105 protein-coding genes, 1 tRNA gene and 1 pseudogene (2 of these 107 only partly in view) are annotated in these 113,699 nt (G+C 64.4%); 53 read left to right on the top strand and 54 right to left on the bottom strand.

Annotated elements, in window-relative coordinates; all coding sequences use genetic code 11:
- Positions 1-1,431: the 3' portion of an ATP-dependent zinc metalloprotease FtsH gene (ftsH, locus tag NOF55_RS06570; protein WP_306410544.1), read on the top strand. 522 nt of this gene lie to the left of the window's left edge; the window shows 1,431 of its 1,953 coding nt (coding positions 523-1,953); its start codon lies off the left edge, out of view; its stop codon occupies positions 1,429-1,431.
- Positions 1,432-1,656: 225 nt separating this feature from the next.
- Here the strand turns inward: ftsH and NOF55_RS06565 are convergent, their stop codons facing one another.
- Positions 1,657-2,493: an undecaprenyl-diphosphate phosphatase gene (locus tag NOF55_RS06565; RefSeq protein WP_306410543.1), complete on the bottom strand. Its 837-nt coding sequence runs from the start codon at positions 2,491-2,493 to the stop codon at positions 1,657-1,659.
- A 353-nt stretch (positions 2,494-2,846) separates the two neighbouring features.
- Between NOF55_RS06565 and glmM the strand changes: the two genes are divergently transcribed.
- Both glmM and NOF55_RS06555 read left to right on the top strand, forming a co-directional pair.
- Positions 2,847-4,199 (top strand): phosphoglucosamine mutase, encoded by a 1,353-nt coding sequence (glmM, locus tag NOF55_RS06560; RefSeq protein WP_306410542.1) that lies wholly within the window; start codon positions 2,847-2,849, stop codon positions 4,197-4,199.
- A 213-nt stretch (positions 4,200-4,412) separates the two neighbouring features.
- On the top strand, positions 4,413-5,249 hold the full coding sequence (locus NOF55_RS06555) for an outer membrane protein (RefSeq protein ID WP_306410541.1): 837 nt from the start codon (positions 4,413-4,415) through the stop codon (positions 5,247-5,249).
- 79 nt (positions 5,250-5,328) lie between these two features.
- Here the strand turns inward: NOF55_RS06555 and NOF55_RS06550 are convergent, their stop codons facing one another.
- The gene (locus NOF55_RS06550) at positions 5,329-5,838 is read right to left on the bottom strand and encodes a DUF992 domain-containing protein (RefSeq protein ID WP_306410540.1); all 510 of its coding nucleotides are present in this window, start codon (positions 5,836-5,838) and stop codon (positions 5,329-5,331) included.
- A gap of 327 nt (positions 5,839-6,165) precedes the next feature.
- Between NOF55_RS06550 and NOF55_RS06545 the strand changes: the two genes are divergently transcribed.
- From NOF55_RS06545 to NOF55_RS06535, 3 genes are all read left to right on the top strand, one after another.
- Positions 6,166-7,344, top strand: coding sequence for a phosphoserine transaminase (locus NOF55_RS06545; protein ID WP_306410539.1), 1,179 nt, complete (start codon positions 6,166-6,168; stop codon positions 7,342-7,344).
- Between the two features lie 178 nt (positions 7,345-7,522).
- The gene (gene mnmA / locus NOF55_RS06540; protein ID WP_306410538.1) at positions 7,523-8,752 is read left to right on the top strand and encodes a tRNA 2-thiouridine(34) synthase MnmA; all 1,230 of its coding nucleotides are present in this window, start codon (positions 7,523-7,525) and stop codon (positions 8,750-8,752) included.
- A 124-nt stretch (positions 8,753-8,876) separates the two neighbouring features.
- Positions 8,877-8,953, top strand: a tRNA-Met gene (locus NOF55_RS06535).
- A 100-nt stretch (positions 8,954-9,053) separates the two neighbouring features.
- Here the strand turns inward: NOF55_RS06535 and NOF55_RS06530 are convergent.
- The 5 genes from NOF55_RS06530 to NOF55_RS06510 all read right to left on the bottom strand — a co-directional run bounded on the left by NOF55_RS06530 (position 9,054) and on the right by NOF55_RS06510 (position 16,661).
- On the bottom strand, positions 9,054-10,484 hold the full coding sequence (locus NOF55_RS06530; RefSeq protein ID WP_306410537.1) for an ATP-binding protein: 1,431 nt from the start codon (positions 10,482-10,484) through the stop codon (positions 9,054-9,056).
- The gene (locus tag NOF55_RS06525; RefSeq protein WP_306410536.1) at positions 10,481-11,203 is read right to left on the bottom strand and encodes a response regulator; all 723 of its coding nucleotides are present in this window, start codon (positions 11,201-11,203) and stop codon (positions 10,481-10,483) included. The genes NOF55_RS06530 and NOF55_RS06525 overlap by 4 nt, the downstream gene beginning before the upstream one ends.
- Before the next feature lie 123 nt (positions 11,204-11,326).
- A complete protein-coding gene (locus tag NOF55_RS06520) occupies positions 11,327-14,485 on the bottom strand; it encodes an efflux RND transporter permease subunit (RefSeq protein WP_306410535.1) in 3,159 nt (1,052 codons plus the stop codon).
- Positions 14,486-14,494: 9 nt separating this feature from the next.
- Entirely contained in the window at positions 14,495-15,766 is a 1,272-nt protein-coding gene (locus tag NOF55_RS06515; protein ID WP_306410534.1) for an efflux RND transporter periplasmic adaptor subunit, read from the bottom strand.
- 361 nt (positions 15,767-16,127) lie between these two features.
- Positions 16,128-16,661 (bottom strand): flavin reductase family protein, encoded by a 534-nt coding sequence (locus NOF55_RS06510; protein ID WP_306410533.1) that lies wholly within the window; start codon positions 16,659-16,661, stop codon positions 16,128-16,130.
- Between the two features lie 280 nt (positions 16,662-16,941).
- On the opposite strand from NOF55_RS06510, the gene NOF55_RS06505 reads away from it, so the two are divergent.
- Positions 16,942-17,574, top strand: coding sequence for a L,D-transpeptidase (locus NOF55_RS06505; RefSeq protein WP_306410532.1), 633 nt, complete (start codon positions 16,942-16,944; stop codon positions 17,572-17,574).
- Here the strand turns inward: NOF55_RS06505 and NOF55_RS06500 are convergent.
- The 3 genes from NOF55_RS06500 to NOF55_RS06490 all read right to left on the bottom strand — a co-directional run bounded on the left by NOF55_RS06500 (position 17,571) and on the right by NOF55_RS06490 (position 22,152).
- Positions 17,571-18,533 carry a DUF808 domain-containing protein gene (locus tag NOF55_RS06500; protein WP_306410531.1) on the bottom strand — a complete coding sequence of 321 codons (963 nt, stop codon included), beginning with the start codon at positions 18,531-18,533 and terminating at the stop codon, positions 17,571-17,573. The two genes, NOF55_RS06505 and NOF55_RS06500, sit on opposite strands and share 4 nt — an antisense overlap.
- 87 nt (positions 18,534-18,620) lie before the next feature.
- A complete protein-coding gene (gene pgi, locus NOF55_RS06495; RefSeq protein ID WP_306410530.1) occupies positions 18,621-20,234 on the bottom strand; it encodes a glucose-6-phosphate isomerase in 1,614 nt (537 codons plus the stop codon).
- A gap of 217 nt (positions 20,235-20,451) precedes the next feature.
- A complete protein-coding gene (locus NOF55_RS06490; protein WP_306410529.1) occupies positions 20,452-22,152 on the bottom strand; it encodes a long-chain-fatty-acid--CoA ligase in 1,701 nt (566 codons plus the stop codon).
- Between the two features lie 390 nt (positions 22,153-22,542).
- Here NOF55_RS06490 and NOF55_RS06485 point away from each other — a divergent pair, with 390 nt between their 5' ends.
- The 6 genes from NOF55_RS06485 (at position 22,543) to NOF55_RS06460 (ending at position 27,478) form a co-directional block, all read left to right on the top strand.
- A complete protein-coding gene (locus tag NOF55_RS06485; RefSeq protein ID WP_306410528.1) occupies positions 22,543-22,938 on the top strand; it encodes a VOC family protein in 396 nt (131 codons plus the stop codon).
- A 14-nt stretch (positions 22,939-22,952) separates the two neighbouring features.
- Entirely contained in the window at positions 22,953-23,654 is a 702-nt protein-coding gene (gene ung, locus NOF55_RS06480; RefSeq protein ID WP_306410527.1) for a uracil-DNA glycosylase, read from the top strand.
- A 140-nt stretch (positions 23,655-23,794) separates the two neighbouring features.
- On the top strand, positions 23,795-24,727 hold the full coding sequence (locus NOF55_RS06475) for a VOC family protein (RefSeq protein ID WP_306410526.1): 933 nt from the start codon (positions 23,795-23,797) through the stop codon (positions 24,725-24,727).
- 3 nt (positions 24,728-24,730) lie between these two features.
- A complete protein-coding gene (locus NOF55_RS06470) occupies positions 24,731-25,339 on the top strand; it encodes an alpha/beta hydrolase (protein ID WP_306410525.1) in 609 nt (202 codons plus the stop codon).
- A 316-nt stretch (positions 25,340-25,655) separates the two neighbouring features.
- Positions 25,656-27,083: an aldehyde dehydrogenase family protein gene (locus NOF55_RS06465; protein ID WP_306410524.1), complete on the top strand. Its 1,428-nt coding sequence runs from the start codon at positions 25,656-25,658 to the stop codon at positions 27,081-27,083.
- A 2-nt stretch (positions 27,084-27,085) separates the two neighbouring features.
- On the top strand, positions 27,086-27,478 hold the full coding sequence (locus NOF55_RS06460; RefSeq protein WP_370868933.1) for a RidA family protein: 393 nt from the start codon (positions 27,086-27,088) through the stop codon (positions 27,476-27,478).
- Between the two features lie 13 nt (positions 27,479-27,491).
- Here the strand turns inward: NOF55_RS06460 and NOF55_RS06455 are convergent, their stop codons facing one another.
- Positions 27,492-28,070, bottom strand: coding sequence for a transglycosylase SLT domain-containing protein (locus tag NOF55_RS06455; RefSeq protein ID WP_370868955.1), 579 nt, complete (start codon positions 28,068-28,070; stop codon positions 27,492-27,494).
- A gap of 272 nt (positions 28,071-28,342) precedes the next feature.
- On the opposite strand from NOF55_RS06455, the gene NOF55_RS06450 reads away from it, so the two are divergent.
- Entirely contained in the window at positions 28,343-28,741 is a 399-nt protein-coding gene (locus NOF55_RS06450; RefSeq protein ID WP_306410521.1) for a PRC-barrel domain-containing protein, read from the top strand.
- A 66-nt stretch (positions 28,742-28,807) separates the two neighbouring features.
- Here the strand turns inward: NOF55_RS06450 and NOF55_RS06445 are convergent, their stop codons facing one another.
- The 6 genes from NOF55_RS06445 to NOF55_RS06420 all read right to left on the bottom strand — a co-directional run bounded on the left by NOF55_RS06445 (position 28,808) and on the right by NOF55_RS06420 (position 35,028).
- Positions 28,808-29,389 carry an NAD(P)H-dependent oxidoreductase gene (locus NOF55_RS06445; RefSeq protein ID WP_306410520.1) on the bottom strand — a complete coding sequence of 194 codons (582 nt, stop codon included), beginning with the start codon at positions 29,387-29,389 and terminating at the stop codon, positions 28,808-28,810.
- A 3-nt stretch (positions 29,390-29,392) separates the two neighbouring features.
- Positions 29,393-30,796: an FAD-binding oxidoreductase gene (locus tag NOF55_RS06440; RefSeq protein ID WP_306410519.1), complete on the bottom strand. Its 1,404-nt coding sequence runs from the start codon at positions 30,794-30,796 to the stop codon at positions 29,393-29,395.
- Between the two features lie 49 nt (positions 30,797-30,845).
- Positions 30,846-32,159, bottom strand: a complete 1,314-nt coding sequence (locus tag NOF55_RS06435) for a cytosine deaminase (RefSeq protein WP_306410518.1) — start codon at positions 32,157-32,159, stop codon at positions 30,846-30,848.
- The gene (locus NOF55_RS06430; protein ID WP_306410517.1) at positions 32,159-32,992 is read right to left on the bottom strand and encodes an ABC transporter permease; all 834 of its coding nucleotides are present in this window, start codon (positions 32,990-32,992) and stop codon (positions 32,159-32,161) included. The genes NOF55_RS06435 and NOF55_RS06430 overlap by 1 nt, the downstream gene beginning before the upstream one ends.
- Entirely contained in the window at positions 32,989-33,810 is an 822-nt protein-coding gene (locus NOF55_RS06425; RefSeq protein ID WP_306410516.1) for an ABC transporter ATP-binding protein, read from the bottom strand. The genes NOF55_RS06430 and NOF55_RS06425 overlap by 4 nt, the downstream gene beginning before the upstream one ends.
- 201 nt (positions 33,811-34,011) lie before the next feature.
- Positions 34,012-35,028: an ABC transporter substrate-binding protein gene (locus tag NOF55_RS06420; protein WP_306410515.1), complete on the bottom strand. Its 1,017-nt coding sequence runs from the start codon at positions 35,026-35,028 to the stop codon at positions 34,012-34,014.
- 182 nt (positions 35,029-35,210) lie between these two features.
- Here NOF55_RS06420 and NOF55_RS06415 point away from each other — a divergent pair, with 182 nt between their 5' ends.
- On the top strand, positions 35,211-36,164 hold the full coding sequence (locus tag NOF55_RS06415; protein ID WP_306410514.1) for a LysR family transcriptional regulator: 954 nt from the start codon (positions 35,211-35,213) through the stop codon (positions 36,162-36,164).
- Between the two features lie 21 nt (positions 36,165-36,185).
- Here NOF55_RS06415 and NOF55_RS06410 read toward each other — a convergent pair whose 3' ends face one another.
- Entirely contained in the window at positions 36,186-36,983 is a 798-nt protein-coding gene (locus NOF55_RS06410) for a creatininase family protein (RefSeq protein WP_306410513.1), read from the bottom strand.
- A 302-nt stretch (positions 36,984-37,285) separates the two neighbouring features.
- Between NOF55_RS06410 and NOF55_RS06405 the strand changes: the two genes are divergently transcribed.
- On the top strand, positions 37,286-37,609 hold the full coding sequence (locus NOF55_RS06405; protein WP_306410512.1) for a hypothetical protein: 324 nt from the start codon (positions 37,286-37,288) through the stop codon (positions 37,607-37,609).
- 135 nt (positions 37,610-37,744) lie between these two features.
- On the opposite strand, the gene NOF55_RS06400 is transcribed toward NOF55_RS06405, so the two are convergent.
- Entirely contained in the window at positions 37,745-38,629 is an 885-nt protein-coding gene (locus tag NOF55_RS06400; RefSeq protein ID WP_306410511.1) for a DMT family transporter, read from the bottom strand.
- Positions 38,630-38,848: 219 nt separating this feature from the next.
- On the opposite strand from NOF55_RS06400, the gene NOF55_RS06395 reads away from it, so the two are divergent.
- Together NOF55_RS06395 and NOF55_RS06390 are read left to right on the top strand one after the other, a co-directional pair.
- Positions 38,849-40,147: an adenylosuccinate synthase gene (locus tag NOF55_RS06395; RefSeq protein ID WP_306410510.1), complete on the top strand. Its 1,299-nt coding sequence runs from the start codon at positions 38,849-38,851 to the stop codon at positions 40,145-40,147.
- A gap of 81 nt (positions 40,148-40,228) precedes the next feature.
- Entirely contained in the window at positions 40,229-42,544 is a 2,316-nt protein-coding gene (locus NOF55_RS06390) for a hypothetical protein (protein ID WP_306410509.1), read from the top strand.
- Between the two features lie 290 nt (positions 42,545-42,834).
- Here the strand turns inward: NOF55_RS06390 and NOF55_RS06385 are convergent, their stop codons facing one another.
- The 4 genes from NOF55_RS06385 to NOF55_RS06370 all read right to left on the bottom strand — a co-directional run bounded on the left by NOF55_RS06385 (position 42,835) and on the right by NOF55_RS06370 (position 46,820).
- On the bottom strand, positions 42,835-43,794 hold the full coding sequence (locus tag NOF55_RS06385; protein WP_306410508.1) for a DUF2332 domain-containing protein: 960 nt from the start codon (positions 43,792-43,794) through the stop codon (positions 42,835-42,837).
- 174 nt (positions 43,795-43,968) lie between these two features.
- Positions 43,969-44,436 carry a GNAT family N-acetyltransferase gene (locus tag NOF55_RS06380; protein WP_306410507.1) on the bottom strand — a complete coding sequence of 156 codons (468 nt, stop codon included), beginning with the start codon at positions 44,434-44,436 and terminating at the stop codon, positions 43,969-43,971.
- Positions 44,437-44,659: 223 nt separating this feature from the next.
- On the bottom strand, positions 44,660-45,562 hold the full coding sequence (rpoH, locus tag NOF55_RS06375; protein ID WP_306410506.1) for an RNA polymerase sigma factor RpoH: 903 nt from the start codon (positions 45,560-45,562) through the stop codon (positions 44,660-44,662).
- Positions 45,563-45,797: 235 nt separating this feature from the next.
- The gene (locus NOF55_RS06370) at positions 45,798-46,820 is read right to left on the bottom strand and encodes an RluA family pseudouridine synthase (protein ID WP_306410505.1); all 1,023 of its coding nucleotides are present in this window, start codon (positions 46,818-46,820) and stop codon (positions 45,798-45,800) included.
- Positions 46,821-46,868: 48 nt separating this feature from the next.
- Between NOF55_RS06370 and NOF55_RS06365 the strand changes: the two genes are divergently transcribed.
- Together NOF55_RS06365 and NOF55_RS06360 are read left to right on the top strand one after the other, a co-directional pair.
- Positions 46,869-47,252 (top strand): hypothetical protein, encoded by a 384-nt coding sequence (locus tag NOF55_RS06365; protein WP_306410504.1) that lies wholly within the window; start codon positions 46,869-46,871, stop codon positions 47,250-47,252.
- Positions 47,253-47,255: 3 nt separating this feature from the next.
- A complete protein-coding gene (locus NOF55_RS06360) occupies positions 47,256-48,080 on the top strand; it encodes a TrmH family RNA methyltransferase (RefSeq protein ID WP_306410503.1) in 825 nt (274 codons plus the stop codon).
- A 34-nt stretch (positions 48,081-48,114) separates the two neighbouring features.
- Here the strand turns inward: NOF55_RS06360 and NOF55_RS06355 are convergent, their stop codons facing one another.
- Both NOF55_RS06355 and NOF55_RS06350 read right to left on the bottom strand, forming a co-directional pair.
- Entirely contained in the window at positions 48,115-49,266 is a 1,152-nt protein-coding gene (locus tag NOF55_RS06355) for a coiled-coil domain-containing protein (RefSeq protein ID WP_306410502.1), read from the bottom strand.
- Between the two features lie 96 nt (positions 49,267-49,362).
- Positions 49,363-49,947 (bottom strand): DUF1134 domain-containing protein, encoded by a 585-nt coding sequence (locus NOF55_RS06350; protein WP_370868931.1) that lies wholly within the window; start codon positions 49,945-49,947, stop codon positions 49,363-49,365.
- Positions 49,948-50,203: 256 nt separating this feature from the next.
- Here NOF55_RS06350 and chpT point away from each other — a divergent pair, with 256 nt between their 5' ends.
- Together chpT and NOF55_RS06340 are read left to right on the top strand one after the other, a co-directional pair.
- Positions 50,204-50,854, top strand: coding sequence for a histidine phosphotransferase ChpT (gene chpT, locus NOF55_RS06345; protein ID WP_306410501.1), 651 nt, complete (start codon positions 50,204-50,206; stop codon positions 50,852-50,854).
- Between the two features lie 239 nt (positions 50,855-51,093).
- A complete protein-coding gene (locus tag NOF55_RS06340) occupies positions 51,094-51,456 on the top strand; it encodes a response regulator (RefSeq protein WP_306410500.1) in 363 nt (120 codons plus the stop codon).
- Positions 51,457-51,580: 124 nt separating this feature from the next.
- Here NOF55_RS06340 and ctrA read toward each other — a convergent pair whose 3' ends face one another.
- On the bottom strand, positions 51,581-52,285 hold the full coding sequence (gene ctrA / locus NOF55_RS06335; RefSeq protein ID WP_306410499.1) for a response regulator transcription factor CtrA: 705 nt from the start codon (positions 52,283-52,285) through the stop codon (positions 51,581-51,583).
- A 443-nt stretch (positions 52,286-52,728) separates the two neighbouring features.
- Here ctrA and NOF55_RS06330 point away from each other — a divergent pair, with 443 nt between their 5' ends.
- The gene (locus tag NOF55_RS06330) at positions 52,729-53,079 is read left to right on the top strand and encodes a flagellar export protein FliJ (RefSeq protein ID WP_306410498.1); all 351 of its coding nucleotides are present in this window, start codon (positions 52,729-52,731) and stop codon (positions 53,077-53,079) included.
- 190 nt (positions 53,080-53,269) lie between these two features.
- Here the strand turns inward: NOF55_RS06330 and NOF55_RS06325 are convergent, their stop codons facing one another.
- The 4 genes from NOF55_RS06325 to NOF55_RS06310 all read right to left on the bottom strand — a co-directional run bounded on the left by NOF55_RS06325 (position 53,270) and on the right by NOF55_RS06310 (position 56,162).
- Positions 53,270-53,551: a GNAT family N-acetyltransferase gene (locus NOF55_RS06325; protein WP_306410497.1), complete on the bottom strand. Its 282-nt coding sequence runs from the start codon at positions 53,549-53,551 to the stop codon at positions 53,270-53,272.
- A gap of 186 nt (positions 53,552-53,737) precedes the next feature.
- Positions 53,738-54,013, bottom strand: coding sequence for a CtrA inhibitor SciP (gene sciP, locus NOF55_RS06320; protein WP_183789045.1), 276 nt, complete (start codon positions 54,011-54,013; stop codon positions 53,738-53,740).
- Between the two features lie 211 nt (positions 54,014-54,224).
- Positions 54,225-54,944 (bottom strand): sugar transferase, encoded by a 720-nt coding sequence (locus tag NOF55_RS06315; RefSeq protein ID WP_306410496.1) that lies wholly within the window; start codon positions 54,942-54,944, stop codon positions 54,225-54,227.
- Between the two features lie 186 nt (positions 54,945-55,130).
- A complete protein-coding gene (locus NOF55_RS06310) occupies positions 55,131-56,162 on the bottom strand; it encodes a DUF2793 domain-containing protein (RefSeq protein ID WP_306410495.1) in 1,032 nt (343 codons plus the stop codon).
- Positions 56,163-56,436: 274 nt separating this feature from the next.
- On the opposite strand from NOF55_RS06310, the gene NOF55_RS06305 reads away from it, so the two are divergent.
- The 10 genes from NOF55_RS06305 to NOF55_RS06260 all read left to right on the top strand — a co-directional run bounded on the left by NOF55_RS06305 (position 56,437) and on the right by NOF55_RS06260 (position 67,458).
- Complete coding sequence (locus NOF55_RS06305) at positions 56,437-57,687, top strand: sarcosine oxidase subunit beta family protein (RefSeq protein ID WP_306410494.1); 1,251 nt, start codon at positions 56,437-56,439, stop codon at positions 57,685-57,687.
- 8 nt (positions 57,688-57,695) lie between these two features.
- Positions 57,696-57,971, top strand: coding sequence for a sarcosine oxidase subunit delta (locus tag NOF55_RS06300; RefSeq protein WP_306410493.1), 276 nt, complete (start codon positions 57,696-57,698; stop codon positions 57,969-57,971).
- Positions 57,968-60,925, top strand: coding sequence for a sarcosine oxidase subunit alpha family protein (locus NOF55_RS06295; protein WP_306410492.1), 2,958 nt, complete (start codon positions 57,968-57,970; stop codon positions 60,923-60,925). The genes NOF55_RS06300 and NOF55_RS06295 overlap by 4 nt, the downstream gene beginning before the upstream one ends.
- 15 nt (positions 60,926-60,940) lie before the next feature.
- Positions 60,941-61,483, top strand: coding sequence for a sarcosine oxidase subunit gamma (locus NOF55_RS06290; protein ID WP_306410491.1), 543 nt, complete (start codon positions 60,941-60,943; stop codon positions 61,481-61,483).
- 329 nt (positions 61,484-61,812) lie between these two features.
- A complete protein-coding gene (locus NOF55_RS06285; RefSeq protein ID WP_306410490.1) occupies positions 61,813-62,715 on the top strand; it encodes a branched-chain amino acid ABC transporter permease in 903 nt (300 codons plus the stop codon).
- Between the two features lie 4 nt (positions 62,716-62,719).
- On the top strand, positions 62,720-64,111 hold the full coding sequence (livM, locus tag NOF55_RS06280; RefSeq protein ID WP_306410489.1) for a high-affinity branched-chain amino acid ABC transporter permease LivM: 1,392 nt from the start codon (positions 62,720-62,722) through the stop codon (positions 64,109-64,111).
- A 23-nt stretch (positions 64,112-64,134) separates the two neighbouring features.
- Positions 64,135-64,992 carry an ABC transporter ATP-binding protein gene (locus tag NOF55_RS06275; protein WP_306410488.1) on the top strand — a complete coding sequence of 286 codons (858 nt, stop codon included), beginning with the start codon at positions 64,135-64,137 and terminating at the stop codon, positions 64,990-64,992.
- Complete coding sequence (locus NOF55_RS06270; protein ID WP_306410487.1) at positions 64,989-65,717, top strand: ABC transporter ATP-binding protein; 729 nt, start codon at positions 64,989-64,991, stop codon at positions 65,715-65,717. Before NOF55_RS06275 ends, NOF55_RS06270 begins: the two co-directional genes overlap by 4 nt.
- A gap of 125 nt (positions 65,718-65,842) precedes the next feature.
- Entirely contained in the window at positions 65,843-66,196 is a 354-nt protein-coding gene (locus tag NOF55_RS06265; RefSeq protein ID WP_306410486.1) for a DUF6867 family protein, read from the top strand.
- 143 nt (positions 66,197-66,339) lie between these two features.
- Positions 66,340-67,458 carry a branched-chain amino acid ABC transporter substrate-binding protein gene (locus NOF55_RS06260; RefSeq protein ID WP_306410485.1) on the top strand — a complete coding sequence of 373 codons (1,119 nt, stop codon included), beginning with the start codon at positions 66,340-66,342 and terminating at the stop codon, positions 67,456-67,458.
- A gap of 66 nt (positions 67,459-67,524) precedes the next feature.
- On the opposite strand, the gene NOF55_RS06255 is transcribed toward NOF55_RS06260, so the two are convergent.
- The 4 genes from NOF55_RS06255 to NOF55_RS06240 all read right to left on the bottom strand — a co-directional run bounded on the left by NOF55_RS06255 (position 67,525) and on the right by NOF55_RS06240 (position 73,516).
- Positions 67,525-68,070, bottom strand: a complete 546-nt coding sequence (locus tag NOF55_RS06255) for an AAA family ATPase (RefSeq protein WP_306410484.1) — start codon at positions 68,068-68,070, stop codon at positions 67,525-67,527.
- A gap of 147 nt (positions 68,071-68,217) precedes the next feature.
- On the bottom strand, positions 68,218-69,090 hold the full coding sequence (locus NOF55_RS06250; protein ID WP_306410483.1) for a glycosyltransferase family 17 protein: 873 nt from the start codon (positions 69,088-69,090) through the stop codon (positions 68,218-68,220).
- Positions 69,091-69,207: 117 nt separating this feature from the next.
- Positions 69,208-70,134, bottom strand: a complete 927-nt coding sequence (locus tag NOF55_RS06245; protein WP_306410482.1) for a response regulator transcription factor — start codon at positions 70,132-70,134, stop codon at positions 69,208-69,210.
- Complete coding sequence (locus tag NOF55_RS06240) at positions 70,127-73,516, bottom strand: hybrid sensor histidine kinase/response regulator (protein WP_306410481.1); 3,390 nt, start codon at positions 73,514-73,516, stop codon at positions 70,127-70,129. Before NOF55_RS06240 ends, NOF55_RS06245 begins: the two co-directional genes overlap by 8 nt.
- 227 nt (positions 73,517-73,743) lie before the next feature.
- On the opposite strand from NOF55_RS06240, the gene NOF55_RS06235 reads away from it, so the two are divergent.
- The 5 genes from NOF55_RS06235 to urtD all read left to right on the top strand — a co-directional run bounded on the left by NOF55_RS06235 (position 73,744) and on the right by urtD (position 79,619).
- Positions 73,744-74,373, top strand: a complete 630-nt coding sequence (locus NOF55_RS06235) for a TerC family protein (protein ID WP_306410945.1) — start codon at positions 73,744-73,746, stop codon at positions 74,371-74,373.
- A 162-nt stretch (positions 74,374-74,535) separates the two neighbouring features.
- Entirely contained in the window at positions 74,536-75,825 is a 1,290-nt protein-coding gene (urtA, locus tag NOF55_RS06230; RefSeq protein ID WP_306410480.1) for an urea ABC transporter substrate-binding protein, read from the top strand.
- A 265-nt stretch (positions 75,826-76,090) separates the two neighbouring features.
- Positions 76,091-77,707: an urea ABC transporter permease subunit UrtB gene (gene urtB / locus NOF55_RS06225; protein ID WP_306410479.1), complete on the top strand. Its 1,617-nt coding sequence runs from the start codon at positions 76,091-76,093 to the stop codon at positions 77,705-77,707.
- Positions 77,704-78,864, top strand: coding sequence for an urea ABC transporter permease subunit UrtC (gene urtC / locus NOF55_RS06220; protein WP_306410478.1), 1,161 nt, complete (start codon positions 77,704-77,706; stop codon positions 78,862-78,864). Before urtB ends, urtC begins: the two co-directional genes overlap by 4 nt.
- 5 nt (positions 78,865-78,869) lie before the next feature.
- On the top strand, positions 78,870-79,619 hold the full coding sequence (gene urtD, locus NOF55_RS06215; RefSeq protein ID WP_306410477.1) for an urea ABC transporter ATP-binding protein UrtD: 750 nt from the start codon (positions 78,870-78,872) through the stop codon (positions 79,617-79,619).
- Between the two features lie 90 nt (positions 79,620-79,709).
- Here urtD and NOF55_RS06210 read toward each other — a convergent pair whose 3' ends face one another.
- Complete coding sequence (locus NOF55_RS06210) at positions 79,710-79,994, bottom strand: GIY-YIG nuclease family protein (RefSeq protein ID WP_306410476.1); 285 nt, start codon at positions 79,992-79,994, stop codon at positions 79,710-79,712.
- 248 nt (positions 79,995-80,242) lie between these two features.
- Here NOF55_RS06210 and urtE point away from each other — a divergent pair, with 248 nt between their 5' ends.
- The 10 genes from urtE to aidB all read left to right on the top strand — a co-directional run bounded on the left by urtE (position 80,243) and on the right by aidB (position 88,004).
- Positions 80,243-80,938 carry an urea ABC transporter ATP-binding subunit UrtE gene (urtE, locus tag NOF55_RS06205; protein ID WP_306410475.1) on the top strand — a complete coding sequence of 232 codons (696 nt, stop codon included), beginning with the start codon at positions 80,243-80,245 and terminating at the stop codon, positions 80,936-80,938.
- Positions 80,939-81,159: 221 nt separating this feature from the next.
- Positions 81,160-81,981, top strand: coding sequence for an urease accessory protein UreD (locus NOF55_RS06200; RefSeq protein ID WP_306410474.1), 822 nt, complete (start codon positions 81,160-81,162; stop codon positions 81,979-81,981).
- A 122-nt stretch (positions 81,982-82,103) separates the two neighbouring features.
- A complete protein-coding gene (locus NOF55_RS06195; protein ID WP_306410473.1) occupies positions 82,104-82,406 on the top strand; it encodes an urease subunit gamma in 303 nt (100 codons plus the stop codon).
- 68 nt (positions 82,407-82,474) lie between these two features.
- Positions 82,475-82,780 (top strand): urease subunit beta, encoded by a 306-nt coding sequence (locus NOF55_RS06190; RefSeq protein ID WP_306410472.1) that lies wholly within the window; start codon positions 82,475-82,477, stop codon positions 82,778-82,780.
- A 46-nt stretch (positions 82,781-82,826) separates the two neighbouring features.
- A complete protein-coding gene (ureC, locus tag NOF55_RS06185) occupies positions 82,827-84,536 on the top strand; it encodes an urease subunit alpha (protein WP_306410471.1) in 1,710 nt (569 codons plus the stop codon).
- Positions 84,537-84,565: 29 nt separating this feature from the next.
- On the top strand, positions 84,566-85,237 hold the full coding sequence (locus NOF55_RS06180; RefSeq protein ID WP_306410470.1) for a TIGR02117 family protein: 672 nt from the start codon (positions 84,566-84,568) through the stop codon (positions 85,235-85,237).
- A 13-nt stretch (positions 85,238-85,250) separates the two neighbouring features.
- Positions 85,251-85,841 carry an urease accessory protein UreE gene (locus NOF55_RS06175; RefSeq protein WP_306410469.1) on the top strand — a complete coding sequence of 197 codons (591 nt, stop codon included), beginning with the start codon at positions 85,251-85,253 and terminating at the stop codon, positions 85,839-85,841.
- Positions 85,842-85,843: 2 nt separating this feature from the next.
- The gene (locus tag NOF55_RS06170) at positions 85,844-86,515 is read left to right on the top strand and encodes an urease accessory protein UreF (RefSeq protein WP_306410468.1); all 672 of its coding nucleotides are present in this window, start codon (positions 85,844-85,846) and stop codon (positions 86,513-86,515) included.
- A gap of 21 nt (positions 86,516-86,536) precedes the next feature.
- Positions 86,537-87,148, top strand: coding sequence for an urease accessory protein UreG (gene ureG / locus NOF55_RS06165; RefSeq protein ID WP_306410467.1), 612 nt, complete (start codon positions 86,537-86,539; stop codon positions 87,146-87,148).
- A gap of 37 nt (positions 87,149-87,185) precedes the next feature.
- Positions 87,186-88,004, top strand: coding sequence for an AidB family quorum-quenching N-acyl homoserine lactonase (aidB, locus tag NOF55_RS06160; protein ID WP_306410466.1), 819 nt, complete (start codon positions 87,186-87,188; stop codon positions 88,002-88,004).
- Between the two features lie 75 nt (positions 88,005-88,079).
- Here the strand turns inward: aidB and NOF55_RS06155 are convergent, their stop codons facing one another.
- The 12 genes and pseudogenes from NOF55_RS06155 to NOF55_RS06100 all read right to left on the bottom strand — a co-directional run bounded on the left by NOF55_RS06155 (position 88,080) and on the right by NOF55_RS06100 (position 102,015).
- Complete coding sequence (locus tag NOF55_RS06155) at positions 88,080-88,673, bottom strand: Crp/Fnr family transcriptional regulator (RefSeq protein ID WP_370868954.1); 594 nt, start codon at positions 88,671-88,673, stop codon at positions 88,080-88,082.
- 481 nt (positions 88,674-89,154) lie between these two features.
- Positions 89,155-92,454 carry an efflux RND transporter permease subunit gene (locus NOF55_RS06150; protein ID WP_306410464.1) on the bottom strand — a complete coding sequence of 1,100 codons (3,300 nt, stop codon included), beginning with the start codon at positions 92,452-92,454 and terminating at the stop codon, positions 89,155-89,157.
- Between the two features lie 14 nt (positions 92,455-92,468).
- On the bottom strand, positions 92,469-93,620 hold the full coding sequence (locus NOF55_RS06145) for an efflux RND transporter periplasmic adaptor subunit (protein WP_306410463.1): 1,152 nt from the start codon (positions 93,618-93,620) through the stop codon (positions 92,469-92,471).
- Between the two features lie 507 nt (positions 93,621-94,127).
- On the bottom strand, positions 94,128-95,120 hold the full coding sequence (locus NOF55_RS06140) for an ABC transporter substrate-binding protein (RefSeq protein WP_370868930.1): 993 nt from the start codon (positions 95,118-95,120) through the stop codon (positions 94,128-94,130).
- Positions 95,121-95,151: 31 nt separating this feature from the next.
- Positions 95,152-96,018, bottom strand: coding sequence for an ABC transporter permease (locus NOF55_RS06135; RefSeq protein ID WP_306410462.1), 867 nt, complete (start codon positions 96,016-96,018; stop codon positions 95,152-95,154).
- A complete protein-coding gene (locus NOF55_RS06130; protein WP_306410461.1) occupies positions 96,015-96,899 on the bottom strand; it encodes an ABC transporter permease in 885 nt (294 codons plus the stop codon). The genes NOF55_RS06135 and NOF55_RS06130 overlap by 4 nt, the downstream gene beginning before the upstream one ends.
- Positions 96,896-97,279 carry an endonuclease domain-containing protein gene (locus tag NOF55_RS06125; RefSeq protein ID WP_306410460.1) on the bottom strand — a complete coding sequence of 128 codons (384 nt, stop codon included), beginning with the start codon at positions 97,277-97,279 and terminating at the stop codon, positions 96,896-96,898. Before NOF55_RS06125 ends, NOF55_RS06130 begins: the two co-directional genes overlap by 4 nt.
- 190 nt (positions 97,280-97,469) lie before the next feature.
- Positions 97,470-98,258, bottom strand: a complete 789-nt coding sequence (locus NOF55_RS06120; RefSeq protein ID WP_306410459.1) for an ABC transporter ATP-binding protein — start codon at positions 98,256-98,258, stop codon at positions 97,470-97,472.
- A 10-nt stretch (positions 98,259-98,268) separates the two neighbouring features.
- Positions 98,269-98,694 (bottom strand): NUDIX hydrolase, encoded by a 426-nt coding sequence (locus NOF55_RS06115; RefSeq protein ID WP_306410458.1) that lies wholly within the window; start codon positions 98,692-98,694, stop codon positions 98,269-98,271.
- Positions 98,694-100,148 (bottom strand): dihydropyrimidinase, encoded by a 1,455-nt coding sequence (hydA, locus tag NOF55_RS06110; protein ID WP_306410457.1) that lies wholly within the window; start codon positions 100,146-100,148, stop codon positions 98,694-98,696. Before hydA ends, NOF55_RS06115 begins: the two co-directional genes overlap by 1 nt.
- Positions 100,145-100,731 (bottom strand): annotated as a pseudogene (locus NOF55_RS06105) (endonuclease domain-containing protein); the annotation flags it as partial. The gene hydA and the pseudogene NOF55_RS06105, both read right to left, overlap by 4 nt.
- A gap of 21 nt (positions 100,732-100,752) precedes the next feature.
- Positions 100,753-102,015 carry a Zn-dependent hydrolase gene (locus NOF55_RS06100; RefSeq protein WP_306410456.1) on the bottom strand — a complete coding sequence of 421 codons (1,263 nt, stop codon included), beginning with the start codon at positions 102,013-102,015 and terminating at the stop codon, positions 100,753-100,755.
- Positions 102,016-102,326: 311 nt separating this feature from the next.
- Here NOF55_RS06100 and NOF55_RS06095 point away from each other — a divergent pair, with 311 nt between their 5' ends.
- Positions 102,327-102,983 carry a TetR family transcriptional regulator C-terminal domain-containing protein gene (locus NOF55_RS06095; protein ID WP_306410455.1) on the top strand — a complete coding sequence of 219 codons (657 nt, stop codon included), beginning with the start codon at positions 102,327-102,329 and terminating at the stop codon, positions 102,981-102,983.
- Here the strand turns inward: NOF55_RS06095 and NOF55_RS06090 are convergent.
- Positions 102,980-103,915: a DMT family transporter gene (locus NOF55_RS06090; protein WP_306410454.1), complete on the bottom strand. Its 936-nt coding sequence runs from the start codon at positions 103,913-103,915 to the stop codon at positions 102,980-102,982. The two genes, NOF55_RS06095 and NOF55_RS06090, sit on opposite strands and share 4 nt — an antisense overlap.
- A gap of 196 nt (positions 103,916-104,111) precedes the next feature.
- On the opposite strand from NOF55_RS06090, the gene NOF55_RS06085 reads away from it, so the two are divergent.
- On the top strand, positions 104,112-105,590 hold the full coding sequence (locus NOF55_RS06085) for a pyruvate kinase (protein WP_306410453.1): 1,479 nt from the start codon (positions 104,112-104,114) through the stop codon (positions 105,588-105,590).
- 115 nt (positions 105,591-105,705) lie between these two features.
- On the opposite strand, the gene NOF55_RS06080 is transcribed toward NOF55_RS06085, so the two are convergent.
- The 4 genes from NOF55_RS06080 to NOF55_RS06065 form a co-directional block, all read right to left on the bottom strand.
- The gene (locus NOF55_RS06080) at positions 105,706-106,494 is read right to left on the bottom strand and encodes an HAD-IIB family hydrolase (RefSeq protein WP_306410452.1); all 789 of its coding nucleotides are present in this window, start codon (positions 106,492-106,494) and stop codon (positions 105,706-105,708) included.
- A 108-nt stretch (positions 106,495-106,602) separates the two neighbouring features.
- The gene (locus tag NOF55_RS06075; RefSeq protein WP_306410451.1) at positions 106,603-107,679 is read right to left on the bottom strand and encodes a D-alanine--D-alanine ligase family protein; all 1,077 of its coding nucleotides are present in this window, start codon (positions 107,677-107,679) and stop codon (positions 106,603-106,605) included.
- 191 nt (positions 107,680-107,870) lie between these two features.
- The gene (gene preA / locus NOF55_RS06070; protein WP_306410450.1) at positions 107,871-109,184 is read right to left on the bottom strand and encodes an NAD-dependent dihydropyrimidine dehydrogenase subunit PreA; all 1,314 of its coding nucleotides are present in this window, start codon (positions 109,182-109,184) and stop codon (positions 107,871-107,873) included.
- 14 nt (positions 109,185-109,198) lie between these two features.
- Positions 109,199-110,560, bottom strand: a complete 1,362-nt coding sequence (locus NOF55_RS06065) for an NAD(P)-dependent oxidoreductase (RefSeq protein ID WP_306410449.1) — start codon at positions 110,558-110,560, stop codon at positions 109,199-109,201.
- A 375-nt stretch (positions 110,561-110,935) separates the two neighbouring features.
- Here NOF55_RS06065 and NOF55_RS06060 point away from each other — a divergent pair, with 375 nt between their 5' ends.
- Together NOF55_RS06060 and NOF55_RS06055 are read left to right on the top strand one after the other, a co-directional pair.
- On the top strand, positions 110,936-111,340 hold the full coding sequence (locus NOF55_RS06060) for a DUF2325 domain-containing protein (RefSeq protein ID WP_306410448.1): 405 nt from the start codon (positions 110,936-110,938) through the stop codon (positions 111,338-111,340).
- On the top strand, positions 111,333-111,578 hold the full coding sequence (locus NOF55_RS06055; RefSeq protein WP_306410447.1) for a hypothetical protein: 246 nt from the start codon (positions 111,333-111,335) through the stop codon (positions 111,576-111,578). The genes NOF55_RS06060 and NOF55_RS06055 overlap by 8 nt, the downstream gene beginning before the upstream one ends.
- Here NOF55_RS06055 and NOF55_RS06050 read toward each other — a convergent pair.
- Both NOF55_RS06050 and NOF55_RS06045 read right to left on the bottom strand, forming a co-directional pair.
- Entirely contained in the window at positions 111,547-111,924 is a 378-nt protein-coding gene (locus tag NOF55_RS06050) for a DUF423 domain-containing protein (RefSeq protein WP_306410446.1), read from the bottom strand. The two genes, NOF55_RS06055 and NOF55_RS06050, sit on opposite strands and share 32 nt — an antisense overlap.
- On the bottom strand, positions 111,921-112,310 hold the full coding sequence (locus NOF55_RS06045; protein ID WP_306410445.1) for a group II truncated hemoglobin: 390 nt from the start codon (positions 112,308-112,310) through the stop codon (positions 111,921-111,923). Before NOF55_RS06045 ends, NOF55_RS06050 begins: the two co-directional genes overlap by 4 nt.
- Before the next feature lie 276 nt (positions 112,311-112,586).
- On the opposite strand from NOF55_RS06045, the gene NOF55_RS06040 reads away from it, so the two are divergent.
- Positions 112,587-113,699: the beginning of a PAS domain-containing hybrid sensor histidine kinase/response regulator gene (locus NOF55_RS06040; RefSeq protein WP_306410444.1), read on the top strand. 2,601 nt of this gene lie beyond the right edge of the window; 1,113 of the gene's 3,714 nt are visible here — the first part of the coding sequence; the start codon lies at positions 112,587-112,589; its stop codon lies beyond the right edge, outside the window.

Here is a 113,699-nt window from a genome sequence, read left to right as displayed (position 1 = left end):
GAGTTCCTGCGCGATCCGCAGAAGTTCCAGCGCCTCGGCGGCAAGATTCCGCGTGGCGTGCTGCTCGTCGGGCCGCCCGGCACCGGCAAGACGCTGCTGGCCCGCTCGGTGGCGGGCGAGGCCAATGTGCCGTTCTTCACCATTTCCGGTTCCGACTTCGTGGAAATGTTCGTCGGCGTCGGCGCGAGCCGTGTCCGCGACATGTTCGAACAGGCCAAGAAGAATGCGCCCTGCATCATCTTCATCGACGAAATCGATGCCGTCGGCCGCCATCGCGGCGCCGGTCTCGGCGGCGGCAACGACGAGCGCGAACAGACGCTGAACCAGCTTCTGGTCGAGATGGACGGTTTCGAGGCGAACGAGGGCATCATCCTCATCGCCGCCACCAACCGTCCGGACGTTCTCGACCCGGCGCTGCTGCGTCCCGGCCGCTTCGACCGCCAGGTGGTCGTTCCCAACCCGGATATCGTCGGCCGCGAGCGGATCCTCAAGGTCCATGTCCGCAACGTTCCGCTGGCGCCGAACGTCGATCTCAAGGTTCTCGCCCGCGGCACGCCCGGCTTTTCCGGCGCCGACCTGATGAACCTCGTCAACGAAGCCGCCCTGATGGCCGCCCGCCGCAACAAGCGCGTCGTCACCATGCAGGAGTTCGAGGACGCCAAGGACAAGATCATGATGGGGGCCGAGCGCCGCACCTCGGCCATGACCGAAGCGGAAAAGAAGCTCACGGCCTACCACGAGGCCGGCCACGCCATCACCGCGCTCAACGTGCCGGTCGCGGACCCGCTCCACAAGGCGACGATCATTCCGCGCGGCCGGGCGCTCGGCATGGTCATGCAGTTGCCGGAAGGCGACCGTTACTCGATGAGCTACAAGTGGATGGTCTCGCGGCTCGTGATCATGATGGGTGGCCGCGTTGCCGAGGAACTGACCTTCGGCAAGGAGAACATCACCTCCGGCGCGTCCTCCGATATCGAGCAGGCCACCAAGCTGGCGCGCGCGATGGTCACGCAGTGGGGCTTTTCCGATATTCTCGGCCAGGTCGCCTATGGCGAGAACCAGCAGGAGGTCTTCCTCGGCCATTCGGTTTCCCAGACCCGCAACGTTTCGGAATCCACCGCCCAGAAGATCGACAACGAGGTTCGCCGCCTGATCGAGGAGGCCTATACCGAGGCCCGCCGCATCCTCACCGAAAAGCACGACGAATTCGTCACGCTGGCCGAGGGGCTTCTGGAGTTCGAGACGCTGTCCGGTGACGAGATCAAGGCGTTGCTGCGCGGTGAGCGTCCGACCCGCGATTCGGGCGACGACACCCCGACCTCGCGCGGTTCCGCCGTGCCGAAGGCTGGCGCCCGCAAGGACGCCAACAGCGGCGAAACCAAGGATGGCGGCGGCGAGCCCGAAGGCGGTTTCGAGCCCCAGCCGCGCTGAGACACGGGACGTGGAGCGTTTCCCCGGAAATGCTCCCAACAATCCCGCGACATGCAAAAGCCCTCCCCCGCAGAATGGGGGAGGGCTTTTTCGTTGGAGAAACGGGTTTGCGGTCGTGCCGGATATTCGTCGGCGGGGAGGCCTCGGAATAGAAGCGTTTCCCCCTTGCCTGGCTTGTCGCCCGGTCCCGAATGGCGGGGCCGGGCGATCTTGCGGTAGCCGTTCTCAGAGGGCGGCGATCTGGCCGGTCTGGAGCAGGACGATGATGAGCAGTCCGAGCCCGATGCGATACCAGACGAAGGGGAAATAGTTCTTGGTGGAGACGAGCTTCAGGAAGAAGACGATCACCACATAGCCGACGACGAAGGCAATCACCGTCGCGAGGCCGGTTTCAAGCCAGCCGACCGGATTTTCGCGGCCAATGCTCTTGAACAGCTGGTAGAAGCCCGAGCCGAAAACGGCGGGAACCGCCAGCAGGAAGGAATAGCGCGCGGCGGCTTCGCGCGTGTAGCCCATCAGAAGGCCGGCGCTGATCGTGCCGCCGGAACGGGAGACGCCGGGAATCAGTGCCATAGCCTGGGCGAAACCGTAAAGGATGCCGTGTTTCCACGTCAGGCGGTCCAGCGTGCGATACTTGCTGCCGAAGTGGTCCGCGATGCCGAGGATGATGCCAAAGACGATCAGGGCCGTGGCGGTGATGTAGAGATTGCGCAGGCTGTATTCGATCTGGTCCTTGAACAGCAGTCCGAGCACGACGATCGGCACCGAGCCGAGGATGATCAGCCAGCCCATGCGCGCGTCGTCGCGGTTGTAATCGGTGGCGCGGGCCAGGTTCTGGCGCAGCCATGCCAGTGCGATGCGGCGGATATCCGACCAGAAATAAACGAGAACGGCTGCTTCAGTGCCGATCTGGGTGATGGCGGTGAAGGCGGCTCCGGGGTCGGCTCCGGAAGGGAGGAACTCGCCGGCGATGCGCAGATGCGCACTGGAGGAAATCGGAAGAAACTCAGTCAAACCCTGTAACAATCCGAGAATTGCGGCATCCAGCCAGCTTACTGACATAGGCTATCCCTTCGATGATCCTGTTAATCAAATGGCACCTAGACATATTCGCAGCCCAGGGCAAATAAAAATACGTCGGCGGCAACCGCTTCGCAGCCGGCGGTACGATACCTGAGGTTTTTCCTTTGACGAACGGTAAACCGGGGCGCGTTTCCGAATATCTCGCCGTTGGCGTCTTCGGCTGCAGGCGGCGCATCGGGGCGAAAGCGCGTGGGGCTGGGGTCTGTGGGCCGGTAACGACATATAATGTTTTTTGACGGTAATTTACGTGCCCAAAAGCGTGATTCGTGGCATTGGAACGCAAACGAACAGCGGGCCGCCCAGAACGGCCACGATACGAGACGGGAGTTGACATGACACGTCGCTATTTCGGCACGGACGGTATTCGCGGACAGTCCAACACGTTTCCGATGACGCCGGATCTGGCCATGCGGCTGGGTATCGCGGTCGGAACGATGTTCCGGCGCGGCAATCATCGCCACCGGGTGGTGATCGGCAAGGATACGCGCCTGTCCGGCTACATGCTGGAAAACGCGCTGGTCGCCGGGTTCACGGCGGCGGGGCTGGATGTCTTCCTGCTCGGCCCGATCCCGACGCCGGCGGTGGCCATGCTGACGCGCTCGCTGCGCGCGGATATCGGCGTGATGATCTCCGCCTCGCACAATCCCTTCGCCGACAACGGCATCAAGCTGTTCGGCCCGGACGGCTACAAGCTCTCCGACGAGTTGGAGCTGGAGATCGAGGCGCTGCTGGAAAGAGATATCTATTCGCAGCTCGCCCGGCCGGAGGATATCGGCCGTGCCAAGCGCGTCGACGGCGATATCTACCGCTATATCGAGTTCGTGAAGCGCACCCTGCCGCGCGACGTGACGCTTTCGGGGCTGCGGATTGCCATCGACTGTGCCAACGGCGCGGCCTACAAGGTGGCGCCGCTGGCGCTGTGGGAACTCGGAGCGGAAGTCATCACCATCGGCAACACCCCGAACGGCACGAACATCAATCTCGATTGTGGCTCCACCAGCCCGAAGGCGCTTCAGGACAAGGTGCATGAAGTGCGCGCCGATATCGGCATCGCTCTCGATGGCGATGCCGACCGGGTGATCATCGTCGACGAAAAGGGCGAGATCGTCGATGGCGACCAGCTCATGGCGGTGATTGCCGAGACCTGGGCCGACGACGGTATGCTGAAGGGTGGTGGGCTGGTCGCCACGGTCATGTCCAATCTCGGCCTGGAGCGCTTCCTGGCCGACAAGGGGCTGGGGCTTGCCCGCACCAAGGTGGGCGACCGCTACGTGGTGGAGCACATGCGCCAGCACGGCTACAATGTCGGCGGCGAACAGTCGGGCCATATCGTCCTGTCCGATTTCGGCACGACCGGCGACGGCCTGGTCGCTGCGTTGCAGATTCTGGCCGCCGTCAAGCGCCGCGAAAGGACGGTCAGCGACATCTGCCGCCGTTTCGAGCCGGTGCCGCAGCTTCTGCGCAATGTCCGCTTCAGCGGCGGCAAGCCGCTGGAGGACAATACGGTCAAGCAGGCGATTGCCGAGGCCGAAGCCGAACTTTCCCGGCACGGGCGTCTGGTCATCCGCCCCTCCGGCACGGAGCCGCTCATCCGCGTCATGGCCGAAGGCGACGACCGCGGCCAGATCGAGCGCATCGTCAGCGATCTTTGCGGGGTGATCTCCAATGTGCGCAACGCCGCCTGAGCGGCAGCTTGCAACGTCCGCGCTGTTTTCGGGGCCGGGCCGTCACGCGACGATCCGGCCTTTTGCTTTCAAGTATTCCCGGTATTACATGGCTGAAAATACGTAAACAGGCGTAGTTAAGCGGGTATTAACCTTTATCCTCCATTATCCAAACCCGACAAGAGCGTTCGCGATGATTTGCGGCGTTTCTCGAGGCATTTTGGAGACATTGCCATGAAATCGAGCGTGGTCGGCTTTGTTGCCGCTCTTACTGCATGTACTTCGGCCTTCGCTGCCGATCCCTACCAGCCCGAACCGCAGGTTCTGGAGGCTCCGGAAGTCGTCGTCAGCGATGCCGAAGGCTGGTACCTGCGCGGCGATGTCGGCTATTCCTTCAACCATCTTCGCGGTGCGAACTTTTTTCAGGGCTCCAATGCGCTGGTGAGCGATTTCACCACCGCCTCGCTGAAGGATTCCTTTCTGGTCGGCGCCGGCGTCGGCTATCAGGTCAACAGCTACCTGCGCACCGACCTGACCTTCGACTATCTCACCAAGTCGAAATTCCACGGCTCCACCCGCGGCGGCGGTGCGGGCTTCGGCGCCTGCGTCGGGCCGTGTACCTCTTCGGACACGACGTCGCTGCACGCCTATTCGCTGATGGCCAACGCCTATGTGGATCTCGGCACCTATGGCGGCTTCACGCCTTATGTCGGCGCGGGCATCGGCGGCACCTACGTGAAGTGGGACAAGCTGCGGAACAGGGCCTGCGCCGATGACGGCAGCGGCTGCGACGGCACGATCGAGCATGGCGGCAAGGGCGGCTGGCGCTTCACCTATGCGCTCATGGCCGGTGCCTCCTACGACATCACCTGCAACCTCAAGGCCGATGCGGGATATCGCTTCCGTCACATCGAGGGCGGCGACATGTTCGGCTACCGGGCCAATGGCGGCCCGGGCCGCGACAAGGGCATCCAGTCTCACGAACTGCGCGTCGGCGCCCGTTACGTCTTCAACGGCTGTTCGACCCAGGCCTACGAGCCGACGATCGTGCCGCCGCCGGTCTACAAGTAACCGGCCGACCCGGTTTGCCTCACGAAAAAGACCCGCGCGGCACGCCGTGCGGGTCTTTTTCGTTGAGGGGATGGGGCGATCAGCCTGCCGGCGTCAGCGTCACGCTGGTGGCGGCTGCCGCGACGTTCAGGCCGACCTGGCCGGTGACGGAAAGCGGCTGAAGCTGGATCGAGCCGTTGGTGCCGCCGACCAGAAGGTTGGCGCCGATGCCGATACCGGCGGTCGCTTCGGCGCTCAGGCCCTTGTAGAGGCCGCCCAGCGAACCGGAGTGATAGCCGGCGGTGGGTGCGAAGACGGCCCAGGCGATCTTGCCGCCGGCCGTGTAGCCCAGATCGACGCCGATCTTGCGCACGAAGCCGCTGTAATGGTCGAGTCGGCCGCGCGTCGACTTGAAGGTGCAGTCGAGCGTCTTGGCCGAGCCGAGCAGATAACCGCCGCCCGAGCCGATATCGCAGGTCAGCACGCCAAGGCGCACGCCACCCGAGGCGTCGTCCGGAGGCAGGTAGCCACCGGACAGATCGGCAGCGGAAAGGCTGGTTGCGAAACCGGTCGCAAGCGCGGCGGTGAGAAGGAATTTGGTCGAGTTCATTTTTTGTCTCCCTGTGTCCGTTTGCTGAAACGTTCGAAACGGCATTCCGTTCCATCGATCCGGCAGACAGGACAGTGTTTTACCACGCCGGGGCTCCGAATCCGATACCCGCGGCGCTTCGGCGTCTATCCGCCCGCTTTCCGGTATTTCTGCGGCGGGAAAGGGCGGGCGGGAGCGCGGGAGGAGTGCGCTTTCGCCCGTCGGCGAAACCGCGAAAGGATTGCGTCCGGCAGGGGCAGGTTGATCTTGCCGATCGCCCGGCGCGGGCCTATAAGCACGGCGACCGTCAACCCCTCAGGGCCGCTTCCAGAACACGAGGAACGCATCATGGCCGAAATCGCCAAGCCGGAACTCAAGACCGCCAATCCCAATTTCTCCTCCGGCCCCTGCGCCAAGCGTCCGGGCTGGACGCCTGCCGCGCTGTCCGGCGCGCCGCTCGGCCGCTCCCATCGCGCCCGCATCGGCAAGGACAGGCTCAGGCGCGCCATAGACCTGACGCGCGAGGTGCTGGAGGTTCCGGCCGGCTGGCGTATCGGCATCGTTCCCGCGTCCGATACGGGGGCCGTGGAAATGGCGCTGTGGTCGCTGCTCGGCGCGCGCGGCGTCGATATGGTCGCCTGGGAAAGCTTCGGGGCGACCTGGGTGTCGGACGTGGTCAAGGAACTGAAGCTTCCCGACGTGCGCAGGTTCGAGGCGCCCTATGGCGAACTGGTCGATTTCTCGCAGGTCGATTTCGACCGCGACGTGGTCTTTACCTGGAACGGCACGACCTCGGGCGTGCGCGTGCCGGATGCCGGTTTCATTCCCGCCGACCGCAAGGGCCTGACGATCTGCGACGCCACCTCGGCCGCCTTCGCGCAGAATCTCGACTTTTCCAAACTGGATGTCGTTACCTTCTCCTGGCAGAAGGTTCTGGGCGGCGAGGGCGGGCATGGCATGCTCATTCTCTCGCCGCGTGCCGTGGAGCGTCTGGAGAGCTACAAGCCGGCCTGGCCGCTGCCGAAGATCTTCCGTCTCACCAAGGGCGGCAAGCTGATCGAGGGCATTTTCGAGGGCGATACGATCAACACGCCCTCCCTGCTGTGCGTCGAGGATTACATCGACGCGCTGGAATGGGCGAAGTCGGCCGGCGGGCTCGCCGGCCTGCGGGCGCGTGCGGATGCGAATGCCCGGGTCATCGACGATTTTGTCGATGCGAACGACTGGATCGCCAATCTGGCCGTCGATCCGGAGACGCGCTCCAACACCTCGGTCTGCCTGCGCATTGTCGACCCGGCGGTGACGGCGCTGGATGGTGCCGGGCAGGCAGCCTTCGCCAAGGCAATCGTCTCGGCGCTGGAGAAGGAAGGCGTGGCCTATGACATCGGCTCCTATCGTGACGCGCCTGCGGGCCTGCGCATCTGGGCCGGCGCGACCGTGGAGACCGCCGATCTCGAGGCGCTGATGCTGTGGATCGGCTGGGCCTATGCCGTCCAGAAGGCCTCGCTGGAGAAGGTCGCGGCCTGATTCGGCAAAGGTTCGGGATGTGCGGCGATTCGTGGCGCTTGCAACGGCGCCGCTTCCTTTCTATATGCCTTGGACAAGCTGAGGCGGGTGCCGGATGAGTGCCCGCCGCATTCGTATTTGCAGGAACATTCCCCGGAACGTCTCTCGCGCCGTTTGGACGGGGGGAAGCGGAAAAGCCGTGAACACGCTCGATTTCGACAAGAAGCCTGAGGATACCCGCGTGGTGGTCGCCATGTCGGGCGGTGTGGATTCGTCCGTCGTCGCCGGTCTTCTGAAACGCGAGGGTTATGACGTGCTCGGCATCACGTTGCAGCTCTACGATCACGGCGCCGCGGTTCACCGCGCCGGTTCGTGCTGCGCGGGGCAGGATATCGACGATGCGCGCCGCGTGTGCGAAACGCTCGGCATTCCCCATTACGTTCTGGATTACGAAGCCCGGTTCCGCGAAACGGTGATCAATCCCTTTGCTGAATCCTACGTCGCCGGCGAAACGCCGATCCCCTGCGTTGCCTGCAACCAGACCGTCAAGTTCGCCGATCTTCTGGCGACGGCGAAGGAACTCGGCGCGGATGCGCTGGCGACCGGCCATTATATCCGTTCCCGCCCGAATCCGGCGCCGGGCAGGCCCGACCGCCGCGCGCTCTACCGGCCGGTCGATACCGAACGCGACCAGAGCTATTTCCTGTTCGCGACGACGCAGGAGCAGATCGACTACCTGCGCTTCCCCCTCGGCGGCATGTCGAAGGCGGAAACCCGCAGGCTGGCGGAGGACATGGGCCTCGTCGTGGCGCAGAAGGCCGACAGCCAGGACATCTGCTTCGTGCCGCAGGGCAAGTATTCCGACATCATCACCAGGCTGCGCCCCGACTCGGCGCTCGGCGGCGAGATCGTCCATCTCGACGGGCGCGTGCTCGGCCATCACGACGGCATCCTGCACTATACGATCGGCCAGCGCCGCGGCATCGGCGTCGCGACCGGTGAACCGCTCTACGTCGTCTATCTCGATGCCCGCAACCGCCGCGTCGTCGTCGGCCCGAAGGAAGCGCTGGAAACGCGCCGCGTCTATCTTCGCGACGTGAACTGGCTGGGCGACGATCCGCTCGACAATACGGCGGATGCCGGTTTTGCCTGCTTCGCCAAGGTGCGTTCCACCCGCCCGCCGGCGCCGGCGCGTCTGGCGCGGGACGAAGGCGGCATCTATGTCGAACTGGAAGTGGGCGAGGCGGGAATCGCTTCCGGCCAGGCTTGCGTGCTCTATTCGGCGCCGGGCGAGGATGCTCGCGTCTATGGCGGCGGCTTCATCGAACGCTCGCAGCGTTCGCCCGAATCGGAGGCCGCCCTTGCCGCGCTTCTGGCACGTCCGGCAGCCGTTTCCGGCGCAAACGACCCGCAGGCGGCCCGGGCGTAAACGGCATCCGGGAAAGCGCGCTTTCTTCTTTCATGACGCTTGACAGGAAACGGAAGAGCGCCTTATAAGCCCGACCAACGGAATGCGCCGGACCTTTGAAACGGAAACGTTTTCAGCGCATTGTGGCGGAGTAGCTCAGTTGGTTAGAGCAGAGGAATCATAATCCTTGTGTCGGGGGTTCAAATCCCTCCTCCGCTACCATACCTTTCCCGGCATTCACGTTGCGTTTGATCTTCCCTTTCGAGTGATTCCATCTCGCCCCGCTTTCTCGGTGCGGCGGCAGGCCGGTGCGGTTGCCGGATCAGCTTCCCGTTTTCGCGGGAAGGTAGATTTCGGCGCGCAAGCCGCCCGTTTCCGCGTTGGTGAGCCAGATGCTGCCTCCGTGAGCCTTGACGATGCTGCGGGCGATGGACAGGCCGAGGCCCATGCCGCCGGTCTCGCTGTTGCGGGACGCCTCCAGGCGGACGAAGGGGTTGAAGGCGCTTTCGACGAGATCGGCGGGAATGCCGGGCCCGTCGTCCTCGATCGCGATCACGATCTCGTCGCCCATGTCGCCCAGCGTCACCGTCGCGCGCTTGCCGTAGCGCACGGCATTGTCGAGCAGATTGCGAAGCGCGCGTTTGAAGGCGACCGGCCGGATCGGGTAGTCTATCGAGGGAAGCTCTGCCGCGACGGCATCGGCCTTCATGAGCCGGAATTGCTCGACGACCTCGCCGATCAGGGCCGCGAGATCGACGGAGACGGTTTCCTCCGTGGTCGCCTCGGCTCGGGAAAAGGCCAGCGTCGCCTCGCAGATCGAGGTCAGTTCGTCGATGGTCGCCACGAGATCGTCGCGCACGGCATCGTTGTCGACGAATTCGGCCTTCAGGCGAAGCGTCGTCAGCGGGGTGCGAAGGTCGTGGCTTATGCTGGCCAGAAGCCGAAGCCTGTCGCCGACATATTGCAGCAGCCTGTCCTGCATCGTGTTGAACGCGCCGATGGTCGCCTTCACCTCCGACGGCCCGACGACGGCCAGGGGCTCGGCCGTTTCGCCGCGTCCCAGCTTCTCGGAGGCGACGGCCAGCATCCGCAGCGAGCGGGTCTGCTCGCGCACGGTCATGACCACGGCCACGATCACCGCGAAGGACGAGATGGCGAAGGACATCAGCGCGATCGGGTTCCAGAACGCGGGAAGCTCGAAGGCGAACCGGACGGACAACCAGCGGCCATCGGGTAGCGGTGCCGCCATGTTCAGGGCGACGTTGCGCGAATAGTATTTCGCCTGTTCGTCGGCGGAGGCGGCGATGCCCTCGACATCGGGCGCATCGCGCGGATCGGCCACCGGGTAGGGGCATACCGGCTCGTTGCCGTCGACATAGTCGATCCCGACGACCGGCTTTCCGGAACGGACCGCTCCGAGCTGGATCGCCAGAAGGTCGGCGATGTGCCGTTCCGCCTCGGTCATCGGCCCGGCAAGGGGGGATTGCGCGTCGATCGCCAGACATAGCCGGGCGGAGCCGAACGCCGAAACGATGGCGTCTTCTGTGCTGCCGGGATTTTCGGCAACGAACCGCGCGATGGCGGCGGTCGTCGGAAGGGTCTGGCTGTGAACGACCCTTCCGACGATGTTGTCCTGCTGCCTGTTGAGGATGAGAACCAGCGTGATCTGGGCGAAGGCGAGGGCGGCGATCATGGAAACGATCAGGCGACCGACTAGCGTTCTGGGCCAGAGCGATAATGCTGCCTGTCTCACGCGATTTCCTCGACGGTTCCCGCAAAGGTGTATCCGTCGCCCCAGACCGTCTTGATGAATGTCGGCTGCTGGGGATCGGGCTCGATGCGCCGGCGCAGCCGGCTGACCAGATTGTCGATGCTGCGGTCGAAGACCTGCGCGGACCTGCCGGCGGTGATGTCCAGCAGCTGGTCTCGCGACAGGACGACGCCCGGTCTCGATACGAATGCGAGCAGCAGCCTGAATTCGGCGCTTCCGAGCGGCACCTCGACGCCATCCTTGCCGGTCAGCGTTCGCCGAAGCGCATCCAGCGACCACTCGCCGAAGCGGTATTGCCTGCTCTCGGCCGCCGGCCGGGCCGTCTCGGCCGAGCGGGCGCGGCGCAGCAAAGCCCTGATCCGGGCCAGAAGCTCGCGCGGGTTGAATGGTTTCGTCACGTAGTCGTCGGCGCCGATCTCCAGCCCGACCACCTTGTCCGTTTCCTCCGAGACCGCCGTCAGCAGCACGATGGGGACGTCCGAGGACTGTCGCAGGAATTTGCACAGTGTCAGCCCGTCCTCTCCCGGCATCATCACGTCGAGGATGACGAGGTCGATGGCGGCGGCGCGCATCTGCTGGCGCATCTCGTTGCCGCCGCTGGCCGTGCTCACCCGCAATCCGTTCTGCGTGAGATAACGGGCGAGGAGGTCTCGGATTTCCTTGTGGTCATCGACCACGAGTATATGGGGCGTTCGGTCCAATGCCGTATTCCTGAGTCGGTGCGATTGCGCGGCCGGTCCGGTGTCTGTCCGTTTTCCCGCAAGGGCGCGGGAGAAGTGTAGCCGGATGTCCGGGGCGAGGGGAAGGGGGCCGCCGGGCGATGCTCATGACGGCGATGAAGACGGTGCAGCGTTCTCCGTCAGGGGCGCCTCGCCGGCATTCCGGTTGCCCTTGCCCTTGAAGACCCGGCGGACGGCGACGAACAGCAGCGGAATGAAGAAGATCCCCAGCACTGTGGCCGAAATCATGCCGCCCATGACGCCGATGCCGATGGAGTTCTGGCTGCCGGAGCCGGCTCCGTTGGCGATGGCCAGCGGCATGACGCCGAGGATGAAGGCCAGCGACGTCATCAGGATCGGCCGCAGCCTCTGCCGGGCCGCCTCCAGCGTCGCCTCGACCAGGCTCTTGCCCGTCTTCTGCTGCTCGATGGCGAACTCGACGATCAGGATGGCGTTTTTCGAGGCCAGCCCGATGGTCGTCAGCAGGCCGACCTTGAAATAGACGTCGTTGGATTGGCCGAACAGCGTCGCGGCGAGCAGGGCGCCGAAGATGCCGATCGGCACGGACAGCATAACCGCGAGCGGAATGGACCAGCTTTCGTAAAGCGCGGCAAGCGCCAGGAAGACGACGAGGATGGAGATCGCGTAGAGCTGGGTCGCCTGGCTGCCGGACAGCCGCTCCTGGGCGGAAAGGCCGGTCCATTCGTGGCCGAAGCCGGCGGGCAACTGGCTCACGAGCTGGTCGATCTCGTTCATGGCATCGCCGGTGGAGACGCCGGCGGCGGCGGCTCCCTGGATTTCGACGGCTGCCGAACCGTTATAGCGTTCCAGGCGCGGCGAGCCGTAGGTCCAGTGTCCGGTCGCGAAGGCCGCGAACGGCACCATGTCGTCATCCGAATTGCGGACGTACCAGCGGTCGAAGTCCTGCGGCTGCATGCGGTATGGCGCGTCGGCCTGCACATACACCTTCTTCACGCGGCCGCGGTCGATGAAGTCGTTGACATAGCTGCCGCCCCAGGCGGTCGACAGCGTCGTGTCGATATCCGAGAAGGAGAGATTGAGGGCGCTGGCTTTTTCCTCATCGATTTCGACGGAATATTGCGGCGTGTCGTCCTGGCCGTTGGGGCGCGTGCCGGCGAGTTTCGTATTCGCGGAGGCGGCGGCGATCAGCTGGTTGCGCACGGCCATGAGCTTTTCGTGTCCGGCGCCGTTCATGTCCTTCAGGTAGAAATCGAAGCCGGCATTATTGCCGAAACCGGGGATCGCCGGCGGCGCCAGAACGTTGATGCGGGCGTCCCTGATGGCGGAAAACGCCTTGGTCGCCCGCGCGGCGATGGCCTGCGCCCTGGCTTCCGGCGTGTTGCGCAGGCCGAAATCCTTCAGCTTGATGAAGGCCATGCCGACATTCTGTCCCTGTCCGCCGAACCCGAAGCCGCGCACGGACATCACGCCGTCGACATAGGCGCTTTCCTCGTTGAGATAGTAATCCGTGACGGTCCGGAGCGCCTGCTGGGTGCGGTCGGCGGTGGCGCCGACGGGAAGGCTGACACTGGTGATCAGCGTGCCCTGATCCTCTTCCGGCAGGAACGAGCTGGGCAGGGTCGAGAAGAGATAGGCGACCGCCACCGATATCAGCACGAAAAGAACGAGGAAGATCGGGCTGCGCCGGATGATGGCGCCGACGCTCTGCCGGTAGCGTCCGGTTCCGCGCTCGAAGCCGCGGTTGAACCAGCCGAAGACGCCGCGCTCCTTCGCGCCATGCGCGGGCTTCTTGAGGATCGTCGCGCACAGCGCCGGCGTCAGGATCAGCGCCACGATCACCGACAGGATCATGGCCGACACGATGGTGACGGAGAATTGCCGGTAGATGACCCCGACCGACCCGGAAAAGAACGCCATCGGAACGAACACCGCCGACAGCACGGTGGCGATGCCGATCAGCGCGCCGGTGATTTCCGTCATCGACTTGATGGTCGCTTCGCGCGGTGACAGTCCCTCCTCCTCCATGACGCGCTCCACATTCTCCACCACCACGATCGCGTCGTCCACCAGCAGGCCGATGGCCAGCACCATGCCGAACATGGTGAGCGTGTTGATCGAGTATCCGAAGGCGGCCAGCACGCCGAACGTGCCGAGCAACACGATCGGAACCGCCAGCGTCGGAATGAGCGTCGCGCGGATATTCTGGAGGAAGACGAACATCACCAGAAAGACGAGCACGATGGCTTCCGCCAGCGTCTCGACCACATCCTCGATGGACAGCTTGACGAAGGGGGTCGTGTCGTAGGGATAGACGACCTCGACATTCGAGGGGAGCGTCTCCTTGAGGCTCTCGATGGTCGACTGGACGCGTTCGGCGGTGTCGATCGCATTCGCGCCGGAGGCGAGCATGATCGACAGGCCGGCCGAAGGCTTGCCGTTATACATGCTGGCGCTGGTATAGCTGTCGGCGCCCATTTCGACGCGCGCGACGTCGTTGAGCCGCACCAGGGAGCCGTTGCTGTTGCTTTTCAGGATGATGTTCTCGAATTGCTCCGCCGTTTGCAGGCGGCTCTTCGCCGTGACGGTGGCATTGAGCTGCTGGCCCTGGACCTGCGGAAGCGCGCCGAGCTGGCCGGCCGCGACCTGGGTGTTCTGTGCCTCGATAGCCGAGGTGACGTCGCTGACCATCAGCGAATATTTGGAGAGCTTGTCGGGGTCGAGCCAGATGCGCATCGCATAGCCGGCGCCGAAGAGCTGCGTGTCGCCGACGCCCTCGACGCGCTTCAGCGTGTCGTTCAGGCTGGCGTTGACGTAATCGGTCAGGTCGTTGGCGGTCAGCTTGCCGTCGGTCGAGACGAAGCCGATGACCATGAGGAAGTTCGAGGTGGATTTGGTGACGGTTATCCCGGCATTCTGCACCGCCTGCGGCAACTGGCTTTCGACGAGCTGCAACTTGTTCTGCACCTGCATCTGCGCGACGTCGGGATCGGCCGTGTTGGTGAAGGTCAGGGACACGGAGGACGCGCCGGTCGATTGCGACGTCGAGGTCATGTAGTCGAGATTGTCGATCCCGGTCATGCCCTGCTCGATGATCTTCGTCACGGAATTCTCGACGGTCTGGGCATCGGCGCCGGAATAGGTGGCCGAAATCCGCACCGTCGTCGGCGCGATCTGCGGGTATTGCGAGATGGACAGGGTGCTGACGGACAGGGCACCGGCCAGCATGATGACGATGGCGATCACCCAGGCGAAAATCGGCCTGTCGATAAAAAAGCGGGACATGGTGTACCTTCACTTCCGGTCGGGAGAGAGCGCGGCCTGATCCGCCGGGTTGGCCGTGCCGGCGTCCGACTGTTTGATCATGCCGGTCGCATCGTCGAGAATGACCTCGGTCGCGGTCACGCCCTGCCCGTCCTTGATCTGCTGGAGACCTTCGACGACGACGCGATCGCCGTCGGCGATATCGTCCGAGACCAGCCAGCTGTTGCCGACCGATTGCTGCACCGGCAGGATCCGCTGCGCGACCTTGCCGTCGGCATCGACGAACATCGCCGTCGCCTCGCCCTTGGCGTTGCGGGTGACGGCCCGTTGCGGAACGAGAAAGCTGTTCTGCGCCACGCCTTCCTCAATGATGGCGCGCACATACATTCCCGGCAGCAGGAGCCGGTCGGGATTGGGGAAGGTCGCCCGGACCGTGAAGGTGCCGACGGTCTTGTCGACCGATGCCGAGGTGAATTCGAGCGTGCCGTTCTGCGCGTAGGTCGAGCCATCCTCCAGAATGAGGCGAACCGCGACATTGTCGCCGCTCATCTTCAGCCGGTCTTCCTCGACGGCCCGGCGGAACTTGAGAAGATTGGTGCTCGACTGGGTGACGTCGACATTGATCGGGTCGAGGCTGTTGATCGTCGCCAGCGCCGTCGTCTGGGCGGCCTGGACCAGCGCCCCGACCGTCACCGAGGATTCGTCGATGCGCCCGTCGATCGGGGCGCGGATCTTGGTGTAATCCAGATTGATGCGCGCCGTCTCCAGCGCGGCCCTGGCGGAGGCGAGGTCGGCCTGCGCCTGCGCGAGCGTGGATGTGGCGTCGTCGTAATCCTGGGCGCTGACGGCGTTCTGCTGCGCCAGCGATTTGTAGCGGTCGACCTTGGACTGGGCGCTCGGAAGGGCGCCCTCGGCCTTCTGCACCGCCGCGACTTCGGTGTCGTAGGCCGCCTGATAGGTTGCCGGGTCGATCTCGTAGAGAACGTCGCCTTCCTTCACCTCGCTGCCTTCCCTGAAGTTGCGGGCGCGGATGATGCCCGTGACCTGCGGGCGTACCTCGGCGACCAGCGATGCCGCCGTGCGCCCGGGAAGTTCCGCGGTGACGGCGACGTTCTGCGGGTGCAGCACCGTCACGCTGACCTGCGGCCGGGCGGCGGCAGCGGCGGTTTTCGAGGCCTGCGGTTCCTCGCTACAGGAGACGGCGAGAAAGGGCAGGAGGGCGAAAAGGGCAAAGGCGCGGCGGTGGTTCCGTCCCGCCGCCGCCTTCGGACAAGAGCGTCTGTCGATGGTCGCGTTTTGCATGGTCGATCCGGGCAGGGTTTCGGTTGAACTGGACCGGACCGTACTCCCCTTTTGTCATCAAAACTTGCCGCGGGAAGGCGTTTGGGTAAGCGAACGTGTCAAACGGGGCGAATGATACATTTCGTTACAAATTTCCCTCCTGCCATCCGCCCGGCGGGTTTCGGAGCGGCAAGAAAACCGGCACCGCCAGCACGCTTGCGGCCGGCTTTAGCAAGCCGGGGGGGACCCCATGACGCTTTCATCGCCGGGGCAGGCAACGGAGCGCAGCGCCCGGCCATACGGACCGGCCGTGCCTTTCAGCGGCGGGCGCGTTCAGGTGTCCGGCGGCGGGCACCGTCGCCCGCCCATTGGAACGGCGGGCTCAGCGCCCGTCGAAACTGCCGTAGCTGCCGTCATGGTAGATCAGCGGTTCGCCGCCCGCGCCGGTGTCAATGGCCAGCACGCGGCCGATCACGATGGCGTGGGTGTGCCGCTCGATGACGTCCTCGACGGCGCAGTCGATGGCGGCGAGGGCGCCGTTCAGCGCGAGCGCGCCGCTTTCAAGCGCGTACCATTCGCCGTCCCGATAGCGCTCGCTTCCCTTCAGCCCGCCCTTGCCGGCGAAGTTGTCGGCGACGGGGCGCTGCCCGGCGGCGAGGACGTTCACGCAGAAATGGTTGTGGCGGCTGATCACGGGCCACAGTGAGGAGCTGCGGTTGATGTTGACGATCATCGTCGGCGGGTCCACCGAAAGGGCGGTGGCGGAGGTGACGGTCGCGCCGGTCCGGTCGTTGCCGCCGCCGGCGGTGATGACGCAGACGCCGCCGGCAAGATGGCGCATCGACAGGCGCAGATCTTCCGGTCTGGTGGTGGTGGCAATGGCAGGCTCGCGGAGATATGTCACCGTCGCGGTCATGGAATTCTCCCGGAAAAACGATTTCACCTGATGTTTCGTATCATCCGCTCCGGCGGTCATTGAGCCACCGGATTTCCTTTTTGAGTCGTTTTGTAAAAAATTCGTCGGCTACCGAATTGCTTTCGTCAAGTCCGGCACGCTGGTCACGCTTGCGTGAGCGCTGGCAAAATAAGGCGGTTTCGCCTCAATTCTTTCTCGCAAGGCGCCGCTCTTAAAGGTCCGTTAACCATACTCGTTAATTTTCCTCTCAACGAATGCGGTTGCGAGGACAAGAAACGACATGACGATGACGCGACGCGGCCTTCTGACGGGCCTTTCCCTGGTTTTCCTTGCCGGTTGCTCCACCACGGCATCGCAGCATCAGGCGCTTTACGGGCCGAAGCCCGACGAGAAGCATCCGATGAAGGCGGCCGACCTCACCAAGATCAAGCCCGAGCTTCGTCGCACCGAGGTCGCCTATCCGACCACGCATCCGGCCGGCACGATCGTCGTCGACACGCCGTCGCGCCGTCTCTACTACGTGCTGGGCGATGGCCGCGCGCTTCGCTACGGCGTCGGCGTCGGGCGCCAGGGACTGGCGTTGCAGGGCAATGCCTATGTCGGGCGCAAGGCCGAATGGCCGAGCTGGACGCCGACCGCCAACATGATCCGCCGCGATCCGGCCCGGAACCTGAAATATGCCGGCGGCATGCCCGGGGGGCCGAACAATCCGCTCGGCGCGCGCGCGATCTATCTTTATCGCAACGGCAACGACACGATGTTCCGCATCCACGGCACCAACCAGCCGTGGTCCATCGGCCAGGCGATGTCCAGCGGTTGCATCCGCATGATGAATCACGATGTGATCGACCTCTACGACCGCGTCAATTCGGGCACCCGCGTCGTGGTCGTGCAGGACAGCGCCAGAGTCTAGCGTCCGAACCGGGCGAGCAGGGGACCGACGACATACCCCGCAACGGGAATGAGCAGTGCGCCGACCAGAAGGCCGGCGATGCCCGATCCGAAGGCGAAGACGGCCCATTCCACGAAGGCCGAGGCGGAGGGCAGCGCGCTTGCCGCCACCTGCGCCCAGTGTTCCAGCGCGTGGGCAGCACCGCCGAGGCCGAAGCTTTCCAGCCCGTGCAGCAGGATGCCGCCGCCGACCCAGATCATCGCCGCCGTTCCGGCGATGCCGAGCAGCGTCATGAAGCGGGGCATGGCCTTGACCAGAAAACGGCCGAACCCGCGCGTGAGCGGGCCGACGCCGTTTCTCGCCAGATAGAGGCCGGCGTCGTCGGCCTTGACGATCAGCGCCACGCCGCCATAGACGGCGATGGTGATGCCGGTGCCGACCAGGGCGAGCACGGCGGCCTCCATCCAGAAACTGCCTTGCGGAATGGCGGAGAGTGCGATCGTCATGATCTCGGCGGAAAGGATGAAATCCGTCTTGATCGCGCCGGCGACCTTCGCCTCCTCGAGCGATGCGGCGGTCGGGTTCACCGATCCCGTCGCGTCCTCGTGCGCATGGGCCTCATGCGGAAACAGGGCGCCGTAGATCTTTTCCGCACCCTCGTAGCAGAGATAGGCGCCGCCGAGCATCAGAAGCGGCGTGATGAGGCCCGGCATGAAGGCGGAAAGCGCCAGCGCCACGGGCAGCAGGATGAGGAGCTTGTTGCGAAGCGAGCCGAGGGCGATCTTCCAGACGATCGGCAATTCGCGCTCGGCGGCGAAACCGTCGACATAGCGCGGCGTCACCGCCGCATCGTCGATCACCGCACCCGCCGCCTTCACGCCTGCCTTGGCGGCCTGTCCGGCCACGTCGTCCAGCGACGCCGCCGCCACCTTGGCTATCCCCGCAACATCGTCGAGCAGGGCCAGCAATCCGATACTCACAGCGTTGTTTCTCCGTCTTCAGACATATGCCGGAAAGCGTGTAGCGCTTTTCCGAGCGGATTGCACCGGAAGAAACGAGGGGCGGTGTCAGGCCTTCGCCGCGAGGAGGGCGGCGACGAGCCCGGCGGTGGAGGAATCCTGGCCGCCGGTGTCCTGCCTGCCTTCGACGACGGGCAGCAGGCCGGTCGCCAGTTCCTTGCCCAGTTCCACGCCCCACTGGTCGAAGGAGTTGATGTCGAACAGCACGCCCTCCACGAAGACGCGGTGCTCGTAGAGCGCGATCAGACGGCCGAGTGCTTCCGGGGTCAGCCTGTCGTAGACGAAGGTGATCGAGGGGCGGTTGCCCGCGAAGACGCGGTGCGGTGCGATCCTCGCCACCGTTTCGGCGTCCGCGCCCTTGGCCTGCAATTGCGCGGCGGCCTCTTCCAGCGTGCGGCCCTTCATCAGCGCGGCGGACTGGGCGAGGCAATTGGCGATCAGCAACTCGTGCTGGTGTCGCAAATCCGGCTCGAACCCGTTGGCGGCGACCATGAATTCGCACGGGATGACCGAGGTTCCCTGATGGATGAGCTGGTAGAAGGCGTGCTGGCCGTTGGTGCCCGGCTCGCCCCAGACGACCGGGCCGGTCTGGCCCTCGACCGGCTTCGAGCCGATGGTCACGGACTTGCCGTTCGATTCCATGTCGAGCTGCTGGAGATAGGCGGGGAAGCGGGAAAGCCTCTGGTCGTAGGGCAGGATGGCGCGCGAGGGATAGCCCAGCACGTTGCGATGATAATAGCCGATGAGGCCGAGCAGCACCGGCAGGTTCTCGCGGAAAGGGGCCTCGCGGAAATGCGTGTCGAGCGCATGGGCGCCGTCGAGGAAGCGGCCGAAATCCTCCGGGCCGATGGCGATCATCAGCGGCAGGCCGATGGCCGACCAGATCGAATAGCGTCCGCCGACCCAGTCCCAGAAGCCGAAGGTGCGTTCCGCGCCGATTCCGAAGGCGTCCACCTTGTCGAGCGCGGTGGAGACGGCGGCGAAATGCGCCGCCACCGCAGCCTCGCCCAGCGCCTCGACCACGAAGCGGCGCGCGGTGGCGGCATTGGTCATGGTTTCGATGGTGGTGAAGGTCTTGGAGGCGACGATGAACAGCGTGGTTTCGGGCACCAGCGTCTTCAGCGTGTCGGCGATATGGGCGCCGTCGACGTTGGAAACGAAATGCAGGCGGGGGCCGTCATGGAAGGGGGCGAGCGCCAGCGTCGCCATCGCCGGGCCGAGATCAGAGCCGCCGATGCCGATATTCACCACGTCGGTGAAGGGCTTGCCCGTCGCTCCCGTCAGCGCGCCGTCGCGGATCGCCGCGGCGAAGGCGCCCATCGCGGCAAGCACGCCGTTCACATCCGGCATCACGTCGCGGCCGTCGACGAGAACCGGCGTATTGGAGCGGTTTCGCAGCGCGGTATGGAGCACGGCGCGGCCTTCGGTAAAGTTGATGGGCTCGCCGGTGAACATGGCTTCCCGCTTTGCGGTGAGGCCGGCCCTGTCGGCCAGCTTTTCGAGCAGGGAGAGCACGGTCTCGTCGACGGCGCATTTGGAATAGTCCATCACCAGGTCGTCCAGCCGGGCGCTGAAGCGAGCGAAGCGATCCGGATCCGTGGCGAAGGCCGCGCGAATGTCCGTGAAGGCATTGTCCTTTAACTGCTTCAGAATATCCTGCATTTTCCACACCTTGGCGTTTCCGGCGCGGTCCAGCCGTTCGAATGGTCTCAGTTGTCCATGACCGCGCGTGCGAGCCTATTCTGCTTTGCGGCAGGAAACAAGCACGTCATTTCAATCGATTTAAATCGACGTCTCGGCATACGGTTCGCCAATGTCGAAAGGGCCGGAGACGTGAGGTCTTCCGGCCCTTTCGGCATGCATGCGGCCGGCGGCGGGATCAGCCGCGCAATTCGCGGCGCAGGATCTTGCCGACGTTGGACTTCGGCAGGTCCGCGCGGAATTCCACGAAGCGCGGCCTCTTGTAGTTGGTGAGGTTTGCGCTGCAATGCGCCTTGATCTCGGCTTCGGTCAGGGTCTCGTCCTTGCGCACGATGAACAGTTTCACCGCCTCGCCGGAATGCTCGTCGGGAACCCCGATGGCGGCGGCCTCGAGAACGCCCGGATGCGACATGGCCACTTCCTCGATCTCGTTGGGATAGACGTTGAAGCCGGAGACAAGGATCATGTCCTTCTTGCGGTCGACGATCTTCACGTAACCCTCCGGGTTCATGAATCCCATGTCGCCGGAGCGGAAGAAGCCGTCCTCGCTCATCACCCGCGCGGTTTCCTCGGGCCTCTGCCAGTAGCCGAGCATGACCTGCGGCCCGCGGATGCAGATTTCACCGACATCGCCGAGCGGCAGCGAGCGGCCGTCCTCGTCGCGGATGTCGATGTCGGTGGAGGGCAGGGGCAGGCCGATGGTGCCGGTGAAGTCGCGCGTGTCGAGCCGGTTGACGGTGGCCACGGGGGAGGTTTCGGACAGGCCGTAGCCTTCGGTTATCGGGCAGCCGGTCAGCGCCAGCCATCGTTCCGCCACCGGTTTCTGGATGGCCATGCCGCCGCCGAGCACGAGAACGAGCGAGGAAAAATCCAGGGCGCGGAAGTCCTTGTTGTTCATCAGCGCGTTGAACAGCGTGTTGAGGCCCGGGAAGATATGGACTTTATAGCGGGAGATTTCCTTGACGAAGGCGGGGATGTCGCGCGGGTTGGCGATCAGCACGTTGTTGGCTCCGAGCGCCACGCCCATCAGCGAATTCACCGTCAGCGCGAAGATATGATAGAGCGGCAGCGCGCACAGGAAGGTCAGGCGTTCCGGGCGCTCGCGGTTCCGGAAGGCGGCATTGAGCCACAGCGCGATCTGCTGCTTGTTGGCGAGAAGATTGGCATGCGAGAGGGCCGCGCCTTTGGAAACGCCCGTAGTGCCGCCGGTATATTGCAGGAAGGCGATGTCCTGCGGCCCGGCCTCGGCGGCCCCGAGCTTGAGATCCGCGCCTTGCGAAAGCACCGTCTTGAAAAGAATGGCCGAAGGGATCGACCAGGCCGGCACCAGCTTCTTCACCCGGCGGACGACGAGATTGACGATGTGGCCTTTCAGGCCGAGCATTTCGCCCATGCTGGTGACGACCACCTGCTCGATTCCCGTGCGGGGCAGAACCTGTTCCACGGTGCGGGCGAAGTTCTCCATCACGAAGATGATCTTCGCGCCGGAATCGGCAAGCTGGTGCTCCAGCTCGCGCGGCGTGTAGAGCGGGTTGACGTTGACGACGGTCATGCCGGCCCTGAGGATGCCATAGACGGCGACAGGGTTCTGGAGCACGTTGGGCATCATCACGGCAACGCGGTCGCCCTTCCTGAGGCCGCTGGCCTGAAGCCAGGCGCCGACGGCGCGCGTGGCCGCTTCCATCTCGCCATAGGTCAGGCTCCTGCCCATGCTGGTGAAGGCGGGCCGGTCGCGGTACTCTTGGCAGCTTCTTTCGAAGAGCACGCCGAGCGACGGCGCCATCGAGGCGCCGATTTCAGCCGGAATGCCGGCCGGATAGGATTTGAGCCATATCCGGTCGAACGCTGCGGTCGACGGATTCGCAGCCATTGTCGTCATGATGATCCTCCCAAACTGTCGTCAGGCGACCGTGCGGCGAAGGCAAACCGGAAGTTCCTCACAAGTCTCCCGGAACCGGCGCGAAGGCATCATCGATGCCGTCGCGCCATGCCGCCCCGCGGGCGCCCGACACCTGCGGCTCCTCTTCCGCATGTGTCTCCTTTCGTCATTCTTGCCTGAAGGACGGGGCTTCCGCAACAGCAAAATTACATTGACGTAAACGTAATAATTGGCGTGTCAGGTGAAGTTTCTGGAAGGGATGTTGGCGGCAGGCTGCCGGTTTTGCCCGGTTGAATTTGGAAAACCCTGTAATAGAGTTTGGCGTTGCCGGCGAAGTGGCGCTATGAAACTGGCCGAACCGTCACGTCCGAAACAGCCTGGAGCCGCACTATGGCGAAAATGATCCATTCGATGATCCGCGTGCTGGATGAGGCCCGGTCGCTTGATTTCTACAGTCGGGCCTTCGGCCTCGGCATCGTCCAGAAGCTGGAGTTCGACACCTTCACGCTGATCTATCTCGGTAATGGCGACACGCCGTTCGAACTGGAACTGACCGTCAACAAGGGGCGCACGGAGCCTTATGACCTGGGCGACGGTTACGGTCATCTGGCCGTTTCGGTGGAGGATATCGATGCCGAACACGCCCGTTTCGAGGCGGAGGGACTGGCGCCGGGCAAGATCGTCGAGTTCAACCGCGACGGCGCGTTGTTCGCCAAGTTCTTCTTCGTCACCGATCCGGACGGTTACAAGATCGAGGTGCTGCAACGCCGCGGGCGTTTCCTTTAAAGGGAGAAGGGCACATGACCGAGGCTACGGTGAAACTCGAAGAAGGCTGGAAGCGGTTTCTCGCACCGGAGTTCGAGAGCGACTACATGAAGGCGCTCAAGACTTTTCTGGTCTCCGAGAAGAATGCCGGAAAGCGCATCTTTCCCAGGGGGCCGGACTATTTCCGGGCGCTCGACCTGACGCCGCCCGAAAACGTCAAGGTGGTGATTCTCGGGCAGGACCCCTATCACGGCGCAGGCCAGGCGCACGGGCTTTGCTTTTCCGTGCAGCCCGGCGTGCGCATTCCGCCCTCGCTCGTCAATATCTACAAGGAGATGGAGAGCGATCTCGGCATTCCGCCGGCCCGCCACGGCTATCTGGAAAGTTGGGCGAAGCAGGGCGTGCTCCTGCTCAACAGCGTGCTGACCGTCGAGGAGGGGCGAGCCGCCTCGCATCAGGGACGCGGCTGGGAGCGCTTCACCGATTCTGTCATCCGCATCGTCAACGAACGATGTGAGCACGTCGTCTTCATGCTGTGGGGCTCCTATGCCCAGCGCAAGGCGGCGTTCGTGGACACGTCGCGGCATCTGGTGCTGAAGGCGCCGCATCCTTCGCCGCTGTCGGCCCATAACGGCTTCTTCGGCTGCCGGCATTTTTCCAAGGCCAACGAATGGCTCGAACAGCAGGGCCGGATGCCGGTGGACTGGCGCCTGCCCGATACCGTGGATCGTCGCTGATACGTTTACGATTTTCCGTCCCGTTCAATAATTATTGACAATCCGTTCCGGCCTCTCCGTCTAGGCATTTGCGGCCCGTGCACCGATTATAAGTCCATGCACAGGCCCACGAAACCAACGGGCCGGAAAGGGGCTTTCCCATGCTGACCGAAATCAAGGGGCTGCACCACGTCACATCGATGGCGGGCGACGCCCGCGCCAACAACCGGTTCTTCACGAAGACGCTCGGCCTGCGCCGCGTCAAGCAGACCGTGAATTTCGACGCGCCCGACGTCTATCATCTCTATTATGGCGACGAGACCGGCACGCCGGGCTCGGTCATGACCTATTTTCCCTTCCCGGACATCGCCCGCGGGCGTCCGGGGGCAGGCGAAGTCGGCACGACGCTGTTTTCCGTTCCCGAAGGCTCGCTCGGCTACTGGCGCGAGCGGCTGGAGACGGAGGGCGTTCCCGGGCTTTCCGAGGCGGACGCCTTCGGCGGGAGGCGGCTGTTCTTCACCGGGCCTGACGGCGACACTTTCGCGCTGGCGGAAGTGGCGGGCGACACACGTCTGGGCTGGACCGGAAACGGGGTCGACGGCGATCATGCCATTCGCGGTTTCCAGGGTGTCTCCCTGCGGCTGCGCGATGCCGGCGCCACGGCGGACCTGCTCGAATACATGGGTTATGAGCGGGTCGACAGCCGCGACGGCGTGGCGCGTTTCGTCCTGCCGGGCGGCAACGGCGCCGATCTGGTCGAGATCGAAACCCTGCCGGGCGCGGAGATGGCGCGGCTCGGCGGCGGCTCCGTCCACCACGTCGCCTTCGCCGTCGAGAACCGGCAGGCCCAGCTTGCCGTTCGCAAGGCGCTGACGGATACCGGCTATCAGGTGACGCCGGTGATCGACCGGGATTATTTCTGGGCGATCTATTTCCGCACGCCCGGCGGCGTCCTGTTCGAGGTTTCCACCAACGAGCCGGGCTTTGCCCGCGACGAGGACACGGCCCATCTCGGCGAGGCGCTGCAACTGCCGCGCCAGCACGCGCATCTGCGACCGCATCTGGAGAAGAATCTCCAGCCTCTGGAGGATTGAGCCATGTTGGGGCCAGACTACACCTTCCGGGAAAGGGCGGGCCTGCCGGCCCGTCCCATCCTGTTCACCTTCCACGGCACGGGCCGCGACGAGAACCAGTTCTTCGATTTCGCAACGCGGCTTCTGCCCGAGGCGACGGTGGTTTCGCCGCGCGGCGACGTTTCGGAAAACGGGGCGCTGCGCTTCTTCGTGCGGCTGGCGCAAGACCGCTACGACATGGCCGATCTGGCGCGGGCCACGGAGAAGATGGCGCGTTTCGTGACATCGCAGAAGACGCTGCACGATTCGGTCGGCGTCATCGGGATCGGCTATTCGAACGGCGCGAACATTCTCGCCAATGTGCTGATCGAGCATCCCGGCCTGTTCGACGCGGCGGTGCTGATGCACCCGCTGATCCCGTTCGCGCCGAAGCCGGCAGACCTTGCCGGCACGGATATCCTGATCACCGCCGGCCGGGGCGACCCGATCTGCCCCGAAGATAGCACCGAGGCGCTGGCGCGCTACTTTTCGCAGCAGAAGGCTATGGTGACGCTGGAATGGCACGATAGCGGCCACGATATCCGCCCGAGCGAGATCGAGCTGATCCGGCGGTTCCTCGCCCGCTTCGCATGAAGGCGGGGTGCGGTCGTGGGGGAGAGGCGGTCGGCACGCGGCCGTGCCGACCTTGAACGTCATGTTCAGCGGGATTGCAATGAAATCCCGGCCCCGCCGAAACTATGCCGCGTGGATGGTTGCAGGGGAAGTTCGAAAAGTGGGAGATCGCCGCGATCCGGACTGAACAATTTCGTGAACGGAAAGGCGGCTGCCCGGTCGTGGCCGCGGGCAGCGCCTTTACGAACCGTCAACCATTTTCCGCGGCCGTGCCGCCCTTGCGGACCCGATTGCCTTGGTGGATAGTGCAGGCCGACTGACCAGCGGAGCCTTTCTCATGAGCCATCACCTGAAATTCTTCATCGACGGCGCGTGGGTCGCGCCGGGCGGAACCGGCGTGATCGATGTCGTCGATCCGGCGACCGAGGAGGTCTATACGCAGATTGCCGCGGGACAAGCCGCCGATGTGGACAAGGCGGTTGCCGCGGCCAGGGCCGCATTTCCGGTCTTCTCTCAGTGGACGAAGGCGGACCGGCTGGCGCTGCTGACGCGGATACTGGCCGAGTACGAAGCGCGCATCGACGATCTGGGCGCTGCCGTCAGCCAGGAGATGGGCGCGCCGCTGGATTTCGCGAAAGCCAGCCAGGCCGGTTCGGGCGCCGCCCACATCGCCGCCACCATCGAGGCGCTGGAACGGTTCGAGTTTGTGGAGCAGCGCGGCAAGACCCGGGTGGTGCGCGAGCCCATCGGCGTCTGCGCGCTGATCACGCCGTGGAACTGGCCGCTCAACCAGATCACCTGCAAGGTGGCGCCGGCGATCGCCACGGGCTGCACGATGGTGCTCAAGCCCTCCGAGGTCGCACCGGTTTCCGGCATCATCTTCGCCGAGATCATGGAGGCGGCGGGCGTGCCGAAGGGCGTGTTCAACCTTGTCAACGGCACGGGGCCGGATGTCGGGCAGGTCATGGCCGGCCATCCGGACGTGGACATGGTGTCCTTCACCGGCTCGACACGGGCCGGCATCATCGTCGCCAAGACGGCGGCGGACACGGTGAAGCGCGTGGCCCAGGAACTCGGCGGCAAGTCGCCGAACATCATCCTGCCGGATGCGGATTTCGAATTCTCGGTGAAGAAGGGCGTGACGAACTGCTTCGGCAACAGCGGCCAGTCGTGCAACGCGCCGACCCGCATGCTGGTGCCCGCCGACCGTCACGAGGAGGCGCTGGTCCACGCGAAGGCAGCGGCGGAATCGCTCAAGGTCGGCAATCCGCTCGACGTGGAGACCAATCTCGGCCCGGTCGTCTCCGAAATCCAGTTCGACAAGATTCAGGCGTTGATCGAAAAGGGCATCGCGGAAGGGGCGACGCTGGTCGCGGGCGGTCCGGGCCGCCCCGAGGGCCTCAACCGCGGCTATTACATCCGCCCGACCGTTTTCGGCAACGTCAGCAACGACATGACCATCGCGCGCGAGGAAATCTTCGGGCCGGTCATCGCCATCATGCCCTACCGGGACGAGGAAGAGGCCGTCGCGATCGCCAACGATACGGTCTACGGGCTCGCCTCCTACGTCCAGTCGAAGGACCGCGACCACGCGCGGCGCGTCGCCGGGCGCCTTCGCACCGGCAATGTCTACATCAACTATCCCGAATGGGACACGGCGGCACCCTTCGGCGGCTACAAGCAGTCGGGCAACGGCCGCGAATATGCCGACTGGGGCATCCATGATTTCCTGGAGATCAAGGGCGTCTGCGGCTGGGACGAATGACGGTGGAGAAGACGGTTTTCAATCCGCCGTCGGTGCGCAAGCCGTTCGGCCAGTACAATCACGGGCTTTACGTGCCGCCGGGCGCGGCACTTCTGGTGACGTCCGGCCAGCTCGGCATCCGTCCCGACGATACGATCCCACCGGGCGTGACGGAGCAGGCGGAACTGTGCTTCGAGGCGTGCCGGGCCGTTCTGGACGAGGCGGGAATGTCGTTCGCCGACGTCATTCGCATCTCGGCCTATGTGACCCGTCGCGAGGATTTCGCGCCCTACATGGCGGTGCGCGACCGCTACACGCTCGATCCGAAGCCGGTCTCGACGCTGATCGTCGTTTCCGGCTTCACCCGGCCCGAATTTCTGGTCGAGGTGGAAGTGACCGCCGCCCGGGTGCCGTGATCGCGCGCCGCACTTAGCTGCAATTGCGCAACTGCGCGGCGTAGTTGTTCGCCATGTTGGCGGAGCGGCGGGCGGCCTGCTGGATGCCCGGATTGCTGCGCCACTTGCCGCTCGCATAGCCCCTGTGGCCGTAATAGTAGTTCAGGTAGAGGCTGTAGGTGTCGTTCAGGCGCACACCGTTCACCCGCGCGCTGGTGGCGTGATACCAGGCGACGAAGCGGACGGCGTCGCCGAAATTCGTGCGGCTTGCCGTCCAGCGTCCGGTCTGGCGCTTGTAGTCCGCCCAGGTTCCGTCGAGCGCCTGTGCATAGCCGTAGGCCGTCGAAGCGCGTCCCCACGGAATGATGCCGAGAACATATTTGCGCTGCGGGCGGGCACGGGCGCGGAAGCCGGATTCGGTGTAGATCGTCGCCATCAGCACCGGCACGGGCACGCCGTATTCGCGCGAGGCGGAATGGGCCTGCCGCCGCCAGTTGTCGAAAAGGCCGCCCTTTTCATCGAAGATCGCACAGGCATTGGTGATGCGCGTCGGTGCCGTGGCGCATCCTGCCAGAAGCAGGGCCAGCAGAAGAGTGGTGGCGAAACCTCGCATCATCGTCTCATTTCTCCCGTTCGCATTCCCGGAACGGCAGGGCCGGGCCGCGTCAGTGAAACCACCGCCGGAGGGGCTGATCCGGGCGGACACGAGAGAAATAAACTAATTCGTAACGATTAACGGCCCGTTTTGAAACAAGGTTAACGGCGCCGGCTAAAATGCGGGAAACATTAAGGGCGGTTGAAAAGACGCTTCGGTGGAACTTTTCGTTGTCCCAGCTGTTCTTCCTTCGCCTGGGCAAACAAAACATTCAAAAAAGGAAAACTACAATGCGCCGTATCGCTCTTGCTCTTGCCGCCACCGCCGCAATGGTTTCGTTCGCTCACGCCCAGACGCCGACCACCGCAACGACCTCCGAGGTCTTCGTCGTGGCCAAGCCGACGGACGTGCTCAGCTACAACCTCGTCGGCCTGAACATCACCAACCCCCAGGACGAGACGATCGGTGAGATCCGCGATCTCATCATCTCCGATGGCCTGCTCTCGGGCTACATCGTCTCCGTAGGCGGTTTCCTCGGGATCGGGGAAAAGTACGTGATCGTCAGCCCGGCTTCCGTCGATGTCGTCTATTCCGAACCCGACAACAAGTGGTCGGCTCGCATCGACACGACCAAGGAAGCGCTTCAGTCCGCACCGGAATTCAAATACGAAGGACGCTGGGCGAAGTAATCTCCCCAGCCGACTGGGAACGCGCCGCAGCCCCCGCCGGGCTGCGGCGTTTTTCTTTTGCCGGCATCAGAACGCCTCCATCCTCGCCTTGACCTTTTCCATGAAGCGGGCCCGCGTTTCCGGCGTGCAATTGTTCATGTCGTAATGGGCGAGGAAGGTCACGGGCGTCAGCAGGCCGAGTTGGGCGCGCAGCACGCGGGTCACGATCTTCTTCGGCGGATTGCCGGCGATGAAGGCGCGAAACGGCGTTGCGCCATAGGTCATCACGGCCGCGAGTTTCCTGATGTGCTTCAGCCGTGAGGTGAGCTTGCCGTCCTCGAGATCGAAGGTCACGCCCGGTAGCCACACCCGGTCGAAATAGCCCTTCAGCATGGCCGGAAAACCGAAATTCCAGACCGGGGTGACGATCACCAGCGCTTCCGCCCGGCGCAGCCGCTCCACGTAAGGCTGCACGCCTTTCGTATTGTCCGGATAGTCGTGATAGACCAGCCGGTCATGGCGCGACAGAACCGGGTCGAAGCCTTCCTCGTAGAGATTGCAGTCGTCCACCTCGTGGCCGGCTTTTTTCAGGCTTGCCAGCGTCAGGTCGTGCAGGGCGCGGCCGTAGCTGGATTCGACCGGATGGGCATGCAGGAGCAGGACGCGCACGGCTCATCCCTCCAGCGCGGCCAGACCGGGAAACAGGTAGTTCTTGCCGGCGGTGAAATCGAAATCCGGGTTTTCCCAGGCGATCATCTTGCCGGGATTGAGAAGGCCTTTCGGGTCCGTTTCCCGCTTGAAGGCAAGCTGCACGGCGTCGGTCTGCTTCATGCCGCCTTCCTCGAGCGTGTAGCGGTGCGGGTTGAAGATCGGGCAGCCGTTGTCCTCGTGGATGCGGATCAGTTCCTCCAGCCGCTCCTTCGTTGTGTAGCGCACCAGCGGCAGGCCGGAACATTGCACCGCGCCGTTGAAGCGGATGAATTCGAGATGGCCGATCGTGTCCGCGCCGGTCAGCCTCTGGAGCCGCTCGACCTTTTCGACGTGATCCGGCCCCGGATACTGCACTTGCAGATAGGTGATGTCGGTATCGAGCTTCAGCGCGCGCAGCGTGGTGTGGTTCCAGCCCAGTTCATAGGCGTGCGGAATGCCCTTCATGCTCTCGACCCTGTCGGAGCGGAAGCGCAGGTCTCCCTTGCGCTGCGCGACGAGGGCCTCGAACGGACCCATCGAGTGCGGCGCGACCATCACCACCACCACCGACTGACCTTCCTTCAGGAAGGGCTTGTGGCGGGTGAAGTAGCTGAACGGGGCAGGGGCGGCGACGACGGCCAGCTCCTTCAGCAAAATGCCGTCGCGCTGGGCGAGATTGTCGGCGAAGCGCACGGCGTCCATGTAGTCGTCGTAGCCGACGATCACGTCCACCCAGTCATAGGCCGGGGCGAGCGGCATCTCGACTTCGGTGATGATGCCGTTGGTGCCATAGGCGTGGCTCACCTTCTGGAGATCCCAGCCATCGAGATCGATGACGCGCGGCTCGGCCTCCATCGTCACGATGCGCAGCCTGAGAATGTTGCCGAGTTCGCGCAGGCCGCCCCAGTGGATGGAGCCGACGCCGCCCGAGCCGCCGGCCACGAAGCCGCCGAGCGAGGCGGTGCCTGCCGTGGAGGGGTGGAAGCGCAGTTCCTGCCCGGATTGCGCCCTGAGCTGCCGGTCGAGGTCGGCGATGATGATGCCGGCCTCGGCCACCACGCGGCCCGGCGCGATTTCCCTTATGGCGTTCATCGCCAGCATGTTGAGGACGATGCCGCCGGACAGCGGCATGCACTGGCCGTAATTGCCGGTACCGCCGCCGCGCGCCGTGACCGGAACGCCGTGGGCGTAGGCGGCCTTCAGGACGCGGATCAGGTCCGCCTCGTTCTTCGGGGTGACGACGAGATCGCCGACGACCTTGTCCAGCTCCTCCTTCAGAACGGGGGAGTACCAGTAGAAGTCGCGGCTCTTCTGGCGTACCAGCGCCGGATTGTCTTCGATCGCGATCCCTTCAAGGTCCCTTTTCAGGGCGTCGTAGTCGGGCATGTGTCAATCTCCAGATCTGACGCGCATGATGCGGCCTTTCGGGGCGGGCTCATGCGCCGGATAGCGGGTCAAGGTCGCGATAATCCGGCAGGCTGCGGTCGATGCCCATGCCATTCCGCATCACGATGCGGTCAGCCTGCGGACGGGAAAGAAATTCGCTCCAGCGCCGCGCGCTGAACAGAACGAGGTCGGCGGGCGCGCCCGTCCGGATGACGCCCTTTTCCGGCTGGTCGAGAATGGCCGCCGGGGTGGCGGTGACGACGCGCGCGGCATCGTCCAGCGGGTGGTCGAGATGCAGGATGCGCACCGCCTCGCGAAACACCTCGACCGGATCGAGGTCGCCATAGGCATAGAAGGGGTCGCGCGTATTGTCCGATGCGACGGCGGTGGCGACGCCGGCGGCGGCCAGTTCGTGGAACAGGGTGACGCCGCGCCAGCGGGGCGTGCGGCCTTCCTCGCGGTCCTGAAGATACATGTTGCACATCGGCAGCGAGACGACGTTGAGGCCCGCCTTCGCCACCTTCTCGATGACCCGCGCAGCCACGGCTTCGTCCTGACGGGCGAGCGAGCAGCAATGACCGACGGTGACGGTGCCCTCGAAGCCGTTGCGGAGCTTCGCCTCCGCCACCGCCTCCAGCGCCAGCACTTCCCTCTCCTTCGTCTCGTCGACGTGGAAGTCGATATCGAGGCCGTTGTCGGCGGCGGCGCGAAAAACGATGTCGAGCCGTTGGGCCAGATCGGGCCACATCTGCGGCACGCCGCCCATCAGCCCGCCGAAGCGCTTCACGGTGGCGACCAGCTCGGCGAAATAGGCTTCGTCGTAAACGTGGTCCATGTTGAACAGGGCGACGGCCTGAAGGTCGATACGGCCTTTCCAGGCGTCGCGCATCTCGCCGAACACCTCGAAGGAAATCAGGTGCTGCGGGACGATGGAATCGAGGTGGGTGCGCAACAGGCCGGTGCCGTGGGCGTAGGCCGAGCGCAGCGAGAAATCCATGCGGGCGCGCACGTCGTCGGCATTCCAGTGCCGCATGCGGTCCATGCCGACCGTTTCCAGCGCGCTCGTGAAGGTGCCGTCGGGATTGCGGCTGCGCTCCCAGATATGGCCCTTGTCGATATGGGTGTGCATGTCGGTGAAGGCGGGCCAGACCATGCCGTCGCGCAGGTCGGCCACCGGCAGGTCGCGGTGGGCTTCGCCGGGGGCGGCAATCGCTTCGATGCGTCCGCCGGAAATCACCAGATCCGCCCGGATCAGCCCTTCTTTGGCGGGGGCATGAAAGCCCTTCACGCAGACGGCCGGCAGGGTGGCGTTTGCCAGCACGTAGCGCGGCGCGGCGGGCAGGGTGAGGAAGGCGTGCGGCATCAGTTTTCCCGTTTGAGGCTGCTTTCGTGCCAGCGATGCAGGCTGAGCCAGGCGATGAACGAGGTCAGCATGAAGATCACCACGCCGAGCGCGGAGAGCATGAAGAGCGCGGCGAAGAGGCGCGGAATGTTCAGGCGGTACTGCGATTCCAGCAGGCGGAAGGCGAGCCCCGAACCGGCGCCGGCGGAGCCCGCGGCGAATTCCGCGACGACCGCGGCGATCAGGGCCAGCCCGCCGCCGATGCGCAGGCCGGTCATGAAATAGGGCAGGGAGGCGGGCAGCTTCAGATAGAGGAGCGTCTGCCAGCGCGACGCGCCATAGAGGTCGAACAGGTTCAGCAGGTTGTGGTCGACGCTCTTCAGGCCCTGCACCATGTTGGAAAGGATCGGGAAGAAGGCGACGAGGAAGGCGCAGATCAGCAGCGCCACCTGCGTCGACGGCGCGTAGATGAGGATCAGCGGCGCGACCGCCACGATGGGCGTCACCTGAAGGATGACGGCGATGGGATAGAAGGCCGTCTCGATCCAGCGCGACTGCACGAGGAAGACGGCGAAGCCGACGCCGCCGGCCAGCGCCAGCCCGAGCGAGAGGAAGGTGATCTGCGTCGTCACCAGCAGCGCCGGGAAGAGCGTGCCCCAGTCCTTCACCAGCGACTGGGCGACCAGCAACGGGCCGGGAAGGATATAGGGCGGGATCTCGTTGAGCGTGACGATCGCCTGCCAGAGCGCCAGAAGGCCGAGCACCATGAGGATGGGGATGACGACCCTCAGTGCCGTGTCGCGATATTTCCACGGGCGCGTCGGCGCGGAAACGGCGGGGGTGGCTTCGCTCATCCGTGTTCCTCCACGCCGCCCATCGCGTCCAGAAGCGTTTTCGACACCATCTCGCAGGCCTGCCGGTATTCCTCCGAGGAACGGTAGAGAGCGTCGCGTTCCAGGCTCGTGTGCAGAGGGAAATCGGCATGCACGCGGCCGGGCCGGGCCTTCATGACGACGATGCGGTTGGAAAGATAGGCCGATTCGAACACCGAATGGGTTACGAAAATCACGGTGATGCCGGTGTCCTTCCACAGCTTCAGCACGTCGTCGTTGAGCTTCTGCCGGGTGATTTCGTCGAGTGCGGCGAAGGGCTCGTCCATCAGCAGCAGCTTCGGCTTCGTCACCAGCGCGCGGGCAATGGAGACGCGCATTTTCATGCCGCCCGACAGTTCGCGCGGATAGGCATCGGCAAAGTCCCCGAGGCCGACCGTTTCCAGCGCCTTCGCGATGTCGGGCCGGGCGGCGGCTTTCGAAACGCCGCGCAGCTTTAGCGGCAGGTGGACATTGCCGAACACAGTCTGCCAGGGCATCAGCGTCGGTTCCTGGAAGACGAAGGAGATGTCGCCTTCCGGCAGGCCGCGCGCGTTGATGCGGGAACTCGGCCAGTCGATGGAGCCGGTGGAGGTGTCGCCCAGCCCGGCGATGATGCGCAGCGCCGTCGACTTGCCGCAGCCGGACGGGCCGAGAAGGCTGATGAACTCACCGCTTTCCACCGTCAGGGACATGCCGGACAAGGCGACCGTGCCGCTGGAAAACACCTTGGAGACCGACTTCATGACGACCAGCGGCCGTTTCGCGGAAGCGGTGGCAGTGGAGGCGGGGGATGCTGTCATCAGCGGCGATTTCCGGTCCGGTGGAATGCGAAATTGATCGTGGAAGCCCCCTCTGGCCTGCCGGCCATCTCCCCCACAAGGGGGGAGAAAATTCGTGGCACCCTCTCGCCCCATTGTGGCGTTTGTGATCGGGGAAGCCGGAACGTTTATCGTTCTCCCCCCGTGTGGGGGAGATGGCGGCAGCCAGAGGGGCTTCTTCCGTTACTTCTTCAGCGAAAGGCCGACGCCCTTGCAGACGAACTGCGTCGTATAGGCCTTGGTGTAGTCGAGGTCGGCCGGCTGGACGCCGATCTTCACCATGTCGTCGAAGAAGGCCTTGTAGCGTTCGTCGGTCATGCAGCCGATGCCCTTGTCTTCAGCCTCGCCCGAAACCACGATGCCGTATTCCTTCATCTTGCCGAGCGAATAGGCGAGCTGGGCATCCGTTATTTCCGGATTGTCCTTCTTGATCAGGTCGTTGGCGGCGGCGTTGTCGCCGTAGAGATAATTGTACCAGCCCTCGATGGAGGCATCGACGAAGCGCTGGACGAGATCGGGATTGCTTTCCACCAGGTCGGTCTTGGTCGTGATCATCGTCGAATACGGATTGTAGCCGTTGTCGGCGAGCAGGAAGACCTTCGGAGCCCAGCCGGTCTGGTTCTCGATTTCGAAGGGTTCGGAGGTCAGGTAGCCCTGCTGCGCGGATTTCGGGTCGGCGATGAAGGGGGCAGGGTTGAAGGTGTAGGGCTTGTACTGGGCGTCGTTGAAGCCCTCGAAATTCTTCTTCATCCACTCGAAGAAGGTGACATAGCCGTCCTTGCCCATGAAGATGGTTTCGAGCCTGGCGAGGTCGGCGAAGGTCTCGACGCCCTGATCCGGGTGGGCGAGCAGAACCTGCGGGTCCTTCTGGAAGATCGCGGCGACGTCGACGAGCGGGATGCCTTCCTTGACGGCGTCCATTTCGCCGAGCGGGCTGCCCATGTAGAAATCGACCCGGCCGGCGATCAGCAGCGCCCGGTTGGCGGCCTGCGGCCCGCCCTGGACGATCGTGACCTTGAGGCCGTATTTCTCGTAGGTGCCGTCGGCGACGGCCTGGTAGAAGCCGCCATGCTCGGCCTGTGCCAGCCAGTTGGTGCCATAGGTGACTTCATCGAGGGCGGCGGCCGGCTGGGCGGCAAGACCAGCGGCGGCGAGGCCGAATGCAGCGAAAAAAGTCTTCGGCGTCAACAAGTTGCTCATGATCGACTGTCCCCCTTCTGGAACTCTGGCGGTTCGGGATTTTATTCCGAACCCGCATTTGACCTGTTGCCTTGCTCTTTGAAAAGCACCAAAATTCGTGCGCAACGATGCCTTTTCGGCATCGGCTGGATCTTTGTCCGTAAATCATGCGGCCTGGCTAAAATTTAAGCAAGGATGTGCCCATGCTTCACTCGCGGAAGCTGCAATATATCGACGAAATTGCCCGCTGCGGCTCCATCCGCAAGGCCGCGGCCCGGCTCAACGTCGCCTCGTCGGCGGTCAACCGGCAGATCCTGGCGCTGGAGGAGGAATTTGGGGCGCCGATCTTCGAGCGCCTGCCGCGCGGGCTGCGCCTGACGGCGGCCGGCGAGCTTTGCATCGAGCATATCCGCGAGGTGCTGAAAAATTATGAGAAACTGGAATCGCGCATTCGCGGCCTGAAGATGCCGCAGGCCGGCAAGGTTTCCATCGTGACGACGGTAGGGCTTGCGGCCGGGCCGTTGCCCGAGGTGATCGGCCGCTTCATGGAAAGCCATCCGCGCGTCCGCATCCTGCTTCTCAACGATGCCGGATCGGCGACGCTGCCGCCGGTCCTGACCGGCGAGGCGGATATCGGCCTCGGCTTCAACATTCCTGCCACGCCCGGCATCCGCACGCTGGCCAATTTCGACGTGCCGGTCGGGGTGGTGATGCCGCAGGGGCATCGGCTGACGGCGTTCGAGGCCATCGATCCGCTGGAGGTGCTTCAGGAAAAGCTGGTGCTGTCCTGCCCCGGCAACAGCCTGCGCAACGCCATCAATCTGGTGCTCGCGCCGCTGGCGCTGCCGGTGGAGCCGGTGCTTGAAACGAACTCCGTCGAACTGATGAAGAAGATGGTCAAGCTGGGATCGGGGCTGTCGCTGCTCAATCCGCTGGATGTGGTTGCCGAATGCCGCCGCGGCGAACTGGCCTTCCGGCCCTTCACCGCACCCTATGTGCGCCATCAGGCGATGAAGCTCTTCGCCCGCGCCCGGGCGCCGCTCGATGCGGCGGCGAGCCTGTTCGCGGAGTATATCATGGCCGAAATGTCGACGATGGTGCATGAATTGCAGTCGGGCGGCGCGGTGCCGGCTCCCGCCGAGCGCCGCGAGGGCTGACGTGATTCGGGCCTTGCCGGCCTATTCGCTGTAGAGATTCGAAAGCGGCCACCCGGCGAGGTCGCCGAGCATCTCGACGAAGCCGGCGACCTGGTGGCGGGCGATGCGCTCGCCGCGTTCGGCTGTGGCGGCGGAAGCGTCGCCGACGACGCCGTTCGGATTCAGGTCGTGGGCGATCCAGGCCAGCGAATGCGGCGGCAGGGGTTGCAGGAAGCGCGAATGCGCCTTCATCTCCTCGGCCTTCGAGCGGAAGTTCTCGGCCTTCTCCATGCGCACCAGGTCGGGACGGAAGTGCAGCATCAGCGATGTCTCGACATCGCCGCCGTGGATGCCGAACTTCGCCTCGTGCTCGCTGACGAGACCGTCCGGATAGCCGAAGCGGGTCCACTGGGTGGAGACGACCTGCATGGAATGGCGCACCCGCAATTCGCGGGCGACGATGTGCATGATGTCGAGATTGCCGCCGTGCGAATTGACGATGACGAGCTTGCGGATGCCGGCCTCGGCCACCTTCCCGCCGATCGCCGTCCAGGCGGGAATGAGAATGTCCCAGCCGAAGGACAGGGTTCCGGGGCCGTAGATATGTTCGTTGGCCTTGCCGATTTCCTGCATGGGAAGAACGAGGGTCGCCAGATCGTCCGGTTTCTGGCGGCGGTATTCGGCCAGCATGCCGGTGGCGATGGCGACGTCCGTGGCAACGGGCAGGTGCGGCCCGTGCTGCTCGGTGGAGGCGATCGGCAGGATGGCGATGGTCCTGTCCGGGTCCAGCCCGGCGAAATCGTAGGTGTTGAGTTCGTTCCAGTAGAAGGGCAGGCCCATCCGGAAATCTCCTGTCGCTCATGGGGTCCCTCCGGCTTAGGCAATTCCCCGTGTTCGGAAAAGCATCAATTTGCGTCCGCACCGATGCCGAATTGAGCGCAATGCGCGCAACCTCCCGAAAAACGGCAATTCGCTAAAATTGAATCTTCCGGTTTAAGCGGGCGGGAAAATCTCGGCGCTATCGTGGTCTTCACGGCGGACGAGGGCCTTGCGCCCTTGCATGAAGCGGTCCGGCCTACAGGGGATGATCCCGATCAAGGACAAGGAGCGGAGAAACCGCTCCAGAGACAGGGACAAGGGTCATGCGCAACACAGCAGCCATCGCACTGGGTCTTCTTCTGGCCGCGGCTCCGGCCCATGCCTTCGGGCCGGGCGGTCTGGCCCGCCAGTTTTCCTCGGCGGTTCCGTCGTCCGAGGTGGTCGGCGCGATTTCATACGCCTCTGCGCGGCATTCCTGCGGCGAATGCGCCGTGATGCCTTTCGCCCGCCTGACGCCGACGGCGAGCGATGCCGGCCGGTTTCTGGCGGCTCTGGGGATGGGAATCGCACCTTTCGCCGTTCCGGCGGCGGAGAGCGCCGACGCTGGCGTGCTGACCGGTTCCGTTCCTTCCGGCGAGCCTCTCTGAGGCTTTCCAGGGGTTCAGGCGCGTCGCCGCCCGCGGACGTTGCGTGACCGTTCCCGGACGGACGCCCTGAACCCGTCCTTCCCGCTTCCACCCTATTGCCGGACGTGCTCCGGGGAGAGACAGCTGCGAAAGGCGTCAGGCCTTCGGCTTGCCCTTTTCGGCGATCGCGATGCCCGCCGTCACGAGGACGAGCGCGACGATGTGGAAGCCGCTCAGGGTCTCGCCGAGGAAGACCACCGAGAGAATCGTGCCGAAAACCGGAATGAGGTTGATGAAGAGGCCCGCCCGGTTGGCGCCGATGACCTCGACGCCCTTGACCCAGAAGATTTGCGACACCAGCGAGGGCAGCAGGCCGGTATACAGAACGAGGAGCCAGCCGCGCGCATCCGGGAAGACGGCGGCTCCGCGCGACATTTCCCAGGCCAGCATGGGCACGGCGCCAACGATGGCGCCGAGCGCGGAAGCCGCCATGAGGCTCTGCCAGCCGATGGCCGGCTTCCAGCGCAGCGCGATCGTATAGACCGCATAGATGGCGGCGGCGGCGAGGACCATCAGGTCGCCGCCGTTCACTTCCAGTTCCAGAAGAGCGGCCGGATTGCCGTGGGAGGCGGTGATGGCGATGCCGGCGATGGTCAGCACGAAGCCGGCCAGTTGCGCCGCCGTGGCGCGGATGCGGAACAGGATGTAGTTGATGATGAAGATCAGCATCGGGATGATTGCCTGCTCGATGGCGCCGTTGACGCCGCTCGTCATCGTCATGGCCGTGTAGAGCAGGGCATTGAACAGCGTATAGCCGAACATGCCGTAGCCGAGCAGCAGCGCCCAGTTCCGCCGCATCAGCGGCCAGTCGCGCCGAAGCTGGGGCAGGGAAACGGCGACGATCAGGACGAAGGCGAGAACCCAGCGCAGGAGATTGAGCATCATCGGGCTGATGTGTCCGATTGCCAGCTTGCCGGAAATCATGTTGCCCGCCCACAGCAGCGTGGCGACGACGAGGAGGAGATAGGCGGTGCGGGACAAGACTCGGGGACCGTTCGCGTTCTGGATTTTCGGGTTCCGGCGACGGTGAAATGCCGGAAACGGAGGCAGATAGCGCGCCGTGCCGCGATTTGTCACGCAAAAAAGGCCATGTTTGCCCTGTAAACGGAGTCGCTTTCCGCAAAACAAACCATTATAGATGCGCGGGTTTGGAATGGCCCGGGAACGAGTTTCACCCGGGCGTACTACAGGAATTTATCGATGACGAATGTCGTGGTTGTTGGTTCGCAGTGGGGCGACGAAGGCAAGGGCAAGATCGTTGACTGGCTGTCCGAGCGCGCGGATGTCGTGGTCAGGTTTCAGGGCGGACACAATGCGGGCCACACGCTGGTGATCGACGGCGTCAGCTACAAGCTCTCCCTTCTGCCCTCGGGCGTGGTGCGTCCGGGCAAGCTGGCCGTGATCGGCAACGGCGTGGTCGTCGATCCGCATGCACTGATCGCCGAAATCGGCCGTATCGAGGCGCAGGGCGTCAAGATCACCCCCGACAATCTGCGCATCGCCGACAACGCCACGCTGATCCTGTCGCTGCACCGCGAACTCGACGGCATGCGCGAGGACGCCGCCTCGAACAGCGGCACGAAGATTGGCACCACCCGGCGCGGCATCGGCCCGGCCTATGAGGATAAGGTCGGGCGTCGCGCCATCCGCTTCATGGATCTTGCCGATCTCGACACGCTGCCGGGCAAGGTCGATCGTCTTCTGACCCACCACAACGCGCTGCGCCGCGGCCTCGGCGCGCCGGAGGTGGAGCACAAGGCGATCATGGAGGAACTGACGTCCATCGCCGACAAGGTGCTGCCGTTCCGCGAAACCGTCTGGAGACTGCTCGACCGCGAGCGCCGCAAGGGCGCGCGCATCCTGTTCGAGGGGGCCCAGGGGTCGCTGCTCGACATTGACCACGGCACCTATCCGTTCGTGACGTCCTCGAACACCGTCGCCGGCCAGGCCGCCGCCGGTTCGGGCATGGGGCCGGGCGCGCTCGGCTATATTCTCGGCATCACCAAGGCCTATACGACCCGCGTCGGCGAAGGTCCGTTCCCGACCGAACTGACCGACGAGATCGGCCAGTTCCTCGGCGAGCGTGGCCGCGAATTCGGCACGGTGACGGGCCGCAAGCGCCGTTGCGGCTGGTTCGACGCGGCGCTGGTGCGCCAGGCGGTGGCCACCAACGGCATCACCGGCATCGCATTGACCAAGCTCGACGTGCTGGACGGTCTCGACGAGATCAAGATCTGCGTCGGCTACAGGCTGGACGGGGAGGAAATCGACCATCTTCCGGCCAGCCAGGGCGCGCAGGCGCGCATCGAGCCGATCTACATCACGCTGGAAGGGTGGAAGGAATCCACCGTCGGCGCGCGCAAGTGGGCCGACCTGCCCGCCCAGGCCATCAAGTACGTCCGCCAGGTCGAGGAACTGATCGGCGCGCCGGTGGCTCTGCTTTCGACCAGTCCCGAGCGTGACGATACCATACTTGTGACCGATCCCTTTGAGGATTAATGTCGCGGCGTGTTCGGGGCGACTTCCGGTCCCTGACTTTATCCATCCGGCGCTGGCGCCGGAGAGCATGAGAAGGAACTGATGGCGGATTTTGTCGCTGTTATTCGCCGTGCCGTGGACGGCCTGGCGAACAATACGCCCGAAATGCGGGTGAAGGTTTACGACAAGGCTCGTAGCGCCGTTACCCGGCAGTTGGAGAGCATGAAGCCGCGCCCGCCCGAGGCGTTGTTCCAGCGTCAGCTCGAAAAGCTGGAAGAGGCGATCCGGGAGGTCGAGGCCGAGCATGCCGAGGCGCTGCCGGAAGAGGACACCGCTGCGCCCCTTGCAGTTCCTGTGCCCGAGCCGGAACCCGAACCGGAGCCTGTCGAACCGGAGCCTGCCGCGACCGTAGCGGAAGAAGCGCCCGCCGAGGAGGAGCCGGACGCGCAGAACGAGCCCGTTGCCGATGCCTCTGCCCCCTGGAGCGAGGAGCCGGCGCCCGAGCCCGTGTCCGAACCGGAACCCTTGGCGGAATACGCGCCTGCACCGCGGGAGCCGTCTGGCGAGGAGACGACGGAAAACGGCGATATCCACGAGACCGCGGCCATCGAGGAAGCGGCCTACGAGCAGGAAGCGATTTACGAGGAAGAACCGGCGCCCGCGGCGGCAGAGCCGGAACCGGCTGCCGACGAGCCTGAAATCGCCCCGATCCCGCATGAGGAGGAGCCCGAACCGGCTGTTCCGGTCGAGCCGGCGGAGACTTTCGAACAGGTCGAAACCGGCTATGCCGACGATCTGCCGGAATATGCGGCCGTCGAGCATGAGCCCGAGGAATATGCCGAACAGGCGCCGGCCGTCGAGCCGGAGCCGGTTTTCGAAGCTCCCGAAACGATCGAGCCGCTGGCTCCGGTCGTTGAACCCGAGCCGACGGCCGAGGCCGAGCCGGCCTATGAGCCGGAATCCGTTTCCGACGTGCCGGTCGAGCCGCCGGTGGACAGCGACGAGCCGTCGGTGGACAAGGATGGCCCGGAAGCGTGGCCCGCCGAAGAGGCGCCCGTTGCCGGTGCCTCGCAGCAGGAGCCGGCATGGGATTGGCCCTCGCACGGTGAACTTGAGATACCTGCGACGCCAGCCCCATCCGACGGGCAGGACAAGCCGCGCTCTCCGGCCTCGATCATCGACGATTTCGATGCCTATCTCGAAGGGCGGGAGACCGCTGCCGAGCCCGCGCCCTCTGCCGAGCCTGCCGATGCCGGCAAGGGCCAGAGGGACCCGAACGATGCGTGGAGCGATTTCGAGGCCCTGATCGGTTATGACGGCAACGCCGCTTCGGCGCCCGCTGCCGCCGCCGAGGACAGGTCTTCCGCCGGCAAGGCGGCGTCGGTTGCCGACGACGAAGAGCATATTCCCGGCGAGACGGCCTATCCCTATCGCGCCGTGCCGAAGCCGCGTCCGAATTTCGCGAAGATCGGCCTTGCCGGTCTCGCCGTCCTGCTGCTGGCGGGCGGCGGTTATGCGCTCTGGCTCAACCGCGATGCGATGACGGAGCTTTTCAACGGCCCGGCCACGCCCTCGGGCACACCGGTCGTTTCCACCGGTAACGGCGGCGCGGCTGCGCCGGAAGGCAGTCCGGCTGCGGCGGATCCCCAGTCGGATCCGGCCGAGGAAGCGGTGCCGAGCACCAAGTTCACGCAGCGCCTGACGCCGGAAGGCACCGAAGTCGACGAAGGCCCGGCAGCGGGCACGGGCGGCGCCCCGACGACCGAAGGCCAGTCGGTCGCCCAGCAGAACGTCGCTCCGCCGCCTGCGGCCGGCCCACAGGAGGGCGGCCAGAACGGTGCGGCGACGGCAGCTCCGGCCGTGCCCGGAGAGAAAATGCTTCTCTATGAGGAAATGCTTGGCCAGACCACGCCGACCGCGATCGAGGGCGGCGTCGTGTGGGAAGAGCGCGAAGAGGCCGACGATGCTGGCCGGCCCCAGGCCGTCGTGCAGGCGACGCTGACCGTTCCGGGCCGCAACCTGACGGCGCTCGTGACCTTCAAGCGCAATGCCGACCCCTCTCTTCCGGCAAGCCATCTGGTCGAGATCGTCTTTTCCGTTCCGGCCGATTTCGCCGGCGGCGCCATCGAAAGCGTCCAGCGCATTTCGATGAAGCGCACGGAGCAGGACCGGGGCAATCCGCTGATTGCCGTTCCCGCCCGCATCACCGACGATTTCCACATGATCGCGCTCAACGATTTCCCCGATGCGCGCGCCACCAATCTGGAACTGCTGCGGACCCGCGACTGGATCGATATCCCCGTCACCTATCGCAACGGCCGCCGCGCGCTCCTGACGCTGGAAAAGGGCACGACCGGCACGGAAGCCTTCAACAAGGCGATGACCCAGTGGGAACAGGCCGGCGCGGCGCAGCAATAAGGCGAAGGCGGCGGGAGGGCGCATCCCTCCCGCAGGGTCGTCTGCCGCACATGTCGGGTTTTTTGAGCCGCTGATCGTCCGTCCATCGAGGCGGGAACGGTGCGTCCTTTCTGGCCGGCACGGGACGGCATTCGTGCTTCGGGCATGCCGTTGTCTGCTGGAGGCGCAAAGCCCTGTGGCAACGGGGCGTCGCGCCCATTCGGCCGGCACTTGTCTGCCGCCGCTGAGAATCCGATTTGAAGGCTTGCTTGCGTTGAAAGCTGCGGGACGACCGTTGCCGACTTCCCGGCTCAGAGCCACTGAAGTTCCTGGCCATGTGGACCCGTCCACGCCACGGGTTGTCCGTTAATGTTCAAAAGGAACATGTTTTCGCGAATTGGTCCGGCTTTTTCGGCAAACTCGGGAAAAACACCTGGGCTTTCGTTGCTAAGCCAGACAACTCCTGTGTCGATCATGCTGCGGGCAAAAGCATCGCGATCATTCTGATCCGCAATGTAGCTTAAAACTGCCGTATGAAATACCACAACGGTCGCATCGCTCGGCGCTTCTGCAATCAACCCGGACAGATCCTGCCTGAGGTCTCCGGCCACAACGCGGGGGCGGTTTTTTCGGGCCACCTGAACAGCAGCGCGCAGACGCGCAAAGCGCTCATGATGTTCAGGCCAGATGAGATTCTCAAGCCACGCAACATCTTCATGGTTCGATAGGTCCAGCGGATTGAGGTCCAGTCCAGCCCTCCACACGATCTCAGGATGTTGAAGCGGAAGAGGAGCGTTTTCCGAAGCATGGCAATGGAATACGGGCGCTATCGCGCCAAATTGAGAGGGGGGCGCCAACTGCTGACGTTCCCAGTCGTACCCGTAAGCATCCGGCAGAAGACATAGACCGGCGGAAGCGCCGACCTCTATCAGCGCCAGAGGGCCTTGCATCTGGCACAGTGACGGCAGGAATGCTGCACAACGTCCGGGTTCATTCGTCTGGGTCGTACGCGTCACCATGACTTCGGCAATTGCCTGCGCGTGTTCGCCAAGCGCCTCATCGAACTCGGTGATTGACATCGGTGTCCCGCAAACATGGCGCAGTGCGGCGAAAAGCAGATTCGGCTGTTGTCTGTCCCGAGGAAGACGACTGAGAAAGGTCAGGGCGTGCTGTGTTCCCGCCACATGCTTCGCCAGTGTTTCGTAGAGAGGAGATCGTCCCGCGGCCTCCACGCGTGCAAAGCGTCGATAGCGTTCGGCTATGGAATTCATACCAAATTCCCAAGATGTGAGACCCGCTCCAGTTTGACGGAGTGGCCTGGTCCGGGCAAGGTTTGCTTCGGATTGAAAGTTTGCCGTCGCAAATCCGGGTATTCTGCAACGGTATTTCTATGGGGGACCGGGAAGAGCCGGCCGGTTTTCGTCCGGCGGGCGCCCTTGCGTGCCTTACCCTTCCACCGGTTTGGCCATGTAGACCGTCGTGCCGCCCATGAAGGGCTCGGTCAGGGTGATGGCGTAGCCCGTTCGCCGGTAGAGCGCGACATTGGTCTCGAAAGCGGCGTTGGTCAGGAGCTGGACCTCGCTCCGGCCGGCCACTCTGGCCAGATGCTCGGCGCGGGCGAGGAGCATCCTGCCGTAGCCCTTGCCCTGCTCGACGGGGGAAACGGCGATATTCTCGATCCAGAGATGATCGTCCTTCAGCATGGTTTCGATTACCCCGACGACGAGGCCGTCGACGGTCAGGAGCTCGATATGGTGTTCCATGACCGCCTTGTCGTAATCGGCCTTCATCGGCAGCGGCTCGCGGCCGACGACCGGAACCCATCGCTTGTAGGCCGCCCGGACGATGTCGCGGACCAGCGCAACGTCGGCGGCTGTGGCGGTGACGAATTCCGGTGCTGGGGTTGAAGCCATGTCATGTTCCTTGTTCGACGGTTGAAGGCAAAGAAAAACCCTGCCGGCGGGGTTCGCGGGCAGGGTCGGGTTCCGGTTTCGGAAGGGGTATGCGGCTTTATGCCGTGCCCCGTCTCCCGCCAAACGCCGACGCGCCCCGCTTTGCAGCGTGGCGACGGCGTCGGTTCGCGGAGATCAAGACGAATGCGTTCATGGCCTCAGTCTAGCAATCCGGGGAGCGGCGTCAAGCGTCCACCACCCTGAGGGCGTTTGCGGCTTCCACGGCCTGCTTCTGTACGGCCTCCTGCACCTTTTCGAAGGCACGCACCTCGATCTGGCGCACGCGCTCGCGGCTGATGTCGAATTCGGTGGAGAGTTCCTCCAGCGTCACCGGGTCCTCGGACAGGCGCCGCGCCTCGAAGATGCGGCGTTCGCGGTCGTTGAGAACGCTCATGGCCTTGGCCAGCATGCGGCGGCGGGTTTCCAGCTCGTCCTGCTCGATCAGCGTCGCTTCCTGGCTTTCGCTCTCGTCCACCAGCCAGTCCTGCCACTGGCCGCCTTCGCCTTCGGAGGCGCGCAGCGGCGCGTTCAGCGAGGCGTCGCCGGACAGGCGGCGGTTCATCGACACCACCTCCTCTTCGGAGACGTTGAGCTTGGTGGCGATCTCCTTCACCTGGTCGGGCCTCAGGTCGCCGTCGTCGATGGCCTGGATGCGGCCCTTGAGGCGGCGCAGGTTGAAGAACAGGCGCTTCTGGTTGGCGGTGGTGCCCATCTTCACCAGAGACCACGAGCGCAGGATATATTCCTGGATGGACGCCTTGATCCACCACATGGCGTAGGTCGCCAGACGGAAGCCGCGTTCGGGGTCGAATTTCTTCACGGCCTGCATCAGGCCGACATTGCCTTCGGAAACGACCTCGCCGATCGGCAGGCCATAGCCGCGATAGCCCATCGCGATCTTCGCCACGAGGCGCAGGTGGCTGGTGACGAGCTGGTGGGCGGCATCGCGGTCGCCATGTTCCTGATAACGCTTGGCCAGCATGTATTCCTGCTGCGGCTCAAGCATGGGAAACTTGCGGATCTCGTCCAGATAGCGGTTCAGACCGGCTTCCCCGGCCGTGATCGTCGGCATCGAATTGCGGGCCATAAAGCACCCTCCTTGTAAAACGGCCCCCCTTGTCATCTCCCCGAGGCGGACCCATATCAGGTTCAACGCTAGAGCGAGGAAATGGCTCCCATGCGGGCGAGCCTTTTGCCACGGTTTCATGGAAACCCGTGTCTACGATTTACCAGTTAAGTGCGGCCGAACCGTGTTTCAATAGCGGCGGAGGGTCACACCCGTGTGATGAACCGAAAAAATCGTCACTTTGTTGCAGGCGGCCCTATTCCCTCAGCGCACCAGCCAGTTTTTCCATGTCGTCGGGCAGCGGAGCCTCGAAGCGCATCACCTCGCCGGTGCGCGGATGTTCGAAGGCCAGCATATAGGCGTGAAGCGCCTGACGGGGAAAGGCGTTGACGGTTGCCTTGGCCTCGTCCGGCAGGAGATTGGCCTTGGTGCGGAAGGCGGCGCCGTAATCCGCATCGCCGATCAGCGGATGGCCGATATGGGCCATGTGAACGCGGATCTGGTGGGTGCGGCCGGTTTCCAGGCGGCACTCGACCAGAGAGGCGAGGCAGGTCGCGTCCGGCTTCTCGCGGAACCGCTCGATCACCTCGTAATGGGTGATGGCCTCGCGGGCGTCGTCGCTTTCCTCGCGCTTGACGGCGCGCTTGGTGCGGTCGCCGGCGCGTCCGAGCGGCGCGTCGATCGTCCCGGCCAGCCGGTTCGGGCGGCCCCAGACGATGGCCATGTAGGCGCGTTCCAGTGGCCCGGTGCGGCCGTGGTCGGCAAATTGCGCGGCCAGATGCCGGTGGGCCGTGTCGTTCTTGGCGACCACCATGACGCCGGTCGTATCCTTGTCCAGACGATGGACGATGCCGGGGCGGCGCACGCCGCCGATGCCCGAAAGGCTCATCCCGCAATGGTGGATCAGCGCGTTGACCAGCGTGCCCGTCCAGTTGCCGGCGCCGGGATGGACGACGAGGCCGGCGGGTTTCACCAGCACGATCAGGTCGTCATCCTCGTAAAGCACGTCGAGCGGAATATCCTCGCCCTGCGGCTCGGGGTCTTCCGGCTGGGGCATGCCGATCTCTACCGTCTCGCCCGGATGCACCTTGCGCTTCGGCTCGGCGACGGGCTTGCCGTCGACGAAAACCGAGCCGCCCTCGATCAGCGCCTTGACGCGGCTGCGGGAGATTTCGCCTTCCAGAGCGCCCGCCAGCCAGGCGTCGAGACGGCCGCTCGCGCCTTCAGGCACGATCAGGACTTTCTTCTCGCCTTCGGCTTGTTTAAAGGGATCGCTCATCGATAGTTTTCTTCCAAATGCCGGAAACGGACCAGAAACGGGGTTGTCATGTCGCAGATCGAACCAGAAGTCGAGGAGGAAAAGCCGCTCGACCCGGTGATGGAGAACGTTCGCCGCAAGATGATCCGTCTCCAGATCGTTTCGGGCCTCGTCATGTTCGTCAGCCTTATGGCGGTGTTCGGCGCCGTTGTCTACAAGGTGACGACCGGCGGCAGGTCCGAACCGGCTCCCGCTGCGACCCCGACTCCGGTGCCGGCTGATGCGCCGCTCAACCTTCTGGCCGCGCTGCCGGCGGGGTTCACCGTCACGCATGTCTCGCTCTCCGGCCCGCAGGTGCTGTTCTACGGCACGGCGGCGGACGGAGGCGCGCGCGCCTATGTCTTCGACATCACCACCGGCCGCATCGCCGCGACGATCGCTGTCGGCGAGTAGGCCGTGGCCGCGCCCGTCGCCATAGACGATCCGGACGACCCGCGCGTCGCCGCGTTCCGCGACATCAGCGAGCGCGATCTGGTCGGGCGGCAGGGCCGCTTCATCGCCGAAGGCACCGTCGTCCTGCGCATGCTGGCGGCGGCCCATGCGGCGGGGCGGTTCCGGGCGGAGCAGGTCCTCATCCTCGAAAATCGCCTGCCGGGCGTCGAAGCGATTCTCGATGCCTTTCCGGCCGATGTTCCCGTCTATGTGGCGCCGGCGCGGGTCATCGACGCCGTCGCCGGCTTTCACCTGCATCGCGGTGTGCTGGCCATCGGCCGCCGTCCCGACGCGGCGCCCGATCTCGATTCGCTGATCGCAACGCTTCCGGACCGCGCCTTGGTGCTGGCGGGCTGCGGCATCTCCAACCACGACAATGCCGGCAGCCTGTTTCGCAACGCCGCGGCGTTCGGCGCGGATGCGCTGTTTCTCGATGAAACGAGCTGCGACCCGCTTTACCGCAAGGCGCTCCGGGTTTCGGTCGGTTCGGTGCTGGCCGTGCCGTTCGTCAGGCAGGGCAGCATTCTCGATCTACTGGAAAAGCTCGATGCCGCCGGTTTCGCCGTCTGGGGGCTTTCGCCGCGCGGCGAGGCGGAGGTCGGCGACATTCCCGTCGGCCCGCGCATGGCGCTGGTGATGGGCACGGAAGGCGAGGGGCTGCCGCAGGCGGTCATGTCCCGGTTCAGGACGGCACGGATCGCCCAGCGCCCGCATCTCGACAGTCTCAACGTCGCGATGGCGGCGGGGATCGGTCTCTACCGGATCGCGCAGCTCCAGGGCCGGATCTGAGGCCCCCGGGCGGGGCACGGCGGGTGTTCTGCCGTTACTCCTTGCCGATCTCGCGCTCGGCCATCGCCGTCTTGATCCGGGCCGCGAGGCTGATGCGGCCGCCGTCCCGGACGGGCGGGCTGGCTATCAGGATCTCGCGGATCCGTTCGGCATTCTGGCCCCGTCCGCCGGCATAGGCGGTCATCGCGGCTGCCAGATCGGCCAGTTCCTCGCGCAGCGCGTCGTCGTCGCGGTCGGTTTCGGCGGCGCGGATGCGTTCCATCAGCGCCTTGCTGCGCTTTTCCAGCCGCTCGACTTCGCGGTTTTCTCTCGGCATCTCGTCATCGACCTCGTCAACGGGCGGGCCGGCCTGATCCGGCACCTGTTCGTCGGCCCCCGCCAGCGACAGGGACAGTTTCAGGCTTTCGTTCTGGCGCAGCAGATCGCGCAGGCGCTCCCTGAGCTGCTCGACCTCGCGCTGGCGCCGTTCCAGCCGGGTTTCCATATCGGCCAGATCGGCGGCCTGTTGCAAGGTTTTCTGTTCCAGCCGCGCGAGACGGTCCTCGGACTGGCCGGAGCGGCGCTCGAGGTCGGAAAGGCTGCTGGTGGACTGGAGATAGTCGTTGCGCAGCAGGTCCCGCTCGTTGCGAAGGGCCTGCACGCGGGCGGCGAGGTTCTCGTTTTCCGCCTGACGGGCCGCAACGTCCAGGCGAAGGCCGGAAATGTCGGTCTCGAGGCGGCGGGCGCGCTCCTCGTGCAGGCCGATCTCCTTGCGCAGCGTGTCGATGGTGGTCTGGGAGAGATCGAGTGCCGCCTTCAGGTCGGCATTGTGCATGCCCAGGCGGCGGTTTTCCGTCCGCATGTCGGCGGCGGCGGTGTTCATCTCCTCGATATGCAGTTTCAGGTCGTCGGTTTCCGCCTTCAGGCGGGCGGCTTCGGCGGCCATGTCCTCGGCCTGTCTTGCCGCCGCCAGCCGGGCGTCCCGCTCCTGGCGCAGATCGTGGCCGATCCTGGCGGCTTCGGCGGCGTAGACCGCGCGCTCCATGTCCTTCTGCGCCCGCACTTCCTCGGGGCTGATGGGCATCGTCGCGTAGATGCGCCGCTCCGTATAGGCGACGATCCGCCGGTGGATGGCGGGCGCAATCGCCACGGCCAGCAGCGCCGCCGTCAGAAATCCCAGTGCGAACAGAAGCGCATATTCGATCACGGCTGGCCGTTTCCTTCGCCCGCTTTCCTGATTGCCGACCGGTGATGTCTAGACCATGTCGCCGCCGGCAAGCGATTATCCTTTAATGCCCGCGGCTCAGAACGGGTTCCAGGTTGGCGAGCGCGTCACCTTCAGATAGCCGAGATTGACGCCGAGTCGCGCGCCGATGCCGGTGCGGATCGGAACGAGCAGGACGTTGTTGTTCGACAGGACCGTCATGCCGAATCCGGCGACGATGAAGGCGGAACCGCTGACGCCGCCGTAACGCCTGTAGAGCGCGTCGACGGAGGGCAGGTTGTAGACGAGCATCATGGTGCGCGCGCCCTGGCCGCCGTAGTCGAGGCCGAGGGAGGGGCCCTGCCAGAAGGTGGGATGCTGGCCGGCATTCTTGGTGTAAAGGTCGCCCTCGCCATAGGTGAGGCCGGCGATGAAGGCGCCCGAGCCTTCCTGGCCGAGAATATAGCCGTTGGGCAGGCCGTAGCGTTCGAAGGCCTTTTCCACGACCTTGGCGAGGCCGCCGCTGGTCGAGCCGAAGAAACCGTGTCCGGCATCCACGATTTCCTGAATGCTGTACTGGCTGTTGCCGCTTTGGGCCAGCGCCGGAACGGCCGCACCGGATGTCGCGGCGAGCGTGGCGATCAGGCCGAGCATCTGCCGGCGGGTGAAGTTGTCGAAACGCATGTTGTTCGGTCCTTCCGGTTGGGCGCGACCCGGCCCCTCCTCGCGCCAAATACGGTTTTGCGGGTGATTTCCATCCGATTCCGCAGCTATTTCGCCGTCGGGCGACGGGAATGATATTTGCTCCGATGGTGTTAACATTCGGTTTACCAAAACTGGTGTCATTATGACCCATATCCGCGACCGCTTCGCGTGCCGGGCCTTTTCGCTTTTGCGGCGTGCGGGCAGGCGGGCGGGCTCGACTCTTCAGGAGACATGCATGCCGAAGAATCCCAATCTCACCCTGTCCGGGTCGGACCTCGCAGCGTTGCTGTGCAGCCGGGTCTGTCACGACGTCATTTCTCCCGTCGGCGCGATCAACAACGGGCTGGAACTGCTGGACGAGGGCGGCACGGATGCCGATGCGATGGACCTGATCCGGACCAGTGCGCTCAATGCCTCCGTGCGACTCAAATTCGCCCGGCTCGCCTTCGGCGCTTCCGGCTCGGCGGGCTCCTCGATCGATACCGGGGAAGCCGAAAAGGCCGCCAAGGACTTCGCCGCCGCCGAAAAGAAGACGGAAGTCACCTGGTCGGGACCGCGCGCCATCGTCCCCAAGAACCGCGTCAAGTTGCTTCTGAACCTCTTTCTCGTGGCATATGGCGCCATCCCGCGCGGCGGCTCCATCGACATCGTCCTGGAGAACCCGGAATTCGACGCGGTGTTCACCCTGACGGCCAGGGGGCGCATGCTGCGCGTGCCGCCGAAGTTCCTGCAACTCGTCGAAGGCAAGCTGGAAGAGGCGGTGGATGCCCATGCCATCCAGCCATACTACACCATTCTGCTCGCCGACGAGAGCGGCATGGAACTTTCCCATGTCGTCAACGAGGACAATATCGTCTTCACGGCGCGCATCGTTCCGGCGGAGTGACACGGGCGCAGTAACCCTTCCTTATCGTCTGTCGTGCTTGAATGGCTGGCGGAGAGGCCCTGTGAGGGGCATCTCGCGCCGGCTTTCGGCGGTCTAGAGCATGTCCGGTGAACACAGGTTCACCGGACATGCTCTGGCTCTTTGTTTTTGCCGCATTGTCCGACGCCGAAGCGATTCCGCTTCGGCTGGAAATGCTCCAACCGAAGCCCGGCATTCCGGACGTAACGAAAGGTGCCGATATGAAACGCCTGATGATCGTGGACAATTCCGATATCGTTCGGAAGGTCGGGCGGCGCATCCTGACGGAAATCGGTTTTCTCGTCAGCGAGGCGCGCGATGCCGGCGAGGCCCTGGACCGGTGCCGGGCCGAGCTTCCCGATGTCGCCATCGTCGATTCGTTCGCGGACGGTGCGCTGGAACTGATTGCGGAGATGCGCCGCCTTGCCGGCGACCGCCAGATCAGGATCTTCTATTGCCTGGTCGAGAACGACCTAAAGAAGATGATGGTCGCCAAGCGCGCCGGCGCCACCGATTTCATGCTGAAGCCCTTCGACCGCCGAAGCCTGACGGCCGCGGTCGGCACCATCGATACCGCCGCCTGATCCCGCCGAAGCGTGGTCCCAGACCCGGGGAAGGGCGTGGACGCCTGCGGGCCGAAAAACGAGAAGAGCCTGCCCTTCCGGCAGGAAGGACAGGCCCGTAAATGGCTGGCGGTACGGGTCTTTTTCAGGCGGTTTCGAGGAATTCGGCGCTGCCGTCGGGCTCGCGCAGCACATAGCCGCGGCCCCAGACCGTTTCGATGTAGTTGGCACCGCCGGCGGCGTTGGCCAGCTTCTTGCGCAGCTTACAGATGAAGACGTCGATGATCTTCAGTTCCGGCTCGTCCATGCCGCCATAGAGGTGGTTCAGGAACATTTCCTTGGTCAGCGTCGTGCCCTTGCGCAGCGAGAGCAGCTCGAGCATCTGGTATTCCTTGCCGGTCAGGTGAACACGCTGGCCGCCGACCTCGACGGTCTTGGCGTCGAGGTTCACCACCAGCTCGCCGGTGACGATGATCGACTGGGCGTGGCCCTTGGAGCGGCGCACGATCGCGTGGATGCGGGCGACCAGCTCATCCTTGTGGAAGGGCTTGGTCATGTAGTCGTCCGCGCCGAAACCGAGGCCGCGAACCTTGTCTTCGATCCCGGCCATGCCGGACAGGATGAGAATGGGCGTCTTGACCTTCGAAAGGCGCAGCGTGCGCAACACTTCGTAGCCGGACATGTCCGGCAGGTTCAGGTCGAGAAGGATGATGTCGTAATCGTAGAGCTTGCCCAGATCGACCCCTTCCTCGCCGAGGTCGGTCGTATAGACGTTAAAGCTTTCCGACTTGAGCATCAGCTCGATGCTCTGCGCTGTGGCGCTGTCGTCTTCGATGAGTAGAACCCGCATGTTAATCCCCTTTACCGCCGCCGAAAGGTGTTTGACTGCCCCCTACGCGATACGGACCCAGACATTGCCTGATTTGGAAGCTGCCACCAAATGGTTAACAAATTCTGATTCCCTCTGGCAAGGTGTATCGAATTTATTAAATAAGATTGGCACTTCCCTGTTTTCACACATGAATCTGTCATCGCCAAAACTGAATCTCTACGTGAGGAAATCCCGCTAAGTGATTCAACCGACTCATCATTGCCGGTTCGTTTTTTTGAGGCGCCGTATTTACCGACCCTTAAATGATCGTCCCTATCATTAACGATGCCCGTAAACGAAAGGTTACCATCGGTAGGTTTTTGTTAAGGTCGAGATGTTTTTTCGCCACAGGTTCTCTAAAGGAGCCGTTAACGGGTGCATCTGTAAGTAAGCCGGGATCTCGCGTCACGGGAGTATAGCGTATGAAGCCGCATGACAGTCTTGTCCGCCTGAAGGAATTTCAGGTGAACGAAAAACGCCGCCAGCTGCAACAGTTGCAGATGATGATTGCAGAGTTCGAGAAAATGGCGAAGGAGCTGGAGCACCAGATCACTCTGGAGGAAAGCAAATCCGGCATTAGCGATCCGAATCACTTCGCCTACCCGACCTTTGCCAAGGCGGCGCGCCAGCGTGCCGACAATCTTCAGGTCTCGATCCGCGACCTGAGGACCCAGCAGGAAGCTGCGGAGCTCGCCTTCGAGGAAGCTGTCGCAGAACGCGACAAGGCGGCCGCCCTTGGCGAGCGCGACGGAGCGATGCGCGCCCGGGCCTGATGTCCCGGAGCGAGGCAGGCTTCATCTTCCGTGCGGATCACCGCTCCGCGGGGCGGGGAGAAAAGTCATGTCCGCCCGCTACGTTCCACGGGCGGGCATGACTTTCCTGGATCTGGCCTGAAACGAGGCGCGCGAATCCGTTCGCGCGCCTTTGGCGTTCGCCTGTTCGCTGCGGACCGGCGGCTTGGCGTCAGCCGGCGATCACGTCGCGCCATTCGGGGTGACGTGCGACCTGCGCCTTGAAGAAGGGGCAGAGCGGAATGATGCGCCAGCCGTTGGAGCGCGCATCCTCGACGGCCCTGAGGGCGAGGGCCTGCCCAACGCCCCGGCCGCGCAACGCATCCGGAACGCCGGTGTGATCGAGGATGATCAGTGTCGGCGATGTGCGGGAAAAGGTCATTTCGGCTTCGTGGCCGTCCACCACCGCAACGTAGCGGCCGCCGCTCGGCCTGTCCTCGCGAACGATATCCATTCTGTCCTCCCTGATCCTTCGTTTCGGAATGTCTTTGAAACTGGCGATTCCGGCGAAAAAGGCAAGGGGTGGCAAGGCATGGGGCAGGGGCGTGCCAACGGCGAAAGCCCGCATGCGGCCGTCAAGGCGCTGGCGGGCTTTCGGAAAAATCTTTCGCCGGCCGGAAAACCCGGCCCGGAAGCTGGGTCAGTGGCGATACTGCTGGATGCGCGTGGTGCGCAGGCCGGCAAGACCGTGATCGTTGATGGAGGATTGCCAGGACAGGAACTCCTCGACGGTCAGGGTATAGCGCTCGCAGGCTTCCTCGAGGCTGAGCAGGCCGCCTCTTACCGCTGCGACGACCTCCGCCTTGCGGCGGATCACCCAGCGGCGGGTGTTTGCCGGCGGCAGATCGGCAATCGTCAGCGGACTCCCATCGGGGCCGATGACGTATTTTACTCGGGGACGCATCACTTCGGTCATTGTACTCTCTACACAAACTCAAGACCACGGATGAAACTCTAGCCCGCCACATTTAAAAATTGCCTAAACGGATGAGCGCAATTTTTCCTATTTGCCCGACAGGGCGCATAGGGCGCCTCAGACAGCCTTTTTCGGCGTTTTACGGGCCAAAAACGAAAAAAAAGCGCCGAAACGGCGCCTTTGGGTATTCACATCGTGGCAGGAAAAGGGATCAGAACCCCTTTCCGCCCTTCAATTCCGAAACGATCGTGCCGAAGATAATGCGCATATCGAGCCAGAAAGAGAAGTTTTCCACGTAATGAAGGTCGCATGCGATGCGTGCCCGCGCCTTGCCGGGACGGTCGGTCGGCCCGCGAAGGCCGCGCATCTGGGCAAGGCCGGTCAGGCCGGGGCGCACCACATGGCGGCGATGATAGTCCGGAACCAGCTCTTCATAGGGAATGCCGGCGGCCAGCATGCCGATGGCGTGGCAACGCGGCCCCACCAGCGACATGTCGCCTTTCAGCACATTGAGCAGCTGCGGCAGCTCGTCGATATTGGTGCGGCGCAGCACCGCGCCGACGCGCGTCACGCGCGGATCGTTCTGCACGGTCTGGGCGACGCCCGTCACATCGCAGAGATCGGTGCGCATCGAGCGGAACTTGAAGACGCGAATCTTCTTGCCGTCCTTGCCCCAGCGCGTCTGGCTGAAGAACACGGGGCCGGGGCTGTCCAGCTTGATCAATGCGGCAACTGTCAAAAAAAGCGGCAGGAGCATCAGCAGGGTTGCACCTGACGCAGCGATGTCGAAAGCCCGCTTCATCGCGAACTGGATGGCTTTGCGCGGCGCATATTGCGGCAGCGCGACGTCGATCATCGGATCATGATGGACGAGTTGCGGTGTCTCTTGAGACTTAGTGTCGTCGCTTCTCAGCACTTCAAGGATGCTCACGCTGTTCACCCGATAACACAGTTGGAGGTTAATCTCGGTCGTTTTTTAAACCATTCGGCTTTTCAAGTCATCACGTAAATTAAGTATTGGTTAACCCTCGAGCGACTTTTTGCGGTTGGAGGTCTACAGGCGAAATGGTGCGAAATTGTGAAACGGTGCACCTGCAAGGCACTGTTTCGCCAGCACTTACAGCATGACACCTGTCAATTCAGTCCTGTTCTCACCGCATTCGAGTTGTGCGTTGCCTGCATGACTGATCGACAGCCTGTCTCCCGAGTTGAGACGTGCGAATCCCGTTACGGTCTGGGTCAGGGCGACGGAGCCCGAGGCGCCTCCCTGGCATTTCAGCAGTTCCGTCGTGCCGTTGGCGAGCAGGGTGATCTCGTGGCCGGCGGAGGACAGGATCACCAGTTTCATCGACAGGAAATAGAGGCCGCCTGCGGGAATGTGCAGTGCGAAACCGGCCGAGAGCGCCGTGTCGAGAACCGCGTCGCCCTGAAGATTGGAAATGTGCTGGAAGCCCGTTTGGCTGCCGGGGGCGGGCGACAGCGTTCCGGGGCCGGACCAAGCACGGAAAGCCGGATTGAGCGGCCGGTGGACCTCGCCCGATTGCGTGACGGCGAGCGCCGTCGCCCAGCCGGTCCCGTCGCCGACCTTGATGGAGAATTCGTTGTTGCCGCTCAGGCCCATTTCCGCGAAGCCGGTCCAGTCGGACTGGAAGAGGAGCGAGGCGGTGTCGCCGGCGGCGGCCTTGTTGATCTTGAGTTGATGGCCGTTTCCGGCATGGGTCAGAAGCGTGGCGTCGGCGGCGACCGCCAGCCGGTTGGTCTGGTCCGCGGCCGTCGAGATGCCCAGTGTCCGGCATTCGGCCTCGTCGGGAAGCGGCACGCCGCGCCAGCCGTCGCCGTCGTAGACGAGCAGCCGTCCGCCCGCCATGTCCCACGCGCGCCAGCCGGCTCGCGGGGCGAGATAGATCCACGCGCCGTCCTGGCGCATGGCGATTCGCCCGTCGCGGCCGCTCCATTCGCCGTCCGCGCCGAGAGCGATGGCGAAGCACCGGCCTTCCTCGGGCGAGGCGGGTGGCGAGGCCAGCGTTGCGGCGAGCGTCAATTGCACGGTCGCGTCCAGCCGCTGGAGCGCCTCGTTGTGCGTCACATGCTTCTGCGCCTGGGAGGGGAGAATGTAGGGCATTTCGAGATTGGCTGTGTTTTCCGTCATGGCTGCGCTTTCAATGGTGTCGTTGCTCGCCTGAGATTACGCCCGGGCGGCGGTGCGGGAATGCCGCATGCCTCAACCCATTGAAAAACCTTGGTTCGTATTTCCGTATTTAAGCCTTGAGGGGTGCCTATCGGGCCGATCGGGATTTTTCGCGGCCGGGCCGGGGCGGAATTGGGGTCATATCGGGGCGGAACGCCGGACAGGTCCGTTTTTTTGTTTTTTCTTGCGCCCGGCTGTGCCAACCTGATTCCGGTTTGCCGAAATGGATTCACGCATGCGATACTCAGCCCTTTCCATCATCAAGAATGCCTTCAGCGGAAATCGTGACTGGAAACCCGCCTGGCGAGAGCCGGAGCCCAAGCCCCATTACGACGTCATCATCGTCGGCGGCGGTGGCCACGGTCTGGCGACGGCCTATTATCTCGCCCGGGAGTTCGGCATCAGGAACGTCGCCGTTCTGGAAAAGTCCTGGCTCGGTTCGGGAAATATCGGCCGCAACACCACGATCATCCGGTCGAATTACCTGCTGCCGGGCAACAATCCGTTCTACGAACTGTCCATGCAGCTCTGGGAAGGGCTGGAGCAGGATTTCAATTTCAATGCGATGGTTTCGCAGCGCGGCATCATCAACCTGTTCCATTCGGACGGGCAGCGCGATACCTATCGCCGCCGCGGCAACGCCATGCGGCTGCACGGGGTGGATGCGGAAATCCTCGACCGCAAGGACCTGCACAAGATCGCCCCCTATCTCAATTTCGACCATGCGCGCTTTCCGGTCCTCGGCGCGCTTCGCCAGAAGCGGGCCGGAACGGCGCGTCACGATGCGGTGGCCTGGGGCTATGCGCGCGGCGCCGACAGCCGGGGCGTCGATCTCATCCAGCATTGCGAGGTGACGGGCATTCGCCGCGAGGGCGGCCGGGTGACGGGGGTGGAGACGACGAGGGGCTTCATCGGCTGCAACAAGCTGGCGCTGGCGACCGCCGGCCATTCCTCGGTGACGGCGGGAATGGCCGGGCTGACGCTGCCGATCGAGACGCATGTGCTCCAGGCGTTCGTCTCCGAAGGGCTGAAGCCGGTGATCGACACCGTCATCACCTATGGCGGCGGACACTTCTATATATCGCAGTCGGACAAGGGCGGCCTCGTCTTCGGCGCGGATATCGACATGTATTCCTCCTATGCCCAGCGCGGAAACCTGGCGACGGTGGAGAAAACCCTCGAGGAAGGCGTTTCGCTGATCCCTGGCCTGTCGCGCGTTCGCGTGCTTCGCTCCTGGGGCGGGGTGATGGACATGACGATGGACGGATCGCCGATCATCGACAAGGCACCGCTCGACAATCTGTATCTCAATGCCGGCTGGTGCTACGGCGGCTTCAAGGCGACGCCGGCCTCCGGCTTCTGCTTCGCCCACCTGATCGCGCGGGAGGAGGCGCATCCCGTCGCCCGCGCCCTTCGCCTCGACCGCTTCCAGCGCGGCCTTCTTCTCGACGAGGGCGGCAAAGGCCCTCAACCCAATCTTCACTGAGACATATCATGGCAAGTCTGATTTCCTGCCCGCATTGCGGCATTCGCCCCAAAGAGGAATTCACCATCCGTGGCGACGCGTCGCCCGTGCGCCCCGCACCGGAGGCGCCGGAGGAGGCGTGGTTCGCCTATGTCTACCTGCGCGACAATCCGAAGGGCCGCATTCGCGAAAGCTGGCACCACACCAGCGGCTGCCGGCGCTTCCTGATCGTCGAGCGCGACAACACGACCCATGAAGTCTTTTCGGTGACGGATGCCGCCGCAGCACGGGAGGCGGCCGAATGAGCTCCTACCGCCTGTCCTCCGGCGGTCTGATCGACCGGACTGCCGGCTTCTCCTTCAGCTTCGACGGACGCCCGATGCGGGGCTTTTCGGGCGATACGCTGGCGTCGGCCCTGCTTGCCAACAACGAGGTTCTGGTCGGACGCTCCTTCAAGTACCACCGGCCGCGCGGCATCCTGACCGCCGGGGCTGCCGAGCCGAACGCGCTCGTGACCATCGGCACCGGCGGGCGGCGCGAGCCGAACACCCGGGCGACGGTCGCCGAACTGTTCAACGGCATGGAAGCGATCAGCCAGAACCGCTGGCCGTCTCTCTCCTTCGACATCGGCGCGGTGAACGGCCTTTTGTCACCCTTCCTCGGAGCGGGCTTCTACTACAAGACCTTCATGTGGCCGGCGGCCTTCTGGGAGAAGGTTTATGAGCCGCTGATCCGCCGTGCCGCCGGTCTCGGCAAGGCGTCGATGCAGGCCGATCCGGACCGCTATGAAAAAGCCTGGGCCCATTGCGACCTGCTGGTGGTCGGCGCCGGCGCGGCCGGCCTGATGGCGGCGCTGACGGCGGCGCGCTCCGGCCTGCGGGTCATTCTCGCGGACGAAGGCTTCCGTCCCGGCGGCTCGCTCCTGTCCGAAACCGCCCGGATCGGCGGGCACCTGCCGGCGGATTTCGTCGCCTCGGTTCTCGACGAGCTTGCAAGCTTCCCGGACGTGACGGTGATGCCGCGCACGACCGTTTTCGGCTGGTACGACGACAATGTGTTCGGCGCGGTCGAGAAGGTGCAGAAGCATATTGCGGACCCGTCGCCCGACAGGCCGGTGGAACGCGTCTGGCGCATCGTCGCCAGGCGGGCCATCCTGGCGACCGGGGCGGAGGAACGGCCGCTGGTCTTCGGCGGCAACGACAAGCCGGGCATCATGATGGCGTCGGCCATGCGAACCTATCTCAACCGCTACGCCGTTGCGGCAGGGCGGCGGGTGGCCGTCTTCACCAATGGCGGCTCCGGCTACCGGACGGCGGAGGACCTGGCCGCTCTCGGCATCGAGATCGCGGCGGTCGTGGACAGCCGCGGCACGGTTCCCCAGACCACGCCGAAAGGAGCGCGGCTGATCCACAATGGCGGCATCGTCGCCACGCGCGGACGCAATCGCCTGACGGGCGTGATCGTCGAGCGGTCCGGCTTCCAGGAAACGATCGAGTGCGATGCGCTGGCCATGTCCGGCGGCTGGTCGCCGGTCATCCATCTGGCCTGCCAGCGCGGCGGAAGGCCGGTCTGGTCGGACGAGAAACAGGCGTTCCTGGCACCCGACAATGGCGAGCTTCTGGTTGCTGCCGGGGCGGCGGCCGGGCTTTCCGGTCTCGGCGAGGCACTGAAGGACGGCGCGGAGAAGGCCCTAGCGGCGCTGCGCAGCCTCGGCAAGCGGCCGAAGGCACGCGACGTGCCGGAGGTCGAGGGCGAATACGATCCGGCCTTCGCTGCGCTGTGGTATGTGCCGGGCGCCCGGCAGAAGGCCTTCGTCGATTTCCAGAACGACGTGCATGTCGCCGATCTGGGGATCGCCAAGCGCGAGGCCTACGGTTTCGTCGAGCATGCCAAGCGCTACACGACCGGCGGCATGGCGACCGATCAGGGCAAGCTCGGCAACGTCAACATGGCGGGCATTCTCGCCGGCATGAGGGGCGTGTCGCCCGCCGAGGTCGGCACAACCACGTTCCGGCCGTTCTATACGCCGGTGTCGTTCGGGGCGCTGGCAGGCCCGTCGCGCAACAGGGAATCGAAGCCGGTCCGCACCTCGCCGCTGCACGGCTGGGCGAAGAAGAACGGCGCGACCTTCGTGGAAGCCGGGCTGTGGTATCGCTCGGCGTGGTTCCCGCGGTCGGGCGAGGCGACCTGGCGCGACAGCGTGAACCGTGAAGTGCTGACGGTGCGGGCGAATGCCGGCCTCTGTGACGTCTCCACGCTCGGCAAGATCGAGATTTTCGGCGCCGACGCGGCGGAATTCCTCAACCGGGTCTACTCCAACGCCTTCCTGAAGCTGCCGGTCGGCAAGGCGCGCTACGGGCTGATGCTGCGGGAGGACGGGATCGTCTTCGACGACGGCACCACGAGCCGCCTTGCCGAGAACCACTATTTCATGACCACCACGACCGGCCATGCGGCGGAGGTCATGACCCATCTCGATTATTGCGCCCAGGCGCTGTGGCCGGAGCTCGACGTGCGCTTCGTGTCGTCTTCCGACCAGTGGGCGCAGATGGCGCTTGCCGGGCCGAAGGCGCGCACCATCCTTCAGGAGATCGTCGAGGACGATGTGTCCAACGCGGCATTTCCGTTCCTCGCCGCCCGCGAGGTGACGCTGAAGGGCGGGCTGAAGGCCCGGCTTTTCCGCATTTCGTTCTCGGGCGAACTCGCCTACGAACTGGCGGTTCCGGCCGATTACGGCGAGGCCGTCGCCGACGCCCTGATGGAGGCGGGCGGTCCGCACGGGATCTGCGCCTATGGCGTCGAGGCCCTTGCGGTGTTGCGCATCGAGAAGGGCCACGTCACCCATAACGAACTCGACGGGCGCACCATCCCGGACGATGTGGGACTGGGCAAGATGGTTTCGGCGGTCAAGCCGGATTTCGTCGGCAAGCATCTCGCCAGCCGTTTCGGGCTGACGGCGGCCGACAGGCTGCAACTCGTCGGGCTGAAGCCGGTCGATCCGAACAGCACCGTCCGGGCGGGGTCGCATATCCTGAAGGAGGGGGCGAAGCCCTCGCTCATCAACGATCAGGGCCATGTGTCCTCGGCCTGCTATTCGCCGACGCTGCAATCGTTCATCGGGCTGGCGCTGCTGAAATCGGGCCGCGAACGGCACGGGGAGAGGGTCATCGTCTGGGACGGCCTGCGGAACGAGGAGTTTCCGGCCATCGTCTGCACTCCGGTCTTCGTCGATCCGGACGGCAGCAAGCTGCATGTATAAGGGAAGGTGGGCGCGATGAATTTCATTCCGAGGCATCCGGTCGAAACCGCTCTGTCCGCAACGCCGTCGGCCGCGGGCGTCAATCATCTTTCGGTGCCGCGCAGCCGCGCGCTGTGGTCCGTTCTCGCCCACAAGGGGCACGAGGCCGCCGTCGGGGATGCGCTTCTTGCCATCGACGGCGTATCGCCGCGCTTCTGCGGGCCTCAGGAATGGCTGGCCGTCGCAGCCGGCGAGGATGCCGGACGGGTCGCGAACGCCCTTTCGGCGATCGCCGGGGCGTCCATCGCGGAGCAGAGCGGCGGACGCACCGTCTTGACCCTTTCCGGACCGGATGTACGGACGCTGCTCGCCAAATGCACGGCGGTCGATCTGCACCCCTCCGCCTTTGCCGTCGGGCGCTCGGCCAATGCGCTCGTCTGCCATGTCGGCGGCAATGTCGCGCGGCTTTCCGCCGACACCTACGAACTGATCGTGATGCGCTCCTTCGCATTGTCGGTTTTCGAGGAGCTTCGTCTCATGGGACGGGAATTCGCGCTAACGGCGAGCTTTGCCGATTGAGTCGAGTAGAAAATTTTTCCATCCGGTTAAAAAATAGTCACGGATTGCCCTGAAACCCGATAGATGGCTAGAAAATCGCCAAAGTAACAAAAAGCGGCAGAAAAATGGCTCGTCAGGGTGTTTGCCGCTTCACTTTTGCATTTAAAGCGGTATGGAATCCCCCGATCTGGAGCGCGGACATTCGCATTTGGCAAGCGAACCGTCTGCGTGCTCCGGTTGATGTTGGGCGACGCCGCCGGAACGTCCATGCGGGCACGGGCGACGGCGCTTCAAAAACAACAGACAAAAGAGATGCGCCGTAAGCCTCGCCGCATCCCAGGGGAAAATAAATGGATTATTTCATCCAGCAGCTCATCAATGGGCTGACTCTTGGCTCCATCTATGGCCTCATCGCAATCGGTTACACGATGGTCTACGGCATCATCGGCATGATCAACTTCGCCCACGGCGATATCTTCATGCTCGGTGGCTTCGCCGCCCTCATCGTTTTCCTGCTGCTCACCTCGCTCTTCGCGGGTGTGCCGGTTGCGCTGGCGCTGCTCGTCATGCTCATCGTCGCCATGCTGATGACCAGCCTGTGGAACTGGACGATCGAGCGCGTCGCCTATCGTCCGCTGCGCGGCTCGTTCCGCCTGGCGCCGCTCATCACCGCCATCGGCATGTCCATCGTGCTGTCGAACTTCATCCAGGTCGCGCAGGGTCCGCGCAACAAGCCGATCCGGCCGCTGATCACCGATGTCTACCATTTCGGCGACATCACGATCCAGCTCAAGCAGATCGTCATCATCGCCGTCACGGCGGTGCTGCTCACGGTGTTCTGGTACGTCGTCAACAAGACGCCGCTCGGGCGGGCGCAACGCGCGACCGAGCAGGACCGCAAGATGGCCGCGCTGCTCGGCGTCGACGTCGACCGGACCATTTCGATCACCTTCGTCATGGGCGCGGCGCTGGCCGCCGTGGCCGGCACGATGTACCTGATGTATTACGGCGTCGCGGCGTTCAACGACGGCTTCATTCCGGGCGTCAAGGCCTTCACCGCGGCCGTTCTCGGCGGCATCGGCTCGCTTCCCGGCGCCGTTCTCGGCGGCCTGCTGATCGGGCTGATCGAATCGCTGTGGTCGGCCTATTTCACCATCGCCTACAAGGACGTCGCCACCTTCGGCCTGCTTGCCTTCGTGCTGATCTTCAAGCCGACCGGCATTCTCGGCCGTCCCGAAGTGGAGAAGGTCTGACCTCATGGCAAACGTACTTTCCGAACCCGGCAAGGCCCCGGCCTCGCTGCTGGTCAAGGCGGTCAGGGAGGCCATGTTCGCCGGTCTCCTGACGCTGGGCCTGTTCGTGCTCTATATCGGCTTCAAGACCGATCAGGACATCTCCAACACCCTCATCATCTACGGCCGCCCCGGCCTGCTGGCGATCTTCGTGGCGATTGCCGTGGTCGGCCGTTTCCTGGTGGTCCTGTTCGTCCAGCCCTGGGTGAAGGCGCGCAGGGACGCCCGCGCCCTGTCTCCGGCGCGCGAGATCGAGACGGAAAAGGGCTTCTTCCACAAGCATTTCCTGAAGATCGCTCTCGTGGCGCTGCTGCTCTATCCGCCGTTCATCGTCTCGATCTACGGCTATCAGGGCTCGCTCAAATTCGTCGACAATTTCGGCATCCAGATCCTCATCTACGTGATGCTGGCCTGGGGGCTGAACATCGTCGTCGGCCTCGCCGGCCTGCTCGACCTCGGCTACGTGGCGTTCTACGCGGTCGGTGCCTATTCCTATGCGCTGCTGTCGAGCTATTACGGCCTGTCCTTCTGGCTGCTCCTGCCGATTTCCGGCATCCTGGCGGCCTTCTGGGGCATCATTCTCGGCTTTCCGGTGCTGCGCCTGCGCGGCGACTATCTCGCCATCGTGACGCTCGCCTTCGGCGAGATCATCCGGCTGGTGCTGATAAACTGGACGGACGTGACCAAGGGGACGTTCGGCATTTCGAGCATTCCGAAGGCGACGCTCTTCGGCATTCCGTTCGACAATTCGCCGGGCGGCTTCAACAAGATGTTCGATCTGCCGATGTCTTCGGCCTATTACAAGATCTTCCTGTTCTATCTCATCCTCGCGCTTTGCATGCTCACGGCCTATGTCACCATCCGGCTTCGCCGCATGCCCATCGGCCGTGCGTGGGAAGCGTTGCGCGAGGACGAGATCGCCTGCCGCTCGCTCGGCATCAACACGGTGACGACCAAGCTGACTGCCTTCTCCATCGGCGCGATGTTCGGCGGCTTCGCCGGCTCGTTCTTTGCGGCGCGCCAGGGTTTCGTCTCGCCGGAATCCTTCGTGTTCATGGAATCGGCGGTCATTCTGGCCATCGTCGTTCTCGGTGGCATGGGCTCGCTCACCGGCATCGCCGTCGCGGCCATCGTCATGACTGGCGGCACCGAGCTGCTGCGCGAGATGGAGTTCCTGAAGCATGTCTTCGGCAACGACTTCACGCCCGAGCTCTACCGCATGTTGCTGTTCGGCCTGGCGATGGTGACGGTGATGATCTTCAAGCCGCGCGGCTTCGTCGGCAGCCGGCAACCCTCCGCGTTCCTCAAGGAAAAGAAGGCCGTTTCCGGCTCCTTCACCAAGGAGGGGCATGGCTGATGATTATGAAGGTGAGTGAGTTCATGGCGCCTCCCGTCGATATTCTTTCGATCGAGCATCTGTCGATGCGCTTCGGCGGGCTGATGGCGATCGACGATCTTTCGTTCACCGTCCGGCGCGGCGAGATCACCGCGCTGATCGGCCCGAACGGAGCCGGAAAGACGACGGTCTTCAACTGCATCACCGGCTTCTACAAGCCGACGATGGGGATGATCCGCATGACCCGGCACGACGGGTCGGAGCATCTTCTGGAGCGCCTGCCCGATTTCGTCATCACCCGCGATGCGAAGGTCGCCCGCACCTTCCAGAACATCCGCCTGTTCTCGGGGCTGACCGTTCTGGAAAACCTGCTCGTCGCCCAGCACAACAAGCTGATGAAGGCGTCGGGCTACACGGTTCTCGGCCTGCTCGGCGCGCCGCTCTACAAGCGCGAGGCGAAGGCGGCGATCGAGAAGGCGGCCCACTGGCTGGAGCGCGCCGATCTCGTCGAGCGCGCCGACGACCCGGCCGGCGATCTGCCCTACGGCGCCCAGCGCCGTCTGGAAATCGCCCGCGCCATGTGCACCGATCCGGAGCTTCTGTGCCTCGACGAGCCGGCGGCGGGCCTCAACCCGCGGGAATCGCTGGCGCTCAACAAATTGCTCCGGTCGATCCGCGACGAGGGGACGTCCCTGCTGCTGATCGAGCACGACATGTCGGTGGTGATGGAAATCTCCGACCATATCGTGGTGCTCGAATACGGGCAGAAGATTTCCGATGGCGCGCCGGACCATGTGAAGAACGATCCGAAGGTCATCGCCGCCTATCTGGGTGTGGATGACGACGAGGTGGAAGAGGCGATTTCGGAAGTGGAAAGCCTTGACGGAGGTGACAAGGCATGAGCGGCGAAACGCTTCTGAAGGTTCAGGGTGTCGAGACCTATTACGGCAACATCCGCGCGCTGGCAGGCGTCGACGTGCATGTCGACAAGGGCGAGATCGTCAGCTTGATCGGCGCCAACGGCGCCGGCAAGTCGACGCTGATGATGACGATCTGCGGCGCGCCGCAGGCCCGCAACGGCTCGATCATCTTCGACGGCACCGACATCACCCGCATGCCGACCCATCTGATCGCGCGGCTGCGCATCGCCCAGTCGCCGGAGGGCCGCCGGATCTTCGGCCGCATGACGGTGATGGAAAACCTCCAGATGGGGGCGGGCCTCGACAGCATGAAGTATTTCAACGAGGACGTGGAGCGCATCTTCACGCTGTTCCCGCGCCTCAAGGAACGCATGAACCAGCGCGGTGGCACGCTTTCGGGCGGGGAGCAGCAGATGCTGTCCATCGGCCGGGCGCTGATGGCGCGTCCCAAGCTGTTGCTGCTGGACGAGCCGTCGCTCGGTCTCGCGCCGCTGATCGTCAAGGGCATCTTCGCGGCGATCAAGAAACTGAACCAGGAGGAGGGCCTGACGGTCTTCCTCGTGGAGCAGAACGCCTTCGCGGCGCTGAAGCTTTCCGACCGGGCCTATGTGATGGTGAACGGCAAGGTGACGATGAGCGGCAGCGGCCGCGAACTGCTCACCAACCCGGAAGTCCGCGCGGCCTATCTCGAAGGCGGCCACCACTGAAAACAGGCCCGGGGGCCGATGCGGCGCGTGGCCGCAGGCCCGGTCTCCGGTTCCGGGGTTTACGCGTTTTTGGAGCCTGCGGCCGCCGCGCATCGGACGGCGGCCCGCCTCCAGGAGGTTGAGACATGCAAGGACTTTTATTCGAGACGGCAGAGGGCGCGCGGCTGGTGCTGAGGCTTCTGGTCACGCTATTGTGTTTCTGGACGGCATGGCGCTCGGGCCGCGCCGCGGCGGACGGCTGGAGCGGTTACGGCACGGTGCTGGTCTATACGCTGATGCTGGGTTTCGCGGCCCGTTTCCTGCACTTCTCGCTCTTTCAGGGACCGTTCATCAGTCCGCTGAACTATTTTGTCGACACGCTCGTGCTGCTGATCTTCTCGACGATCGGTTTTCGCGTCCGTCGCACGCAGCAGATGGTCAACAACTATTACTGGCTCTACGAGAAGACTTCTCCTTTTTCGTGGAAGGCGAAGGATTGACAACCGTGCCGGTCATTTTCAGACTGGCGCACCTAATACCGAAGGCGGGGAACGCTAACGGATAAACCGACATCCGGAACAGCCTTGACGGGTGCTGCTGCGGAGAAAATCAACCGAACCCGTCTTTTTTTGGGAGTATTGGCATGAAGAAGTCTCTTCTTTCCGCAGTCGCGCTGACGGCAATGGTCGCCTTCAGCGGAAATGCCTGGGCTGACATCCTCGTCGGTGTCGCCGGGCCGCTTACCGGTCCGAATGCCGCTTTCGGCGCCCAGCTCCAGAAGGGTGCCGAACAGGCTGCCGCCGACATCAATGCCGCTGGCGGCATCAACGGCGAGCAGGTCAGGATCGTTCTCGGCGACGACGTTTCCGATGCCAAGCAGGCCGTTTCCGTTGCGAACAAGTTCGCCGCCGACGGTGTGAAGTTCGTCATCGGCCACTTCAACTCCGGCGCCTCCATCCCGGCCTCGGAAGTCTATGCCGAAAACGGCATCCTCGAGGTTTCGCCGGCCTCGACCAACCCGGTCTACACCGAGCGCGGCCTGTGGAACACGATCCGTATCTGCGGCCGTGACGACCAGCAGGGCGAGGTCGCCGGCGCCTACATCGCCGAGAAGTTCAAGGACGCCAAGGTCGCCATCATCCACGACAAGACCCCCTACGGTCAGGGTCTTGCCGACGAAACCAAGAAAGCCCTGAACGCTGCCGGCCTCACGGAAGTCGTCTATGAAGGCATCACGCCCGGCGAGAAGGACTATTCCGCCCTTATCGCCAAGCTGAAGCAGGCCGGCACGACGCTGATCTACTTCGGCGGCCTGCACCAGGAAGCCGGCCTCATCATCCGCCAGGCGGCCGACCAGGGCCTGAACGCGCCGCTGTTCTCGGGTGACGGCATCGTTTCCAACGAGCTTGCCGCCATCGCCGGCGATGCCGTTGCCGGCACGCTGAACACCTTCGCTCCCGATCCGCGCTCGCGTCCGGAATCGAAGGAACTGGTCGAGAAGTTCCGCGCCGCGGGCTTCGAGCCGGAAGCCTACACCCTTTATTCCTACGCCTCGCTCCAGGTGATCGCCGACGCCGCCAAGGCCGCCGATTCGCTGGACCCGGAAGCCGTCGCCACGGCGATCAAGGAGAACGGTCCGTTCACCACCGCTCTCGGTGAGCTGAGCTTCGACGAGAAGGGCGACATCACCCGTCCGGACTACATCGTCTACGAATGGAAGAAGGGCGAGGACGGCAAGTTCAGCTACTTCCCGCTCGACTGATTTCTGTCCACGACAGCAAGGGAAAGCCCGGCCTCGGCCGGGCTTTTTCCATTTTCAGGTGCGCGTTCAGGGCGGGAAGGCGGGCAAGTGCGCCATCACGAAATCCGCCCGCTCGCCGACGGATGATTTCGGCAGGAGAAGCGTCCGGTAGCCGAGGCGCGGATAGATGTCGGCAAGCCGGTCGAATTCCGCGACGGCTTCGGCGAAACCATGCTGGCGATCCTTGTCCGCCGCATAGATATCCGGCCACGGCGGTGTGAGGAAAACCGTGCGGTGGTAGGGATGCTGTTCGGCAAGCGTGGCGAGAACCGGTTCTGCCGTGGCGTTCTCCCATGCCAGGGCGGCGTCGATCAGGCCGCGATCGAAGAAGACCCAGCCGTCTCCGGCGTTTCTGATCGCCTGCCGGCGATCCCGCAGGGAAAGCGTCACGGCGCGGCGGGCAAAGCCGGCCATGTCGATCCAGGGCAGGGCGCTGCCGCCGCGCAGCCGCTCTTCGGCGACGATGCGGCGGCCCGGCTCCTCGACGGTGGCATGGCCGCGTCTGGACAATTCGGCGAGAAGGGTGGATTTCCCGCCGCCGGAGCAGCCGGAGATGATGACGAAACGGTTCATGGCGTTCCTCCGGCCCATGATCGATGGGCAGGTTGCGGCAAAACGATTGCTGTCGGGGGAAGCGGCTCTCGGAGCCGGTTCGGGCAGTCTCGGCTGGCCGGCCGTTCATGTCAAGGCTGGCCGGCGGGAGCCTTCGGATAGGAGAGCTTACCTGAACAGGAGCGGTCTGAGCTTCTTCAACTGCGCCTTGATGCTGGCCTTCAGGAATTTCGGTCGGAGGATTGCGGGGTCGGCGACACGAATGTCGTCCGGCGCCAGATATTGCCTGAAATACTCCGATTTCAGGAGTTCGTCGTAATAGGCGGGCAGGGAGGGCAATTTTCCCCAGCGGCCTGATCGATCGTATATGTCGATTCCGTTCCTGATTTTATTCAGGTATTCCTCGACGCTGACATTTGCGTAGTCCGACAGTTCCGTGTGGGAGAAACGGGAGATTTTCTCGTAGATCGTATCGATGCCGCCCAGATAGCTCAGGTGCCAGCCGGCATTGGCGATATTTCCCAGTTTGTGATTGAGCTTGCGGCTGCGGACGTGCTCGAACGTCATTCCGTCCGGCAGCACGGGCTTTTTCAAAACGATGGCGCGGCTCCAGATCGGCGCGTTCTCGCAGATGTAATCGACGTAGAAATAGCAATTGAGCATGTCCAGCCGGGCAGGGCGGAGCTTTCGCCTTGCCAGCAGGTCGGGCCGCGGGATTTCGTCGACATCCGACAGAATGATGAAATCGTCGTCGCCGGCCTTGTCGACGACGGACATCAGCGCGTTGCGCTGCGCGGCCTCGATCGTCCAGGCGGAACCCGATCCGAGGTGCGCGGACAGGTCGAACAGGGTGTAGTCGATCTTGTGGCGGAACATCTCCGGCACCCTGCCCGGATCGAACGATGCTTCCTTCGGGGTTCCCTGAAACGTATGGGTGCCTTCGACGATGACGAAAGTGTCGACATGCGGCCCGAGCAGGGCAATGCGCTCGTAGACGAGGTCTTCCCGGTCGTAGGTGAAGCAATCGAAAATTCTGGACAATTTCGCCTCCGCTCCGGCGGGATGTGATCTTCCGCTTTATTAGTTGAAACGGACGGCGCTGGCCACCGCCGATTTCCCGGATTGCCCGCCGGCAGGGATGGAAGAGATGGGCCGTCCTCAGTCGCCGTGCAGCACCTGTGCGGCGCGGACGGCGGCGGAAGCGCGGTTTTCGACGCCGAGCTTCACGTAGATCTGTTCCAGATGCTTGTTAACCGTGCGGGCCGAAAGGCCGAGGATTTCGCCGATGTCGCGGTTCGACTTGCCGCGGGCGATCCACACCAGAACCTCCGATTCCCGCACCGTCAGCGAGAAGGCGCGGCGCAGCCGCTCGTCCTCGCCGCGGTTGCTCGCGGCCGTCAGGCGGAAGAGAAATTCGTCCGGGCCGATGCTGCCGAGAAAAGCGAGTTGCAGGGTCGCCGTCTCGCCCGTGTGTGCCACGGAAAAGGGAGCGTCCTGCGCGAAGCCGGGGCGGCCGCGATCCTTCATCCACCTGCCGATTTCGGCCAGAACCTGGTCGAGGCCGTTTTCGCGTCCCGCCGCGGTGTCGGCGAGGCGTGCGGCCTGCGGCGTCGACCATTGCAGCGCGCCGTCGCCTTTCACCGCCAGCAGATGGCGGCCCGCCGCGTCGAGGGCCACCCGGGCGCTCTGGGCCGAGCGCGCATTGGCGAGATGGACGCGGATGCGGGCGCGCAACTCGTCGATATTGATCGGTTTCGTCAGATAATCGACGCCGCCGGATTCGAGCGCATGCACGATGTGGCTCGTATCGGTCAGCCCGGTCATGAAGACCACCGGCGTCTGCGCGGCGGAAGGGTTGGCCTTCAGCCGGCGGCAGGTCTCGAAACCGTCCATGCCGGGCATGACGGCGTCGAGCAGGATGAGATCGGGCGTGATGCGCTCGACGATGCCGAGCGCGCCCTGTCCCGACGTGGAGATCAGCACCGAATAGCCGGCCTGTTCCAGCGCTTCGGTCAGGAAGCCGAGCGCTTCGGGGCTGTCGTCGACCAGAAGCACGATGTCGCGCCGGTAGGCTGCCTCAGGCATCGCCCGTCTTCCTTTCGTCATCGAAGCGGTTGAGGAACGCCTCGTATCCGGTCATGTCGAAGGCCTGCGCATAGGCTTCCAGCGCTTCCGTGAAGGGGCGGTTCTCCGCAGTGGAAGCAAGTTCCGCGAGCTTGGAGCGGATGCCGCGAATGTAGCCGATTTCGCCAAGACGCCGCAATTCCTCGACATGGCCGGCGCCGGGGCTCTTGAGCGGCGGCGCTGCGGGCGCCGCCGGGGCCGCCGTCTCGTCGCCCTGATGGGTCCATTCGAGGCCGAGCATCAGCGCCAGCTTGTCGCACAGCTGGCGCAGGTCGACCGGCTTGGCGATGGCGCCGTTGTGACCGCCCTGATCGCCGACGAAGGAGCCGTCGCCGATATTGGCGGAGAGCATGAGGATCGGGGCGGTCTGGCCGGCATCGCGCAGTTTCGAGACGAGCTGCCAGCCGTTCATGCCGGGCATGGAGATATCGATCAGGAAGATATCGGGACGGATGCCTTCGATGAGTGTCAGGCAGGCCTCGCCGCTGCCGGCCGTCAGCACCACGAAGTCGAGCGGCGAGAGCACGGCATGGATCAGGTCGCGGTGATCCTCGTTGTCGTCGACGACGACCACGGTGCGGCGCGGCCCCGTATAGCCGGTGATCTTCTTTTCCGGCGGCGGGTTGGTCAGCGGCCGCTCGATGGCCGAGAGCATCAGCCGGACCCGGAAGGTCGTGCCCTTGCCATGCTCGCTCGACACCGAGATTTCCCCGCCCAGCGTGTTGGTGAGCAGCTTGGTGATGGTCAGGCCGAGGCCGAGGCCGGGCAGGGGGCGAACGCTGTCGGCCTCGCCGCGCTGGAACGGCTCGTAGATGCGGGCGATATCCTTTTCGGCGATGCCGCGTCCGGTGTCGGACACGGTGAAGGTGGCGACCTGGTTGCGGTATCCGACATCGAAACGCACGGAGCCCTCGTCGGTGAACTTGATGGCGTTGGAAAGCAGGTTGACGAGGATCTGGCGCAGGCGTTTTTCGTCGGCGCGCACATAGCGCGGCATCATGCGGGCGCGCTCGTGCTCGAAGGCCAGCCCCTTGGCGAGCGCTTGCGGGCGGAACATGTCGATGATCTGGTCGAGGAAATCCTGGATGTTGATCTCGCTGGAGTTCACCTGGAGGCGGCCGGCCTCGATCTTGGAAATGTCGAGCAGGCCGTCGATCAGGCCGGAGAGGTGGTCGGCCGAGCGGCGGATGACGCGGATGGCGGACTGGCGCGGCTGCGGAATGGTCTCGTCGCGCTCGAGGATCTGGGCGTAGCCGAGGACGGCGTTCAGAGGGGTGCGCAGCTCGTGCGAAAGCCCGACGACATAGCGGCTCTTGGCGCGGTTGGCGGCCTCGGCTACTTCCTTCGCCTGCTGGAGTGCGGTGTCCGTCTTCCTGTGGGCGGAGATTTCCTTGAGCAGCAGGCTGTTCTGGCGGAAGGATTCCTCTTCCGCGACGACCTGCGCATCGTGGGCCAGCACATAGAACCAGCACACGACGCCGGCGATGACGGAAAAGACGAAAAAGACGATGAGGATGGTTCGGTTGACCACTTCCGCCGTTTCCGGCGAGCCGGTGCCGACCTGATGGGCGATGAGGGCGAGGATCGCGCCGATGGCGGTGATGGAGGCGAAGGTGGCCAGCACGTAGCGGCCGAGCCGCGAGGTCATCCATTCCACGGCTTTCTCGGAGAGGAAGGAGCGCGCCACGCTGCCGGCCTGGGCGTTCAGCCGCGCCTTCGGCTTGCACATGTCGTGACAGCGGCTGTCGAGCGAACAGCACAGCGAGCAGATCGGCGCGGCATAGGCCGGGCACCAGGCCATGTCCTCCGGCTCGAAGGGATGCTGGCAGATGGAACAGGTGATCGCGCTCAGATTCTTCCACTGGCGGCGCGGCTTTCGGGCGAGATAGTACTTGCCGTCCGTCGCCCAGGCGATGAGCGGCGAGATGACGAAGGCGGCGACGAGGGCGATATAGGGCGCGAGCGAGGCGGCGACCGCGCCGAACAGGCCGAAATGGGCAAACAGCGCGATGCCCGCCGACAGCAGGAGCGTGCCCGTGCCGACCGGATTGATGTCGTAGAGATGGGCGCGCTTGAACTCGATGCCGGGCGGTGCGAGGCCGAGTGGCTTGTTGACGAAGAGGTCGGCGGAAATGGTGCAGAGCCAGGCGGTGGCGATGATCGAGAAGATGCCGAGCGTCTCCTCCAGCAGCCGGTAGATGCCGAGTTCCATCAACAGAAGCGCGATGGCGACGTTGAAGACCAGCCAGACGACGCGGCCGGGGTGGCTGTGGGTGAGGCGCGAGAAGAAGTTCGACCAGGCGAGCGAGCCCGCATAGGCGTTCATCACGTTGATCTTGAGCTGCGAGACGACGACGAAGGCGGCCATGAGGAGGAGCGCGGCGTTCTCGTTCGGGATCATGTAGCCGAAGGCGACGAGATACATGTGCGATGGGTCGGCGGCCTGGTCGACCGGCACGCCGCTCGACAGCGTCAGGACGACGAGGAAGGAGCCGGCGAGCAGCTTCGGCGCGCCGACGATGACCCAGCCGGGCCCGGCGAGGAAGACGGCGATGCGGTGGCGCAGCTTGCGCTGTCCTTCCGGCGGCAGGAAGCGCAGGAAGTCCACCTGCTCGCCGATCTGCGACATCAGCGCGAGGATGACGGCGGAGGCGGCGCCGAACTCGACGAGGCGGAACGGCGCGATGCTGCCGGGTTCGGCGGATGCGTGGTGGATGCCCTCGAACGCCACCCAGAGATCGAACTTGCCGGAATCCATGAAGGCGATGAAGATGAACGGCAGGATGTTGAGCACGATCCAGAACGGCTGGGTGACGAGCTGGAACTTCGAGATGAGCTGCACGCCGTGGGTGACGAGCGGGATGACGACCAGCGCGCTGACGATATAGCCGATCCACAGCGGCAGGCCGAAGGCCAGTTCCAGCGCCCCCGACATGATCGACGCCTCGATGGCGAAGAGCATGAAGGTGAAGCTGGCATAGATCAGCGAGGTGATGGTCGAGCCGATATAGCCGAAGCTCGCGCCGCGGGTCAGAAGGTCGATATCTACGCCGTGGCGGATGGAATAGCGGCTGATCGGCAGGCCGACGAACAGCATGGCAACGGAGGCGGCGACAATGGCGAAGAAGGCGTTGGTCGTGCCGTAGGACAGGGTGATCGCCCCGCCGATTGCCTCCAGCGCGAGAAACGAGATGGCGCCGATGGCCGTGTGGGAGATGCGGTCCGAGGAAAAGCGGCGGGCGCTCTTGGCGGTGAAACGCAGCGCGTAGTCTTCCAGCGTCTGGTTCGCGACCCAGCGATTGTACTCGCGCCTCACCGGAATGATGCGTTGCCGCGCCGTCATGTGGTCCCTTCCGCTCTCGTCCTTCTTCCTAGCACGGGCGTTTCGCCGCGATAAAGGTCCGGCGCCGCCGAAAAGGCAGGCGCGCCTACGTCATATGGCGTAGATCGGACCGGGCGGCCTTGCGGCTGGCGCATGGCGGCAATGACGGCCTTTCGGTGCCGTTTCCCGCCATCTTCTGATAACCGCTTCGGGATCGGGAACGAAGGGAAACGCGAGTCGCCGCCATGATGGAGATTTTCACGGCCGAGGGCCTTGCCGCGCTGTTCGAGGTCGTCGCCATCGACCTCGTGCTGGCGAGCGACAATGCCGTCGTCATCGGGCTGGCCGCTGCCGGTCTTGCGCCCGAGCAGCGCACCAAGGCCATTCTCGTCGGCATTCTGGCGGCCACCGTGCTGCGCATCGCCTTTGCCAGCGGCACCGCCTATCTCATGAACGTCGTCGGCCTGCATTTCATCGGCGGGCTTCTGCTCGCCTGGGTGTGCTGGAAGATGTGGGGCGAGTTGCGCGAGGCGGCGACCGCGCCCCATGCGGCGGGCGCGACGGACGATACGGATCTCAACGTGGAGAAGAGCTTCCTTCAGGCGGCGATGCAGATCGTTGTCGCCGACGTGTCCATGTCGCTCGACAACGTTCTGGCCGTCGCCGGCGCGGCGCGCGAGCACGAGGCCGTGCTCATCGTCGGCCTCGTCCTTTCCATCGGCCTGATGGGCGTTGCCGCCAATTTCGTGGCGCGCCTGCTGCACCGGCATCGCTGGATCGCCTATGTCGGCCTCGGCGTCATCGCCTATGTGACGGTGAACATGCTCTACACCGGCTTCGTGGAGCTTTGGCCGTATATCATCGCCGCCTTCGCCTGAGGCTGCCCCTGCGCAGGATGCGCGCAACTTGCCCCCATGCCTACGTCAATTGACGTATGTGGATTCAGCCATCGCTGCCGGATAGTCGCGTCCAGCAGGGGTTGCATCCATTTTTCGAACCGCCCGTTGCCGTTCAACGAAAAACAAGAGGGGTTTCTTCACATGTCTCTGAAGATCAAGATGACCGGTGCGCTGCTCGCAGCCGCCATGTCCGCCACGGCACTTTCCGGCGCCTTTGCCGCCGACGACACGATCAAGATCGGCGTCCTTCATTCGCTTTCCGGCACGATGGCCATTTCCGAAACCACGCTCAAGGACGCCGTCCTGATGCTTGTCGAGGAGCAGAACAAGAAGGGCGGCGTTCTCGGCAAGAAGCTTGAGGCCGTCGTCGTCGATCCGGCGTCCGACTGGCCGCTGTTCGCGGAAAAGGCCCGCGACCTGATCGAGAAGGACAAGGTCGCCGCCGTGTTCGGCTGCTGGACGTCCTCGTCGCGCAAGTCCGTCCTGCCGGTGTTCGAGGAACTGAACTCCATCCTTTTCTACCCGGTCCAGTACGAAGGCGAGGAATCCTCGCGCAACATCTTCTATACGGGCGCTGCGCCGAACCAGCAGGCCATTCCGGCAGTCGATTACCTGCTGGAAGAGGAGGGCGTGCAGCGCTTCGTCCTCGAGGGCACGGACTACGTCTATCCGCGCACGACCAACAAGATCCTCGAAGCCTACCTTCTGGCCAAGGGCATTCCGGCGGAAGACATCCTCATCAACTACACGCCCTTCGGCTTCTCCGACTGGCAGACCGAGGTCGCGAAGATCAAGGAATTCGGTTCCGCCGGCAAGAAGACCGCCGTCGTCTCCACCATCAACGGCGACGCCAACGTTCCGTTCTACAAGGAACTCGGCAACCAGGGCATCGAGGCCACGGACATTCCGGTCATCGCCTTCTCGGTCGGTGAGGAAGAGCTTGCCGGCCTCGACACCAAGCCGCTCGTCGGCCATCTGGCTGCGTGGAACTACTTCCAGTCCGTCGAAGCCGACGCCAATGCCGAATTCATCGAGACCTGGCATGCCTATACCGGCGACGAGAAGCGCGTGACCAACGACCCGATGGAAGCCACCTATATCGGCTTCAACGCCTGGGTGAAGGCCGTCGAGGCCGCCGGCACGACCGACACCGACGCCGTGCTCGACTCGATCATCGGCGTTGCCGTTCCGAACCTGTCCGGCGGCTATGCCACCATCATGCCGAACCACCACATCACCAAGCCGGTGCTGATCGGCGAAATCCAGGAGGACGGCCAGTTCTCCGTCGTCAAGGAAACGGCCTCGGTGGTCGGCGACGAGTGGTCCGACTTCCTGCCGGACTCGAAGGACCTGATCGCCGATTGGCGCAAGCCGCTGGAGTGCGGCAACTTCAACGTCGCCACCGGCAAGTGCGGCGGCAAGGGCGAGTAATGTAAGGGCGAGTAATCGTGCAAAAAGGGGGCGGGCTGGAAGGCCCGCCCGTCAGACGGACGGCAAAGCCCGGAAAACTTTCTTTCGTCATGGTCGGGCTTGACCCGACCATCCACCGCGCCGCCTGCGGCGTGGACCCTCGGGTCAAGCCCGAGGGTGACGAAGGAAAGGCCGGGCTCGACCCGGCCATCCATGCCGCGATGCGGTCGGTTTGTCGGTGAACGGCCGCGCATTTCTCCCTTGGAACCTTTTCCGGGATCACGCCATGACCACGTTCAGACATGCAGCGGCGGCCTTCGCCCTTTTCCTTTCCATCCTGTTGTCCGGTCCGGCTGCGGCGCAGTCGGATCCGGGCGCGCTGTTCGACCGGCTCGGCAAGGCGTCCTTCGCGGAAGCCGAGCAGATCATCGGGGAACTGGCCCGCACCGGCGATGCGGCGCTTGCGCCGGCGCTGCAGGCGTTCGGTGCCGGCGATCTCTATGTCCGCAAGGCCGATGGCAAGGTTTTCGTCGGCCGCGGCCGCGGCGCGACGCTCCAGCTCGCTGATCCGGTGACGGGCGAAGCCGTGGGCGAGGAGGCGCGAGGTGCGCTGACGAAGATCAGGGTCAACAACACGATCCGCCGCGCGGTCAATGCCGCGCTGGGCGGGCTGACGCTGATGTCGCCGGACAGGGCGGTGCGCCTTTCCGCGGCGCAGGCGATCCTGAGAGCCCCTTCCGACGACAATCTGGCGCTTCTGGAAACGGCCCTGGAAAACGAGACGGATTCGTCCGTGCGGATCGTGATGGCGGAGGCGCGGGCCGTCTCCGTGCTGTCGTCCGGGCGCTCCGTCGAGGAGAAGAGAGAGGCGATCGAAACGATCCGCTCCCTCGGCGGGCGTGGGGCGATCGGCATTCTTCGGTCCGCCGAGGCCCGTGTCGACGACAGCCTCCGGCCCGACATCGACAGGGCCATTGCCGGCATCGAAGGATCGCTGAAATTCTGGGATGCCGCGCAGAACGTCTGGTATGGCCTTTCCCTCGGCTCCGTGCTGCTGCTGGCGGCCATCGGCCTCGCCATCACCTTCGGGGTGATGGGGGTCATCAACATGGCGCATGGAGAGATGGTGATGATCGGTGCCTATTCGACCTTCATCGTGCAGGAGGCCATCCGCAACCACGCGCCGGGCCTTTTCGACTGGTCGCTGGCGATCGCCCTGCCGGTCGCCTTCGTCATCACCGGCGCGGTCGGGCTGGTGCTGGAGCGCGGCGTCATCCGCTTTCTCTACGGTCGTCCGCTGGAAACGCTGCTGGCCACCTGGGGCGTGTCGCTCATGCTCCAGCAGGCGGTGCGCTCGATCTTCGGGCCGACCAACCGCGAGGTGGGCAATCCTTCGTGGATGTCCGGCTCCTTCCAGCTCGGCGGGCTGGCCATCACCTGGAACCGCCTGTGGATCATCGTCTTCTCGCTGTCGATCTTCCTGACGTTGCTGGTGCTGCTCAAGCGTTCGGCCTTCGGCCTCCAGATGCGCGCCGTCACGCAGAACCGCCGCATGGCGTCGTCGATGGGCATCCGCACGCCGTGGGTGGACGCCTTCACCTTCGCGCTCGGTTCGGGCATCGCCGGGCTGGCCGGGGTCGCGCTTTCGCAGATCGACAACGTGTCGCCCAACCTCGGTCAGTCCTACATTATCGACAGCTTCATGGTGGTGGTGTTCGGCGGCGTCGGCAATCTCTGGGGCACGCTGGTCGGCGCTCTGTCGCTCGGCATCGTCAACAAGTTCCTCGAACCCTATGTCGGGGCCGTGCTGGGCAAGATCCTCGTGCTCGTCCTGATCATCCTGTTCATCCAGAAACGCCCGCGCGGGCTGTTCGCCCTCAAGGGCCGGGCGGTGGAATCATGATCACGCAATTTCTCCTCAGGGGCATGGAACGTCATGTCCTTGCCGTCTTCGTCATTCTGGCCGCGCTGGCGGTTCTGGTTCCGGCATCCAATTTGCTCCTGCCGCCGGGCCATCCGCTGCATATCCCCACCTATGCCATGTCGCTGTTCGGCAAGTATCTGTGCTACGCGTTGCTGGCGCTGGCGCTCGATCTGGTCTGGGGCTATTGCGGCATCCTCTCGCTCGGCCACGGCGCGTTCTTCGCGCTCGGCGGCTATGCGATGGGCATGTACCTGATGCGTCAGATCGGCACGCGCGGCGTCTACGGCGACCCGGTCCTGCCGGACTTCATGGTCTTCCTGAACTGGAAGGAGCTGCCGTGGTTCTGGCAAGGGTTCGACATGTTCTGGTTCGCCATGCTGATGGTGCTCGTCGTGCCGGGGCTGCTCGCCTTCGTGTTCGGCTGGTTCGCCTTTCGCTCGCGTGTCAACGGCGTCTATCTCTCGATCATCACGCAGGCGATGACCTATGCGCTGCTGCTCGCCTTCTTCCGCAACGACATGGGCTTCGGCGGCAATAACGGGCTGACCGACTTCAAGGACATCCTCGGCTTTTCCGTGCAGGCCCCCGGCACCCGCGCGGCGCTGTTCGCGGCCACCGCGCTGTTCCTGGCGCTCTGCCTGCTGATCGCCTCGGCAATCGTGTCCTCGAAATTCGGCAAGGTACTGATCGGCGTGCGCGACGCGGAAAGCCGCGTGCGCTTCCTCGGCTACCGGGTCGAGCACGTCAAGCTGTTCACCTTCGTCGTCTCGGCGATGATGGCGGGCATCGCGGGCGCGCTGTTCGTGCCGCAGGTCGGCATCATCAATCCGGGCGAGTTCGCGCCGGCCAATTCCATCGAGGTCGTCATCTGGACGGCGGTGGGCGGCCGCGGCACGCTGATCGGGCCGATCATCGGCGCGGTGCTGGTCAATTTCGGCAAGAGCGTCCTGACCGGCGCCTTTCCGGAAATCTGGCTCTTCGCGCTCGGCGGCCTGTTCGTGGCGGTCACGCTGTTCCTGCCGAAGGGCATCGTCGGCACGGTGCAGTCGCACTGGAAGGCGCGCAAGGACCTGAAGGCCGCGCGTGACGCGCAGGCCGGCGTCGACAGCGACACGAACATTCAGGCGGCGGAGTGAGAACCATGACGACGAGACCGAAAAGCCTGCTCTACCTCGACAATGTGTGCGTCTCCTTCGACGGGTTCAAGGCGCTCAACTCCCTGTCGCTGGTCATCGAGCCGGGCGAGCTTCGCGCCATCATCGGCCCGAACGGCGCCGGCAAGACGACGATGATGGACATCATCACCGGCAAGACCCGGCCGGATTCGGGCGAGGTGTTCTTCGAGGATACCGTCGACCTGACGAGACAAGACGAGGCGGATATCGCCCGGCTCGGCATCGGCCGCAAGTTCCAGAAACCGACCGTGTTCGAGAGCCATACCGTCTGGGACAATCTGGAACTGGCGCTCAACCGCTCGCGCGGCGTGTTCGCCACGCTGTTCTACACGCTGACGGACGAGGACAGGGCGCGCATCGAGGAAATCCTTGCCACCGTTCGCCTCGGCCACCGCCGCGACGCGCTGGCCGGCAGCCTTTCGCACGGGCAGAAGCAATGGCTGGAAATCGGCATGCTTCTGGCGCAGGAGCCCAAGCTGCTGTTGGTCGATGAGCCGGTTGCCGGCATGACGGACGCCGAAACCGTGGAGACGGCCATCCTGCTCAGGGAAATCGCCAGGACCCGCTCGGTGGTCGTCGTGGAGCACGACATGGGCTTCATCCGCGACCTCGGCGTCAAGGTGACGTGCCTTGCCGAAGGCTCCGTGCTGGCCGAAGGCTCCATCGATTACGTAAGCAACGATCCGAAGGTGATCGAGAATTATCTGGGGCGGTGAGGGATGGTTTCCCACGACAGCGAGACAGCAGCACGGCACCCGCTAGCTTCGTCATCCTCGGGCTTGACCCGAGGATCCATGCGGCGTTGCTCAGGAGAAATCCTCATACAGGTCGCGCCAGTCCGGGTTGAAACCTTCGATGAGCGCGATCTTCCACTGGCGATACCATCGTTTGATGGATTTCTCCCGCGTGATGGCGCTGCCGATGCGATCATGTTCCTCGTACCAGACGAGTTTCGTGCAGCCGTAGCGGCTGGTGAAACCGGGGACGAGGCCTTCCCGGTGTTCGTAAATGCGGCGCTCAAGGTCGGATGTGACGCCAATGTAAAGCGTTCCACGGGGCTGGCTGGCAACGATGTAGACAAAGCCGCTCATGAAGGGTGTTCGCGGTTCGTGGATCCTCGGGTCAAGCCCGAGGATGACGAACGGAGAGGGGAGGAGCAAGTTTTTCCTCACGCAGCCTTCATGAGGCAGAATCGTTCGCCTGCTTCTTTCAAGACCCCCTCAGTCCTCCGGTCATCCTCGGGCCTGACCCGAGGATCCATGCGGCGTTCGCGTCATAGCTTGTTGTGAAACCAAAATATCGAGGAGCAATGCTCGCTTGATCAGGGAAAGGCTGTATCATGCTGACGGTCGATAACATCAATCTTCACTATGGCGCGGCGCAGGCGTTGCGCGGGGTTTCCGTCAAGGCGCAGGCGGGGAAGATTACCTGCGTTCTGGGGCGCAACGGCGTGGGCAAGAGTTCGCTTCTGCGCGCCGTCACCGGGCAGCATCCGGTGTCCGCCGGAACGATCGCGCTCGGGGAAACGACGCTGAACGGCATGCCGCCGTTCGCCCGCGCCCGCAAGGGCATCGGCTATGTGCCGCAGGGCCGCGAGATCTTTCCGCTGCTGACGGTGAAGGAGAATCTCGAAACCGGCTTCGCGCCGCTGCCGCGCAAGGACCGTTCCATTCCGGAGGATATTTTCAGCCTGTTTCCGGTTCTCCGCTCGATGCTGGGCCGGCGCGGCGGCGACCTCTCCGGCGGGCAGCAGCAGCAGCTCGCCATCGGCCGGGCGATGGTGACGCGACCGGCCATTCTCGTTCTCGATGAGCCGACCGAGGGCATCCAGCCCTCGATCATCAAGGATATCGGCCGGGCCATCCGCTATCTGCGCGATTCGACCGGCATGGCCATCCTGCTCGTGGAGCAATATCTCGATTTCTGCCGGGAGCTGGCGGATTACGTGTACATCATGGACCGCGGCGAGATCGTGCATGAGGGGCTGGCGGAGACGCTGGACACGCAGGAAGCGCGCCGTCACCTGACGGTGTGACCCGACCGGAGGCCTGTGTCTGCGTAAATAATGTGCAGGAATTGTCCGCCCTTTCGGGAACCTCGCCGCACCCGACTTTCCCTCATGGGAAAACGGCTGTTTGTCCACCCGGTCAAAAAACGGCACGGGAATTGCTTTGCAGCGAGTGTCGGAACAGGGGTGGCCATTGCCTGCCACCCCGATACCGGACGAAGATGCGGCAATGCAGGCAAACGAGGTAGGTGGTGAACGACGCGGCGGACATCAGGCCCCAGAGGGCGAGAGGAACCGGCCGGCTGACGGCGCGGTTTTCCGCCGGGCGGGCGCGGGTCGGCGAGCTTTATCAGGAAGGGTGCGGCAAGATTCGCCTGCCGGAAACCTTCTCGGTGGAGATGGAGGCGATCCTGATCAATTCCTCCGGCGGACTGACCGGCGGCGACCGTCTGGACTGGACGATCCGGGCCGAGGAGCAGACGTTTCTCACGGTCACGACCCAGGCCTGCGAGAAGATCTACAAGGCCGCCGACGGCGTCGCAGAGATCGCGACGCATATCGTGGTCGGGGAGGGTGCCCGCGTTCACTGGCTGCCGCAGGAAACCATCCTGTTCGACAACGCCGCCCTTGCGCGCCGTCTCGACGTCGATCTTGGCGAAACCTCCGAGTTCATCGGCCTGGAAGCCTCGCTTCTCGGGCGCAAGGCGATGGGCGAGGCGATGAGCGCCGGCCTTTTCCGGGATCGCTGGCGGGTGCGCCGCTCGGGACGGCTCATCCATGCGGAGGAACTGAAGCTCGACGGCGACATCGCCCAGTTGACCTCGCTGGTGCCGGTGCTCGGCGGGGAGGTGGCCTTCGCGACGCTGCTTTATTGCGGCGGCGACGCGGAAGCCTTCCTGCCGAAAGTGCGCGACATTCTCGGCGAGGCCATCGGCGGCGCGAGTTTCTGGCAGGACAAGCTGGTGGTGCGCTTCGCGGCGGTCGACGGCTTCGCATTGAGAAAAATTCTCATTCCGATGCTTTCCGTCTTGCGCAAGGGCGCGCCAGTGCCGAAAGTCTGGAATCTCTAGAGCATTTCCGCTTTTCTGCGAATCGCGAAAGTGCTCCACTTTCTTGTTCTACGCATTCCCGGACGCAAAACCGCTGTACACTTTTGCTGGAAATGCTGTCGTTTTATGAGAATGGAATTGCCATGAACCTCACCCCCAGGGAAAAAGACAAGCTGCTGATTTCGATGGCGGCGATGGTGGCGCGGCGGCGTCTGGAGCGCGGCGTCAAGCTCAACTATCCCGAAGCGATCGCGCTGATCACCGATTTCGTCGTGGAGGGTGCGCGCGATGGCCGGCCCGTGCCGGAACTGATGGAAGCGGGCGCCCATGTGGTGACGCGGGCGATGGTGATGGAGGGTGTCGCTGACATGATCCATGACGTTCAGGTCGAGGCGACGTTTCCCGACGGCACCAAGCTCGTGACGGTTCACGAACCCATTCGCTGATACAGGCCGGATCGAAGCGGCGCGGCGGCCAGGGTTCCGCGCCCGTTTATGAACAAGGGGAGGTCCCGATGATCCCAGGTGAAGTCATCGCCGCAGCCGGCGAGATCGAGTTGAACGCCAGCCAGCCGACGGTCACGATGACCGTTTCGAACACCGGCGACCGCCCCGTGCAGGTGGGCAGCCATTATCATTTCGCGGAAACCAATGCCGGCCTTTCCTTCGACCGGGACAAGGCGCGCGGCTTGCGCCTCGACATTCCGGCCGGAACCGCCGTCCGCTTCGAGCCGGGCCAGACGCGCGAGGTGACGCTCATTCCGCTTTCCGGCAAGCGCGAAGTCTACGGTTTCCGCCAGCAGGTCATGGGCAGGCTCTAGGGGCCTCGGCTTCGGACAAGCCGCCAGAAAGACAGGGAGTTTCCAGATGCCTTACAAGATGTCGCGCGCCGCCTATGCCTCGATGTTCGGCCCGACCGTCGGCGACAAGGTGCGCCTTGCCGACACCGAACTGTTCATCGAGATCGAGAAGGATTTCACCACCTATGGCGAGGAGGTGAAGTTCGGCGGCGGCAAGGTGATCCGTGACGGCATGGGCCAGTCGCAGGCGACGCGCGCCGAAGGGGCGGTCGATACCGTCATCACCAATGCCGTGATCGTCGATCACACCGGCATCTACAAGGCGGATGTGGGGCTGAAGGACGGCCGCATCCACGCCATCGGCAAGGCCGGCAACCCGGATACGCAGCCGGGCGTGACGATCATCGTCGGGCCGTCGACGGAAGCAATCGCGGGCGAGGGCAAGATCCTGACCGCCGGCGGCATGGACGCGCATATCCACTTCATCTGCCCGCAGCAGATCGAGGAAGCGCTGATGAGCGGCGTCACCTGCATGCTCGGCGGCGGCTCCGGCCCGGCCCACGGCACGCTGGCGACGACCTGCACCGGCGCATGGCACATCGAACGCATGATCGAAAGCTTCGACGCCTTCCCGATGAACCTCGCGCTGGCGGGCAAGGGCAATGCGTCGCTGCCGAAGCCGCTCGAGGAAATGATCCTTTCCGGCGCCTCCAGCCTCAAGCTGCACGAGGATTGGGGCACGACGCCGGCCGCCATCGACAATTGCCTGACGGTGGCCGACGAATACGACGTGCAGGTGATGATCCACACCGACACGCTGAACGAAAGCGGCTTCGTGGAAGATACGGTGGCGGCGATCAAGGGTCGCACGATCCATGCCTTCCACACCGAAGGCGCGGGCGGCGGCCATGCCCCGGACATCATCAAGGTCTGCGGCAATCCGAACGTCCTGCCGTCCTCCACCAATCCGACCCGGCCCTACACGGTCAACACGCTGGCGGAACATCTCGACATGCTGATGGTGTGCCATCACCTGTCGCCGTCCATTCCGGAGGATATCGCCTTCGCCGAAAGCCGCATCCGCAAGGAAACCATCGCGGCGGAGGATATCCTGCACGATCTCGGCGCCTTCTCGATCATCTCCTCCGACAGCCAGGCGATGGGCCGCGTCGGCGAAGTGGCGATCCGCACCTGGCAGACCGCCGACAAGATGAAGCGCCAGCGCGGCCGGCTGGCGCAGGAGACCGGCGACAACGACAATTTCCGCGTTCGCCGCTACATCGCCAAATACACGATCAATCCGGCGATCGCCCACGGCGTTTCGCACGAACTCGGCTCGGTCGAGGTCGGCAAGCGCGCCGATCTGGTCCTGTGGAGCCCGGCCTTCTTCGGCGTGAAGCCGGAAATGGTGCTGCTCGGCGGTTCCATCGCGGCGGCCCCGATGGGCGATCCCAATGCTTCCATTCCGACGCCGCAGCCGATGCACTACCGCCCGATGTTCGCCGCATTCGGCAAGCTGCGCACCACGTCCTCCGTCACCTTCGTCTCGCAGGCCTCGCTCGATGCCGGCCTTGCCGGACGGCTGGGCGTCGGCAAGGCGCTCGTGCCGGTCAGGAACGTGCGCGGAGGCATCTCCAAGGCCTCGATGAAGCTGAACGACCTGACGCCGCATATCGAGGTCGATCCGGAAACCTACGAGGTTCGCGCCGATGGTGAATTGCTGACCTGCGAACCGGCCAAGGTCCTGCCGATGGCGCAGCGCTATTTCCTGTTCTGAGAAGCGGGTTGCGTTTTCCGGGCGCAGGAATGAAGAAGGTGGCCGGGCTGTCGGCCGTCGCAATCGGCCTCGTGTTTCTGAGCGTCGTCGCGGGCATGCTCGTTCCGCGGCCGTTGTTTACGCCATCGCACGCCGCAGCGGAGGGAGCATTTCACCGGATTCTGGTGATCTCCAATCCCATTCACACGGATATCGCCATCCCGCTCGACACGGAGACACGCCGGCAGTTTTCCTTCCTTGAAGGGGCGGGCCTTCCCATAGAAGATGGACAGGCGGAATGGCTCGTCTTCGGCTGGGGCGGGCGCGCCTTCTATGTGGAAACGCCGACATGGGCGGATCTGAAGCCGCTGCCGGTTCTTCGTGCCCTGACCCTCGACCGTTCGGTGATGCATGTCGATGTTGCGGGTCATATCCCGGATACGCATCCCGCCGTTTCCTCCTTCGATCTGGACGGGGCCGGTTATCGCAGGCTGCTGGCCTTCATTGCCGGCAGTTTTGCCGGCGCGCCGGACCGGGTGGTGCCGGCCGCGGATTCGGGCTATAGCGAGAGGGATCGTTTTTTCGAAGCCAGAGGGTATTTCAATGCTCTGTTCGGCTGCAACACATGGACCGCAAAAGCCTTGCGGACGGGTGGGTTGCGGACGGGCATCTGGAATCCCGCGCCGCAGACGCTCGTTCTGTCGCTAAACCTTTTCAATTGAACTGGAGTTTTCCATGCAGCGCGTTCATTCCTATATCCCCGCAGGCGAGCCTTCCGACCCGGCGGCCGCGAAGGTCGAGCTTCCGCACGATCTGCGGCACCTGCGCCGCAAGCTGCTTCACCTCGACAATGGCGAGATGGTGATGCTGGACCTGAAGGAGGCCGTTCTCTTCGCCGATGGCGACAAGCTGGTGCTGGAAAACGGCGATCTGGTCGAGATCGTCGCCGCCGCGCAGAAGCTGTTCGAGGTGCGCGGTCGCGACCGCCTGCACCTGACCGAGCTTGCTTGGCATCTCGGCAACCGCCACCTGCCGGCCGAGATCGGCGAGGATCGCATCCTGATCCAGCGCGATCATGTGATCCGCGCGATGCTGGAAGGGCTCGGCGCGTCGGTGACGCCGGTCGAGACGGCCTTCCAGCCGGTGCGCGGCGCCTATCATGCGCATGGTGGCCACGACCATCACGACCACGACCATGCGCACGATCACCATCACGATCATGCCGGTGAGCACCACCACCATGAGCATGGTGCGGAATGCGGCTGCGGCGGTCATCATGATCATGGGCACGACCACGATCATGACCACGGGCACAAGCACGGTTGAGCATGGACGGGCAGCAAGCGGGCGCGGCGTTGCTGCGCCTTCTGACGTGGCTTTCGCCGGCCTTTCCGGTCGGCGCCTTCGCCTATTCCGGCGGGCTTGAACGGGCGGTCCACGATCGCTGGGTGCAGGATGCCGCCGGTCTGGAAGGCTGGATCGCGGCCATGCTTTCCCACGGTTCCGGCTGGAACGATGCGGTGCTGTTTGCCGAGGCCTGGCGGCAATGCGGGAATGCCGAGGGGCTGGGTGCAGCGGTGGAGCTTGCCGAGGCGCTCGCCGGTTCGCGGGAGCGGCATCAGGAAACGCTGGCGCTGGGCACGGCCTTTCTCGCCGCCGCCTCGCAATGGGCGTGCCCGATCATCGATTCGCGCGGCAGTGCCGTGGCCTATCCGGTGGCGGTCGGGGCGGTGGCGGGGATAAACGGCATCGCGCTCGACGCGGCGCTCGCCGGGTGGCTGCATGCGGCGGCGTCGCAACTGGTGTCCGCCGGGCTTCGGCTCGGCGTCGCCGGCCAGACGGACGGCGTGGCGATCCTGGCGCGGCTCGAACCTGTGCTGCTCGGGCTTGCGGCCCGCGCGGGAGAATCGACGCTGGACGATCTCGGCTCGGCTGCCATCCGGGCCGACATCGCGGCCATGCGCCATGAAACGCAATATTCGCGCCTGTTCAGGTCCTGACCGGACAGAAAGGAAGACAGCATGAAATCGGGTAACGGACCTCTTCGCGTCGGGATCGGCGGGCCGGTCGGCTCCGGCAAGACGGCGTTGACGGAAAAGCTCTGCAAGGCGATGCGCGACGAGTGGTCGGTGGCCGTCGTCACCAATGACATCTACACGACGGAGGATGCGGAGGCGCTGGTGCGCATGCAGGCGCTTTCCTCCGACCGGATCGTCGGCGTCGAGACGGGGGGCTGCCCGCATACCGCGATCCGCGAGGACGCGACCATCAATCTTCAGGCGATCGCCGGTCTCAACGAGCGCATTCCCGATCTCGACGTGGTCTTCATCGAGTCGGGCGGCGACAATCTGGCCGCGACCTTCTCGCCCGATCTGGCCGATATCACCATCTACGTGATTTCCGTCTGCCAGGGCGAGGAAATTCCGCGTAAGGGCGGGCCCGGCATCACCCGCTCGGATCTTCTGGTCATCAACAAGAAGGACCTCGCGCCCTATGTCGGCGCCGATCTCTCCGTCATGGAGCGCGACGCGTCGAAGCAGCGGGCGGCGATGCCCTTCGTCTTCACGGACCTGAAGCAGGGCGATGGCGTTGCCGATATCGTCGATTTTCTCAAGTTGAACGGCGGGTTGTGAGGCCGCCGGTTTCATGCTGATCTGCGAGGGCTGAGCCATGACCGTTTCCCGCCGCTTCGGCGCCTATGACGTGACGATCTTCATCGACGGTGTCTACAAGGCGCCGGTCGCGCATCTGGCGCATGCGCAGAGCGACGCGCGGCGCGACGCGGCGGTGGAGGCCTGGGGCCGGCCGACGGTCGACATGGACGTCAATTTCTTCGCGCTGGCGGGGCCGGACGGGCTGATGCTGGTCGATGCCGGAACCGGGCCGTTCTGGGGCCCCGGCCTCGGGCATGGCCGGACAGCGATGGCGCAGGCGGGCATCGCCCCCGCCGATGTGCGCCGCGTGCTTCTCACCCATCTGCACGGCGACCATGCGCTCGGCCTGTTCGAGGAGACGGAGCCATTCTTTCCGGAGGCGGAGATCTTCGTCCCCGCCGTCGATCTCGCCTTCTTCACGGATCTTGCGGCGAAGGAGACCGTTCCCGCCATCCGCCGCGGCGGTTTCGACATCGCCGCCCGGCTTCTGGACCTTTACGGCGACCGCGTGACGCGGATCGGCGAGGGGCCGGTCCTGCCGGAAATCGAGGCCATCGCCATGCCGGGCCACACGCCGGGCCATAGCGGCTATCTGGTCGGCACGGGGCCGGAACGGCTCGTGCTGTGGGGCGACCTGTTCCACACGCCGGACCTCCAGCTTGCCGATCCCGATATCTGCTTCATCTACGATGCGGATGCAGCGCTTGGCGCACACAGCCGCCGCGCCATTCTCCGGCGGGCGGCCCGGGAAGGATGGAGCGCGTCCGGCGGCCATGTCTCCGGTTTCGTCCGGGTCGAGCCGGCGGGCGAGACCTTCCGCTTCGTTCCCGTGTGAGAAATGGAAAAGGCCGGGGCGTACATTGCGCCCCGGCCTTGTTTCCTCCCGTCGTCCTGCAATACGCCAGACCCTTCAGATCTGCTTGAGCGCGCTCACGTCGCTGATCTGGATCACGCGGCCGCGCACCGTCACGCCGGCGCGGCGCAGCGAGGAGAAGGCGCGCGAAAGGGCTTCTGGCGCAAGGCCCAGCTTGCCCGCCAGAAGGCTTTTCTGGAAGGGCAGGCGGATCGAGGCCGAGGCGCATTCTTCGGAGCCACACTGGTCGAGCAGGTAATGGGCGACCCGCTGCGGCGCGGTCTGGAGCCGGTCGTTCGCCACGCAATCCATCGTGCTCATGAGATGGGTCGAGAGGCATTCGATCACGGCCTTGGCCACGTCCTGTTCGCGCTCGGCCATCTCGCGCACCTTTTGAAGCTCGAAGCGGGCGAGGGTGACGGGCTCGGCGGCCTGCGCGTTGTAGCGATAGGTGTCGCCCTTGTAGAGCAGGCATTCGGCCACCGTATCGCCGGGACCGCAAACGCGGATGTCCGCCTCGCGTCCGTCCTTGTTCAGGCGGTACAGGCGGACATAGCCGCTCAGCACGCAATAGAAATACTCGGCGGCTTCGCCTTCGCGGAACAGGATGTCGCGCGCCTCGAAGCCGCTGACGGTCACGATCTCAAGCATCCGGTTCAGCGTATGGCTGCCCAGATTGGCGAGAAACGGCGTCTTCACCAATATATTTCTGTCCCGTGTGTTCAGTTTGAGGCTCTTGTTCACTGTATTCATAGCTCCCCGACCACCCGCGTCCGATCCCTTCGACATGCCGCCGGCCTGTGCGGCGCGCGTCATGCTTTCAATGTCGGCTCTGAAGTGTAACGATTCCGCTTTCCGGAAGCCGGGACTTCCGCGGTTGACGGCCCGGGCGGCAGGGGAAATTCCTGTCCTCTTCCCGGTCATCGTGCCTGCAAAGGCGAGTTCATCGCTCGCATCCGACAGGCACCGACTGCAACCATGAGGGCGTATCGATCACTTCACTTTCGGCAGCGACGACCTTACGCAAGCGCAGGGGCAACGCATTTGATTTCGATCAACGTGTCTGGAGAAAAATTGCCGCCCGCCCGGCGGGGCGGCGGGCGGAAATATGGCCGTCAATCGCCGGCCGTGCCTATTCGGCGGCGTTGGGGGCAAGCGGCGGATTCGGCTTGCGGCCCGCGCCGGTGCCCGATGCCACGGCCTCCACGCGGGCGGTGAGCGCGTCGAGCTTCTCGCTGTTGCTGCGGGCAAGCGCGGTCAGTTCTTCCGGGGGCAGCACCTCGTCGTCCGGCTCCCGGGGGCCGACGAAGCGGGAGAACAGCCGGCCGAGAAGGCGCGACAGGTCGTCCATGATCAGGAAGAACGAGGGCACGACGACGAGGCTGAGCACCGTCGAGACGATGATGCCGCCGATCACCGCGATCGCCATCGGCGAGCGGAAGGAGCCGCCTTCGCCGACGCCGAGCGCGGAGGGCAGCATGCCGGCAGACATGGCGATGGAGGTCATGACGATGGGGCGGGCGCGCTTGCGGCCCGCCTCGACAAGGGCGGCATTGCGCTCCAGGCCGCCGCGGATCATCTCGATGGCGAAATCGACGAGCAGGATGGCGTTCTTGGTGACGATCCCCATCAGCATCAGGATGCCGATCAGCACCGGCATGGACAGCGCCGATTGGGTGATGATGAGTGCGGCGGCGACGCCGCCGATGGCCAGCGGCAGCGAAAGCAGGATGGTGAAGGGCTGGATGACGTCCTTGAACAGGAGGATCAGCACCACCAGCACCAGCAGCAGGCCCATCAGCATGGCGTTGCCGAAGCTCTGCTGCATTTCGGCCTGGATCTTGGCGTCGCCGCTTTCGGCGATGCGGACACCTTGTGGCAGGCCGGCCTGCTCCACAACGGTCCTGAAGGCGGCGGTCGCGCTGTCGAGCGCCACATCCTGCCGCAGGTCGGAGCCGATGGAGACGACGCGGGCGCGGTCGTTGCGCTTGATGGAGCTGACGCCCTCGGAATAGTCGATATCGGCGACGGTCGACAGCGGAACCAGAGCCCCGCCGGATGTGGCGATCTTCAGCGCCCGGATGGCGGCGAGGTCGCGGCGCAGGTCGAGCGACGCCTGAACGCGGATCGGAATCAGGCGGCCGTCGAGGGCGATCTTGGCCAGCGCCACGTCGGTGTCGCCGATGGTGGCGACGCGCACCGTCTCCGCGATCAGGCTCGGCGTGATGCCGAGGCGCGCGGCCTCGTCCTTGCGAGGACGGATCTGGAGTTCCGGGCGGGGCAGGGCGCCATCGGCGCTGACATTGGCCAGCAGCGGCTCGGCGCGCAGCTTCGCTTCAAGGATGCCGACGGCCTCGTTCAGCGCCTCGTTGTCATTGCCCAGGAAGTTGAAGGTGATGTCGCGCTCGGCGCGGTCGTTCAGCCGCAGCACGCGCACGTCGGGAATGTCGCGGACGCGGGCGAAGACATCCTGCTCGATGTCCCATTGCGGGCGGATGCGGCCCTTGTCCTCGATCTTCGGCAGCCAGGGGCCGATCAGCGGCAGGCCGCCCAGCCCCTTGTTGACCAGCGTCTTGACGAGGGAGTGGTCGATCTTCTCCAGGTTGAGCGTCACGGAGGCGCGGCGCAGTTCCAGGTCGCCCTTGGGCGATGCGCCGCCGAGCACGAAGACGTTTTCCACCCCCTCGATGTCATGCAGCCGGGTGTAAAGCTCGTCGGTCGCGCGGCTGGTGTCGTCCAGCGAGGCGTTGGGCGGCAGTTCGACGGACAGGACGATGCGGCCGGCATCCTCCGGCGGCATGAAGCTGCCCGGCACCTGCATGAGCACGTAAAGCGAGCCGACCAGAAAGCCGACGGCGCCGAGCAGCGTGGTGTAGCGCCAGCGCGTGGTCGTGCGGATCAGCCGGGTATAGGCCGACAGGATGGTGCCGTCATTGTCCTCGTGGTCTTCCATGCCGTCTTCGGGCCGCATCAGATAGGCGGCCATCAGCGGCGTTATCAGGCGCGCCACCACCAGCGAGAAGAAGACGGAAAAGGCGACCGTCAGCCCGAACTGGATGAAATACTGGCCCGGAATGCCGGGCATGAACGAGACCGGCACGAACACGGCGATGATGGTGAAGGAGGTGGCGATCACCGCAAGGCCGATCTCGTCGGCGGCATCGAGCGCGGCGCGATAGGGCGTCTTGCCCATCTTGATGTGGCGGGCGATGTTCTCGACCTCGACGATGGCGTCGTCGACGAGAATCCCGGTCGCCAGCGTCAGGGCGAGGAAGCTGACGAGATTGAGCGAGAAGCCCATGATCTCCATGATCCACAGCGTCGGGACCGCGGAGAGCGGCAGGGCCACGGCGGCGATCAGCGTGGCGCGCCAGTTGCGCAGAAAGAGGAAGACGACGACGACGGCGAGCAGCGCGCCCTCCATCAGCGTGTGCATCGCCGCCTCGTAATTGCCGTAGGTGAAATAGACGGCGTCGTCCACCTTCTCGATGGAAACGTTCCGGTGTTCGGCGGACAGCGTGTCGAGAATGCCGGTGACGGTTTCCGCCACCGTCACCTCGCTCGCCCCCTTGGAGCGGAAGACCGCGAAGGTGACGACCGGCTGGCCGTTGAAGCGGGAGAAGGAGACGGGCTCCTCATAGGTGTCGGTGATGGTGCCGAGTTCGGAAAGCTTCACGAAGCGGCCGTCGCCGATCGATATGGTCGTGCCGGCGAGATCGGCGACATTGCGGGCGTCGCCCAGCGTGCGGATGGCCTGCTCGGCGCCGGCCACCTGGCCGCGGCCCGACCCCAGGTCGGCGTTGATGCCGCGAAGCTGCGCATTCACGTCCGCCGCCGAAATGCCGTAGGCGTTCAGCTTGTCGGGGTTCATCTCGACGCGGATTTCGCGGTCGGCGCCGCCGTAGCGGTCGATGCGGCCGATGCCGGGCTGGCCCTGAAGGGCGCGCTTGACCGTGTCGTCGACGAACCAGGACAGTTCTTCCAGCGTCATGCCGGGCGCCGAGACGGCATAGCTCAGGATCGCCTGCCCCTCGACGTCGATCTTGGAGACGATGGGCTCGTCTACGGTGGCGGGCAGGCTGGAACGGATGCGGTCGATCGCATCCTTCACGTCCTGAAGGGCCTCCTCGGTCTTCACCTCCATGCGGAAGATGATGGCCGTCTGGGACTGGCCGTCGGTGACGGTGGACTGGATTTCGTCGACGCCGGTCAGCGAGGCCACGGCGTCCTCCACCTCCTTCGTGACCTGCATTTCCAGCTCGGCCGGCGAGGCACCGCTCTGGGTGACGACGACGGAGATGACCGGCAGGTCGATATTCGGAAAGCGGGTGATCGGCAGGCTGTAGAAGGACTTCACGCCGACATACATCAGCAGGAAGAACAGAAGCAGCGGCGCGATCGGATTCCGGATCGACCAGGCGGAGAAGTTCATCTGTTCCTACTCCATCAATCGACCGGGCCGGCAGAAGCCTGCCGGACGGGTGCCACGCGGTCGCCCTCGCGCACGAAGGCGCCGGCCTTGGCCACCACCTCGGCGCCCGCATCGAGGCCTTCCAGGACCTCGACATAGCCGCCGTCCTGAATGCCGGTCGCGATCTCGACCTGATGCACCACGCCGTCGCGGACGAGGCGAACGGTCGCGCCGTCGCGGGTGACGGTGATGGCCGAAAGCGGCACGGCAAGCCCGCTTGCCTCGGCGAGCACGATGTCGGCGCTGGCATACATGCCGGCGCGGGCCCGGTCGTCCTCGTCGATGGCGATGTGGACGGAGCCGAGGCGCGTCACCGGGTCCACGGTCGGCGACACGAGGCGGACGGCGCCCGTCAGCACCCGGTTGCTGCCGGCAACGCGGATCGAGGCCTTGAGGCCCGGGGTGATCCTGAGAATGTCGCTTTCGGTGACGTCGGCCACCAGTTCGATCTGACCGTCGCGGATGAGCGTGAACATCGGCTGGCCGCTGGCCGCGGCGATGGCGCCGACCTTGGCGGTGCGTGCCGATACCGTGCCGGAGGCAGGCGCCCTGATCTCGGTGCGGGCAAGCCTCAGGTCGATATCGGACATCTGCGCATCGATCACCTTCAACTCGGCTTCGGCGACGGCGATCGCCTGTTCGGCGGCCCTCAGGCGCGCCTTGGCGCCGGTGGCGGCGGTTTCTGCCTGTTCCACCTGCGAGGTGGAGACGGTGCCGTTCGCCCGAAGTGCGACGGTGCGCGCGCGCTGGCGTTCCGCGTCCTCGGCGCTGGCCGTGGTGTCGACGAGCTGCGCCGTGAGCTGGGCAAGACTGGCCTCCGCCTTGGCGCGCGTCGCTTCGAGCTGGCTTTTTTGCAGGATCAGGCTGTCCTCGTTGAGGACGGCGAGGATGTCGCCTTCCTGCACCCGGTCGCCGACATCGGCGTTGACCGTCCGGGTCTGGAGGCCTTCGACCTGCGGCTGGAGATAGACCTCGTCGACGGGCCGGATCGTGCCGGTGGCGACGATGCGGTCGACAAGCTGTCGCTGCGCCACTTCGGTGACGACGATGGCCGGCAGCATCTGCGCCGGTGCGTCCTGCGCGGATGCTGCCTGCGGCACCAGCAATGCGAGGTGGAGAACGGCCAAGACAATTCCAGCGAAAGTGCGGCGCGGCCTGGCGTCCGCAATGGCGTGAACGCCGGAGCGTGGCGCTTCTTCGCGATTCGGGAAAAAGCGGAAATGCTTTGAGGTTTCGCAGGGCGTGGAGCGTCTCACGATCATCATGTCAATCCGTCGGTCTCTTGCCTTCCGGCATTCCATGTCGGCAGGTTCGGGGCCTTTCCACTTCTGCCGGGTCGCGGAAACGCTGCGTCTCTTCGTTTTTTTCACATTTCGCGGGAAAAGCCGTCGCCCGCCTTTCCCGGAATTGTCTCAGATAGGAACGGCGATGCCGAACCGCCAGAGCATATCCCTCAAGACAGGCGTTTTTACGTCGGACACCCTCGTCTATTTTCGAAGCCACTTCGGCGACCGGCCATAAAAGACGGCGCAACTGTTCCACAGGTGAAAATGCTTTGAAAGAAACCCCAAATGGAAAAACGCGCGGCCCTCGCGGGGCCGCGCGTCGTTTTTCGCCCATCGGCTTCGACAGGACTATTTCAGCGCCTCGTCGGTGATGTCCAGCGTGTAGGCGCCTTCCGGTTCCTTGGTGATGACCGGATCGGAGCCGCCGCCGAGCAATGTCTTGACGGTACGCTCGTAATCGGCCGGGTCGAGCGCGCCGGCGGAACCGGCGGTGAGCTTGGCCACTTCGCCCATCATGCGCTTCTGGTGAGCTTCGGTCTGGGCGCCGGAGGCGTCGTTTTCGAGGACGATGCCGGCGGCGTCATCCGGGTTTTCCTCGGCCCATTTCCAGCCCTTCATGGAGGCGCGGACGAACTTGACCATCCTTTCCTTGAAGGCCGGGTCCTCGAGCTTGTCCTCCAGAACGTAGAGGCCGTCCTCCAGCGTGGCGACGCCTTCGTCCTCGTACTTGAAGGTCACGAGGTCGTCCGGCGCGATGCCCGCATCGATGACCTGCCAGTATTCGTTATAGGTCATGGTGGAGATGCAGGCGGCCTGCTTCTGGAGCAGCGGATCGACGTTGAAGCCCTGCTTCAGGACGGTCACGCCGTCGGCGCCACCGGTCGTCGGGATGTTCAGGTGGGCCATCCACGACAGGAACGGATATTCGTTGCCGAAGAACCAGACGCCGAGCGTCTTGCCCTTGAAATCCTCCGGCGTGGTGATGCCGGTTTCCTTCAGACACGTCAGCATCATGCCGGACGACTTGAACGGCTGGGCGATGTTGACGAGCGGCGTGCCCTTTTCCCGCACGGCGAGCGCGGAAGGCATCCAGTCGATGATGACGTCGGCGCCGCCGCCGGCGATCACCTGGGCCGGGGCGATGTCGGGGCCGCCGGGCTTGATCTCGACGTCGAGGCCTTCCTCTTCATAAAAGCCCTTGTCCTTGGCGACGTAGTAGCCGGCGAACTGGGCCTGCGTGACCCATTTGAGCTGGAGCGTCACCTTGTCGGCGGCCTCCGCCTTGCTGGCCATCAACGGCAGGGCCGTCGCCATCATCAGGAGCGCGATCATATTCTTCATATGCTGTTTCCCTCTTGTTTTGCCTTTGGGTTCAGGTCTGTCCACCACGGACAGACGGATGCCAGAAGGTGACGGCCCGCTCGGCGAGCGCCACCAGTCCGTAGAAGGCCGAGCCTGCGACCGCGGCGACCGCGATCTCGGCCCAGACCATGTCGGCATTCGCCCGCCCCACTTCCGTGGAGATGCGAAAGCCCATGCCGACGATCGGCGTGCCGAAGAATTCGGCCACGATGGCACCGATCAGCGCGAGCGTCGAGTTGATCTTCAGCGCGTTGAAGATGAAGGGCATGGCGGCAGGCAGCCGCAGCTTGACGAGCGACTGGCCCCAGCCGGACGCATAGGTGCGCATCAGGTCCTTCTCCATGTGGCCGGCGGCGGCCAGCCCCTGCACGGTGTTCACCAGCATGGGGAAGAAGGTCATGATGACGACGACGGCGACCTTGGAGGGCCAGTCGAAGCCGAACCACATAACCATGATCGGCGCGACGCCGACCACCGGCAGGGCCGAGACGAAATTGCCGATGGGCAGCAGGCCCTTCTGGAGGAAGGGCGAGCGGTCTATGGCGAGCGCCGTCAGGAAGCCGAGGCCGCAGCCCAGCACATAACCCGTCAGCACGGATTTCAGGAAGGTCTGCCTGAAATCTGCCCAGAGCGTCGGGACCGAGCCGGTGATCCGCGTCCAGATTGCGGACGGGGCGGGCAGCAGGATCGACGGGATCTGGAAACCCCTGACGAGACATTCCCACAGCACGAGCAGGGTGATGCCGAAGACCAGCGGCACGACGAAGTTCGCGGCCCTGGTCGCCGCCGCGCTTTCGAATTTGACGCGCACCAGCGCCTCGTTGAAGGTCCAGGCGAGCACCCAGTAGACGAGCGCGAAAAGAAGCCAGGCGTTCATGGACGCTCCCCCATCCGCTTCAGGACGAGCCTGTGGGCACCGCCGACCGTCGCCACCAGCAGGGCGGCGACGGTGGCGGCCATGAACAGGGCCGACCAGATCTGGATCGTCTGGCCGTAATAGGAGCCGGACAGAAGGCGCGCGCCGAGGCCGGCGACGGCCCCGGTCGGCAGTTCCCCGACGATGGCGCCGACCAGCGCGATGGCGACGGCGACCTTCAGCGAGGTGAAGAGATACGGCAGCGACGCCGGCCAGCGCAGCTTCCAGAAAAGCTGGCCCGGGCTTGCGCCATAGGTGCGCATCAGGTCGAGAAGCAGCCGGTCCGGGCTGCGAAGCCCCTTCACCATGCCGACGACGACCGGGAAGAAGGACAGATAGGCCGAGATCAGCGCCTTCGGCAGCAGGCCGGAAATGCCGATGGCGTTCAGCACGACGATGATCATCGGCGCGACGGCAAGGATCGGGATCGTCTGGCTGGCGATGATCCAGGGCATCAGCGACTTGTCCATCGCCCGGTTGTGGACGATGCCGACGGCCAGCAGGATGCCAAGGGCGGTGCCGATCGCGAAGCCGGACAGCGTTGCCGAAAGGGTGATCCAGGCATGATAGACCAGGCTGCGCCGCGACGTGACCGGCATCATGGCGGTCGTCTTCCACAGCTCGGCGACGATCTGGTGCGGCGCGGGAAGGACGGGGCGGTCCTGCGCCATCGTCTGCGGCAGGATGTCCGCGAACGTCACGGCGGTTCCGGCACGGGCCGCCTGATCGCGCACGAAGGGGGCATTCAGCCAGACGGCGGCGCAATACCAGACCGCCACGATGAAGACCAGCACGGTGAGGACGGGCAGGAGGCGGTCGTGAAGGAAGGAGGCAGCTCTCATGACCCGGCCTCCGGTTTCAGAAAAGGCAGGATTCTGCTTTCGAGTGTGATGGCGACATGGTCGGGATTGTCGATCACCTGATCGTTGTCAAAACGGATGACGGTGAAGCCTTCGCCGGTGAGCCATGCGTCGCGTCGACGGTCATGGATTTTGCCGTCGTCCGTTTCATGGCTGTGGCCGTCGACTTCCACGACGATGCGCGCGGCGAGCCATACAAAATCGGCGATATAGGGGCCGATGGGTGCCTCGCGGCGAAAACGAGCGCCGCGCGGGCGAAAATCGCGGAGGATATCCCACATGATACGCTCCGCTTTTGTCATCTCGCGCCGGAGCGTCCTGGCACGGTGGCGGGGTCTCGGATCGATGTTGGAGTGGGCCATAGAGCGATCTTTCCGAACGGTTCGTCTCGGCGCGAATACCCCCTCTGGCCTGCCGGCCATCTCCCCCACAAGGGGGGAGACGATTCGTGGCGATGCCTTGCCACGCGAAAACCGCTGGAGCGCGGCAGGCAAGCCCCTCCGCCTTGTGGGGAGGGGTTGGGGAGGGGTTCTTGTCTGACGCGCCGTCCACTCACTGCTCATAGCTGTGCCCCGCCTTCAGGCCCTCGCGGACGCGGTGGGCGATTTCGAGAAATTCGGGGGTTTCGCGGATGTCCAGCGGCCGCTCGCGCGGCAGGCGACAGTCGATGATGTCCGTCACCCGGCCGGGACGCGGGCTCATGACCACGATCTTCGTGGAGAGATAGACGGCTTCCGGAATGGAGTGGGTGACGAAACAGATCGTCTTGTTCGTGCGGTCCCAGAGTTTCAGGAGCTGTTCATTGAGATGGTCGCGGACGATCTCGTCCAGCGCGCCGAAGGGCTCGTCCATCAAAAGCAGGTCGGCATCGAAGGCGAGCGCCCGGGCGATGGAGGCGCGCTGCTGCATGCCGCCGGAAAGCTGCCAGGGATACTTCTTGCCGAAGCCGTCGAGGCTGACGAGATCCAGCGTGCGTTCGATGCGTTCCTTCTGCTGCTGCCTGCTGAAGCCCATGATTTCCAGCGGCAGGGCGATATTGTCCTCGATGGTGCGCCAGGGAAAAAGCGCCGCCGCCTGGAAGACATAGCCGTAAGCGCGGTCCTTGCGGGCGATTTCCGGCGTCGTGCCGTTCACCTCGATGGTGCCGGAGGTGTGCCGCTCCAGATCGGCGATGACGCGCAGAAACGTCGTCTTTCCGCAGCCGGACGGGCCGATGAAGGACACGAAATCGCCCTTGCCGACTTCGAGGTCGACATTGGAAAGGGCATGCACGGGCCCGTCGCCGGTCTGGAACGTCAGGCCCAGGTTGCGGGCACGCACGACTGCGAAATTCTCACTCATGGAACGTCTTTCATCGGTATCGTCCTTCCGCAAGCGCCCGGCGGGCCAGCGGCAGGATATGGTTTTCGGTCAGCCGCGCAAAGGCGGCGTCCGGTTCGCCTTGCAGCGGGAACCAGCGCGCTTCCTCGATCTCGGCGAGCGCCCTGGCCTCCACCGGGCGAAAGCTGACGAAGACATGCGCCTTCACCATCGTATCCGGCTCGTTGGCCGCTTCCTCCGAGAACAGGCCGGCATAGGCGAAGTCGCCGGCATCCACCTCAAGGTCGAGTTCCTCGCGCAATTCGCGCACCAGCGCCTCACGCGGCGTCTCGCCCGCGTCGATCTTGCCGCCAGGCTGCATGAAGAACGGCGAGCCTCGCTTGCGCACAAGGAGAGTGCGGCCGTCGCGGTCGAGAAATGCCGCGGCGGCGATTGTGATGACAGGCCCTGCCTGCATCACACGCCCGAGGCCGGAATGCCGGTGCGTTCGACCTTGCGGGGGGCGACCAGATCCTTCCACGTCGAGAGCGCCTTGTTGACCGGCCCCATCGGATCGCGGGCGACGAACTGGCCGTGGCCTTCCTTCGTCTTCACCGCGCCTTCCTCCACGGCGACATAGCCGCGCGTCAGCGTGAAGCGCGGCAGGCCCTTCACCTGCTTGCCTTCGAAGACGTTGTATTCGACCGGCGATTGCTGGGTTTTCGCGGAAATCGTCTTCTCGCGCTGCGGGTCCCAGACGACGATATCGGCATCGGCGCCGACCATGATCGCGCCCTTCCTCGGATAGATGTTGAGGATCTTGGCGATGTTGGTGGAAGTGACGGCAACGAATTCGTTCGGCGTCAGGCGACCGGTGTTGACGCCATAGGTCCACAGAAGCGGCAGGCGGTCCTCAAGGCCGCCGGTGCCGTTGGGGATCTTGCGGAAATCGCCGAGGCCGTAGCGCTTCTGTTCCACCGTGAAGGAGCAATGGTCGGTCGCCACGCAGGAGAGCGAACCGGCCTGAAGTCCGGCCCACAGGCTGTCCTGATGCTGTTTGTTGCGGAAGGGCGGCGACATGACGCGGGCGGCGGCATGGTCCCAGTCCGGGTTGGCGTATTCGCTTTCGTCGAGCAGCAGGTGCTGGATCAGCGGCTCGCCGTAGACGCGGATGCCCTTCTGACGGGCGCGGCGGATCGCCTCGTGCGACTGTTCACATGAGGTATGGACGATATAGACCGGGCATCCGGCCATGTCGGCGATGGTGATGGCGCGGTTGGTCGCCTCGCCTTCCACTTCCGGCGGTCGGGAATAGGCATGCGCTTCCGGGCCGGTATTGCCGGCGGCCATCAGCTTTTCCTGCATGGAGGCGACGATATCGCCGTTTTCCGCATGCACGAAGGGGATGGCGCCGAGCTCGGCGCAGCGCGAGAAGGACGCGAACATCTCGTCGTCGTTCACCATCAGCGCGCCCTTGTAGGCCATGAAGTGCTTGAACGAGTTGATGCCCTTTTCAAGCGCGACGGTGGCCATTTCCTCGAAGACCTGCTTGTCCCACCAGGTGATCGCCATGTGGAACGAATAGTCGGCGTTCGCCCGGGTCGCCTTGTTGTCCCAGCGCTTCAGCGCGTCGAGCAGCGACTGGCCCGGATCGGGCAGACAGAAATCCACCACCATCGTCGTGCCGCCAACGAGGCCGGCGCGCGTGCCGCTTTCGAAATCGTCGGCCGAATAGGTGCCCATGAAGGGCATTTCGAGATGGACGTGCGGGTCGATGCCGCCCGGCATGACATAGCAGCCCGCAGCGTCGAGGATTTCCTCGCCGGAAAGGTCGGGGCCGATCTCGACGATCCTGCCCCCCTCGATCTTCACATCCGCCTTGTAGGTGAGGTCGGCGGTAACGACGGTGCCGCCCTTGATGACTGTGCTCATGATTGCCGTTCCCTGTTATGTTCGATTGTGTCGGTGAGGGCCGGGTGGAAACGCGCGATGTCACACGCCTCGCTCATCCGGCCCTCGAGCGTTGCAAGGATGGTCTCGAGGACCGCCGCCCGCTCGCGGGTGATTTCGTGGTTCCAGAAGCGCAGGACCGAATAGCCTTGGCGGTTCAGCCAGCTTGTGCGGAAGTCGTCCGATAGATTTCCAGCATGCTGGAAACCGTCCACCTCGACGATTAGTCTTTGCTCACGACAGAGAGAATCCACGACGTAAGGCCCAAGCGGCACCTGCCGGGTGAACTTATGGCCGTTCAGGCGGCGGTTGCGCAGGTCGCTCCAGAGGAAGGTTTCTTCCTCGGTTTCGGTCTTGCGGAGTTTGCGGGCCTGCGCGGTCTTGCCGGGGCGACGCCTGGCGGGGTTGTGATTCATCTTGGGCGCGGCCCCCTCATCCGCCTGCCGGCACCTTCTCCCCCTCGGGGAGAAGGGAAGACAGACCGATCTGTTTTCGACTTCGGTGCGGTGGAACGTCCCTTCTCCCCGAGGGGGAGAAGGTGGCCCGAAGGGTCGGATGAGGGGGCCGCTCGCCGCTCGCACTGGGCTCACTCGACGATCTCCGCCGTCTCGACGACCGCGTGGAACAGCACGTCGGCGCCGGCGGCGGCCCATTCCTTCGAAATCTCCTCCGCCTCGTTATGGGAGAGGCCGTCGACGCAGGGGCACATGATCATCGTGGCGGGGGCGACCCTTGCGGCCCAGCAGGCATCGTGGCCGGCGCCGGAGATGATGTCCATGTGGCTGTAGCCGAGCTTTTCCGCGGCCGAGCGGACGCGGGAGACCAGCACCGGGTTGAACGTGACCGGATCGAAATGGCCGACGGCCTCCACGGAACAGCCGACGTCGAGCTTTTCGCAGATTTCGGCGGCGCCCGCCTCGATCTTCGCGCGCATGCGGTCGAGCTTCTCCTGGTCCGGCGTGCGGATGTCGACCGTGAACGTGACCGTGCCGGGCAGAACGTTGCGCGAGTTCGGCGAGAAGAACGCCTGACCAACGCCGCCGACCGCGCCCGGCTGCTCGCCCATCGCAACCTCCTGCACCAGTTCGAGAATGCGGGCGAAGGCGAGGCCGGCATTGACGCGCAGGTTCATGGGCGTGGAGCCGGTATGCGCCTCCTTGCCCGTCAGTGTGAATTCCAGCCACCACAGGCCCTGACAGTGGGTCACGACGCCGATCTGCTTTTCCTCGGCTTCGAGAATGGGGCCCTGTTCGATGTGATATTCGAAATAGGCGTGCATCTTGCGCGCGCCGACCTCCTCGTCGCCGAGCCAGCCGATGCGCTTCAGTTCGTCGCCATAGGTCTTGCCCTCGGGGTCCTTGCGGGCATAGGCGTAGTCCAGCGTGTGGATGCCGGCGAAGACGCCGGAGGCGAGCATGGCCGGGGCGAAGCGCGCGCCTTCCTCGTTCGCCCAGTTCGTCACGACGACCGGGTGCTTCGTTTCGATGCCGAGGTCGTTCATGGTGCGGACGACTTCCAGCGCGGCAAGCACGCCGAGCACGCCGTCGAACTTGCCGCCGGTCGGCTGGGTGTCGAGATGGCTGCCGACATAGACCGGAAGCGCGTCCGGATCGGTGCCCGGACGGGTCGCGAACATGGTGCCCATTTTGTCCACCCCGGTCGTCAGGCCGGCGGCGTCGCACCAGCTCTTGAAGGTGCTTCGGCCCTCGGCATCGGCGTCGGTCAGGGTCTGGCGGTTGTTGCCGCCGGCAATGCCGGGGCCGATCTTCGCCATGTCCATCAGTGAATCCCACAGGCGATCGCCGTTGATGCGAAGATTTTCGCCCGGTGCGGCCAGATTTGCAGCCATAGTCTCCATTCCCCTTTTCTTGTGGGCCGTCACGGGGATACAAGGCACGTGCCCTGCCGCCGCAGGCCCATTTTCCGGCCACGCCGAACGGGAAAGGAAGGCCGCCGCAAAAGGGCGGCTTGTCATCGTTTCGCCTTTGGCGGATAATTTGACCGGTTGGTAAACATTACTCTTTCCCGTTTCGCACTCAAGACGGAAAACAACAAAATTCGCGCCAAATTGCACGGCAAATGCCTGAATTATGCGCAATGTTGACTTCTTGCGCAAATCTGCCCGATAAACTTGATTTAAAACAGGAATCGCGAGACGAAATGGACAATCCCAGAGCGGCCCGGACCCAGCGGCGCACCCGGATACAGGAGGAAAAAGAGGAACAGATCCTCGACGCCGCCCTGGAGGTATTTTCGGCCAACGGCTTCCGCGGCTCCACCATCGATCAGATCGCCGAGGTGGCCGGCATGTCGAAGCCGAACCTGCTCTATTACTTCCGCACCAAGGAGGCGATCCACCGGGTGCTGATCCAGCGGGTTCTGGATACCTGGCTCGATCCGTTGCGCGCCTTCGACGACAACGGCAATCCGGAAGCCGAAATCCGCTCCTACATTCGCCGCAAGCTGGAAATGGCGCGCGATTTTCCGCGCGAAAGCCGCCTGTTCGCCAACGAGGTTCTCCAGGGCGCGCCGCATGTCATGGACGAGCTGAAGGGGCCGCTGAAGGATCTGGTGGACGAGAAGGCCAAGGTCATCCGCGCCTGGGCGCGGGCCGGCAAGATCGTCAGGTGCGATCCCTATCACCTGATCTTCTCGATCTGGGCGACGACGCAGCATTACGCCGATTTCGACGTGCAGGTGCGCGCCGTTCTCGGCGACCGCTACTCGGGCGAGGGGCGTTTCGACGATGCCGCCCGCTTCCTCGAGCAGCTTTTCATGCACGGGCTTCTGCCGCCGAAGGCCGCGGGGCCGGATTAATCCGGCAGGAGCGCCATGACCAGAAGGCCGCAGGCCGTCACCGCCGCCCCGAGCATGACGGAAAGGCTCGTCCAGCCATTGCCGAGCGCGGCCTCGAAAACGATGATCGAGGTCGGGGTCAGGTAGCCGTAGCCGAGGACCTTGGAGGCGGGCAGGCGCATCGAGGCATATTGCAGGAGCTGGAAGGTTCCCGCCGTGGTGACGGTGCCGATATAGACGAGAATCGCCCAGAACCGCCAGCCGAGCGCTCCGTAGTCGACCTCGAGCAGTTGCGGCAGGGCGGAAACGGCCAGCCAGAAACAGGTGCCGATGGCCAGCCAGAAACCGAAGACCAGCGGATGGTCGCGGCGGTCGAGAAAGCGCAGGAGCGGCACGTAGAGCGCATGGCTGGCGACGCCGATGAAGAAGATCAGTTCGCCGCGCCCGACGTCGAAGCCGAGAATGGCGTCGAGATCGCCGTGGAAGATCACCCAGATCGCGCCGGCGGCGGCGATCAGCAGGCTCGCCAGCACGCCGCCCCGCGTCTTCTGGCCGAGAATGAGGAAGGCGAAGACGGCGCTGATCAGCGGCATCAAAGTGAACACCGCCCCGGTCTGCACCGGGCTGGTGATTTCGAGCGCGACGAACATGGTCAGCATGTAGACGGCGAGAAGCGCGCCGAGCACCAGGAAGCGCAGCGGCTTTTCCGGCATGCGGAAGGGTTGGCGGGCGAGACCGAAGGCGATGACGCCCATCGTTGCGATGGTGACGATGTAGCGCAGGAGCATCAGCGGCGCCGGGCTGACCTCGCGCGCGATCATGCCGCCGAAGGAGAAGGAGCCGGAAATCAGCGCCGCGAACAGAAGCATGGCCAGATGCGCGGAGATCTTTTCGCGGCCGCTGGCATAGGTATTGTGCCGCCGGGGGGAGGCCTGGTTTTCTCTGGCTGTCACGGGTTGGCCCAAAAGGATGCGGGATTTGTACGGTTGTCTGATAGCATCGCCGCGTGACAGGGAAAAGCGCCGTTCCGGCCTGCATGGTACGCCAGCCTGAAAATGCCGTCCGTGCGGCAATCGGCCAAATGGCGCGAAGCTTCATGCAGTTGTAATTTCAGCGCCTTAATGTCGCGTCGAATCCGGAAAACGAGGGATGCCGATGACAGACAGGGCCTATTTCGAAGGCGGGGCGCTCGAAGCGCTGATGGACGAGGTTCTCACATTGCGCGCCGCCGTCGCCGCGGGAAACCCGGCCGTTCCGGCGGCGGAGGGGGAGGCCGTGGCGGGGCTTGCCAATCTCGGCCACTATCTTGCGCTTCGCCATCACGATCTGCGTCCCCTGCAACGGCGGTTGATGCCGCTCGGCCTTTCCTCGCTCGGTCGCCTGGAAAGCCGTGTCCTGCCGACGCTCGACGCCGTACTGTCGGCGCTTGCGGCAATGACCGGGCGGCAGAGCCCTTACCCCGCGCCGGACGAGAGGGCCTTCTTCGCCGGGGAAGCCCGGCTTGCGGCGGCGACCGACGCCCTGTTCGGCGCGGCACCCGCCCACCGGCGCGGGCGCATCATGGTGACGCTGCCGAGCGAGGCGGCGGGCGATCCCGGCTTCCTGCTCGATCTGGCCGAGCGCGGCATGGATTCGGCGCGCATCAATTGCGCCCATGACGATGCCGATACCTGGCGCAAGCTGGCCCGGCATGTGCGGGCGGCGGGCGAGGCGGTCGGGCGCGACATTCGCGTGCTGATGGACATTGCCGGACCGAAGATCCGCACGGGCGAGGTGCTGGCGGCGCGCAAGGGCAAGCTCACCGTGGGCGATCTGGTGCGGCTGGTGGCCGAGGGCGCGCCGCGTCCGGACGAGGAGGTGCCGTTTTCCGCGTCCGTGTCGCTGCCGGAGATCGTGTTGCGTCTGTCGGCCGGCGACCGGGTGCGCTATGACGACGGCAAGCTGGAAGGGGTGGTGGAGAGCGCCGGCGGCGGCGAGGCCGTGCTGCGCGTCACCCACACCAAGGCGGGCGGGGCGAAGCTCAAGGCGGAAAAGGGCCTCAACCTGCCCGACACGGAACTCGACCTTTCGCCGCTCACCGTCAAGGACGACGCCGATCTGGCGACCGTGCTCGAATGCGCCGACATGCTCGGCTATTCCTTCGTCAGCCGTGCGGAAGACATCGACATGCTGGACGAGGCGCTGGTGCGCCACGGGAAGCGCGAACATCCGCTGGGGCTCATCGCCAAGATCGAGCAGCCGCGCGCCGTGCGGAACCTTCCGGCGCTCATCGCCCGCGCGACGCAGGGCGGGCGCCCGTTCGGCGTGATGATCGCGCGCGGCGATCTCGCCGCCGAAATCGGCTTCGAGCGCGTGGCGGAAATGCAGGAGGAAATCCTCTGGCTCTGCGAGGCGGCGGGCGTTCCGGCAATCTGGGCGACGCAGGTGCTGGAGGATCTGGTCAAGGACGGCCTGCCCTCGCGCGGCGAGATGACCGACGCGGCGATGGCGGCGCGGGCCGAATGCGTGATGCTGAACAAGGGCCCGGCGGTGGGCGAGGCGGTCTCCGTTCTCGACCGGCTGCTGGCGCGCATGGACGGCCACATCTTCAAGAAGACGCCGACGCTCCGGGCGTTGCAGTCTTGGTGAGGTGAGGCGATATCTTCCGGCGACCCGTCCATCGAGCGGCGTGGCCTCCCGGACCGGCTGGGGGGGGTGACGAAGGAGGGACACCGAGTTCCTGTCGCCGGTTTTGTCGCCAATGTCAGGATTTGCGCGACACGATCACCGCATTTGCCGCTTCGACGAAGCCGGTCCCGCCGGGGCCGCGCGTGATCCAGCGGGGCGGCTGTGGGAGTTGGTCGAGGTATTCGGTTACGGTGCTAACCCCTATCGTATGCCGAAAAAACGAGAACATGGATGCGTCGTTGAGGGAATCTCCGGTGTAAAGGACGGCAGAACGGCCGGCATTTATGTCAAGACCGTAGTGATCGAGTAGCACCCGCCGCGCCATCGCCAGCTTGTCATAGCCCCCGAGCCAGCCGAGTATCCATAGATTGTTGATCGTCACGTCGGCTGAGGCATCGCGCAGCGCATCGAGGATCGCCGCCCGCTCTTCCTTCTTGTCCTGCGGCTGCGCAAAGGCGAGACTGGTGAGCCTGAACGGCTGATCGTCGGCGAAGCGGGCGGACGGAACAGCTTTTTGCACTTGTTGTCCGATGCGCGCGAGGCGTTCGGATATGGTCGGGCGGTTCTCGTCACCGTGCCAGAAATACCTGTCGACCGTATGTCCGTCGTCGCCGCGACGAAAGAAGAAGCCGCCATTTTCTCCGATTACGCCATCCACCGGCCACATGCGGGCCATCTGATCGCACCATCCGGCCGGGGCGGCGGTCACTGGGATGACTTTTACCCCCGCCTTCTGCAAATTCTCGAGAGCCGCATAGGTGTCCGCCGCAAGTCGTCCCCGATACGTCAGCGTTTCGTCCATGTCGGTCAGGACGAAACGCACATCCCGAAACGCGGAAATATCGACTTGCTCGAGGGGTTGCATATAATCCTCCAACGGGTGATTGCCGCAATATCCCCGCCACCCGCGCGACATTTTGCGGCCGGCATGTGCGACGTAGCAAGTCCCGGGATTTCCGCGACCTGCACCGCGCTAGAGAGTGCGCTTTGCCCGCGCCAGGCCATGCATTACAAGCCGGTCGATGATCTCGGGATAGCTGACGCCGCTGGCCGCCATCACCTTGGAGTACATGCTGATGTCGGTGAAACCGGGGATCGTGTTGAGTTCGTTGACGAGGATCCGCAGATCCGGCGTGACGAAGAAGTCGGCGCGCGCCATGCCGTCGCAGCCGAGCGCCCGGAACGCTTTCGGCGCGATGGCCCGGATTTCAGCTTCGACCTCTTCGGGCAACTCGGCCGGAACTTTCAGTGCCGCGCCGTCCGCGTCGATGTATTTTGCGTCGTAGGTGTAGAAGCCGTGGCTTTCGGCCGGGATGATTTCGCCGGTTCGCGATACGAACAGGTTGCCTTCCTCATCCTCCAGAACCGCGCATTCGATCTCGCGTGCCCGAATGAACTCCTCGGCGAGCAGCTTGCCGTCATGCCGGAAGCCTTCCGACAGGGCCGCCTGATAATCCGCTTCGGTCGAAACCTTGCTGACGCCGACCGAGGAGCCCTGGCGGGCCGGCTTGATGAAGACGGGCAGGCCGAGCGCGCGTTCGAGGTCTTCGAAGGCGGGCGCGGCACCCTGATGGATCGTGACCGACCGGGCCACGGGCACGCCGGCCTCGTTGAACAGCCGCTTGGCGATATCCTTGTCGAGCGCGTTGGCGGAGCCGGCGATGCCGCATCCTGCCAGCGGCACGCAGGCCACTTCGGCCAGACCCTGCACGGCACCGTCTTCGCCGTGAAGGCCGTGCAGGACGGGAAAGACGATGTCGAGCTGCGGCACTTCATAGGGCGCGCCGTCTTCGGGAACTGCGATGGCCCGCCCGTATCCGCCCGGAACGAGGCACAGTTGCGTGCCGCTCGACGGTTTTGCCAGCGTGCCGCCTTCGAAGGCGCTCAACAGCCATTGCCCCTCGCGGGTGACGAAAATCGGCACGGCATCGTATTTTTCCGCAGCCAGCGCATTCATGACATTGGTTGCCGAAAGCACCGAAACGTCATGCTCTGCCGATCGCCCGCCAAACACCACACCAATCCGCAGCCTGTTCGAAGTGTCGGCCATGAGCATCCTTCCTGCCTGACTGCCGCAAGCCGTCCGGTCGAGGCGCGGGTCTTGCGGCTGAATTCCGCGACGATCGCGTAAGGCAAAGTGCTTACAGGAATCTTCCCGGCAAGAAAACCGCCTGCAACATCCCTGCTGCAAGCGGCTTCGGCTCCTCTTGTCGATTTCCCGTTCCGGTCAGGGAAGGCGGTTCATTCCGCCGCCTGACGGGCCATCGGGTTGTTGGGATGGGTCGTCCAGTTGGCGTAGTTCGGGTTGACCGGCGTTCCGGTGCGCCGGTCGAGCGTGCCGGGGGCGAGCGGCTGCATGGTGATGCAGTTCTCGACCGGACAGACGTTGACACACAGGTTGCAGCCGACGCATTCGTCCTCCATCACCTCGAAGTGGCGCACCCCGTCGACCATTGCGGTGATCGCCTGATGCGAGGTGTCCTCGCAGGCGATGTGGCAGCGGCCGCACTTGATGCAGGCATCCTGATCGATATGCGCCTTGGCGATGTAGTTGAGGTTGAGATATTGCCAGTCCGTGACGTTCGGCACGGCGCGGCCCTGGAAATCGGCCAGCGTGCGGTGGCCCTTCTCGTCCATCCACGCTTCGAGGCCGGTGATCATCTCCTGCACGATCTTGAAGCCGTAGGTCATGGCGGCGGTGCAGACCTGCACCGTGCCGCAGCCGAGCGCGATGAATTCGGCAGCGTCGCGCCAGGTGGTGATGCCGCCGATGCCGGAGATCGGCAGGCCGTAGGTTTCCGCATCGCGGGCGATCTCGGCCACCATGTTGAGCGCGATCGGCTTCACCGCCGGGCCGCAATAGCCGCCATGCGAGCCCTTGCCGGCGATGGAGGGTTGCGGGCTGAAATCGTCGAGGTCGACCGAGACGATGGAACTGATCGTGTTGATCAACGATACGCCGTCGGTGCCGCCGCGCTTTGCTGCGCGGGCCGGATAGCGGATGTCGGTGATGTTCGGCGTCAGCTTGGTCAGCACCGGCATGCGGGTGTATTGCTTGCACCAGCGCACCACCATCTCGATATATTCGGGCACCTGACCGACCGCGGAGCCCATGCCGCGCTCGCTCATGCCGTGGGGACAGCCGAAGTTCAGCTCGATGCCGTCCGCGCCGGTCTCCTCCACCAGCGGCAGGATGGCCTTCCAGCTTTCCTCGTCGCAGGGCACCATGATCGAGGCGATCAGCGCCCGGTCCGGCCAGTTCATCTTCACCTGCTTCATTTCCTGAAGATTGACCTGAAGCGGGCGGTCGGTGATCAGCTCGATGTTGTTGAGGCCCAGAAGGCGGCGGTCTGCGCCCCAGATCGCGCCGTAGCGCGGGCCGTTGACGTTGACGACCGGCGGGCCTTCCTCGCCGAGCGTCTTCCAGACCACGCCGCCCCAGCCCGCCTTGAAGGCCCGTTCGACGTTGTAAGCCTTGTCGGTCGGCGGCGCGGAGGCGAGCCAGAAGGGGTTGGGTGATTTGATGCCTGCGAATTCCGTGCGGAGATCGGCCATGTTCACGCTCCCTTTCAGGCGATGGCGGCGGCGGGCCTGACGGCTGCCGTCAATGCACTGTGGATGGACTCGGCGGCGTCGCGGCCTTGCGCGACGGAGGTGACGGTAAGGTCCTCGCCGGCGGCGATGCAGTCGCCGCCGGCCCATACCTTGGTCAGCGAGGTGCGTCCCTCTTCATCCACGACGATGCGCCCGCCTTCCATCCGCAGCGTGGCGATGCCGTCCGTCGAGAGCTTCTGGCCGATGGCCTTGAGGATCATGTCGGCCGGAATGACGCCGGTCTCGCCCGTGCCGACGAGGCGGCCGTCGCGCATTTCGGTGTATTCCAGCTCGATGCCGGCGGCCTTGCCGTTCGTGCCGAGGATTGCCTTCGGCTTCAGCCAGTGGCGGATGAAGACACCCTTCGCGGCGGCAAGATCCTGCTCGTACTGCGAGGCGTTCATGTCGGCCTTGCCGCGGCGATAACAGATCGTCACCTCCTCGGCGCCGAGCAGCTTCGACTGGATGGCGGCGTCGATGGCCGTCATGCCGCCGCCGAGGACGACGACGCGCCGGCCGACCGGAACGGAGGCCATATCGTCCGCCTGCCGCAGCCGGGCGATGAAATCCACCGCATCCTCGACGCCTTCGAGGTCTTCGCCCTCGATGAGGAGAGCGCCGACGCCGGCAAGGCCGATGCCGAGAAACACGGCGTCGTATGCGGCGGTCAGGTCGGCAAGGGTGAAATCCGCGCCGAGTTTCTGGCCGGTGCGGATCTCGATGCCGCCGATTTCCAGAATGTAAGCGATCTCGCGGGCGGCGAAATCGTCGGCGGTCTTGTAGGCGGCGAGGCCGTATTCGTTGAGGCCGCCGGCCTTCTCGCGGGCGTCGAAGACGACGACCTCATGGCCCTTCACGGCAAGCCGGTGGGCGCAGGCCAGACCGGCGGGGCCGGCGCCGACGACGGCGATGCGCCTGCCGGTGGGCTCGGCGCGGCGGTAGAACTGCTTGCCGGCATCCATCGCCGCGTCGGTCGCGAAACGCTGGAGACGGCCGATGTCGACCGGGCGCTCTTCCGCCGCGGTGCGCACGCAGGCTTCCTCGCACAGCGTTTCGGTGGGACAGACGCGGGCGCACATGCCGCCGAAGATGTTCTGGTCGAAGATGGTCTTCGCCGCGCCCAGCGCATTGCCCGTCGAAATCTGGCGGATGAACATCGGAATGTCGATCGCCGTCGGACAGGCCGTCATGCACGGGGCGTCATGACAGAAATAACAGCGGTCGGCCGCGACGAGCGCCTCGTGCCTGTCGAAGCGCGGATGGAGATCGGAAAAATTGGTCTCGTAAGCGGCCGGGTCGAGTCTCCCCCCGGCCACGCCGTTTTGCAGTCGTTCCATGACGTTCCCTCTTTTATGCGAACAACCTGCAAAAACGGTAGCACGCCAAAAATTTTTATCAATCGGTAAAATTTTTAAAATCGACCGGATCGGATTCCCTGTTCATGCATCGATTCAAGCGGGGTGAGATAATTCATTTATTTCAGTATCTTGGGAAAGAAATTCCAGAGTTTGATTCAGCGTCTTGATAAGCTGATTCAAGTGCCGGAGGCGGCGGAGAGGCCGTTTGGACGGGGCCGATAAATGGTGAATGAAAAAATCAAGTTTATACTTTACTTGAATACTCCACTTAAATAAGGTGCGCGTCATCCGGCCAAAGCCGCCGGCGGAACCGGGTCGAATCCGGTTTCACCAGACGACAAGACGGGATTGAACATGGCGAAGAAGATGAAGCGCGCGGCCAGGGGCGGCGGACAGAACGAAACAACGGCAACGGACGGGAACGGTTCGAAAGCGCCACCGGATGTGCGCAGCTTTCTCTATGTCGGCGGCCGCGATTGCCAGGTTGCGCATCTGAGGCAGATCGCCAGTAATTTCGGGGCGGAGCTGATCCATCACGATGGCGGGCTGCGCGAGGCGGTGTCGCGCATCGACACGGTCCTGCCGTCGGTCGACTGCGTGTTCTGCCCCATCGACTGTATCAGCCACGATGCGTGTCTGCGGGTGAAGACCGGCTGCAAGAAGTTCGGCAAGACGTTCATTCCGCTGCGCAACGGTTCGAAGTCGAGCCTTGAGCGGGCGCTCCAGACCATGAGCGACCGGACACGCACGGATGGCTGAGATGTCCGTTCCGGGCGGGCCGGTCCTGATCGGCCTGCACCGTCTGGTGCCGGGCAGCGGCGACATCCGGGTGACGGAACTTGCCGACATCGTCGCCGGACGGCCGCTCCGCTCGGCGGACATCATTCCCTTTCCGGCGCAGCCCCTTGCCGTCCATCAGCGGTCCCGGCCGCTGTCTTGCGATATCTGCCGGTTTCCGGCGATCTTCAGGCCTGCGGCTTCGGCAGGATCGCGCTGACGGCGACGACCAGCCAGCCGGCGATCATCGCGACGCCGCCGGTCGGGGCCGCGCCAGCGAAGACCCGGATTCCGTAGAAATACCTGAGCAGCATGTCGGCCGAAAACAGGATCGCCCCGAAGGCGATGACCAGCGCGGCGAGCGATGCCAGCCGGATCGAGGCGCGACCGGCGTAGAGCGCGATCAGCGCCGGTGCGTTGGCGAGGCACACCGTCGCCGCCGCCGAAAAGCCGCGCGGGTCGTCGAGATGGTTGGCCGCGGCGGCCAGGCCGATGCCGGCGGCGCCAAGAAGGCCCGCCAGAAGAAGGATCGCGCGGGAGAGGGGTTCGCCGGGCTTCATGGTCATTCCTTGTTCTGCATGTGATGGGCGAGCCGTTCGACGGGCTGCCAGATGATGTCGCGCAAGGCCGGGCTGGCGACGGTCTCGTCGAGCGCCTGCCGGAAGCAGAACAGCCAGGAGTCGCGCTCCGCCGGGCCGATCGGGGCTGCGAAATGACGCCGGCGCAGCATTGGATGGCCGTATTTCTCGACATAGACGGGCGGGCCGCCGAGATATCCGGTCAGATAGTCGTAGAGGCGGTCATGGGCGTTGCTGAGGTCCGGCGGGTGGACGGCGAGCGAAGCCGCGCCCTCGGGCGCTGTCGCCATCAGCTCGTAGAACCGGGCCGTCAGGGCACGCACCGTCGCGTCGCCGCCGATGGCCTCGTAAAGTGTGATCGTTTCTTCGTTCATGGCGAAACCGGACTGCCGTTTGCGGTCGTTCCGCTTTTCGCCTCTTTGGGGGCGGGCTGCAAGTCTCCGGCGCCGGTTGCGGCATTTGGGCGCGTGCAAAGGCAAATCGCCGGTCAGCTTGCCACCCGAAAATTGTGGGCCAGAATTTGATTAAAACTTGTTGCAGTTGCACATGAGCGCCCGGACAGTATTGTGAACACTGGTCCGAAAGTGTCAGGCGCTGATTCCTCGCGTTTGTCTGGCAGATGCGTAAAGGGTGATTGAACGGTGGACGGGGTGGAAAGCAGGCTGCTGGACGTCGCCTGCGCGCGTATCGCGGAGCTCACTCTGCCTGCCTTCATCAAGGACAGCCAGTTGCGCTATGTGGCTGTCAACGATTCCTATGCGCGGTTCTTCGGCCGGCCGGCTTCGGCCTTTCCCGGCCGTGTTTCCGCCGATTTTTCCGATGCGGACGACGACGGGACCCGCGAGGACCGCGAAAGGCGCACCCTTGTGTTCGGAACGGAGGAAAGCACCTTCGTGTCCGAACCCGGCGGCGGGCGCCGGCATGTTCTGGATGTCGAGCGCTTCATCAGCGAGGATGACCGCTTCTATGTTTTCGGCGTCGTGGAATGGCGGGGCGCGGGGCGGCCCGGCCTGCTGCCCGGCGATATCGGGCGTTCCGATCCTTCCGCTAATGAGCGCGGCCGGTCCCCTGGCGCCGGCGTGCCGGCGGATTTGGATCCGCAGCAGTTCGCCGACCCCCATGTCGCCGGAAAAGCCTTCGATCTTGCCGAAGTCGGTATTGGCCTGTTCGACAGCAACGGGATTTTCATCTACCAGAACGAGACCCAGAAGCGGTTCTACGAGTGCGTCTTCGGCGATGCCGTCAGCATCGGCGACGACGTCCATACCCTGCTCGGGCATCTCTGGGACACGGGGATCATTGCCGGCAGCGAAGCCGGGATCGGCCGCGACGAATGGATCCGGCAGCGGATCGCCGCGCATCAGGGGCAGGATCACGAGCATGTCGACCTGCTGCCGAACGGATGCTACATCCGCCTGATCTCCCGGCGGCTCGACGACGGCGGCTTTCTGGTCTTCACCAACGACGTTTCGGAATCGAAGCGGCAGGAGGAGTTGCTGCGCGAGCAGGTGCGCGCCACGGAAATCTATCGCTCGGCGCTGGAAGGTCTGCCGGTGGCGGTGTTCCTGCGCGATACCGACGGCCGGCTGACCTATGCCAACGCCGCTTACGAGACGCTGCTCGGCAACGACCGGAGCCTGTTCATCGGCAAGACCGAGAAGGAGATGTTTCCCGGCGCCTGGGAACGGTTCCGCAAGGAGAACCGCTCCGTCGTCGAGACGGGCGAAGCGATCGAGAAATCCGAGGACGTCGTTTTCGCCAGC

The organism is Ectorhizobium quercum, assembly GCF_026552795.1.
In the GTDB taxonomy this organism is placed as follows: domain Bacteria; phylum Pseudomonadota; class Alphaproteobacteria; order Rhizobiales; family Rhizobiaceae; genus Ectorhizobium; species Ectorhizobium quercum.
Note: the sequence above shows the minus strand (reverse complement) of the source record. Positions and strands in the feature narration are given on the sequence as shown.

Coding starts and splice junctions, on each gene's coding strand:
- NOF55_RS06300 (WP_306410493.1), top strand. CDS start 57,696: ATGGCAAGTCTGATTTCCTGCCCGCATTGCGGCATTCGCCCCAAAGAG.
- ctrA (WP_306410499.1), bottom strand. CDS start 52,285: ATGCGGGTTCTACTCATCGAAGACGACAGCGCCACAGCGCAGAGCATC.
- NOF55_RS06510 (WP_306410533.1), bottom strand. CDS start 16,661: ATGACCGCGACGGTGACATATCTCCGCGAGCCTGCCATTGCCACCACC.
- urtB (WP_306410479.1), top strand. CDS start 76,091: ATGACCACGTTCAGACATGCAGCGGCGGCCTTCGCCCTTTTCCTTTCC.
- NOF55_RS06420 (WP_306410515.1), bottom strand. CDS start 35,028: ATGAGCAACTTGTTGACGCCGAAGACTTTTTTCGCTGCATTCGGCCTC.
- NOF55_RS06450 (WP_306410521.1), top strand. CDS start 28,343: ATGCGCCGTATCGCTCTTGCTCTTGCCGCCACCGCCGCAATGGTTTCG.
- NOF55_RS06125 (WP_306410460.1), bottom strand. CDS start 97,279: ATGGCCCACTCCAACATCGATCCGAGACCCCGCCACCGTGCCAGGACG.
- ureC (WP_306410471.1), top strand. CDS start 82,827: ATGCCTTACAAGATGTCGCGCGCCGCCTATGCCTCGATGTTCGGCCCG.
- urtE (WP_306410475.1), top strand. CDS start 80,243: ATGCTGACGGTCGATAACATCAATCTTCACTATGGCGCGGCGCAGGCG.
- NOF55_RS06155 (WP_370868954.1), bottom strand. CDS start 88,673: ATGCTTGAGATCGTGACCGTCAGCGGCTTCGAGGCGCGCGACATCCTG.
- glmM (WP_306410542.1), top strand. CDS start 2,847: ATGACACGTCGCTATTTCGGCACGGACGGTATTCGCGGACAGTCCAAC.
- NOF55_RS06505 (WP_306410532.1), top strand. CDS start 16,942: ATGACGATGACGCGACGCGGCCTTCTGACGGGCCTTTCCCTGGTTTTC.
- NOF55_RS06285 (WP_306410490.1), top strand. CDS start 61,813: ATGGATTATTTCATCCAGCAGCTCATCAATGGGCTGACTCTTGGCTCC.
- NOF55_RS06475 (WP_306410526.1), top strand. CDS start 23,795: ATGCTGACCGAAATCAAGGGGCTGCACCACGTCACATCGATGGCGGGC.
- NOF55_RS06075 (WP_306410451.1), bottom strand. CDS start 107,679: ATGGCCGACACTTCGAACAGGCTGCGGATTGGTGTGGTGTTTGGCGGG.
- ung (WP_306410527.1), top strand. CDS start 22,953: ATGACCGAGGCTACGGTGAAACTCGAAGAAGGCTGGAAGCGGTTTCTC.
- NOF55_RS06265 (WP_306410486.1), top strand. CDS start 65,843: ATGCAAGGACTTTTATTCGAGACGGCAGAGGGCGCGCGGCTGGTGCTG.
- chpT (WP_306410501.1), top strand. CDS start 50,204: ATGCCGAAGAATCCCAATCTCACCCTGTCCGGGTCGGACCTCGCAGCG.
- urtA (WP_306410480.1), top strand. CDS start 74,536: ATGTCTCTGAAGATCAAGATGACCGGTGCGCTGCTCGCAGCCGCCATG.
- NOF55_RS06435 (WP_306410518.1), bottom strand. CDS start 32,159: ATGCCGCACGCCTTCCTCACCCTGCCCGCCGCGCCGCGCTACGTGCTG.
- NOF55_RS06120 (WP_306410459.1), bottom strand. CDS start 98,258: ATGAGTGAGAATTTCGCAGTCGTGCGTGCCCGCAACCTGGGCCTGACG.
- NOF55_RS06050 (WP_306410446.1), bottom strand. CDS start 111,924: ATGACCATGAAGCCCGGCGAACCCCTCTCCCGCGCGATCCTTCTTCTG.
- NOF55_RS06045 (WP_306410445.1), bottom strand. CDS start 112,310: ATGAACGAAGAAACGATCACACTTTACGAGGCCATCGGCGGCGACGCG.
- NOF55_RS06255 (WP_306410484.1), bottom strand. CDS start 68,070: ATGAACCGTTTCGTCATCATCTCCGGCTGCTCCGGCGGCGGGAAATCC.
- NOF55_RS06150 (WP_306410464.1), bottom strand. CDS start 92,454: ATGAACTTCTCCGCCTGGTCGATCCGGAATCCGATCGCGCCGCTGCTT.
- NOF55_RS06065 (WP_306410449.1), bottom strand. CDS start 110,560: ATGGAACGACTGCAAAACGGCGTGGCCGGGGGGAGACTCGACCCGGCC.
- NOF55_RS06140 (WP_370868930.1), bottom strand. CDS start 95,120: ATGAAGAATATGATCGCGCTCCTGATGATGGCGACGGCCCTGCCGTTG.
- ureG (WP_306410467.1), top strand. CDS start 86,537: ATGAAATCGGGTAACGGACCTCTTCGCGTCGGGATCGGCGGGCCGGTC.
- NOF55_RS06325 (WP_306410497.1), bottom strand. CDS start 53,551: ATGGATATCGTTCGCGAGGACAGGCCGAGCGGCGGCCGCTACGTTGCG.
- urtC (WP_306410478.1), top strand. CDS start 77,704: ATGATCACGCAATTTCTCCTCAGGGGCATGGAACGTCATGTCCTTGCC.
- NOF55_RS06310 (WP_306410495.1), bottom strand. CDS start 56,162: ATGACGGAAAACACAGCCAATCTCGAAATGCCCTACATTCTCCCCTCC.
- hydA (WP_306410457.1), bottom strand. CDS start 100,148: ATGAGCACAGTCATCAAGGGCGGCACCGTCGTTACCGCCGACCTCACC.
- NOF55_RS06130 (WP_306410461.1), bottom strand. CDS start 96,899: ATGAGAGCTGCCTCCTTCCTTCACGACCGCCTCCTGCCCGTCCTCACC.
- NOF55_RS06370 (WP_306410505.1), bottom strand. CDS start 46,820: ATGAGCGATCCCTTTAAACAAGCCGAAGGCGAGAAGAAAGTCCTGATC.
- pgi (WP_306410530.1), bottom strand. CDS start 20,234: ATGCAGGATATTCTGAAGCAGTTAAAGGACAATGCCTTCACGGACATT.
- NOF55_RS06415 (WP_306410514.1), top strand. CDS start 35,211: ATGCTTCACTCGCGGAAGCTGCAATATATCGACGAAATTGCCCGCTGC.
- NOF55_RS06545 (WP_306410539.1), top strand. CDS start 6,166: ATGGCCGAAATCGCCAAGCCGGAACTCAAGACCGCCAATCCCAATTTC.
- NOF55_RS06085 (WP_306410453.1), top strand. CDS start 104,112: ATGCCGATGACAGACAGGGCCTATTTCGAAGGCGGGGCGCTCGAAGCG.
- NOF55_RS06550 (WP_306410540.1), bottom strand. CDS start 5,838: ATGAACTCGACCAAATTCCTTCTCACCGCCGCGCTTGCGACCGGTTTC.
- NOF55_RS06385 (WP_306410508.1), bottom strand. CDS start 43,794: ATGAATTCCATAGCCGAACGCTATCGACGCTTTGCACGCGTGGAGGCC.
- NOF55_RS06555 (WP_306410541.1), top strand. CDS start 4,413: ATGAAATCGAGCGTGGTCGGCTTTGTTGCCGCTCTTACTGCATGTACT.
- NOF55_RS06350 (WP_370868931.1), bottom strand. CDS start 49,947: ATGCGTTTCGACAACTTCACCCGCCGGCAGATGCTCGGCCTGATCGCC.
- NOF55_RS06195 (WP_306410473.1), top strand. CDS start 82,104: ATGAACCTCACCCCCAGGGAAAAAGACAAGCTGCTGATTTCGATGGCG.
- NOF55_RS06490 (WP_306410529.1), bottom strand. CDS start 22,152: ATGACGACAATGGCTGCGAATCCGTCGACCGCAGCGTTCGACCGGATA.
- NOF55_RS06240 (WP_306410481.1), bottom strand. CDS start 73,516: ATGACGGCGCGGCAACGCATCATTCCGGTGAGGCGCGAGTACAATCGC.
- livM (WP_306410489.1), top strand. CDS start 62,720: ATGGCAAACGTACTTTCCGAACCCGGCAAGGCCCCGGCCTCGCTGCTG.
- NOF55_RS06055 (WP_306410447.1), top strand. CDS start 111,333: ATGGCTGAGATGTCCGTTCCGGGCGGGCCGGTCCTGATCGGCCTGCAC.
- NOF55_RS06455 (WP_370868955.1), bottom strand. CDS start 28,070: ATGCGAGGTTTCGCCACCACTCTTCTGCTGGCCCTGCTTCTGGCAGGA.
- NOF55_RS06060 (WP_306410448.1), top strand. CDS start 110,936: ATGGCGAAGAAGATGAAGCGCGCGGCCAGGGGCGGCGGACAGAACGAA.
- NOF55_RS06295 (WP_306410492.1), top strand. CDS start 57,968: ATGAGCTCCTACCGCCTGTCCTCCGGCGGTCTGATCGACCGGACTGCC.
- rpoH (WP_306410506.1), bottom strand. CDS start 45,562: ATGGCCCGCAATTCGATGCCGACGATCACGGCCGGGGAAGCCGGTCTG.
- NOF55_RS06080 (WP_306410452.1), bottom strand. CDS start 106,494: ATGCAACCCCTCGAGCAAGTCGATATTTCCGCGTTTCGGGATGTGCGT.
- NOF55_RS06440 (WP_306410519.1), bottom strand. CDS start 30,796: ATGCCCGACTACGACGCCCTGAAAAGGGACCTTGAAGGGATCGCGATC.
- NOF55_RS06275 (WP_306410488.1), top strand. CDS start 64,135: ATGGCGCCTCCCGTCGATATTCTTTCGATCGAGCATCTGTCGATGCGC.
- NOF55_RS06405 (WP_306410512.1), top strand. CDS start 37,286: ATGCGCAACACAGCAGCCATCGCACTGGGTCTTCTTCTGGCCGCGGCT.
- NOF55_RS06095 (WP_306410455.1), top strand. CDS start 102,327: ATGGACAATCCCAGAGCGGCCCGGACCCAGCGGCGCACCCGGATACAG.
- NOF55_RS06290 (WP_306410491.1), top strand. CDS start 60,941: ATGAATTTCATTCCGAGGCATCCGGTCGAAACCGCTCTGTCCGCAACG.
- NOF55_RS06515 (WP_306410534.1), bottom strand. CDS start 15,766: ATGCAAAACGCGACCATCGACAGACGCTCTTGTCCGAAGGCGGCGGCG.
- NOF55_RS06365 (WP_306410504.1), top strand. CDS start 46,869: ATGTCGCAGATCGAACCAGAAGTCGAGGAGGAAAAGCCGCTCGACCCG.
- NOF55_RS06340 (WP_306410500.1), top strand. CDS start 51,094: ATGAAACGCCTGATGATCGTGGACAATTCCGATATCGTTCGGAAGGTC.
- NOF55_RS06135 (WP_306410462.1), bottom strand. CDS start 96,018: ATGAACGCCTGGCTTCTTTTCGCGCTCGTCTACTGGGTGCTCGCCTGG.
- NOF55_RS06390 (WP_306410509.1), top strand. CDS start 40,229: ATGGCGGATTTTGTCGCTGTTATTCGCCGTGCCGTGGACGGCCTGGCG.
- NOF55_RS06175 (WP_306410469.1), top strand. CDS start 85,251: ATGCAGCGCGTTCATTCCTATATCCCCGCAGGCGAGCCTTCCGACCCG.
- NOF55_RS06380 (WP_306410507.1), bottom strand. CDS start 44,436: ATGGCTTCAACCCCAGCACCGGAATTCGTCACCGCCACAGCCGCCGAC.
- NOF55_RS06245 (WP_306410482.1), bottom strand. CDS start 70,134: ATGCCTGAGGCAGCCTACCGGCGCGACATCGTGCTTCTGGTCGACGAC.
- NOF55_RS06305 (WP_306410494.1), top strand. CDS start 56,437: ATGCGATACTCAGCCCTTTCCATCATCAAGAATGCCTTCAGCGGAAAT.
- NOF55_RS06330 (WP_306410498.1), top strand. CDS start 52,729: ATGAAGCCGCATGACAGTCTTGTCCGCCTGAAGGAATTTCAGGTGAAC.
- NOF55_RS06210 (WP_306410476.1), bottom strand. CDS start 79,994: ATGAGCGGCTTTGTCTACATCGTTGCCAGCCAGCCCCGTGGAACGCTT.
- NOF55_RS06565 (WP_306410543.1), bottom strand. CDS start 2,493: ATGTCAGTAAGCTGGCTGGATGCCGCAATTCTCGGATTGTTACAGGGT.
- NOF55_RS06410 (WP_306410513.1), bottom strand. CDS start 36,983: ATGGGCCTGCCCTTCTACTGGAACGAACTCAACACCTACGATTTCGCC.
- NOF55_RS06485 (WP_306410528.1), top strand. CDS start 22,543: ATGGCGAAAATGATCCATTCGATGATCCGCGTGCTGGATGAGGCCCGG.
- NOF55_RS06180 (WP_306410470.1), top strand. CDS start 84,566: ATGAAGAAGGTGGCCGGGCTGTCGGCCGTCGCAATCGGCCTCGTGTTT.
- NOF55_RS06190 (WP_306410472.1), top strand. CDS start 82,475: ATGATCCCAGGTGAAGTCATCGCCGCAGCCGGCGAGATCGAGTTGAAC.
- urtD (WP_306410477.1), top strand. CDS start 78,870: ATGACGACGAGACCGAAAAGCCTGCTCTACCTCGACAATGTGTGCGTC.
- NOF55_RS06260 (WP_306410485.1), top strand. CDS start 66,340: ATGAAGAAGTCTCTTCTTTCCGCAGTCGCGCTGACGGCAATGGTCGCC.
- NOF55_RS06470 (WP_306410525.1), top strand. CDS start 24,731: ATGTTGGGGCCAGACTACACCTTCCGGGAAAGGGCGGGCCTGCCGGCC.
- NOF55_RS06520 (WP_306410535.1), bottom strand. CDS start 14,485: ATGTCCCGCTTTTTTATCGACAGGCCGATTTTCGCCTGGGTGATCGCC.
- NOF55_RS06270 (WP_306410487.1), top strand. CDS start 64,989: ATGAGCGGCGAAACGCTTCTGAAGGTTCAGGGTGTCGAGACCTATTAC.
- NOF55_RS06170 (WP_306410468.1), top strand. CDS start 85,844: ATGGACGGGCAGCAAGCGGGCGCGGCGTTGCTGCGCCTTCTGACGTGG.
- NOF55_RS06430 (WP_306410517.1), bottom strand. CDS start 32,992: ATGAGCGAAGCCACCCCCGCCGTTTCCGCGCCGACGCGCCCGTGGAAA.
- NOF55_RS06115 (WP_306410458.1), bottom strand. CDS start 98,694: ATGCAGGCAGGGCCTGTCATCACAATCGCCGCCGCGGCATTTCTCGAC.
- NOF55_RS06465 (WP_306410524.1), top strand. CDS start 25,656: ATGAGCCATCACCTGAAATTCTTCATCGACGGCGCGTGGGTCGCGCCG.
- NOF55_RS06100 (WP_306410456.1), bottom strand. CDS start 102,015: ATGGCTGCAAATCTGGCCGCACCGGGCGAAAATCTTCGCATCAACGGC.
- NOF55_RS06235 (WP_306410945.1), top strand. CDS start 73,744: ATGGAGATTTTCACGGCCGAGGGCCTTGCCGCGCTGTTCGAGGTCGTC.
- NOF55_RS06395 (WP_306410510.1), top strand. CDS start 38,849: ATGACGAATGTCGTGGTTGTTGGTTCGCAGTGGGGCGACGAAGGCAAG.
- preA (WP_306410450.1), bottom strand. CDS start 109,184: ATGGCCGATCTCCGCACGGAATTCGCAGGCATCAAATCACCCAACCCC.
- NOF55_RS06425 (WP_306410516.1), bottom strand. CDS start 33,810: ATGACAGCATCCCCCGCCTCCACTGCCACCGCTTCCGCGAAACGGCCG.
- sciP (WP_183789045.1), bottom strand. CDS start 54,013: ATGACCGAAGTGATGCGTCCCCGAGTAAAATACGTCATCGGCCCCGAT.
- aidB (WP_306410466.1), top strand. CDS start 87,186: ATGACCGTTTCCCGCCGCTTCGGCGCCTATGACGTGACGATCTTCATC.